Source organism: Terrabacter sp. Soil811 (genome assembly GCF_001429655.1).
In the GTDB taxonomy this organism is placed as follows: Bacteria; Actinomycetota; Actinomycetes; order Actinomycetales; family Dermatophilaceae; genus Terrabacter.
On the sequence record NZ_LMSX01000007.1, the window covers coordinates 457,830 to 570,803 of the forward strand.

The following is a 112,974-nucleotide window of genomic DNA, read 5'->3' on the forward strand; positions in this document are numbered from 1 at the left end:
GGAGCCGCAGCCTCAAGCGCCCCTGACCCTGAACCGTCGAAAGGCCAAAGTTCGCGGGTCCTCCTCGTCGAGAGGCCAAGGTTCGCGGGTGCCAGACCGTCGAGAGGCCAAGGTTCGTGACGAACCTTGGCCTCTCGACGATTGACGTGCGCTGGGTCAGCGGGAGCGGCGGCCACCGGCGCGGGTGCCGGCGGAGAACGCCGCGGCGCTGCCGCCGCTGCTCGTCGAGTAGACGGTCGAGGAGCCGCCGCGACGGCCGGAGCCGCCACCGTTGCCGGCGCCGCCCGAGCGGCGACCGCCGCCCTGGCCCTCGCCACTCTGGCCGGAGCGACCACGACCCGAGCCGCGACCACCGGCGCCGGGCCCACGAGCACCCTCGCCGGCCCCGCGACCTGCACCGCGGCCACCACCGGTGGCAGCGCCGCTGCCGCCCTGGCCACGCGCACGACCACGGGCGCGGCCGGAGCCGCCGGACGCCGAGTTCGAGCCCGAGCCGGAGCCCGAGCGGGCCGGGGCGTCCTCGCGGACGAGGCCGCCGGCATACGACCGGTCGCCGGGGGCGAGCTCGGTCAGGAGCGGGTGGCCGAGCTGGACGCGCGTCGTCGTCGGCTTGATGCCGGCCTTGCGGGTCAGGTCGCGCACGTCGCGCACCTGCTCGTCGAGCATCATCGTGACGACGATGCCGTCGTTGCCGGCGCGGGCCGTGCGACCCGAGCGGTGCAGGTACGCCTTGTGCTCGACCGGCGGGTCGGCGTGGATGACGAGCGCGACGTCGTCGACGTGGATGCCACGGGCGGCGATGTCGGTCGCGACGAGCGTCTGCGCGCGGCCCGAGTGGAAGTCGTCCATGTTGCGCGTGCGGGCACCCTGGCTGAGGTTGCCGTGCAGCTCGACGGCCGGAACTCCCGAGGCGTTGAGCTGCTTGGCGAGCTTCTTGGCCCGGTGCTTGGTGCGGGTGAAGACGACCTTGCGGCCCGGAGCCGCGGTGAGGTCGAGGATGACCGGCAGGTGCGAGCCGTTGTCGACGTGGAGCACGTGGTGGCTCATCGTCGAGACGGGCGACTGCGCCGAGTCGGCCTCGTGCGTCACGGGCTGGTGCAGGAACTTGTTGACGAGCACGTTGATCGCGCCGTCGAGCGTCGCCGAGAAGAGGAGGCGCTGGCCGTTGCGGGGCGTCTTCTCCATGATCCGGCGCACGCCCGGCAGGAAGCCGAGGTCGGCCATGTGGTCAGCCTCGTCGAGGATCGTGACCTCGACGCTGTCGAGGTTGACGTGACCCTGCTGCATGAGGTCCTCGAGACGGCCGGGGCAGGCGACGATGACGTCGACGCCGTTCCGGAGGCCCTGGACCTGCGGGTTCTGGCCGACGCCGCCGAAGATCGTCTGCGAGTTGAGGCCGAGCGCCTTGGCGAGCGGGGCCATCGCGGTGTCGATCTGCGTCACGAGCTCGCGGGTCGGGGCGAGGATGAGCGCGCGCGGACGGCGGGCCAGGCGGCTCCGACGCGACTGCGAGAGGCGGGTCAGCAGCGGCAGCAGGAAGGCGTACGTCTTGCCGGAGCCGGTGCGGCCACGGCCGAGGACGTCGCGCCCGGCGAGGGAGTCGGGCAGCGTCGCGGCCTGGATGGGCGTCGGGGTGGTGATGCCGAGACCGTCGAGGATCGTGACGAGGTCGGCGGGCACGCCGAGAACGGCGAAGTTCGTGTCAGTGGACACAGGTGGATACTCCAAAAAGTGGAAGCGGTCGTTCTGCCCGGCGCGAAGGGCCTCAGCTGTGAGGTGTCGCGGCGCAAGAGCGAATCGACGGGGCCGGCGACACTCCGCCAGGCCAAGAAGAAGCGGCCCGAGGCAGAACTGGGCGGACCACTGGGACAAAGACTACCCGAGCGGGCGCCGAGGACGTTAACCGAGCCCTCGACGGGTGCCCGGCGAGGCCGCACCCGGGGCTTTCCTGTGGGCCCGCTAACGGTTCGGCTGCATCCGTGGGCACCCGCACCGAAAGGTGGCAGGATCGGCCAATCAGCCGGCGCACCGTAGCGCCCGCACCTGAATGACCGCGTTCGCCCCGGAAGGACCATCTTGATGCGTCGCATGTCCCTCATCGCCGTCACCGGCTTCGTCGCCGCCGGCCTCACGCTCTCCGCCTGTGGGTCGGACTCGCTGTCCAGCTCGCCGGGCGCGGGCAGCACCCCCGCCGGGACGGCCGCCGGCGGTGGCGTCGACCAGGCCCTCGCGGCCAAGGTTCCCGCCAAGCTGAAGTCGGCGGGCAAGATCGTCATCGGCACCGACCCGACGTACGCCCCGAGCGAGATGCTCGCGGGCGACGGCAAGACGGTCGAGGGCTTCGACGTCGACGTCTTCAACGCCGTGGCGGCCAAGCTCGGCCTCAAGACCGAGTGGGTCCCGGCCAGCTTCGACTCGATCATCCTCGGCGTGACGGGTGGCAAGTACGACGTCGGCGTCTCGAGCTTCACCATCAATCCGGACCGCAAGAAGCAGGTCAACATGGTGAGCTACTACAAGGCCGGCACCCAGTGGGTCGTCGCCAAGGGCAACCCCAAGGGTGTCAACATCGACGACGCCTGCGGCCGCAACATCGGCGTCCAGAAGGGCACCGTGCAGATCGACGACCTCACCGCCCGCAGCAAGAAGTGCACCGACGCCGGCAAGTCGGCCATCAACCAGATCGTCCAGGAGGGCCAGGACCAGGTCACGGCCGACGTCGTCAGCGGCAAGACCGACGCCATGCTCGCCGACTCCCCCGTCGGCCTCTACGCCGTCAAGCAGACCGGCCAGCTCGAGGCCCTCGGCGCCATCTACGACTCGGCTCCCTACGGCTATGTCGTGCCGAAGGACCAGACGGACTTCGCCAACCTCCTCGTCGAGGCGCTCAAGGCCACGCAGAAGGACGGCAGCTACGAGGCGGCCCTCAAGAAGTTCTCCGTCGAGGCCGGCGCGATCAGCGACTTCGCCCTCAACCCGTGAGTGATCCGGTGACCACACCGACCACCGACGACCGGCCGGGCCTCATCGAGGCCCGGCCGGTCCGGCACCCCGGACGATGGGTCGCGCTCGCCGTCATCATCGTCCTCGTCGCGATGCTGATCAGCTCGTTCATCACCAACGAGCGGTGGGGCTTCTCCAAGGCCCTGGAGATCATGAACCAGAAGCCGGTGCTCGAAGGGCTCTGGAAGGGCACCATCGTCGGCACCATCGGGTCGATGGCCATCGGCATCGTCGGCGGCGTGATCATCGCGATCCTGCGCCTGTCGCACAACCCCGTCCTGCGCGGCGTCTCCTTCGTCTACACGTGGTTCTTCCGCGGCATCCCGCGCCTCGTGCTCCTCGCGATGATCGGCAGCGGCGTCGGCTTCCTCTACGCCAACCTCGACTTCGGCATCCCGTTCGGCAAGCAGCTGGCCTCCCTCATGGGGCTCTCGAGCGACTTCACGTTCTTCACGCTCGACGTCAACCAGTTCTCGAGCAGCCTGCTGGCGGGCATCATCGGCCTCGGCCTGTCGGAGGCGGCCTACATGGCCGAGATCGCACGGGCCGGCATCCTGTCGGTCGACAAGGGTCAGAACGAGGCGGCGGCCGCGCTCGGCATGAACCGTGGCCAGTCCATGCGCCGCATCGTGCTCCCCCAGGCGATGCGCGTCATCGTGCCGCCGACGGGCAACGAGACCATCGCCATGGTCAAGGACACCTCGCTGCTCTCGGCCATCCCGATCATCACCGAGCTCTTCTACCAGACCCGCGCCATCGGCACCCGGACGCTGCAGATCATGCCGTCGTTCGTCGCCGTCACCGCCTGGTACCTCCTCGTCGGGTCGGTCCTCATGGTCGGGCAGTACTTCCTCGAGCGGCGCTTCGGCCGAGGCTTCGGCACCGGGGCACCCAACAAGCGCTTCGCGCGTCCGGCCGGGGCAGGAGGCGCCTGATGTCAGACACCACCACCAGCGAGCCCACGAGCGAGCCCACGAGCGGGCCCGCCACCGGGACCGACGCTCGCTCGCGCACCGGCGAGGACCAGCCCCTCGTCCGCGCGCTCAACGTGCTCAAGAGCTTCCACGGCAACGAGGTGCTCAAGGGCATCGACCTCGATGTGCACCGCGGCGAGGTCGTCTGCCTGCTCGGCCCCTCGGGATCGGGCAAGACGACGTTCCTGCGCTGCATCAACCAGCTCGAGGAGATCGACGGCGGTCGCATCTGGGTCGACGGCGACCTCGTCGGCTTCCGCGACGACGGCGGGCAGCTGCACCACCTCACGGACAAGCAGGTCGCGACGCAGCGCCGTGAGATCGGCATGGTCTTCCAGCGCTTCAACCTGTTCCCGCACATGACGGCTCTCCAGAACGTCATGGAGGCTCCCGTCCAGGTGCGGCGGGTCGGCAAGAAGCAGGCGCGGGCACGCGCGCTCGAGCTGCTCGAGCAGGTCGGCCTCGGCGACAAGCCGAACGCCTACCCGGCACAGCTCTCCGGTGGCCAGCAGCAGCGGGTCGCCATCGCCCGGGCGCTCGCGATGGACCCCAAGCTCATGCTCTTCGACGAGCCGACGTCCGCGCTCGACCCCGAGCTCGTCGGCGAGGTGCTCCGCGTCATGCGCGAGCTCGCCGACCAGGGCATGACGATGATCGTCGTGACGCACGAGATGGGCTTCGCCCGCGACGTCGCCGACCACGTCGTCTTCATGGACGGTGGCGTCGTCGTCGAGCAGGGCAAGCCGAAGGACGTCATCAGCAACCCGCAGCACGAGCGGACGCAGTCGTTCCTCAAGCGCATGCGCGCCGAGGACGACGAGGCCGCCGCCGACGCGGAGTCCCTGGAGACGCCGGACGCCTGACCGTCCCCGTGCACGTCGAGTGGGCGCTCTCTCCCCGGAGACAGCGCCCACTCGACGTCGTGGGCGAGGAGCCTCGGCCGGACGGTGTGGGCACAATGGGCCCATGACGACGGAGTCACCCGAGAGCCGACCGCGCCTGCCGGACCACGAGATCCCCACGATCGGGGTCGACGAGCTGCGGGGCACCCAGCTCGAGCGGCTCCAGCAGACGGTGCGGACGGCATACGACAACGTCCCGCACTACCGAGCAGCCTTCGACGCCAGGGGATTCCACCCCGACGACCTGCGCTCGCTCGACGACCTGAGCCGGATGCCGTTCACGACGAAGGCGGACCTGCGCGCCAACTACCCCTTCGGGATGTTCGCCGTGCCGCGCGAGCAGGTCGTCCGCGTGCACGCGAGCTCGGGCACCACGGGCCGTCCGACGGTCGTGGGCTACACGAAGGCCGACATCGACACGTGGGCCGACCTCATGGCCCGCTCGATCCGGCTCGCCGGCGGTCACCCGGGCGACGTCATCCACGTCGCCTACGGCTACGGCCTCTTCACCGGGGGCCTCGGCGCGCACTACGGCGTCGAGCGTCTCGGCGCAACGGTCGTGCCGGTGAGCGGCGGCATGACCGAGCGGCAGGTGCAGCTGATCCGCGACTTCCAGCCCCGCGTCATCATGGTGACGCCGAGCTACTTCCTCAGCCTGCTCGACGAGATGGAGCGCGAAGGCGTCGACCCCGCGACGACGAGCCTGCAGGTCGGGATCTTCGGTGCCGAGCCGTGGACCGAGTCGATGCGCCGGGAGATCGAGCGACGCACCGGCATGGACGCCGTCGACATCTACGGCCTCTCGGAGGTCATGGGGCCCGGCGTCGCCCAGGAGGCCGCGACGACGAAGGACGGCCTCCACATCTGGGAGGACCACTTCTACCCCGAGGTCATCGACCCGATCACCGAGGAGGTTCTGCCCGACGGTGAGCTCGGCGAGCTCGTCTTCACGTCGCTGACGAAGCAGGCGATGCCCGTCATCCGCTACCGCACCCGCGACCTGACGCGGCTGCTGCCGGGCACCGCGGTCCCGTCGATGCGGAGGATGGAGAAGGTCACCGGTCGCACCGACGACATGATGATCGTCCGCGGCGTCAACGTCTTCCCGACGCAGATCGAGGAGCACGTGCTCGCCGAACCGCGGCTGTCGCCGTACTTCCAGTGCGTCCTGACGCAGCCCGGCCGGATGGTCGAGCTGACCGTGCTCGTCGAGCCGCTCTCGCGGCTCGAGCCGGGTGCCGCCGAGCAGATCGCCCGGACGCTCGAGGCGACGATCAAGGCCCGCATCGGCACGACGTGCCGCGTCGAGATGCGCGAACCCGGCTCGATCGAGCGCTCGATCGGCAAGGCCCGCCGGATCGTCGACGAGCGGCCCAAGGCATGAACGCGCACCGCACCGGACCCGTGCTCGAGCCGTATGCCGTGTCGGCGCCCGAGGGGGCCCGCCCGCTCGGCGTCGCCCCCTTCCTCGACCCCGGTGAGGTCGTCATGTGGCGCTACCGCGACCACGCGTGGGAGCCGGGCCGCCCCGAGACGGCGTCCCCGATGCGGGTCGTCCGCGACGACGAGCGGGGTCTCGTGGCCTGGCTCGCGCCCGGCACCGTGCACCTGACGAAGCGGTGTGCCGACGGCTCGGACCTGCGCGACGTGCCGATGGGCGAGCGGTTCCTCCGGGACGCTCGGCGCGTGCAGGCGCGCACGCGGTGGCACGGCGCCGGCATCCTGCGGATCGCCCCGGTCGGGGTGCCGTGGTCGGTGTGGCTCTTCTGGGACGTGCCCGACGGCATCGACCCGGCTGACCCCTCAGGACACGACGCCTGGGAGTTCGGCGGCTGGTACGTCAACCTCGAGACGACCCACCAGCGTTGCGGCGCAGAGACCTTCACCGGAGACCACGTGCTCGACCTCTGGATCGAGGCGGACGGCACGGTCAACGTCAAGGACGCCGACGAGCTCGTGGCCGCCGTCGAGCAGGGACGCGGGACGCCCCACCAGGCGGACGCCATCCGGCACAACGCGGAGCACGCCCGTGCCTCGTTCGCCGCCCGCGACTGGCCGTTCGCCGACGAGTGGACGCGGTGGCGGCCGGACCCGACGTGGACGACACCGGGCCTGCGCGACGACGAACGCTGGGACGTCGACCTCGTCGACTGACGGGCGGTCGCCCACTCCGACGGTCGCTCAGGTGGCCTGGACCCCGACCTCCCACAACGAGTAGCCGTACGACGTCGCGCGCCTCGTGCCGACGACGCGGACGTAGCGGGCCGTCGTCGGGGTGAACGCGAGCACGTCGAGGCCACCGTCCGCACTGGTGCGGCTCGCGACGGTCGTCCAGGTGGACCCGTCGGTCGAGACCTCGACGCGGTAGTCGCGGGCGGAGGCCGACTCCCAGTCGAGGACGACGCGACCGACCTGTCGGGCCGAGCCGAGGTCGACGCGCCACCACTGGTTGTCGCTCCAGGCGCTCGCCCATCGAGTGTCACGCCGGCCGTCGACGGCGCGGGGCGCCCGGAAGTCGGCGAAGAGGTCCCACTGGTAGCTGCTGGCCGTGGCCGGCCGCCCCGCCGCGAGGTCGGGCGGCGGCGTCCAGGTCTGGGCGGCCTTGGCGGTCCGGAGGTAGGACTCGGCGCCCATCGCCAGCTCGTCGACGACCTGCTGTCCACCGATCCGCCGCATGTCCTCGACCCAGTCGGGGATGAGTCCGTAGTGGGGGACGCCGTCGACGTTGTAGTCCCAGGTGCGCTGGCCGGTGACCTGGCGGTCGGCGGATGCGCCTCCCAGAGTCGTGAAGGGGTAGGCCACGCTCGATCCCGGTCGCGGCGCCGGTGTGCCCCCGAAGCCGTTCATGTCCATGCCGAAGCCGTAGCCGACGTGGTACTTCGCGCGCAGCGCCTCGTCGGTGTGCATCGTGTCGACGAACTCGTCGGCGTCGTGGCCGTACTGCGTGACGAACCCGCCCAAGCGGTAGAGGCGCTCGGTGAAGTGGATGTCCATCCACGAGTGCGACGACACGACGCCGGGGTAGTGCGCAGCCTCGAGCAGGTCGAGCGTGCGCGAGGCCGCCTTGACGCTCATGTGGTCGACCTCGACGACCATGCCGCGCTGCGTCATCCCGGCGAGGGCGTACTCCCCCAGCGAGGAGAGTCCGCGCGGGTTGCAGTGCGGACCCTCGGGGTAGATCGGCAGGACGAGTCCGAGCGGCAGGTACGGCGCGAGCTCCTTGGGGATGACGCCGTTGGCGACGGTGTGGTCGTGCAGCTCACTCGTGCACGTCTGCACCTGCCACCACTGGCCGGTGTTGAGGAAGTTGCCGAGGTTGACGATGACGCCCTGCGTGCCCTCGTCGAAGCGCACGCCGCACAGGGCGTTGTCGAACTTGTGGCAGAGGAACATCGAGCGCACCCCGAGCCCGTGCAGCTCGGTCAGTCCGGCGTCGATCTGCGCCTTGGTGCAGCCGGGGACACCGAGGGTGAGCTTGCAGCCGAAGGGGTTGCTCACCTCGACGCCGAGGATGACGGCGAGCTTGCCCTGGGCGACGTAGGTGCGGGCCTCGTCGGCGGAGTAGGCGATCCGGAACCAGCCCTTGCCGGTGCCGCCGTACTGCTGGTCGACGAACGCCTCGAGCTTCTTCGTCTCGGCGATCTGTCGGCGCACCGTGTCCATGTCGTCGCACGAGTAGCGGTTGACCTGTGTGGGCAGGCTGCACAGGACGTTGTTGTTGACGGCGTCGGCCACCATGACCCGCTGGCCACCGCGCCAGGCTCGCTCGACCCACGTGTAGTACATCTGCTGGTGGGTGAGGCTGCTCCATTTCGGCCAGTCGGCGAAGGTCGGCCACCCCACCGGGTCGTGGGTGGCGAGCGGGTTGCCGCCGGCCTTGTTCGTGAGGTTCTCGATGAGCGCGGCCTGGCCGTTGGGGTAGTGGTTGTCACAGTCCTTGAGGGCGTCGGCGATCCCGTTGGGGCTGAAGGTCGCTCCGCAGACGATGTTGCCGCCGAAGCCGACGTTGGACATGAGGTGGGTGTGCGCGTCGACGTAGCCGCGCACCGTGCCGTCGGGCTGAGTACCGCTGAACGGCGGCCCCGTGACGTCGACCTGCGAGTCGGGACTCTGCGGGTTGACCGGCGTGTACGGGTCTCCCGCGGCAGCAGCCGTGCCCAGCCCTGCCGCCCCGACCACGGCAGCCGCCGCAGCGGCGACCAGGGGTCGTCGGATGGTCCGGAACCAGCGCTTCGTCATCGAAGCCTCCCCGAGGAGTGTGGGTCTCCTGATTCCGGCGAAGTTACCAGCGGTAAGGCCGCCGCGCGCGCCGAGAACGTATGCCGTGCCGCCGCCTCGCGCGGCCGGGTCGAGTCGCCGCGTGGCCGGTCTGGGAGGAGGGTCAGGAGCTGCGGGTCAGCACGACCCAGCCCGTCGCGACCTGGCTCGTGGCCTCGGTGACCATGAGCTCGCCCGACCCGGCGGGCAGGCTTCGGAGGTCGAGCCGCACCTCGGTCCCGTCGCACGGGACGGTGAGCGTCGCGACGCGCGGACCCGACATCGGCCGCGAGGGAGCACCCGCAGAGCCCCCCTCACCCGGACCGAGCACGTCGACGACGAGCGTGCCCCCGGTGGTGGCCGGCAGGCACCGACCTGTGAGCCGGTAACGCTGACCTGCCCGCGCGGGTGAGGCCCGGCCCGGCTCCGACGTACCACTCCAGAAGAGGCCGTCCGCATTGCTGACGAGCAGGCGTGTCACATCGGCAGGCGACTGTGCGGGAGGCTCGAGCCGATCCACCGTCACCGTGCCACCGCCATCGGGAATCGTCGTGAACGACGGACCCTCGACCGTGGGCCGCGGGGTCGGCGCATCCGCACCCGTGCACGCCGAGGTCGCCCCGGCCACGAGGGCTGCCGCGGCGGCCACGCCCAGGTGACGGACGGAGCTCCGGGTCACCCTGCGTCGCGATTCACGCATCGACATCCCCGCCCATCTCCCTGCAGATGACGCCTGAACGCTACCTCTTGACCGCCGTCCGCGCGCCGCCTGACGTATCACCGACGCGCGGCGCCTCTCTGACCGTCGAGGCCTCGATGGCCTCGCGCCGCCAGAGGTCACGAGGAGCACGTCATGGGAATCCCTCCGCACGCAGCACGCATGGCCGGAGCCTGGGCCGTGCAGACCAGCCGACCGGCTCCCGTGCCAGCACCGGCATCGGCCCGTCCAGTCCCGCGCGACCGCTCGCACCGGATCACGGCGGCCCGCCTGCTGCACCCACTGCGTCGGCCGATCCAGCTCTCGCCCAAGGACGCCCAGAGCCCGCTCGGCACCCAGCCCGCCCGGCACGCCTGACCGGGCGATCCGGCATACGACCGCTCAGCCGGTCTGCGCCTTGAGCGCGGCCCTGACGAGGTCGACCGCTGCCGCGGTGTCGAGCCCCGCGTCGCGGGCTGCTGCCGCGAACTTCGCCGCGAGCGCCATGACGGCGACGTCGGCCGTGTGCTCTCCGGACGCCACGACGGTGCCGGCCCGACGACGCGTCTCGACGAGCCCCGCCGCCTCGAGCTCCTTGAAGGCGCGCGCCACGGTGTTGGCGGCCAGGCCGAGGTCTGCGGCGAGGGCTCGCACGGTCGGAAGTCGGTCGCCCGGCAGCAGGTGGCCCGTCGCGATGAGGCCGGCCAGCTGGGCGCGGACCTGCTCGAAGGGGGGCTCGGCGACCTCGAGGTCGACGACGATGCGCAGGTCGTCGCTCATCGGGAGCCCCCACCCGACGTCGAGACCGCTGACGCTGCAGGATGGTTCGCCGCACGCGAGCTCGGCACGGCAGGCGCGTCCCAGAGCAGGCAGAAGAGCGCGGCGACCAGGGCGACGAAGCCGAGAAGCGTCAGCGAGAAGGCGAGGTTCTGGGTCCAGTCGACGGGCGCGACGGGCGCGGGCGGAAGTCCCGTGCCGCTCACGGCGCCGCGCAGCCGCTGGGTCACGTCGTTGAGCTGCGGGCCGATGGTGAGGCAGAGCCCGGCTGCCGTGACGAGGGACCCGGCGGCCGACCACCTCAGCACGCGCACGCGCGCCCCGAGCCGAAGGGCACGATCGAGGTCGGGGTCGTCGACGTGGGCCGGACGGGCGTCGGCGACGCGCAGGGCGAGCCACGTGGCGACGGCCAGCAGCGCGAGGGCGCCGACCGTCCCCAGCGTGTAGTCGCGGCCGGGGTAGGCGCTCGTGGTCGTGACGACGACGCCCTTCCACTCACGCATGCCGAGGCGACCCCCGGGCGCCGACGTCAGCCACCCGACGAGCAGCCCCACGGCGCAGAGCACGAGCCCCGCGACGTAGTAGCCGGTCAGGCGCACCGACTCGGTGCCACGGCGGATGTCCAGGGCGGCCTCGCGGCGAGGTCCGGATGTCGGCCGGCGGGGCGCCCAGCGCTCGGCCACCGCCGCGACGATGATGCCGGCGACGGCCGCGAGCGCCGGTACGCCCGGGTGGGCGGTCGCGCCCTCCCCCGACGACGACGCGACGGACCGGTCGACGCCTGCCTGGGCGACGGCATACGCAAGGAGTGCGCCGACGACGGAGCCCAGCGCGGCCCGGCGTCGGGCCCGCGCGGCGAAGGCGTCGAGCCGGCGTGCGCCGAGCCACCGCGCGAGGTTGACGACCAGCGCCAGCAGCACCACCGGCCCGAGGTACCACGTGATCACGCGAGCATCCATGCCAATCCCCTCAACCCCGACTTTGTCGCAATCATTTAACTCATTGATACAAAACGAGTCAAGCGGCCGCGGTCAGGGTGAGCGGGGTCACGCCCATCCCTCGACAGGCTGGCCGACGTCGGCAATCGCACCCGCTAGCATCTACTACGTCATGTAGTTCTGGTGCGACCCTCGCGGAGCCCCCATGAATGCAACGGACCTGGCACGGTGGCAGTTCGCCATCACCACCGTGTACCACTTCCTCTTCGTGCCGATCACGATCGGCATGTCCCTCATCGTCGCCGTCTTCCACACCGCCTGGGTGCGCACGCACAACCCGCAGTGGATGAGGCTGGCGAAGTTCTTCGGCAAGCTCTTCCTCATCAACTTCGCGCTCGGTCTCGTCACCGGCATCGTGCAGGAGTTCCAGTTCGGGATGAACTGGAGCGACTACTCGCGTTTCGTCGGTGACATCTTCGGCGCGCCGCTCGCCATCGAGGCCCTGCTCGCCTTCTTCCTCGAGTCGACCTTCCTCGGCCTGTGGATCTTCGGCTGGGGGCGCCTGCCCGAGAAGCTGCACGCCACGACGATGTGGCTCGTCCACATCGGCACGGTGCTGTCGGCGTACTTCATCCTCGCCGCCAACTCCTTCATGCAGCACCCGGTCGGCTACACCTACAACGCCGCCAGCGGCCGCGCCGAGCTGACCGACTTCTTCGCGGTGCTGACCAACAAGGTCCAGCTCGTCACCTTCCCGCACGTCATCTTCGCCGCCTACATGGCCGGCGCCGGCGTCGTCATGGGCGTCTCGCTCTGGCTCATGCGCCGTGAGGCCAAGGCGGCCGCCGACGACGCGCAGGACGTCGCCCGCACCGACGCGCCGATGTACCGCACGGCCACGCGCATCGGCGCGGTCCTGACGCTCGTCGCCGCCGTCGGCGTCACCATCACCGGCGACGTGCAGGGCAAGATCATGACCGAGGTGCAGCCGATGAAGATGGCGGCCGCCGAGGCGCTCTACGAGTCCGTTCCCGCGGGCGAGGGGGCGCCCTTCTCGGTGCTGACGGTCGGCTCGCTCGACGGGTCGCACGCCAACGCGATCATCGAGATCCCCGGCCTGCTCAGCTTCCTCGCGACCGGCAACTTCCAGGGCGCGGTCCGCGGGATCAACGACCTCAAGGCCGAGTACGCCAAGACCTACGGCGCGAGCGGGAACCCCCGGGTCGCCGACGTCGCGACCGCCTTCGTCCCCAACATCCCGACCACCTACTGGACGTTCCGTCTCATGATCGGTCTCGGCATCGCCACGGCACTCATCGCGATCGCCGTGCTCTGGCTGACGCGCAAGGGGCGCACGCCGACCGCCAGGTGGCTCGCGTATGCCGCCGTGGCCGCTCCGCTCCTTCCCGTCTTCGCCAACAGCTTCGGCTGGATCTTCACCGAGGTCGGCCGCCAGCCCTGGCTCGTCTTCGGCCTCATGACGACCGCCAACGGCGTCTCCCCGAGCGTCTCGATGGGCGAGGTCATCACGTCGATGGTCGTCTTCACGCTCCTCTACGGCGCCCTCGCCGTCGTCGAGATCAAGCTCTTCCTGCACTACGTCCGCAAGGGGGCCGAGCCCTTCGAGGAGCCGCAGGACCCCGCCGACCGGGACGAGGACGCACCCCTCGTCTTCGCCTACTGAGAAGGGCTGAGCTGCAATGGATCTCGCCACCTTCTGGTTCATCGTCCTCGGCGTGCTCTGGACGGGCTACCTCGTCCTCGAGGGCTTCGACTTCGGCGTCGGCATGCTGCTGCCCGTCCTCGGCGGCAAGCGCTACGCGTCCGACGCCGCCGATGCCGAGAAGCGCCGCCGCGTCCTGCTCAACACCATCGGCCCGGTCTGGGACGGCAACGAGGTGTGGGTGCTCACCGCCGGTGGCGCCACCTTCGCGGCCTTCCCGCACTGGTACGCCACGCTGTTCAGCGGCTTCTACCTGCCGCTGCTCCTCATCCTCGTCGCCCTCATCGTGCGCAACCTCGGCTTCGAGTACCGCCACAAGCGGCCCGAGGCCCGGTGGAAGGCCCGCTGGGACCTGGCGATCTTCTGGGGCTCGCTCGTGCCCGCGCTCCTGTGGGGTGTGGCGCTGACGAACATCGTGCGTGGCGTGCCGATCGACGCGAACAAGGAGTTCACCGGCAACCTCTTCACGCTGCTCAACCCGGCCGGCATCCTCGGCGGGCTCGTCTTCGTGACGCTCTTCCTCACGCACGGCGCGATCTTCGTCGCCCTCAAGACCGACGGGAAGATCCGTCACGAGGCACGCCAGGTCGCCGAGCGCGTCGGGGTCGTCGCCGCCGTGCTCGCGGTCGCCCTGCTCCTCTGGCTCGGCCTGACCGACGGCAAGCTCGCCTCGTGGGTCACCACGGTGGTCGCTGCGGTGGCGCTCCTCGGCGCCCTCGCGGCCAACCGCGCGGGTCGTGAGGGGTGGGCCTTCATCGGCACGGCCGTCACCATCGCCATGGCGGTCGCGACGTACTTCCTCGTGCTCTTCCCGAACGTCATGCCGAGCTCGACCAACCCGGACTGGAACCTCACCATCGCCAACGCCTCGAGCACCGACTACACGCTCAAGGTCATGACGATCGTCGCGCTGATCTTCACCCCGATCGTGCTGATGTACCAGGGCTGGACGTACTGGGTCTTCCGGAAGCGCTTGACGGTCAAGCACATTCCCGAGGACGTACCGCGCGAGACCGTCTCCCGCTGACCCTCTGAGCCACACGACCCCACCCGTCCGACCCGACGAGAGAGCACGCACTCCGTGAAGCCCTTCGACCCACGACTCCTCCGGGCGGTCCCTGCCGCCCGGAGGCCCGTCGGCGTCCTCGCCGCGACCGGCATCGCGAGCGGTGTCACGACGATCGCCACGGCCTTCGCGCTGTCGGCGGTCGTCGTCGCGGTCGTCGAGGGGACCGACCTCGCGTCGCCCCTCACCCGGCTGCTCGGGCTCTTCGTCGTGCGGGCCTTCCTCGCCGCGACGACGGAGCGGGTCGCCGCCTGGGCGGGCGTCTCCGTCTCGTCGGCGCTGCGGGCGGCCCTGCTGCGCCGGTGGGGCACCGTCGACGCCGACGCGCGGCTCGAGCCGGGCGCCGCCGTCTCGCTCGCGACCGCGGGCACGGCGGCCGTGGAGCCGTATGCCGCTCGCTTCCTCCCGACGCTCGTGACCGCGGCCGTCGTGCCGGTCCTCGCCATCGCGACGCTCGTCGTCGTCGACTGGCCGAGTGCGCTGGTCGTCGCGCTGACGCTGCCGCTCCTGCCCGTCTTCGCGGCACTCATCGGCAAGGCCACCGCCGAGTCGACGGAACGCCGCTGGGCCGCCCTCGCCTCGCTCTCCGGCCACTTCCTCGACGTCGTCCGCGGCCTGCCGACGCTCGTCACCTACGGCCGGGCCCACCGCCAGGCCATGACCGTGCGCGAGGTCAGCGACCGGCACCGGCGCGCCACCATGGAGACCCTGCGCATCGCGTTCCTGTCGTCCGCGGCCCTCGAGCTGCTCGCGACGATCTCCGTCGCCATCGTCGCCGTCACCGTGGGCCTGCGCCTCTCGCACGGCTCGATGGCGCTCGGGGCGGGACTCGTCGCGATCCTCCTGGCGCCCGAGGCGTACTGGCCGGTGCGCCGGGTCGGGGCGGAGTACCACGCCGCCGCCGACGGAGCCGTCGCCCTCGACGCGGTCCTCGGCCAGCTCGACCCCACCCCGGCCAGGGCCGAGTCCCCCTCGACCCCCGCACCGAACGCCGCGTTCGGTGCCGAACTCACTGATAGAACAGCGCGTTCGCGACCGAACGCCGCGTTCGGTGGGGCGGCGCCTGGGAGCGGGCGGGTCGGGGAGGTGCGCGTCGCCGGCCTCACGTACGCGTATGCCGGGTCGCCGGCTCCCGTCGTCCGTGACCTCGACCTCGTGGCGGGTCCCGGCCTCACCGTCGTGACCGGTCCGTCCGGCGTCGGCAAGTCGACGCTGCTCGACCTGCTCGCCGGTCTGCGCCGCCCCGGGGCCGGAACCGTCGAGGCTCCCCCGTCGCACTACGTGACGCAGCGGCCCTTCCTCTCGACCGGGTCGGTGCGCCAGGCGCTGACGATCGGCCACCCGGCCACCGACGACCAGCTCTGGGAGGCCCTGCGCGCCGTCGGTGTCGACGGTGTCGTCGCGGCACTCCCCGGTGGGCTGTCCGCCGACCTCGGCGACGACGGCTTCGGCCTGTCCGCCGGCCAGCGCCAGCGGCTGGCCCTGGCCCGCGCCTGGCTCGCCCCCGAGACGCTGCTGCTCCTCGACGAGCCGACCGCGCACCTCGACCCCGAGGGCGCCGAGCACGTCGCCGCCCTCGTCGCCGAGCTCGCCGAGCGCCGTGTCGTCGTCGCTGTCACGCACCGCGACGAGCTGCTCGCGCACGCCGACCACCACCTCGTCCTCGCCGCCGCAGACGCAACCTCCCTCGAGGTGATCCCGGAGGCGACGTCGCCATCGACATCACCTCGAACCGCGGGAGAAGAGGGCGACCGATGAGCACCGCGTCCGCTCCTGACCCCCGCGTCGAGGTGGTCGCGCACCCCACGTCGGTGCCGGCATCACCTCGAACCGCCGGTTCGCGGCGGCGGCGGGTCTGGTGGCCCTCGGCCGGCACCGTGCGCGGCGGGCTGCTCGGCGGCATCGCCACGGCGTCGGGCATGGCCCTGACCGCGACCTCGGGCTGGCTCATCGTCCGGGCGTCACAGCAGCCGGTCATCCTCACTCTCCTCACCGCCATCGTCATGGTGCGCGCCTTCGGCATGGCCCGACCGGTCTTCCGCTACTGGGAGCGCCTGACGAGCCACGACGCCGCGCTCGAGATGCTCGCCGAGCGACGGACCTCCGCCTATGAGGCACTCGTGCCGCTGACACCCGCCCGGCTCGGGCGACGCCGCCGCTCCGACGTGCTGACCGGGGTCGTCGACGACCTCACCGACGTCGTCGACGCGCAGGTACGAGTCACCGTGCCGGTCATCTCGACGGCCGTCGCGGGGGGCATCGCCATCGCGCTCACCCTCGTGCTGTCCCGGCCCGTCGGCCTGGTCATGCTGGGGCTCGGCGTCGCCGTCTGCCTCATCAGCCTGCTCGCGACCCGCCTCGAGTCCCGCTCCCTGCCGGAGCTGCTCGCCGCCCGCGCCGAGGTGACCCGCGTCAGCGAGCTGATGGCGAGCCAGTCGGGCGAGCTGCGTGCCGTCGGCGGCTGGGCGACGGCGCTCGGCTGGCTCGACGAGGCCCACAGCGCCCTCGACCGCGTCACCCGACGCATCAGTGCCGGTCGGGCGGCCGCCGCCTCACTCTTCCTCGTCGCCGTCGGCGCGGCGGTCGCTGCCACGGCGGTCATCGCCCAGGACCTCGCCGTGTCGACCCCGGTCAAGGCCCTCCTCGTGCTCACACCCGTCGCCGTCTCCGAGGCGATCACCCCCCTCGTCGACGCCATGCGCGCCCTGGCCCGGGCCCGCGGCAGCGAGCGCCGCATCGACGCCCTGCTCGACCTCGCCCCGGCCGTCGCCGACGAGCCCCGCCACGCAGCCGCCGAGCCCGGCCATGCGCCCGACGACACGTCGGGCACCCGGCCCGAGCACACGGCATACGCACGCAGTGGCGTCACGACGCGGGCACTCACCGCCTCGTGGATGGGCGAGCGCACCGACCTGGGCCCGACCGACCTCGACGTGCCCGCCGGGAGTCGCATCGCGGTCACGGGACCCAACGGCAGCGGCAAGTCGACCCTGCTGGCCGTGCTCGCTCGCCACCTCGACCCGTCGGGCGGGACCTACCGGCTCGGCGGGACCGACGTGCTCCGCCAGCCCCTCGAGGAGACCCGCGCGCGCATCGCCGTCGTCGACGACGAGACCCACGTCTTCGCCACGAGCCTGCGCAACAACCTCACGCTGGCCCGCCCCGACGCGGACAACGCCGACGTCGAGCGCGCCCTCCGCGCCGCCGGCCTCACGACCCTCCTCGAGGGTCTGCCCGACGGCCTCGACACGACGCTCGGGTCCACCGGCCGCGGGCTCTCCGGCGGCGAGCGGGCCCGCCTCGGCATCGCCCGGGCGCACGTCAGCGGCCGCCCCGTCGTGCTCCTCGACGAGCCGGTCGCCCACCTCGACCCGCCCACGGCCCGCGCCGTCGTCGAGGACCTGACGCGCCTCGGCCGCGCACCGGGTACGACAGGGGTGGCGGGCACGGATGCGCCCGCGCAGACGATCATCATGGTGACCCACCGCGACGACGGGGCCGACCTGTTCGACCGTGTCCTCGAGGTGCGCCGCCCGCCGTCGGGGACGATGTCCCCGACCACCGCAGACCCGGTCCCCCACTCGGGCGACCGCACGCACGAAGCCGACCCACCCCGTCGGTAGATTGGAACGCCATGCCCAGCACACCCCGCAACCGTCTCGGCGACCTCGAGCGTGTCGTCATGGAAGAGCTCTGGACCACCGCGGACGCCCACCCCGAGGGGCGCACCGTCCGTGAGGTCCACGACGCGATCGGTGTCGAGCGCGGGCTCGCCTACACGACGCTCATGACGGTCCTCGACCGGATGGCGAAGAAGGACCTCGTCCACCGCGAGCGCGACGGCCGCGCCTGGCGCTACACCGCCGCGTCGACCCGCGCCGAGCTGACGTCCGAGTCGCTGCACCACACGCTCGGCGAGCTCGCCGGCAACACGCGACGCACCGCGCTGCTCCACTTCCTCGACGAGTCCACCCCGGAGGAGATCGACGAGCTCAAGGCCGCGCTCGCCGAGCTCGAGGCGCGGCGCCCCGACGACGCGAAGCGCTGACCGACCGATGACTCCCTCTGCGGCCCGCCGCGCCACCTGACCGTGCTCGTCGTCGCGGCCCTCGTCGTCCTCGCGGTCCTGCTCGCGTGGCCGGTGCCGCGCGTCCTGGCCCGCGCGACGTCGCTGCGCCGCGCGCCCCGGGCCGCGCTCGTGCTGTGGCAGTCCACCGCCGTCGCCGCCGTGCTCGCCGCGCTGCTCGCGGCGCCCGCGGCGATCCCGCTGCTCGTCGGCCGGCAGGTGCGGCTCTCGGAGCACTGGGTGACGCTCGCCGTCGCCGCCGCGCTCAGCGGGGTCGTCGCCGTGCGACTGCTCCTCTCGGGCGACCGGGTCGGACGCAACCTGCGCGCGGCGCGCCGTCGCCACCGCGACCTCGTCGACCTGCTCGGGGTCCCCGGCGAGGGCGCCGACCGGCACATGCGCGTCCTCGAGCACACGACCCCGACCGCCTACTGCGTCCCGGGCGTCCGTCGTCGCGTCGTCCTGACGCAGGGCACCCTCGACCGGCTCGGTCCCGACGAGCTGTCGGCGGTCCTCGCCCATGAGCGCGCCCACCTCGGCGCCCGTCACGACCTCGTCATGGAGTTCTTCACCGTCGTCCACGAGGCGATGCCCGGCTTCCTGCGCTGCGACGACGCCCTGCGCGAGGTGCACCTGCTCATCGAGGTCCTCGCCGACCGCGCCGCCGTCCGTCACGCCGGGGCCGTCAGCACCGGGCGCGCCATCGTCGCCATGGCCGGCGGACCCAAACCGGCCGGCGCCATGGCGATGGCCGACAGCACGCGCGTGGCCACCGCGCGCATCGGGCTGCTCGACGCCGAGCGGATCGCCGGTCTGCCGATCCCCGCCGTCGCGGTGATGATGTATGCCGTGTCGGCCGTTCTCATCGCGACGCCGCTCGCGCTCTACCTCGGCGCGATCGCCGAGCTCACGCTCGTCTGAGGGCCTGCCGACGCGTGGGGCCGCCTCGATAGGGTGGCGCCATGCGCGTACTCGTCAGCGGCGGAGCCGGCTACATCGGCTCGCACACGGTGGTCCAGCTCGTCGCGGCGGGGCACGAGGTGCTCATCGTCGACAACTTCGGCAACAGCAAGCCGACGGTCGTCAACCGTCTCGAGGCCCTGACCGGCACCCACCTCGACGTGCGGTCGTTCGACCTGCGCGACCACGACAAGACCGAGCACCTCTTCGCCAACGAGAAGATCGACGCCGTCATCCACTTCGCCGGGCTCAAGGCCGTCGGCGAGAGCGTCGAGCTGCCGCTCGAGTACTACGAGAACAACCTCGTCTCGACCTTCTCGCTCGTGCGCGCGATGCGTCGGCACGGCGTGACGAAGCTCGTCTTCAGCAGCTCGGCCACGGTCTACGGCCACAACAGCCCGCCGCTCACCGAGGAGATGTCGACCGCGGCGACCAACCCCTACGGCTGGACCAAGGTGATGATCGAGCAGATCCTGCGCGACGTCGCCGCGGCCGACCCGTCGCTGCGGATCGCGCTGCTGCGCTACTTCAACCCGGTCGGCGCGCACGCGAGCGGCACCATCGGCGAGGACCCGCAGGGCATCCCCAACAACCTCATGCCGTTCATCGCCCAGGTCGCGGTCGGCCGACGCGAGAAGCTGCTCGTCTTCGGTGACGACTACCCGACCCCCGACGGCACGCCGCTGCGCGACTACATCCACGTCGAGGACCTCGCCGCCGGCCACCTCGCGGCGCTGACCAAGCTGGGCCAGGTCGACGACCCGGTCTCGACGTGGAACCTCGGCACGGGTCACGGCACGAGCGTCCTCGAGGTGCTGCACGCCTTCGAGCAGGCGGTCGGGCACGAGCTGCCCTACGAGGTCGTCGGCCGGCGCGCGGGTGACCTGCCCGAGTCGTTCGCCGACCCGTCGCGAGCCCACGCCGAGCTCGGCTGGCGCGCGGAGCGCACCATCGAGGACATGTGCGTCGACCAGTGGCGCTGGCAGAGCGCCAACCCCACCGGCTACCCCGACGCCTGAACCCGCGACCTCACCCGGGTAGACGGTCGGGGGCGGTCGCCGGCGGTGACTCGGGCGGCTGGGCAGACTCGGGCGCCCGGTGGAACCTGAGGTAGAGCGACGGCACGACGAACAGGCTGAGGAGCGTCGAGGTCACGAGGCCACCGAGGATCACGACCGCGAGCGGGTGCTCGATCTCGTGACCGGGCCGCTGGCCCAGCACGACGAGCGGTACGAGGGCCAGACCGGTGGCGAGGGTGGTCATGAGGATCGGCGCGAGCCGCTCGCGGGCGGCCCGGACGACGAGGGCGACCGCGAACTCCTCACCCTCCACCTCCTCGAGGTGCTGGCAGTGGTTGATGAGCAGGATGCTGTTGCGCGCCGCGATCCCGAAGACGGTGAAGAAGCCGACGAGCGATCCCAGTGAGAGCACCCCACCCGCGAGGCGCGCCGCGAGGATGCCCCCGACGAGGGCCATCGGCAGCGTGAAGAAGACCAGCGCGGCCAGCCTCCAGCTGCGGAACGACGCCTGCAGCAGCAGGAGGATCAGCACCCCGGCCACGACGGCGGACGTCACGAGCCGACTCTGCGCAGACTGCAGCTCCTTGTACTCACCGAGCACCTCGGCGTGGTAGCCGACGGGGAACTGGACCCCCTTCAGCTTGGCGTTGATGTCGTTGACCACCGACGCCAGGTCGCGGCCCTCGACGGACGCACCGACGTCCAGCCGGCGCGAGTCGCCCTGGCGCTCGATGGCGTTGGGGTTGGGCGCGACGACGACCGTGGCCACGTCGCTCAACGGGACCTTGGTCCCCGACGGCGTGTCGATCGGGAGCCGCTTGAGCGCGGTCACGTCTCCACGGCTCTCGGGGGTGCCCCAGACGACGACGTCGTAGGCCCGGCCGGACCGGAAGATGTCCCCGACCTCCTCACCCGCCACCATCGTCGCGGCGGCGCGGCGCACGTCACCGGGCTTCAGGCCGAGCTTCTCGGCGGCGTCCAGCTTGACCTCGACGTCGATCTGCGGGATGTCGGTCGAGATGTCCGTGTGGGCGTTGGAGACGCCCGGGACCGAGGCGATGAGGTCGAGGATCTCGCCCGACTTCTCGCGCAGGACCCCGAGGTCCTCACCGTAGACGCGCACGATGATCGGTTCCTTGCCACCGGTGAGGACCTCCTCGACCCGTTCGTCGAGATAGGTCTGGACCTCGGCAAAGAGCCCCGGGTACTTCGCGGCGACCTCGTCGATCTGCTCGCGGGCCGCTTCGTAGTCGGCGTCGGGAGCGAGGCTGATCCAGTTCTCGCCGAAGTTGACCCCGAAGACCTCCTCGCCGAGCAGGGCCTGGCCGATGTGCGCGCCGAAGCTGCGCACCCCCGGGACCGCGAGAAGCTCCCGGCTGACTGCGGTCGTCGTGCGTTCCGTCTCCTGGACCGACGTCCCGGGCACCCCGACCCAGTGCATCAGGAAGTCCCGCTCCTGGAAGGCGGGAAAGAGACTCTGTCCGAGACCGGAGCCCACGCCGAGCCCGAGAAGGGTCACCACGACCGCTGCAGCGTAGACGCGCCGGGGACGCGCCACGATGCGGTACAGGGCTGCGGCGTAGTGCCGTTGCAGCCAGCGGACGAGCGGGGACGTGCGCCGCTCGACCGGCGCGTTGCGCAGGAGGATGAGGCAGAGGGCCGGCGTGAGCGTCAGCGCGACGAGCATGGATGCGACGATGGCGAGCGTGTAGGCCACGGCCAGCGGTCTGAAGAAGGCCCCCGTCAGCCCGGACAGCAGGAAGACCGGGATCGAGGCCGCGACGATGATGAAGGTCGCGTAGACGATGGGACTGCGCACCTCGAGCGAGGCACGGAGGATGACCGAGGCCACCCGCTCGTCGCTGCCGGCGAGCCGGGACTCCCTCAGTCTCCTCACGATGTTCTCGGCGTCGATGATGGCGTCGTCGACGACGGCGCCGAGCGCGATGACCAGACCGGCCAGCGTCATGGTGTTGATCGTGGCCTCGCGCCAGTAGAGGACGAGCATCGTCACGACGAGCGACAGGGGGATGGTCAGAAGACTGATCAGCGCGACGCGCCACTCGAAGAGGAAGAGCATCAGGATCACGACGACGAGGAGGAAGCCGAGGAGCAGGGCCTGGGAGAGGTTGGAGATCGCGAGCTTGACGAAGTCGGCCTGCTGGAAGACGTGCGTGTCGAAGACGACGTCGGGCAGGCCCGGCCGGAGCTCGTCGATGGCCCGCTCGACCCCGTCGGTGAGGTCGATCGTGTTGGCCCAGGGAAGCTTCTCGACGACGAGGAGCACGCCCGGTTCACCGTTGACCACGGCGCTCCCGATGAGGGGCTGGTGGTCCTCGGCGACCCTGGCGACGTCCCCGAGCGTGGTCGGCGCGGCGGCCCCGTCGATCGGGACCTCGGCCAGGTCGGCGGGCGTGACGATGGGCAGCACGTTCCGGATCGGCATCCGCTGGTTCTGCGACTCGATCATCCCGCCCGTGCCGATGACGCTTCCCGTCGAGAACCGGAGCAGGCCCGAGTCGACGGCCGCCGCCGTCGTCTCCATCACCTGGTCGAGGGTGACGTCGCGCCTCGCCATCAGGGCGGGTTCGGCCTGGACCGTCATGAGCTGGAGGCGTTCGTTCCAGATGGCGACGTTGGCGACCCCGGGCACCTGGAGCAGACGGGCACGGATGTTCCAGTAGGCGGCCATCGACATCTGGATGATCGACTGCTTCGAGGAGGTCATCCCGATCTGCATGGCGCGGCCCGTCGCCGAGACCGGTGCCAGGATGACGGGCGGTGCGGCCCACGTGGGCAGGCTGGGTGAGACGATGGCGAGCCGCTCCTGCACGAGCTGACGGGCGTGGAGCAGGTCGGTGTCGGCCGAGAAGAGCAGCTCGATCGACGACAGCTGCGGCACCGACCGGGACCGCATGTCCTCCAGGCCCTGGAGCCCGTTGAGGCCCTGCTCGAGCGGGACGGTGACGAGCTCCTCGACGTCCGAGGTGGACAGTCCGACGCTCGCCGTCTGGATCACGACCCGCGGGGGCGCGAACTCCGGGAAGACGTCAACGCGCATCCGGGGGAGGGAGGTGATGCCGATGACCATGAGCGCGACGGAGGCAGCCACGACGAGGAAGCGCAGGTTGAGGCTGGTCTGCACGATCCAGGCGATGGCCGAACGTCGAGGTCTCACTGCTCACCGTCGATCTCCAGCTCGGCACCGAACACCTCGGGGGCACCGACGACCACGACCGGCGTGCCGACCGGGGGGCCGGCCGTGAGCGTGGCGACGTCGCCGGTGATCGAGGCAACCGTGATCGGCGCGCGCTGGAAGGTGTGGGAGCCCGTCTCCGTGTAGGCCCAGGTGGAGCCGTCCAGGTAGTAGACGACAGCGGCATACGGGATCGTGAGTCGGCCGGTCGCGTCGCCCCTGGCGACCGCGGCCGTGCGGATGCCGACGGCCTCAGCGGCATCCGCACGCAGCGTCACTGACTTGGCCTCGCTGCCGGGGACGTCCTCGACCACGGCGGGCGGAGTCGTCGGCGGTTCCTCCTCGGACGTGCAGCCGGTGACGGCAACGGCGAGGACGATGCTGCCGGCCATGAACGACAGGGACCGGAGGATGCTCATCGGTCCACCTCCTTGGCGAGACACAGGGTGGGGACGAGGAGGAGCACGACGAGGACGCTCGTGACGAGGCCGCCCACGACGGTGACGGCGAACGGCCTGAAGACCTCCGAACCAGCCCGGTCGCCGAAGGCGATCGCGGGGACGAGCGCGAGCGCCGTGATGGCTGCGGTTCGGAGGACCGGCACGATCCGCTCCCGTGTGAGGTCGATGCGGGCGCGTCCCGAGGTCCCGGTCGGAGATCCGTCGACGGCGGAGGTCCGGGCCAGCGCGAGACGGAGACCATCGGCCCGCACCGACGCGAGACCACCGAAGAGCGTCACGAGCACTGTCGTCAGGAAGCCGAGGAGCGGTCCGAGCGTTCCCATCCCACCCACGAGGGGGGCGACGGCGATGCTCCCCGCGCCGCCGAGCAGGGCCAGCAGGACGAGCGCTGCCGCAGGTCGCCAGCCTCCGGTCGCCGCCTGCAGGATCAGGATGATGACGACGATCACGCCGAGCCCCACGAGCCCGACGCGGCGCGCGTCGGACTGACGGTCGACCGCACTGCTCAGGACCTGCAGGTGGGCCTCGGCGGGCATCGGCACCCCGGCGACGGTAGAGCGCACGTCTGCCACGGCCGCCGACGCGTCGGAGCCGGTCACGTCGGCGACGACGTCCACGGACCGCATGACCTGGTCATGGACGATGGAGGCCGGCTCGGGACCGACGCTGACCTTGGCCACGTCGCCCAGCCGTACCTGCGTGCCCGAGGGTGTGTCGATCTTGACGTCGGCCAGGCTGGAGAGGTTCGCCCGGGCGGACGGGGTGCCGAGGACGACGACGTCGAAGACCTTGGCCTCCTCGTAGAGGTTGCCCACGGTGAGGCCGGAGACCAACGTCGTGGCCTCGCGTCGCACGTCGCCCGGGCGCAGCCCGAAGCGTCGTGCGGCAGCCAGGTCGACCTCGACCCGGACCGTCGGCTGCGTCGCGATCGGTACGACGCGAGCTGCCGAGACCCCGGAGAGCTCCGACATCCGGTCCGCCACCTGCTCGGCGGTCTGCTGGAGGGCCGGCAGGTCCTGCCCGAGCACGCGCACGACGAGGTCGTGCTGCGCCGTCGCGGTCGCGGCCTGGATCCGGTCCTGGGTGTAGTCGAGCACGTCGACGCCGACCCCCGGGTAGCCGTGCGCCACAGCGTCGATCGCCTTGCGGGTCGCCGCGTAGTCCGCGGACTCGTCGAGAGTCAGCCACAGCTCGCCCGCGTTGACGTCGCCGAGCTGGTCCGAGGTGACGGCACGGCCGTTGTGACCGCCCACGCTGACCACCCCGTCGACGGCCCGGAGGCGGGCGGACATGAGGGCGGAGAGCCGGTTCATCTCGGTGAGTGAGGTGCCCGGGGCCGCCTCGACGGCCAGGAGCACGTTGAGGTCTCGCGGCGTCGGCACCAGCGACGTGCTGGACAGCTGGGGCAGCGCGGTCAGCACGACGACGAACAGCGCTGCGGCGGCGGACCAGGTCAGGACCCGTGAGCCAGTGAAACGCGTGACCAGCCGTGTCAGGGCAGCGGCGACGGGTCCCATCGGCCCGGAGGCCACCTCCGCGCGCGGCACCTCGCGCATCAGCACGTGGGTGAGAGCCGGGGTCAGCCCGATCGACACGACCAGGCCGACACCGAGCGCGAGCGCGAAGGCGGTGATGAGCGGCCGGCTGAAGGCCATGGCCGAGGGCCCCAGGGCGAGAGTCGGCGTCAGCACCACGATCCCGACGAGCAGACCCACCGCGGCATCGCGCGAGGTGTGGCGCAACGTGCGTCCGATGAGCTCGTTCGGCGGCAGCCGGTGGGGCGACAGCCGCTGGGCGCGAGCCTGGGCCCACACGGCATCGACGTTCGACGTGGCGACGGCAATGGTGAGCACAGCCGCGACGAGGAGGGCGGACAGCGTCAGGGTCGTGAGCGTCACGCGGGCCAGGTAGAGCACGGTGAAGGTGCCTGCAAGGGTGACCGTGACGGCCGCCCCCACCACCAGGGCAGCCCGCCACGACCGGAACAGCGCCCAGCTCGCGAGCACGATCACGAACAGGGCGAGCCCTCCCGTCAGGCCCAGGGTGCGCTTGGCGCTCTCGACATACGTGGCTGGTCGGTACACCGACGTGTCGACGCGGATGCCGCCCAGTCCCGGGGCGAGGCTGGCCATCGCCTCCTCGACCGACCGTGTCACCTCTGCGGTGTCCGCTCCGGGGAACTTCTGGACCACGAGGAAGAGCGTCGGGTCGGTGTTCACGGCATCGCCGATGAGCGGCTGGTGGTCCTCGACGACCCGCGTGACGTCACTGAGCCGCAGGGGCGGCGACGTCCCCTCGATGGTGACCTGCCCGAGCGTGTCGGCCGTCGTGATGGGCAGGACGTGCTGCACGGCAAGTCGCTGGTTCCGTCCCTCGACGAACCCGCCGGTCCCCGGCGTCGATGCCTCCACGAAGGTCAAGGGTGAGACCCACAGCGCGTTACCCGCCGTCTCGATGACCTGCGTCAGGGTCACGCCCTTCCCGCTGAGGGTGGCCGGGTCCGCCTGGATCTGCAGCTGCCGGTCCCTCATGCCGTAGACGGCGACGTTGGCCACACCGGCGATGCCCATCAGCCGCGGGCGCACCTTCCACCGGGCGAGGACCGACATGTCGATGAGCGAGGTGGTGCGCGACGAGAGCGCGATCATCGACACTCGGCTCGTCGACGCCAACGGTTCGACCATGACGGGGGCGCTGCCCACGTTGGGGAGCGCGTGGGCCTGGGTGAGCCGTTCCTGGACCATCTGTCGGGCGGCATACAGGTCGGTGCCCGGCTCGAAGACGACATCGATGGCGGACAGTCCCGGCTGCGAGCGCGAGTGGATTCGGTCGAGCCACGGGACGCCGTTGAGCAGGTCCTGCTCGAGCGGCACCGTCACGAGCTGCTCCACCTCCGCGGCGGACAGACCCAGTGCCTCGGTCTGCACCTGCACCGACGGGGGCATGAACTCGGGGAGGAAGTCGACCTTGGCCGAGCCCAGCTGCGCACCGGCGAAGACGAGGACACCGAGCGCGGCCGCTATGGCGAGGCGGCCGAAGCGAGGGCCGCCCCCGCCGACGCCGTCGGGCGACTCGGTCGCCGACGGGGACTCGCCGGTGGCCCGCCATGGCAGCAAGGTCCTGCGTCGAACGCCCGACAGCCCTTCGCCCATTTCGAACCCTCCACGGTCACGAACGTCTTACCTTCTGAAGGACGCTAGTGAGGGAGGGCCGTGTGGTCGTCCGGTCGAGGGATCCAGTTCAGCTCACGCCCACGCGTGTCCGATGGGCCCTGTGGAGAGGGCACGACGGTCGACGGGTGGACGCAGGCGTCCACCCCAGGGGGGACCCGACTGACCATGCCGACATGGTCACCTCGCCCCGCGACGGCACGCCGGAGCCGCCCTCCGGACGCTCGAGATGGCAGCCCCCGATGGCCGACGTCGCCCTGGCGGCCGTGGTCACCGCCCTGTCGCTCGTCAGCTTCCTCGAACGCGCGTCTTTCGTCGTCATCACCGACGACGGCGACCTCCACTACACCGATCCCGACCCCTCCGGCGCCGCAGAGGTCCTGGTGGGCACCTCAGCGCTCGCGTGGCGTCGGCTCGCGCCCGGCTTGGTCCTGGCGGTGTGCGTCACGTCCACGTTCATCAGGTACTGGCAGCGCTACCCCGTGGCCGCCCTCCCGTTCGCGGTCGTCGTGGCGATCTACACGGTGGCCCAGCTGTGGACCCTCGCGCGCTCGGCCTGGTGCCTGCTGGCCGTCTGCACGGTGATGGCCTTCGGGGCCCTCGTCTTCCTCAACCCGGGAGAGTACGACGAGGCGCTGACGGAGGTGATCGCGCTGGTGTGTGCGTGGTCGCTGGGTCGCGGCGTCCGGCTGGAGAGGGGACGCACCGAGCTCCTCGAACAGCACGCACGCCTCCTCGAGGACCGCACGGAACGCTTCGCCCACGAGCAGGCGGCCCTGGCGGCGCTCTCGGCCGCACGGGAGCGGGCGTCCATCGCCCGGGAGCTGCACGACATCGTGTCCAGCGACGTCGGTGTCATCGTGCTCCGCGCGTCCACGCTGCGCCGGAGCCTGGGGGACGAGCCGACACCGGTTCGCGACGCCCTGACCTCGATCGAGGCTCTCGGCAAGGGGGCCCTGTCCGACATGCGCCGGCTCGTGGGGGTGCTGCACTCCGACGACGGGGATGCCCTGCCGATGCGACCACCGGACCTGGGGCAGCTCGAGATCCTCGTCACCACCATCGTCGAGGCCGGCGCCACTGTCGGGCTGCACGTGACCGGCCACCGCCGACTCCTGCCGCCCGCCATCGAACTCAACGCCTTCCGGATCGTGCAGGAGGGCCTGAGCAACGCCCTCAAGCACGCGACGGGGTCGGCCGTCGACGTGCGCGTCGACTTCGGCGCCGACGCGCTCCGGGTCTCGGTCCGCGACTTCGGTGGAGGTCGCAGCCAGACGGGTTCCTCGGGCCGGGGCCTGCACAGCATGCGTCAGCGCGTCGCGTCGGTCGGTGGCTCGATCTACGTCGGTCCCGGACGAGAGGGCGGTTTCCTCGTCGACGCCCGCCTCCCCGTGGAACGCGAAGCCCTGACGTGACCATCCGCGTGATGATCGCCGAGGACCAGCCGCTCATGCGCACGGCGCTGCGCGACTGCCTCGGCAGCGAACCCGAGATCGAGGTCGTCGCCGAGGCCGCCAACGGCGAGCAGGCCGTCGAGCAGGCTCGCATCCACGCGCCCGACGTGGCCATCATCGACATCCGCATGCCCGTCATGGACGGCATCGAGGCGACCCGTCGCATCGTGGACGGTGGCGCCGCGCCGCCGAGGGTGATCGTCATGACGACGTTCGAGCTCGACGACTACATCGTCAACGCGCTGCGCGTCGGCGCGAGCGGCTTCCTGCTCAAGGACGCGACCGCCGAGGAGCTCGTGCACGCCGTCCGCACGGTCGCCGGCGGCGAGGCCCTGCTCGCGCCGGGAGTGACTCGGAGGCTGTTGGACCGCTACGCCCGCTTCCTCCCGGCCCCGACCGCCCTGATGCCGGAAGCCGACCTGACACCTCGCGAGCTGGAGGTGCTCAGGTTGGTGGCCCAGGGCGAGTCCAACGCCCAGATCGCCGCCAGGCTCTTCGTCGCCGAGAGCAGCGTCAAGACCCACATCGGACACCTCCTCGTGAAGCTGGGCGTCCACGACCGGGTCCACCTGGTCATCCACGCCTACGAGTCGGGCCTCGTGCAACCCCAGGGTGGCCCGCCCCGAGAGCCCTGAGCCCCGAGCCCTGAGCCCTGAGCCCTCGCGGCTTCTCGAGCCGTCTTCCCCCGGACGGCCTGCCCCTAGGGGCGCGGGTCGAGGGCGTCGTAGTGGCGGAAGGACGACACCCTCGCGACGGAGGCGATGACGAGCACGACGACGAGGGCACCGCCGACGACGGACGGCACCCACGTCGCCGTCAGGGTCGCGAGCGTCCCGGCGAACATCTGCCCGAGCCGCGGTCCGCCCGTGACGACGACCGTGAAGACGCCCTGGGTGCGACCGCGCAGGTGGTCGGGCACGGCAGCCTGGAGGATCGACTGGCGGAAGATCGCGCTGATGTTGTCGGACCCGCCGGCCACGGCGAGGCAGAGGGCCGCGAGCGCGAGCGCCCACCGGTTGGCGTCGCCGAAGTCCATCGACTGCACCGCGTGCCCGCCGAGCTCGGTGACGGCGAGGACGACGCCGAACCCGAGGATGGCGAGGCCGTAGGAGACGATCGCGTTGCGGATCGCGAGGCCCTGCCAGCGCAGGCCCGTCACGCGTCCGGACCCGAGGCTCGAGAGGATCCCGCCGACGGCGAACGACGCGAGCAGGATGCCGGCCGTGACCGACCCGCCCCCGATGACGATCGCGCCGACGGCGGGGAAGAGCACCATCGGCTGGCCGAACGTCATCGCGATGATGTCGACGATGAAGCTCATCCGGACGTTGGGCGCGCGCCGCAGGTGCGCGAGCCCGTCGACGACCGAACGGAAGCCACCGGTGGTCGGCCGCTCCCCCTCGGGCCGGATGCGCGGCAGGGTCCACAGCCCGAAGAAGCCGGCGAAGAAGAGGATGACGTCGACGGTGTAGGTCCACGCGTAGCCGGCCCGCGCGACGAGGACGCCGGCGATGCCCGGCCCGACCGTCACCATGATCCCCGCGGAGATGCCGAGCAGCGCTGCGGCCTTGGGCAGCTGCTCCTTGGGCAGCAGGCGCGGCGTGATCGCCTGGCGCGTGGCCGAGGCGATCGTCGCGGCGACCGCGTTGACCGTGGTGATGACGTAGAACATCCAGACCTGCTCGGCCCCGAGCCAGACGATCGTCGCGAGGACCACGGTCGAGGCCCACGCCACCGTCGAGGCGGACAGGGCCACCGCGCGCCGGTCGAAGCGGTCGGCGATGGCACCGCCGTAGAGCCCGGCGAGGATCATCGGCAGCAGGGAGAACCACGCGACGAGCGAGACCATGAAGGTCGAGCGCGTCAGGTCGTAGATGTGCAGGCCGACCGCGGTGTTGGTGACGAACGTGCCGATGCCGGCGAGCGTGTTGCCGAACCAGAGCCGGGCGAAGGGCGGGCTGACCCGCAGCGGCGTCAGGTCGACGAAGTGCGACCGACGAGCGGCCGGGGCGGGCGCCTCAGGGCCTGGGGGTGCATCGGTCACAGAGTGAAACTACGCCACCGCCAGGTCGCCCGACGGCGCGGGGAGGCAGGCCTCGACGTCGCGCAGTCGCGAGCCGTCGCGCACCCACACCCAGCGTCCGTCGACGGTGCGGCGGGCCACCTGGGTGCGCACCGTGCCATCGGGAGTGGTCGACGTCGTCATCGCCAGCCCGCCGGTCACGACGGCGCGCGCCGACACCGCCGACGCCGGCTCACCGACCGGACCGAGGACGCCCGCAGCCAATGCGGCAGCGAACGCCGAGCGGATGGCGGTGGAGCCCGCCGCCTCGCGACCGCGCGGGAGGCTCACGACGGCGTCGGCGGCATACAACCCCACGATGCCGTCGAGGTCGCCGGCGGCGACGCAGGCGGCGAAGCAGGACTCGAGGGCCTCGGGGGCACTGGCCCCCACGGCGGACGGGTGCGCGGTCGTCGTCATGGTCACACCGTCCCACCAGCCACCGACAGCCCCACCGGCCACACGGCCAACCCCAGAACTGGCCACGCGAAGGCCTCCGACACCCGCTCGGCGACACCGTGACGAGGTGAGACCGCGCTTCGGGCCTCGCGGCCCGATCCGCGGTGTTCAATGGGCACCATGTCGTCTCGCCCACTCCACGTCACCTTCGTGTGCAGCGGCAACATCTGCAGGTCTCCCATGGGTCACGTGATCCTCCAGCGCCTCGTCGACGACGCCGGCATCGCCGAGGACGTCCGGGTCAGCTCGAGCGGCACCGGCGACTGGCACGTCGGCGAGCACGCCGACCCGCGCACCGTCGAGGTCCTCGCCGAGCACGGTTACGACGGCTCACGGCACCGGGCCCGAGAGTTCGACCCCGACGAGTTCGACGACCTCGACCTCGTCCTCGCCTCGGACGAGGGACACGTGCGCACGTTGCAGCGGCTCGCCCGCACCCCGCACAACCGCAGCAAGATCCGGCTCGTGCGCGAGTTCGACCCCGAGGCCGTCGCCGCCGGCACCCTCGAGACCGGAGACCCGTGGTACGGCGGGGCCGAGCACTTCGCCCGGTGTTTCGCAGAGGTGGAGGCGGCCTGTCATGGCATCCTTCACCACGTCAGGGACCAGCTGGACGGCCGGCTGGCCGGACGCGCACACTCCCAGCACGACACGGAGCAGCCCTGACCCGATGCGAGACCTGAATCTGACTGTGCCCGACTATCCCTATGGTTCCCCGTGCTGGGTCGACCTGCTCGTCAGCGACGTCCCCCGCGCCCAGACGTTCTACAGCGAGCTCTTCGGCTGGCGCTGGCTGGCCGGCGACCCCGCGACCGGCGGCTACACGATGGCGCTCCTCGACGGCCACCCCGTCGCCGGCATCAGCCGCAAGCCCGAGACGGCGGCGATCCCCAGCCAGTGGACGACCTACCTCCGCGTCGGCGACATCGACGTCGCGGCGCGAGCCATCCACGCCTACGGCGGACGCACCCTCGGACGGCCCGTCTCCATCGGCGCCCTGTCCCGCACCCTCATCGCCGTCGACCCCGGCGGCTCGTACTTCGGCGTCTGGGAGCCCGGTGACCTGCCGGGCAGCGGCATCCTCGACGAGCCCGGGTCGCTCACGTGGAACGAGCTGCTCACCCGCGACTACGAGATGGTGCAGAACTTCCAGTTCGGCGTCTTCGGCCACGAGTTCACCGACGAGACCGAAGCCGGCGGCCCACGCTGGGCGACGGCGCACACCGGCGACGGCAACCCGGCCTACGGCCTCGCGGAGATCGACGGCGAGTGGCCGGCCGAGATCCCGCCGCACTGGGTGGCGTCCTTCGCGACGCGCAACGTCGTGCCGGGCCTGGCGCGTGCGCTCGACCTCGGCGCGACGCTGCTCCAGGGCCCGTTCGACGGGCCGTACGGGATGGGTGCGGTGCTGAGCGGCCCTGAGGGAGAAGTGTTCTCGCTCCTCGTCCCCGACCTCGACTGACCACGACACCAACACACCAGGAGCCACCCGTGCCCGTCCACGAGGAGTCCTTCGCACCCGGAACGCCGTGCTGGGCCGACGTCATGGTCGACGACCTCGACCGTGCCCGCGACTTCTACGGCAGCCTCTTCGGCTGGACCTTCGAGGACCTCCCGCCCGAGGCCGGCGGCTACGTCATGGCCCGCAAGGACGGCCACGTCGTCGCCGGCGCCATGGCCAAGAACCCGGACGACCCGGGCCAGGTCAGCGCGTGGACCGTCTACCTCTCGACCGACGACGTCGACGCCACGGCGGAGCGCGCCCGGGCGGCGGGCGGCGTCTTCTTCCTCGGGCCGATGGACGTCCTGCAGGTGGGTCGCCTCGCCGTCGGCGCCGACCCGGCAGGGGCCGCCTACGGCCTGTGGCAGGCCAAGGAGCACACGGGCACCGACCTCGTCGACGAGCCCGGGTCCCTCTGCTGGGCCGAGTCGATGAGCCGCAGCTACGAGGCGAGCAAGGCCTTCTACTCCGACGTCTTCGGCTACCGCCTGCAGGAGATCGGCGAGGGCGGCTTCCAGTACTCCGTCGCGACGCTCGACGGCGACAAGCCCGTCGGTGGCATCGGCGCCATCCCCGACGCGGCACCGGCCGACGTGCCGTCGCACTGGATGGCCTACTTCGCGGTCGCCGACGCCGACGCGGCGGCCGACCGGGTCACGGCCCTCGGCGGCACCGTCATGCAGCCGCCCTTCGACACCCCCTACGGCCGGATGGCCCTCGTCGCGGGCCCCCAGGGCGAGACGTTCTCCGTCATGCAGCTCCCCGAGCAGCGCGCCACCGACTGAGGTCCCCGCGGACCGAGGGCGTATGCCGCCGGGCCCGGACCGCGCGGCACCCACCGACCGCGCCGGACGGCATACGAACCACTCCGCGCGCTCTGGGAGGATGTCGGCATGGCTTCGCTCGCTGACGCAACCCCGCCCATCGCGCTCGGGGCGCTCGACGGTCGCTACCGCGGCGCCGTCGCGCCGCTCGTCGACCACCTGTCGGAGGCGGCGCTCAACCGGCAGCGCGTGCACGTCGAGATCGAGTGGCTCATCCACCAGACGAGCCACGGCGTCGTGCCGGGCGTGCGGCAGCTCACCGACGACGAGATCGCTGCGCTGCGAGCCGTCGTCGACGACTTCGGCACCGACGAGGTCGCCGAGCTCGGCGAGATCGAGCGGGTCACCGTCCACGACGTCAAGGCCGTCGAGTACTTCCTGAAGAAGCGCCTCACGGCGATCGCCCCGGCCGACGAGGACAAGGGTCTCGCCGAGCTGATCCACTTCGGCTGCACGAGCGAGGACATCAACAACCTCTCCTACGCCCTCATGGTCAAGGGCGCCGTCGAGCAGGTGTGGCTGCCCCGGGCGCAGGCCCTCGTCGCGCAGGTCTCCGACCTGGCGCGCGAGCTCAAGGACGTGCCGCTGCTCGCGCACACCCACGGCCAGCCCGCGACACCCACGACGATGGGCAAGGAGCTCGCCGTGCTCGCGCACCGCCTCGGCCGGCAGCTGCGCCGCATCGAGGGGCAGGAGTACCTCGGCAAGTTCAACGGCGCGACCGGCACGTTCGGTGCGCACGCGCTCGCGCTGCCCGACGTCGACTGGCCCGCGGTGTCGCGCGCCTTCGTCGAAGGACTGGGCCTCACGTGGAACCCGCTGACGACGCAGATCGAGAGCCACGACTGGCAGGCCGAGCTCTATGCCGACGTCGCGCGCTTCAACCGCATCCTGCACAACCTCTGCACCGACGTGTGGACCTACATCTCGATGGGCTACTTCGCGCAGGTGCGCGGCCAGGGCACGGTCGGCTCGTCAACGATGCCGCACAAGGTCAACCCGATCCGCTTCGAGAACGCCGAGGCCAACCTCGAGGTGAGCAACGCCCTGCTCGACGTGCTCGGCGGCACGCTCGTGCAGAGCCGCCTCCAGCGCGACCTCACCGACTCGAGCATGCAGCGCAACATCGGCACGGCCTTCGGTCACTCGATGCTCGCGCTCGACAACGTCGGCCGCGGCCTCGCCGGTCTCGACGCCGTGCCGGAGCGCATGGCAGCCGACCTCGAGGCCAACTGGGAGGTGCTTGGCGAGCCCATCCAGTCGGCGATGAGGGCCCTTGGCGCACAGGGGGTTCCGGGCATGGAGGAGCCCTACGAGCGGCTCAAGGAACTGACCCGCGGCCGCCGCATCGACGGTGACGACCTCCGCGAGTTCGTCCGCGGGCTGGGGCTGCCCGCCGACGTCGAGGCCCGCTTCGTGGCCCTGACGCCGCAGACCTACACGGCCCTCGCGAGCCGGCTCGTCGACGACTACCTCGCCTGACGGCATACGCCCGCGGGCCTGCACGACGCAGCAGACTCCGCCTCGGCCGGCTGCCCACGCGTGCGACCGGCGCCGGGGCGCAGCTTGCTGTGTCCTCGTGGCCGGGCTCAGCTGCGTGGCCGGTCGAGCCGCTCGCCGGCGTCGCGGAGCACCTGGGCGACACGCGTGCCGAACCGCTCCCCCGGGGTCGGCTCGGTCTCGACCTGCCGGCGCAGGGCGTCGGCCTCCGCCTGCGCCGCGGCCCTGACCTCGGGGTCCTCGGACTCGAGCCGGGCGGCGAGCGCCGCCACCTCGCGCACGGCGTCGCCGACCGCGGCCACCGCCGCAGCGGGTGACGCCGTCAGCTCCTCGGGTGTGCGCCCGGTGCGCTGGGCGACCCACCGCGTCCCGGGGCCGTATGCCGTGTCGTCGGGTTCGTCGCTCACCGGATCCCTGCCTTCGCTGCGAGGAAAGCCGCTCGGATCTCTTCCCACCGGGCCTGCTGTTCCGCCTGCACCTGCGCCACCGTCAGATCGGGCGCGAACACCCCGGACGGCATCGCATAGAAGACACCGATCGGTCTGGAGCGCAGCTCGCCCGGGATGGCGATGTTCGACCCGGTCCACATGATCGACGGAAGGTGGGCCAGCAGCGCGTCGACCCAGGCAGCCGGTTCCAGCCCGCGGTTCTGGCGGAAGAACGTGCGCAGGGCGCCGTGGAAGTCGCCGGTCCCAGTGGTGAGTCCGTCCTGCACGAGTCTGAACCGCTCGAGTGAGAGTGAGGCAACGTGCCCCTGCGCCCCGATCTGGGTGCCTTCCTCCACCGGACCGCCCTGGACGAGGATCGGGTCCCTCGTGATGCGCCACAGGATCCCGTTGGTTGGGCTGCGCAGGGACTCGAGGAGGGAGATCCATCCGAGCGCCTGCCTCAGATCCTGCCGGCTCGTCTCGACCGCGTGGTGGAGCACCTCGTAGCCGATCGAGACCGGGAGCCACTCGTGCTGGCCGGCCCGGACGTCGCGGATCTGGCCCGCCACCCAGGTCCGAGCCGTCTGGTCGCGCTCGAGCTCGGCGCGGAACTCGTCGTAGGACACGGCTCCCACGGTCAAACCCTGGACGAACGCGCGGAAGGCCTCGAGGGGACCCGCACTCGTCACCACTCCGTGGACGAGGACCGAGACAGGGTTGCTCGGCCACGGCTCGAACGATCCGTACCCCGTTCCACCGCTGGAGCTGTAGCGGATGCTCCGGACCTTGGTGAGCAGGTCGCTGTCACCCGTGCCGGTCAGGCGGCCAGTGCCGAGGGATCGCAGCTGCGAGGCGGTGCGTGACCCGAGCGAGGTGAGGAACCTACGACGGACCGGGTGGGGTGCCGACATGTTCTCGAAGGCGTAGGACCGGAACGCATCCGAGTCTGCGCCTCCGCGCCGGTCGACGCCGGCCTCGAAGAAGCTCAGCAGGGCGGCGTGGTTGGTGCCGGAGCCGAGCACTTCCGAGGGCTGGAGCGCATCCGCCGTGAAGTCGGCCGCACTCCAGACCGGCCCTTCGGCGCCCTCGATCGGCTTGGCCCTGGTCGGCTCGATGAACCGAGCCATCCAGCTCTGGACGACGAGCCCGGTCTGCTCGAGCCCCTTCACCGGGAGCGACGCCCGGATCTGGCCGATCTGCTGGGCTCGGTCGCCCTCGCCGAAGATCGTGAAGAGGCGATCCAGCGTCGACGCGATGGAGCGCTCACTCGACTCGAGGGCGTTGTCGTCCGGTGCGGCGGTCTGGTGCGTCGTGTCCCGGCTGGCGGCGTCGAACTGGCCGACGAGCCGGCTCGCCTCGGCGTCGGCCGTGGCCGCATCGCCGCGCAGGTTGATGATGAGGTTGCGGGCCTCGGAGCGAAGATCCGGGTCGGAGGGCTCGTCGGCGGCCAGCCTGCGGTTCCACTCGACGATGAGGTCCGGGATCGTCGTCGGGGTGGACGCCACCATCAGGTGCGCGCCCGAGCCGTTGCGTTCGAACCAGAGCCGGTGCGCCTCGTGGGCGGCGCTGAAGCGCACCGTCGTGCCGAGCTCGGTGTCGTCGTTGTGGCCGCCCTCGTCCGGGTTGCCGCCGATCCCCATGCGCGCCAACAGCGCCCGCCCGCGCTCGGCGAGGAAGCCGATGACCCGGTCCATCGCGGCATACACGACCGCCTGCATGCGGGTGATGACGTCGGCGATCTCGCCGGGCAGCCCACCGAGGTGGCAGAGGCCGGCGAGGAAGTCGATGACGGGCGGGATGAGCGAGGCGAGGGAGCGCTCGACGGCGGCGGCCAGGCCGCCGATGTTGCCGGCGATGACGTCGGCCATCCCGTTGACGATCGCCTCGACGAACCGGAAGATCCGCGCCGCGTTGCGGAAGATCCACGAGCACACCTGGTAGATGAGGTCGATGGCCTGGGCGATGGCGCCGACCGGGTTGAGCATCCCGATGACACGGACGACGACCTGCTGGATGAGCGTCTCGACGAGGTACTGCACCGCCGCGTCGAGGATCATGGTGACGATGTTCTCGGGGGTCAGCTGCTCCTTGACGAGCTCGACGAGCCCCTCGGGGCCGCGCTCGATGAGGACCGAGACGAGCTGCCAGGCGGCCTCGATGACGTCGACCGCCGTGGGCCCGATGTGCCGCACGAGGATCTCGCGGACGCGCGGCCACGTGACGCCCATGAGCTGGAGCGCGAAGGAGAAGAGCGAGCGCGCCGAGAAGTCGCGCGGCATCGGGATCGGGGTCTCGAGCCCGGAGAAGAGCCAGTCCCAGAAGCCGTGCAGCACGTGGGTGCCGAAGTGGTCGAAGAACTGCTCGAAGCCCTGCTTGACGCCGGCGACGAGGTTGTTGATGAAGATCTCGGGGTCGTCGGCGATGTCGGAGATGACCTGCTCGATGCGGGCGATCAATGCCCAGAAGGCTGCCGGCGGGATCCCGACGAGACGCAGCAGACCGTTGATGATGGCGCGGACCGGGTCGTCGATGAACTCCTCGATGGCCGCGACGACCCGACCGATGAGGCCGCCGGCCTCGTCCCGGCGGGCCTGTGCCTCGGCGTGCACCTCGTTGACCGCCTGGACGGCTCGCTGCGACACGTCACGCACGAAGCTCGTCTGGGCGTCGGTGACTCTTTGGCTGAGGCCGTCGAGCATGCCGGAGAACCGCGCCCGCTCCTGCGCCGCCCACTCGGGGAACTCCGCCTCCATGGCCCGGAAGGCCGTGTCGATGTCGTCGCGCGCGTGGTTGATGACGGCCTGCGCTGCGGCGACGACGCCGTTGACGTCGCTCGAGATGTCGGTGAGCAGGGTGCAGACGCCGTCGCCGAACTCGCGCTCGGCGCGGTTGTACTCGTCCGTCACCCAGTCGGGCAGGCCGCCGATGTAGTCGCCGACGGCGAGGATCGCGCCACCGACGCCGGAGTGCCGGTCGTCGATCCAGCGCTTGACCCGGTCGAGCGTGTCGTGGAAGTCCTGCGAGAGCCGGGCGAGGCCGGCGTCCCAGCGGGCGATCGCGGTGCGGCTCAGCGGCTCGAGCAGGGCGTTGACCTGCGTCTGCGCCTGGTCGTAGATGCCTTGGGCGCGGGCCGAGACCGACTCGCGGGTCTGCTCCTCGGAGGTGACCATGCCACCCTGCGCGCCACCGACGGCGCCGACGGTGCCGGACCGCGACGCCCGCATCGCAGCGACCGCCTGCTGCTGCAGCGCCGCCATGTCGCCCTGCGCGGTGTCGATGGCCTGCTGCTGCTCGGCCTGGATCTGCTGCGGCGTCCGCGCCGCAGCCTCCCCGAGCTCGCCCCGCGCCGCGCGCGCCTCGGCAAACGGTCCGTCCGGGATCTCCTGCGTGACCCGGGTGTCGATGCCCGCGTCGGCGATGCGCTGGTCGGTGGCGGCGACATCGGCGTCGAGTGAGGTGTTCTCCGGCGGGATCGGGTCAGGGGCGGCACCCGCGGCGTCGACGCCCATCCCCGGGGACGTCGGCGAGGGGGCGGCGATCGGGGTCGGGGTGAGCGCGGGCGTCCCCGCGGGAGGTGAGCCCATCGCGTCGTAGCTGCTGCCCACCTCCGCGGTCTGCGTCTCCACGGAACCCGTGATCGTGGCACCGGCCGCCTGGGCCTCGTGGGTGGGGTCGGTCTCGAGGAGCTGGTCCTCGTCCTCGGGCCGGTTCTCGCGGATCGCCGTCCGGATGCGCTCGCAGAGGGCAACGATCTCGGGGCTCGGAGCGGGCCGCTCGCCGAGCTCGGCGGCGAGCTCCTCCCGGGCGCGGGCCGCGGTCTCCGCAGCCGGCTCGGTGACGGCCCCGCGGGAGTCGGCGACGTTGGCGTCGGCCGTGGGCAGGTCGCGCGCCGCGCCGGCCGCGCTCCGCGCTCCCCCGGCCACAGACCCTCCGCGAGCCGTGGCCGCGGGGGTCAGGGTCGTGGGCGGCTCGGGCATGATCAGCTCGACCACCGCCGGGGCAGCCTCCCCCTCCGCCGTCGGCTCCCCCGCGCCACCGCCGGGTATGCCGTCCGCCGCGGTCCCTGCGTCGGCGCCCGCCGCACCCGCCCCGGCCACCGCCGCGGTGGCCTGCTCCGCGGTCTCACCGGTCGCGGGCGCCTCACCCGTGCGCGCGGCCGCCCCTTCGGCGACCGTGCTCGGCGAGGCGGGCTCCGGGACGGTGGCCGGCACCACGGTCGTGTCGGCCGGGGGTGCCGCCGGGGTGGGCGGGGCGGGTGGCACGAGGGGTGCGGACTCTCCGGTGACGGCGCCGAAGAGGCCGCCCAGCGCGGCCCTGATCGCGGCGTCGAGCACGGCGAGCATCTCGGGGCTGTCGACGCCGTAGACGCCGGGCGCGAGGAAGAGGTCGGCGTCGGTGACGAACGCGGGCGCGCCTGCGACGGGGGAGTCCAGGTGGACACGGATGCCGCTGACGTCGACGCCGAGCAGTCCCCGGTAGACCTCGGCCACGCGAGGCGTGAGTGGAAGTCCCGGCGGTGTGGCGTCGCCCGGCAGGTGGATCGTCGCCTGCGCACCGCTCCGGGGCGCGTCGACGCCCTCGGGCGCCGACCAGCCGGCCTCCGCCGGGAGGGGTCGCAGGTCGACGCCGAGCGTCGTCCCGCGGAGCGTCACGGCCGGGCCCGCCAGGGGCTGCTCGGGCGCCCAGCCCTCGACGCGCCAGGTCGCCTCACCGAGGTTCAGGCCCAGCAGCCCCACCCGCGCGCGCATCTCGACGCTGCCGTCGAGCGACCCGTCGGACCGGAAGCCTGCGTGCCCCGTCAGCTCGGTGAAGGGCCCCCGTCCGCTGAGCACCACCGCGCCACCGTCGACGCCCCACTCGGCCTGCACGGCCGACAGGCCGCCGGCGGTCGTGGCCGGGTCGAGCACGACGACGGCTGCCTCGGCGCCACCACCGGCAGGTCGCGGCACGGTCCCGAGCACGGGAGCGCCGTCCCCGGTCGGTGACCGCGGCGCCACGGCATCCCGCGGCGACCGCGTCGAACCGGCCCCGGCCCGCTCGGCGTCCGGGCCGGGACCCGGTCCCGCCCGGGTCGTGACCGGCGTGCTCACCGCGGCACCGTCCGCCCCGCCTTCTCGAACTGGCGACGGATGCCGTCGAGCAGGTGCGCGGTCGTGACGACCCGACCGTTCGACGCGGCGAGGTAGGCCGCATCGAGCGTCGCGTCTCGGATCTGCGCGCCGGTCAGGGGGAAGCGGCGCGCGAGGTCGCGCAGGTCGATCGCCGGATCCATCGGCAGCGACGCGGGGGCCACTGCGGCCCAGAGCCGCTCGCGCTCACCCGGCCCGGGCTCGGGGAACTCGACCATGACGTGGATGCGCCGCTGGAAGGCCGTGTCGATGTTGGCGAGCAGGTTGGAGGTGAGGACGACGATGCCGGGGTGCTGCTCGACCCGGGACAGCAGGTAGGACACCTCCTGGTTGGCGTAGCGGTCGTGTGCGTCGCCGACCTCGGTGCGCGCCCCGAAGACGGCGTCCGCCTCGTCGAAGACGAGGACGCACCGCTCGCGCGCCGCCCGCTCGAAGACCTTGGCGAGGGCCTTCTCCGTCTCCCCGATGTACTTCGACACGAGCGCCGAGAGGTCGACGAGGTATGCCGGGAGGCCGGCCGACGCTGCCAGCGCCGCGGCCGTCATCGTCTTCCCGGTGCCCGGCGGCCCGTGGAAGAGGGCGATGAGACCGCTGGCATTGTCGTGGTGGGCGCCGAAGCCCCAGTCGTCGACGACGGTGTCACGCTGGGTGATCCGGGCCGCGAGGTCGTCGACGCGAGTGCGAGCGGCGGCGGGCAGGACGACGTCGGCCAGCGTGTGGACGGTCGTGAGCGGGCGCGCCGGGAAGTCCGACGACGCGACGGGCACCTCGGCGGGGAGGCCGAGCAGCCAGGCCACGAGCGACGGGTCGGGACGCAGCGCCCCGGACAGGTCGCCGGGCGGGTCGAGGGACAGCAGCCCCTGCGCGCGCAGCCGGCCCTGCGACGAGAGCAGGACGGTGGCGTCGAGCCGCCCGCGGAACGACCGGGCGACGAGGGTGCGGGCCACCTCGCCGGTCAGGCCGACGACGGACGGGCGATCCGTGAGGGCGCCGTAGCGCACGGCGAAGCGCTCGTCGGCGTGAGGTGCGACCGCGGCCACGAGGATGACCGCCTCGGCGGCGGACAGTCCGGTGAGCGTGACGAGCTCGGCGAGCGGACCCACTCCGGCGAAGCGGTCGAGCGACGGCAGGCCCTCACCGTCGCCCTCGAGGCCGAGCGGTCGCCCGGCGGGGCCACCCCGCCGCTCCTCGATGCGCACGGCCACGAGCGCGTCGAGGATCTCGAAGGCCGCCCGCAGCTCGGCGACCTCCGGCGACGCGCCCGCGGACCGGGAGGTCCCGGACAGCGGCTCGGGCCCGGCTCTCACCGGAACCTCACGGTGACCGGCGGGGACCACGGCAGCTTGAGCAGGCCGACCGGGAAGGGCAGGCGCGGCAGGAGCACGTCGAGCGGGTGGGTCGCGGCGGTGAGCAGCACCGGGTCGCGGTCGGTGTCGAGCAGTCCGGCGCGCACGATCCAGGACGCCCGCACGAAGGGCTCGCTCGACCGCTCGAAGCCCGGCAGCAGCCCCGCGAAGCCGGCGAGCACGCCGTCCGCGGACTCGGCGATCTCGCGGGCTCCGCTGAGCGGCATACGTGCTCGGGGCTCGACGCCGACGCCGGGTGCCCGCCCGGCGAGGAGGCGGACGAGCGGGTCGTCGGCGAGCGTCGGGTCGTCGGGATCGACGACGGCGGCGAGCGCCAGCTCGCGCACGTCGACCGGGTCGAGCCGGGGATGCAGCGCCTCGGCACGACGGCAGTGGTCGGCGAGCCACGGGTAGAGCAGCACGAGGCCGGCCGCCCGGGTCAGGTCGGCGAGCACGACAGGCGCACCGCCCTCGGGCGCGACCTGGGCGACGGCCGCGAGCCAGGCGAGCACCTCGGCCTCACGGACGGGGCGCGGCGTCGTCGCGGGCGCCACGGCCACCGGCGTCGGTGCGTCGCCGGTCGACGCGTCGTCCGGCGCAGGTGCGTCAGGCGGCTGGGCCGGGTCCGACAGGGACCGTGACGGCGTCGTGTCCGCCGCGGCTGCAGGGCCTGAACGTGCCTGCGGCGCAAGGGCCCTCTCGATCGTGGCGACCAGGGCTCTCCACTCAGCGTCGCCGAGCCGCGGGCGGGCCGACGCCGCCACCTGGGGGTCGGCGAGGGCGAGCACGGCGGAGGGAAGCGCTGCGGGACGCGGACCGGCCGTTGCCGTCCAGAGCCGCGCCGCGGTGGCGACGTCGACCGGCGACGGCCAGGAGCCCGGCCCCCGGGACGCGTCCGCATCGCCACCCGGCGCGACGACGTCGCGACGCCCGCCTCCGTCGGCGAGCAGCTGCGTGCGGATCGCCTCGGCCCACAACACCGCGAGCGTCTCGTCGTCGTAGTCGTCGACGGACAGGTCGAGCGTCACGGCCACGTGCTCGAGACGGACGTCGCCGACGTCGGCCAGGGCCCGGTCCAGGGCCGCAGGCAGCGTCGTGGCCGCGACGCGCGCGAGTCGTGGCGCGCCCGGCCCGCGCAGGCGCAGCACGTCGACGGCCACGTCGGTCACGGCACCAGGCCCCCGAGGTCACGCAGCTGCGCGTCGAGCTGCCGACCGACGTCCTTCGGGACGCCCGCGGCCTTGACGAGGGTCCGGAGCGTGCCGAGGACCTCGAGCGTCGCCGCCGTCAGGGCGGCGGGTTCGAGCGTCTCGACCGCCTCCTCTGGCGTGTCCGGTGGCGCCACCGCCTGCGCGAGCGCGGCGTGGGCGCGGTCGGCCGCGGCGGCATACCTGCTGAAGCTGCGGTTGCGCGGGTTGGGCAGCGACCGCAGCGCGTCCACGGTCGTGCGCGCGAAGTCGGCGACCCCTTGGGCCAGCTCGCGGTCGACCTGCCCGGACGGCTTGACGACGACGCCGCCGATCCCGCCGATCCCGCCGATCCCACCGATCCCACCGACGCCCGGACCGCTGATCACTCCCCCGCCGCCGGGGCCGCCGATGACGCCGCCGCCGACGTGCGTGCCGATGTTCGGGTCGATGGCGATGACGCCGCCGCCACCGACCTTCGGGTCGAGCTTGATGCCGTCGCCGAACTTCGAGATGACCTCGACCTTGCCGGCGAGGACGTCGATCTGGTTCTGCACCGTGTCGATCCGCTTGATGCCGGACTCGAGGTCGCCGAGGCGGTTCGTGATGGTCACCGCGTCGAAGCTGCCGCGGAACGACGTGAAGTCGGTCTGGAGCGTCGAGATCGAGCCGCCGAGCCCGGCGACCGACTGGTCGAGCTGGCCGAGGCGGGTCTCGAAACCGGTCGACAGGCCGCGCAGCTCGGTCGCCGCCGCCATCGCCTCGGTCGCGGCGCCCACGGCCGCCGGCAGCGCCGACCCCACGGTCCGGACGTTCTGCACCGTCGGGACGCGGCCCGTCGAGACGACGACGCCGTTCGCGTCGGTGCCGAGCACGACGGAGTCCGAGGCCGCGAAGCCACCGGCGGGCGCGTAGCCGTCGAGGGTCATGACGTCCCCGGCCGACATGACGCGGACATCGGCGATGGCTCCCTGCCCCGTGATGAAGCCGCCGAGCACCGTCCTGACGTCGTTCGCGTCGTGGCCGAGGAAGTCGGTGAGCGGGAACTCCTGCTCGCCGAGCACGTCGATGGGCTGCCGCTCGTAGACGACGTCGGGCCGCTCCCACGTCTTGATCGGCGGGTTCCAGACCGGCTCGCGCGGGTCGAAGACCCACGTGTGCCGCCACTTGTCGGGAATCTCCTTGGGCGGGAAGACGATCTTGACGCACCGGTCGCCGACGCGGATGGAGCCGACGGGGCAGGCGATGGGCGGCTTGGGATCGCCGACCGGTGCCGGGTCGGGCGGCGCGTAGCCGGCGAGGAGCGCCTCGACCTCGTCGCGGAAGGCACCCGCCGGGTCGGTGCACGACCCGCCGAGGAAGGCCTCGGTGAACCCCCGCGGCGGCTCCCACGCGTGCCGGTAGGCGCAGTCGAAGACCCACACGCCCGCCACCTGGTGCACCGAGCCGAGGACGACACCCGGTCGCGTCGTGTCGCGGTCCCACGTGAGGGCCAGCAGGGCGCGGACCCGCAGCAGGTCGAGGGTCGCGAAGAGCACCATGTTGAGCCAGCCGCACTTGTAGCCCCGGATGCCTGCCGTGTCCGTGCTCGCGATCGACGTGGCCTGGAGCCTGGCGATGAGGGTGGGGTCGACGAGGGGCGAGGTGCCGTTCGTCAGCCGGGCGGCGATGGCGTTGCGCAGGGTCGGGTAGGAGTTGATCGGCGACGAGTCGAGCGCGAGCCGGATCGGCTCGACGCTGAGCAGCGGCTCGGCCGCGAAGTCCATCCGCGTGCCGGTCACCCGACCGGCGACGACACGCAGCGCGACCCCACGCGTGTGCAGCTCGGCGTGCCCGGCGCAGCCCGACTCGCCGCAGTCCGGGGTGGGCTCGATCGCGTCGGTGGACTCGAGGACGACGCTGAACCCTTCGGCCGTGGCATCGACGAAGTCATAGGTCACCGACTCGGCGACGGGCGGCAGGGGCAGCGTCTGCTCCACCCCGAGGAGCAGCGGCTCACCGCGCTGGTCGATCGCGAGCCCGGGCCCGACCGCCAAGGTCGTCGGCGTCGAGACCGTGCCCCCGAGCCCGGCGTTGACGCCGAAGCCGACCAGGCGCCCGACGAGGCGGTCGCGCTGGTGGAGGAAGTCCCTGAGGTCGTTGAGCTCGGCCTCGGTGAGGGTCTGGCCGTCCACGAAGACGGGGTACTGGTTGTCTGCCATCGCTGGTTTCCCTTCGGGACTCACGTCGTCGAATCGGTCGGCAGGAGGCCGACGCCGAGGCGGTCGATGCCTCGCCCGGCGTCGATGCACGCGTAGAGGTGGATGCCGCTCGCGTGGCTCACGACCGACACGACGGAGCACAGGAGCGCGTTGAGGTCGGCCTGCTGCTGCTGGACGGCGATGGCGTATGCCGTCACCTCGTCCGCCGTGGGCGTGGCCGGGAGCGTCGGCGGGGACGCGAGCACCGCGAGGTCGGTGAAGACCGCAGGGTCGGTGAAGCAGACACGCAGGTCGACGTGCGCGGGGGCGTAGCGCCGCACGAAGTCGACCGCCTCCTCGCGCCGCTCCCAGTCGACGAAGCCCTTCGCCGTCGACGGGTCACCGGTGCTCGGCACGGGCACGCTCGTCGGGACGAAGAGGGTCGCGGTCCAGGGCTCGGCGGTGAGGCCGGCGCCCGGTGCCTTGAAGTGCTCGAGCAGGTAGGGCCGGCCGGCCGCGGGAAGGTCGAACCACAGGCAGAACCAGCTGAGGAAGCCACGCGGCGTGCCGCGGCGGCGCCACAGCCTCGTGCAGCGGGCGAGGAGCTCGCGGCGCTGCTGGAGGCCACGCTCCGTGCCCGGCCAGCTCGTCGGGAAGGTGACGCTCGCCCACCGCGCGACCTCGTCGTAGGTCTCGAGGTGGTGCGCGACGAGGGCCTCGGCCCCTGCGTCGAGGGGCAGGTCGGCGGGCCAGCGCAGCGTCGCGTCGGGCCCGAGGGCCGTGAGCAGGTCCTCGAGGTGCTCGACGACCGCATGGCTCAGCTCGTCGGCGAGGCCGAGGTAGGCGTCGACCTGGGCGAACGAGGCCTCGTCCTCCTGGTAGACGGCGGGCAGTTGAGACGCGAGACGGGTGTGGTCGGGCCCGCGCGCGGGTGCGGTGCTGGGGCCCGCCGGCCACGGGCTACGCATCGCCGCACCGGCTCGTCAGCGAGAAGCGCACCCGGATGCAGCGGGCGTCGGCGAGCCGGGGCACCGCGTTGCGCGGGATCGGCAGGTAGCCGTAACTCGCCGCGAGGAAGTCGGGCTCTCCGTCGACCTTCATGGCGAGGTCCTCGACGCCGCGGACGAGCGGGTTGCCGACGATCGCCTCGACGACCTCGGTGAAGCGCACCGGCTCCCCCGGCACCCAGCCGAGGGTGGGCTGGTCGTGGCGGGGCCAGGGGCCGTCGACGACCGGCGCCGGGGTGGGGGCGAACGTCTCCGGTCGACCGCGCTCGAGGAAGGCGGCGATCCGGGCCCGGGCGTCGTCGACGACGGCCTCGCGGTTGGCGCCGACCTCGGTGACGAGAGTCGCCTGGACGAGGACGGGTGCCCGGTCGAGGAGGCTCGCGCCCACCTCGTCGCAGACGACGCGTCGCGGCTCGAGGTCGTCGACGTCGTCGCGCCAGTCGGGGAAGGGTGCGCCCGCCTCGGGTCCGATGGCCGTCGTGAGGACGTCGCGCAGCAAGGCGTCACGGCGCGCGGGCGTGGTGGGCTCGGTGCGGCTCTCGACGACGAGCGTCAGCGCGGCGGCGTGCTCGTCGACGGCGACGGACGCGATGGCGCCGGTGGGCAGCCCGTTCCACGCGATGCCGGGCAAACGGCCCTTGACCGTCCAGGCACGCACGACGTCCGGGTGGGCCCGCGCCCGCCGGGCGTAGTCGTCGGCGGTCACCGGCTCGCACGTCAGGGCCTGCACCGGGTGCGGTGGCCAGACGAGCGAGCGGCCCTGCTCGTCCTCGAGGTCCTCGGGGAGCAGGCCCGCCGCCTGCGGGGCGGCCGCGACGGCATACGTCACCTCGTCGGCGTCGAGTCCCGCGAGGGTGAGGGCGGAGCGCGTCGCCGCGAGGGTGTCGGCCGTCGTCGCGCGGACGAGGTCGAGGCCGTCGGTGAGGACCTCGCGCGACCGTCTCCGCCGCTCACGGCGCACGAGGGCGACGACCTCCTCGTCCCACAGCGGCAGGGACCAGGCGAGCTCAGCGGACGCCGCGGCATCGATGGCCGGGACGTCGACTGGCGCGTCGGGGTCGGCGCGCCGCGGGGCGGCAGCGACCGCGGCGGCCTGCGCGGCCGTCACGGCGGACGCGACGACGCCGGCCTGCTCCTGCGCGACCTGGCGCACGAGCCGGGCGCGCATCAGCGCCACCATCGCCGGACGGTCGGCGGCCCGGACGGCGCTCGCCCACGGCTCGGCCGACAGCAGGGCGACCGCGTCGGCTCGCGACCGGCACGCACGGACGAGAGGTTCGAGCACCGTCGCGGAGGTCGCCGGTGCGGCGAGGACGTCGGCCAGGGCCGACAGCGGCGCGAGGTCGGTGGCGGCGAGCGCCGGGTCGGAGGGGTCGGCCTCGGGGTCCCATCGTCCGGCGGGGAGCGTTGCGTCCCAGTGCCGCCCGGCGTCGGCGTCCCAGGCGCGCACCTCGAGCGGCCAGTCGTCGAGGCGGTGCGCGGCGGTCCGGTAGTGCAGGTCGGCGAGCCCGTAGGCGAGGACCTCGAGCAGGGTGATGCCGGGGTCGGCCGCGTTGTGGTCGGTCCACTCGGGCGTCGCCGTCGCGGTGAGGTGGTCGACCATCCGGGCCCGCACGGTCTCCCAGTCCGCGTCGGGAGCGACGGGCACGAAGCGCGTGATCGGCGTGGTCTGCCGGGTGGACGGCCCGGTGCCCGCTCTGGGACTCACAGTTGCTCCTCGCACGAGAGGTGGTGGTCGCCGGACGAGCAGTAGAGCCCGCGGCACGGGTCGACGGTGACGACCTCGACAGGTCCGCCCGAGCCGTCGTGCAGGGCGAAGTCGAGGACGACGTCGACGTCGGGCTGCCGTTCGAGGACGGCGATGAGGGTAGAGGCGTAGAGGTCGCGGCCCCAGCGGACGGGCACGGTTCCCGTCGGGTGCAGCACCCGCTCGAGGGCCGCGGTGATCGCCTGGGTGCCCGTGAGCGCCGCCACGCCCGCGCGCAGCCGGATCGACGCGACGACGGTGACGGGACGGTAGTCAGGGCAGAGCACGTGGAGCATGGCGCCGATCGGCGCGCGGGGCTGCACGAGGCCCACGACCCGGCCCGCGAGGCTCACGGACGGCCGGGGCGCGACGTCGAGCGGACGGTCCGGCACGACGACGAGGCCGACGTGGCCGGGCGCGCGCAGCCCGTCGCTGCCGGTGTGCGGCAGGCACAGCACGGCGGCCACCTCGGGGAGCGCGAGCGCGACGTGCTGCTCGAGGTCCCACGGGGTCAGGGCCCGGTCGCGGTGGCGCACCCGCGCCGAGGCACGCGCGAGGTAGTCGGCGTCCGTCTCGGGCGCACGGCCGCGCACGGACGCGAGGTTGGTGACCTTCTTGACGCCGGGGACCGGCGCGAGCGTGCCCTTGATCGCGCCCACCGGGAGGGCTTCCGCCGAGCTGGGGTCGAGGCCGGGATCGGCCGCCCGGGAGACGAACTCGGCCACGACGGCGTCGACGACCACGGCGAGCAGCACGCCCAGACGTTCCGGCTGGTCGGTCTCGATCCGCACCCAGCGACCGGTGTCGGCCGACAGGTCGTCGCAGCCGACGGCCCACGTGCGCGGGGCGACGAAGCGGAGCAGACCCGCCTCGCGGAGCTCGTGCGAGCCGTCGGCGACCGCGAGCGGCGCCCACGTCGTGCCGTCCCAGAACTGCCAGGAGGCCACGACCGTGTCGGAGCTGCCGCACGGCGAGGCGGAGTCGACGTCGAGGTAGAGCGAGACGCTCGACCCGAGGGCGGCGTCGGGCAGCTCGAGCCCGATGGCGACCATGGCCGTCGCGCCGAGGTCGGACACGACGAGCCGGAACGGCGTGAAGCGACCGGCTGCCCCGCCGACGCGGCCCTGACGCCGCCAGCCACTGCTCGACTCGACGAGCGTGGCCTCGACGGGAGTCGTCGTGTAGCGCACCGTCACGGCCGACGCGATCGGCGGCACCGGCACGGGCGGCATCGTGGGCTTCGGACCCGTGCCCGCCACGGCCCGGGTCGCGAAGTCGGCGACCTTGGCCTGGTAGTCGGTCCAGCCGAAGTCGCCCTGCGCGAGGAAGGCCCGGAGGTAGTTCCCGGGCTGGCCGGCGACCGCGAAGGTCTCGGACGCCACGGCCGACCCGCTCACCGTCGCCGACAGCGTGCCGAAGCTCGACGACGCGGAGCCGACCGGCTTCCACGCGCCGTCCTCGCGGCGCTGCCACACGACCGACGGGGTCGTCGCCGTCGAGACGGAGCCGTAGATCGACGTCCACTGCGTCTCGACCGAGGCGTACTGCGACCCGAGCGCGTTCTTGATGCTGATCAGCTGGGTCTTGAGGTTCTCCGCGAGCCACACGGGGATGCCCGTGCCACCCGCCGACGACGAGAGCGGCGCCCCGCCCTCCTGCATGACCTGCACCGCGACCTCGACGGTCGCGAGCGCCTTGCCGAACGCCTCGTCCGAGCGCACGTAGAACGCGTCGCCGCGCTTCGCGACGGCCCCGAACGGCTGGAACTCCTTGGTGACGTCGACCGCGCCGTCGTTGTAGAAGGCCGCCTCGGGGACGTATGCCGTCCGGTCCGTCACGCGGACCGTGACGCCGGTGAACGAGAAGCCCACGGGCACTGCCGCCCCCGACGTGACGACGCCTTCGATCCACGGGGTCTCGCCGTCGGGCGCACCGCAGTCACCGGTCAGCGTGACCGTGACGGTTGACCCGGACACGGTGCCGCCCGTCGTCCCGCTCGTCGTGCCGTCGGCCCGCGACCAGCGCCACACGAGCGCAGACAGGCCCTCGGCGCCGGCCGCTCCCGTGAAGGCCACCTCGGCGGTCAGGTCACCGCCCTCGAAGGACAGCGCCGGCGAGTGGATCCGCAGGGAGTGCGTGGCCTCCGGTCCGGCCGAGGGTCGCAGCGGGAAGTCCGGGGCCGCCGCCGCGACCCCGTGCGCGCGCACGGGGTCGCCGGGCGCGAAGGACCGCACCCCGGTGAGGGCCGCGCCGTGCGCCGTCAGGGCGTCGAGGGTGACGTAGCGGCGCTCGTTGCCGAAGGCATCCTTGCCGCCGCGCAGCGGCGTGCCCGGGGGCAGCACCGCAGGCGCCGCCTTGGGGTCGACGGTCGCGTGCGCGATGACGCGGTCGGGCAGCGCGGGGAGCCGGCCGATGCCGAGCAGGTCCTCGAGCCACGTCCGGCGGGTGCGTTCCGGCAACGTCGCGAGGTGCTCGTCGAGGGCGGCGTACTCGGCGGCGACGGCAGCGAGCAGCTCGCGGTCGGGGGCACCTGCCGGCGCGGGCGCCGTCACGCCGTCGGCGTCGGTCGCGAAGAGCACGTCGGCCCAGGTCCCGGCGGTGTCGTAGGGCGTCAGGCGCGCCGCGGCGGCCATCGCAGCGGCGACCTGCTCGGGGGTGCGCCCTCCAGCGGTCATGACGCACCGGCCAGGTAGAAGGGCACGACGAGACTCGTCGGCCGCCGGTGCCGGTCGATCCGGAACTCGATGGTGACGTCGACCCGGTCATCGGCCTCGCCGGCCGGCACCGCCTCGACGGCGTCCACGATGACCCGCGGCTCGCCGAGGACGAGGGCCCGGCGGACGTCGTCGGCGAGCCGGTGGCAGGCCTCCGACGTGCGCGGCTCGAAGACGTAGCGGTCGACGCCGGCGCCGAGGTCAGGTCGCATGACGCGGCTGCCGATCATCGTCCGAAGCAGCAGGACGAGCGCCTCGGCGACGTGCGCGGCGCCGTCGTTCGTCACGAGCTCGACGGGCCCGGCTGCACCGGTGGCGTCGACGCCGGAGCGCTCCCAGCGCGGTGGGAACGCCCAGCCGCTGCCGACCTGCGGGTAGTCCGTGGTGCTCATCCGATCACCACCGTCGGGCTGCCCACGACGACGGACGCGCCGCAGCCGCAGGCGTCACCGGCGCGCAGCGCGGGTCGGCCCTGCACGAGGACCGTCGCGGAGCCGGCGACGAACGGACTGACCGGGATGTGCGACGGCGGCGGGATGACGCAGGCGTGCATGTCGCCGACGACGGCGGCAGGCATCCCGGCGATGAGCACGGTGGCGACGCCCGGTCCGACGACCGTGCCCCCGTGCGCGGTGGTGTCACCGACGCGTGCTGCCCCCGGCATGTCTCCTCCTCCTTGGCTGGTCGCTGGTGTGACGGTGATGTGACGGTGATGAGTGCTCGTCTAGTTGATGGTCACGAGGGACCCCTTGAGCCCCAGGGATCCCGAGGCCTTGACGTCGAGGGTCGCCGAGCTCTCGATGCTCGACGGGCCCGACGCCTTGGCCGCGAGCTTGAGCGAGTCGAGCGAGATGGTCCCGGACGACGACGAGAGGGTGATGTCGCCCTGCGCCGCGGTCAGCTCGATGCCGTCGGCCGACAGCCGGATCGCGTTGCCGCTGTCCTTGTGGGTGATGACGACCTCGGAGTCCTTGTCGGACAGCACGATCGAGTGCCCCTTGCCGGTCTTGACGGTGACCGCGCTCGCGTCCCCGTCCTCGAGGCGGACGGTGTGCTGGTCCGGCGAGACGAGGGCCCGCACGGCGTTCGTGTCCGGGTCGACGCTGAAGGGTGGCTGCTGGCTGCCGTTGTAGAGCGAGCCGAGGACGACGGGGTGTGCGGGGTCGCCGCCGACGAAGCCGACGAGCACCTCCTGTCCCACCGCCGGCACGATGACCGCTCCGTAGCCGTCGCCCGCGTCTACGTTCGAGAGACGGGCCCAGACGCCGTCGCCGCCGTCGCTGCGCCACGGCAGGCGCACCTTGACGCGGTTGAGGGAGGCCGGGTCGTCGAGCGCCTCGACGACGCCGAGCCCGAGGGCCGGTCCGAGGTCGCCCGACCGGGCCGACCCGACGTCGCCCCCCGCGCGGGGAACGAGCCGTGGCGGCGAGCCCACCTGGAACTCGGTGACGTAGCCCTGGGCCGAGAGCCGGTGGCGTGCAGCCGTGACGTAGTGCGGTCCGGACATCCGTCGTCCGACGCCGGCGATGGAGAGCCAGCCGTCGCAGCGCAGCCCTGGCTCGCCCTGCACGACGCCGGTTCCGTGGATGTGCCCGAGCGCGGAGCGTCGTTGGGCGGCAACGGCTCTCGCATCGGCCTCGTCGGCGGCCCCGATCGCGTCGGACTCCACGCGCTCGGCGCGCAGCGGCCAGCCGGCGTCGCCGACGGCGGCCGAGTGCGTCTGCCGGTCACCGACGTCGAGGTCGGCCGCGCTCGCGCTCTGCTCGCTCTCGGTCGCCTCGGCGGCGTCGACGTCCCAGCCGACCCCGACCGCGGTGTCGATGGCCAGGGTCAGGTCCTCGGTGAGGTGCAGCTCGACGAGCGACCGGGTCCAGTCGAGCTCGAGCGGGTCCTGCGCGGCCGACGGCGGCCGCAGCACGAGCTTCGTGCCCCGGACGAAGACGACCCAGCCGAGCTCGCCGGCCCGGCGGGTCAGGGCGTCCCAGTCGCTGACCCGGTCACTGGCCCAGAAGGGGTGCGTGACGCCGTCCGCCGCATCGGTCTCGAGCGAGTAGTCGGCGGCGACGGCGGAGGCGATGTCGGCATCGGTGACGTCGGCGAGCTGGCGCGACCGCGGCGGGTGGTCCATGAGGACGGACCGCGACCGGCCCTCGACCCGTAGGACCGGCGGGCTGCCGCTCGGGAAGTGCGTCGTCAGCGAGGCGATGACGCCGTCGAAGACCTCGGTGAGGTCCGAGTGGTAGCCGAGGGAGACCGCGATGCCCGCTCCGGGGGTGAACGGCCCGTCGTCGCTGTGCCGCACAGCGCGCTGGTCGGCGTCCCAGTTCTGGACGAGGAGCGTGAGCCGTCCGTGCCGGCCGACCTCCTCGTGCACCTCGAGCTCGACGACGTCGGCCGCGACGATCGGCTCGAGCGCCGTCCCGCCGACCCGGACCTCGAAGGCCGGTCGATCGCGCTGGGTCGTCGGCGCGGTCATCGGGTCGTCCCCAGAGGCGGGAGCAGGAGCAGCTGTCCGGTGGTGAGGCCGCGCGGGTTCGCCAACCGGTTGGCCGCCGCGAGCGGGCGCCAGAAGGCCGGGTCGCCGTAGACCCGGGCCGCGATGGCGTCGAGGGCGTCGCCGTCCTTGACGAGCCACGTCTGGTAGAGGTCGGGCGAGGCCGGCCGGTCCTCGGCAGCGACCTCCTGCGGTGACAGTGCCTCCTTGAGCGAGAGCTTGACCGTCGCGCGCAGCGGTTCACCCGCCCGGTCGAAGAGCTTGTACGTCACGTCGGCCTGGGTGAGGATCCCCCGGAAGCTGAACCGCCCCCAGTAGCAGTGCACGTAGTAGGGCTGGTGCGTGTCGCCCTGGAACTTCGTCAGCGCGAGGAGCGCGTCGAGCAGCTCACCGATGCCCCCGGCCTCGCCGACCACCCCGGTGCCGTCGAGCAGCAGGTCGATCTGCACCTGGTCGGGCTCGCCGCCGCTGAAGGACTGCTGCGGCGCGGACGTGCCCGCCGACTGCGACGCCTGGTAGAGGTTCTTGCGCGAGAAGGACAGCTCGGTCGGGTTGAGCAGCGCCTGCCAGCGCAGCCCGGTGGGCTGCTCGAACGTGAGGTCGGCGTACGCGTCGATGGTCAGCTTCGTCAGCTGGGTGGCGGTGAGGTTCATCGGTCCCACTCCCGCCGCAGCACCTCGAGGACGCGCTCGACGGCGCGGCGCACGAGGGCCTCCATGGCCGCGTCGTCGAGCGACGCATCGGGGGCGGGCCCGGCGGCATCCGTCCTCGGCGCGACGACGACCTCGGTGACGATCTCCCCGATGACGACGGGCACTCAGACCACCTTCTTGAGGACGAGCCCGTGGTGGGCGATCTCGACGGCCTCGACGGCGACGGCCGAGCTCTGGGCATCGAGGTCGGGGCCGGTGAGCTTGACCGGCCACCCGCGCGTGAAGGCCCACACGCGGACCGGGGCGAGGGCGCCCTCGACGGTGCTCATGAGCACGACGGTCCCGTCCCGCGGGGTGACGACGCCCGTGACGTGGAACTCGTAGAACCAGTCCCACAGCTCCTGGAGCGGGCCGGCGCCCTGGTTGAGGACGAGGTTGGGGAAGGACGCCCGCGTCGGGAAGCGATGGGCGAAGCGGTTCTCGCCGCCCTCCTGGTACTCCTCGACGGCGACCTCACCCGCGAGCCCGGTGCACTTGCTGAAGCTGACGGACGCGAGCCCGTCGATGGCCAGCACGAAGTGCGCCGTCGTGAACGGCACGAGCGCGGGTGAGGCGAGCGGGAGCATCGGCTACTTCGCCTCGATCTCGATGCCCTCGCAGGCGAACTCGACCGACTCGATGGCGACGTCGGTGCCGGTCGACTTGAGGCCGGGGCCCTCGATCTTGACCGGCCAGGCCTCCTTGATCTTCCACGTCATGACCGGTTCGCGCTCCTCGTTGAGGAGGCTCACCGTGACGTCGCGCCGCTCGACGGCGCCGATGGTGATGGAGTTGTACCACTCGAAGAGACCGTTGCCGGCCTCCGTCGGGGCGATGCCGCGCTTGAGCGTCACGTTGGAGAACTTGCGCAGCCCGGGCTGCTTGCGCGTCGAGAACTGCGGGTCGGCGCCGCCGCGGTACTCGACGACCTCGGCCTCCATCGTCAGCCCGCTCACCTCCGAGAAGCTCGAGGTCTGCTGTCGGTCGCCCCAGCTGACGGTGAAGTGCAGGGTGGTCATGGGATACATGTCAGGCTCCTTGGCTCACAAGAGGATTCAGGCGGCGTACGCGTGTCGGCTGATCGCGGCTGGTCACGGCGGGTCACTCGGACAGCCGCTTGTGGCTGAAGCGGAAGATGACGAACTCAGCGGGCTTGGCCGGCGCGATCGCGACCTCGGTGATGATGAGCCCGAGGTCGATGTCCGTCTCGGTCATCGTCTCGCCGAGGCCGACGCGCACTCGGTAGGCCTGCTCGGGCTTCGTGCCCGCCAGCGCGCCCGCCCGCCACTGCTGGTCGAGGAAGTTCTCGACCGAGACCTTGACGCGGATCCACGTCTGGGCGGTGTTGGGCTCGAAGACGACCCACTGGGTGGCGCGGTCGACGGACGTCTCGACCATGTTGAAGAGTCGTCGGACGTTGACGTAGCGCCACGTCGTGTCGTCGGTCGCGTTGCGGGCACCCCAGAGTCGGGTGCCCCGGCCCGGGAAGGCCCGGATGAGGTTGACCCCGCCGGGGTTGAGCAGGTCCTGGCGACGCTGCGTGTAGGCCTGCGAGAGCCCGACGATGCCGGTGACCGTCTCGTTGCCGGGCGCCTTGTGCACGCCACGCAGCCGGTCGGTGCGGGCGAAGACGCCGGCGACGAAGCCCGACGGCGGCACGGTCGTGAAGCGGTCGATCGAGTCGGGATCGATCGTGACGATCTGCAGGTGCGGCGCGTAGAGGGCGGCATACGTGCTCGACAGCGTCGTGTTGCGCCACGACAGCAGGTCGGTGTCGTCGAGGTCGGGTGCGTCGACGATGGCGAAGCGCCGGAAGTTCTCGCAGTGCGTCACGACCTGGCCGACGAGGTCGGCCTGCAGGAGCGGGTCGTCGAGCGTCAGCGCGTCCGGGCAGATGACCATGGCCGGCTCAGCGACCTCCTCGAGCCGGGTCAGCCCGGCGCGGAAGTCGTCGTTGGTCGGCGCCTTGTCGGCGCCGATCCGATCGACGGCCGTGTAGAACGGTGCCGCCGCGAGCGACACCGCCGGGGCGCCACCGGCGCGTGCGGTCACGGTGACGAGGGACGAGGTGCCGTTGACGACGTCGTCCTTGGCGAAGTACGCCGGGTGGTCGGGACTGAGGGACAGGCCGCCGAACGTCTCGGCGAGGGCACCGCCGACGGAGACCGCCAGGGTGAACCGCGCGGCCACGACGGACGCCGACTCGACGGCATACAGCGGGAAACGCGCCTGGGCGGCGTTGGAGACGGCCGTGCTCGCCGCGAACCGGAGCACGTACGTGTCACCCCCGGCCGCGTCGACCCCCGTGATCGGGGCGTAGGCCGTCCCGAGACCGAGCACGTCGCCGACCCTGGGCGCCACGGCGCAGCGGACGGCGATGCCGTCGTCGGCGTCGGCCTGGAGGGTGAACGTCGCGTCGGTGTAGGTGTCGGTCGCGACGGGAGCGGGTGCGAGCGTGAACCCTCCGGCCGTGCGCGTCGCGACGACGGCGGGCGTGGGACCCGCACCCGTGTAGGTCACCTTGGCGCCCGCCGGGAGGAAGCCGTACGCGTTGCCGACGTCGGCCGCGGACAGCCCGGTGATCCCGAGGCCCGAGTCCGCGAGCAGCACCGCGGTGACCGCCGCGTTGACGGTGACCGGGCCGCTCGGGGCGGCGGTGGCGCCGACGACGACGAAGCGGTTCGTCTGCCAGGAGGCGGTGCGGCCGTCACCGGTCGTGAGGCGTGCGGCCGCGTGCTCGACGCCGCTCGCCGTCAGCTCGGACGCGATCGGTGCCGTCAGCGGGCGGTCGAACGCGAGGGCCGACGCCGAGACGTTGAGCGACGGCGGCGACCCGGCCGGGGTGCCGGCGATCGTCGCGGTGGCCCGGTAGTCGGTGCGCCGCTGGACGAACGCCGCGCCGGGGACCGCCCCGAGGGACGCGTCGAGGGTCAGCGTGACCCCGCTGCCGGCGGTCGTGACGTCGGTGACCACCGCGCTCGTGCGCGTGCCGTTCGGGGCGACGGCGACGACGACGTCCCCCTTCTTGAAGCCCTTGCCGGAGGGGAGGAAGACCGAGGTGGCCGCCGCGGCGGCCGCGCTCGCGACGACCGAGCCGGCCGGGAGGGTGACGGCGGCGCTCGCGCTGCCGACGGTGATCGACGTCGTCGTCAGGGCCGTGACGATCGCGGTGGGCGGTGCCGCGACCGACCCGCTCGTCGGCGCAGCCACGAGGGCGACGGTGTCGCCGGGCTTGAGCCCCGCGGTCGAGGCGACGGCGATCGTGCCGGCCCCACCGCTCGCGATGGCGCCCGTCGCCGACGTCGTCGTCGCGCGGTAGAAGGACCCCGACGCGGCGGACTCGTCGGCGGAGACGGCGACCGACAGGTCGTTGCCCCACGTGCCCGGCGAGCTCGCCTCGATGTCGAAGCTCTCCGTGCCCGCGACGTCGAAGACGGTCCACGAGGCGCCGGTCGACGGGTCGACCCGGACGATCCAGGCGGCCGGACCGCCGTTCTCGAAGTAGCCGAAGACCGACTCCCCCGTGAAGCCCCGCGACGTCGCTGCCCCGAAGGTCCGCACGAAGTCGGCCCAGCCGGTGACGCGCGTCGGCTCCTTGACGGGACCCCGACGCGTCGTGCCGAGCACGGCGACGACGCTCGTGGGGGCGGCTGCGATCGGTTGCGGCCCCGAGGGGACCTCCTCGACGTAGACGCCGGGTGAAAGGTAGGTCGTCACGGTGCCCTCCTCGGCTCGTGCTCTGTCGTGCGGTTCAGGTGGGGGTGCGGTGCGGATGGATTCGGTCGTGGTGCGGTTCGGGTGGTGCGGTTCTCCTGGTGGGTGGGGCCCGGTCCGTCAGGTCGTGTCGACGAGGTGGGCCGTGGTGGTCGACGTCGCGACGTCGACGGCGAGGGTGCGCAGCGGCTGGCCGCCGACGAGCAGGTCGAGCGGGGTGAAGGCGGCCGTCCACTCGACGGGCGCGGAGCGGTAGGTGCCCGGGTCGACCTCGGGGAGAGCGACGCTCGGCTTCGGGTCGGGACCCGAGGTCGCGCGCGCCGTGACGGTGACACCGGTGCGTGGCGCTCCGGTCGACGGGGTCGTGAGGATGACGGTGAGGGTCGAGGGGACGGGGTGGACGACGACCTCGACCTCGGGTCCGGTGAGGTCGACGACGAACGTCCGCGGGGGTCGACCCGCGAGCTGCGGCACGACGAGGACGTCGGCGAGCGCCCCGTCCGTCAGGGTGACGACGACCCTCGGCGGCACGGCGGGCACCGGAGCGTCGGCGCGGACGGCGACGACGAGGACGTCCGGGAGCACGCGGAGGGTCCAGCCTGCCGGGGCCGGCTCGAGGTGGGCGTCGAGGCCGCGCAGCCGCGCCCCGGTCGAGGCGTGGACGAGGCGCACGGTGTGGCGCAGCGTCGTCGTGACCGTTGCGAGGTGCGGGGCCGCCGGCTGGACGCTCACGTCGCCCCCACCCAGTCGATGCGGTGCTCGCGCACCCGGCCGCGGCCCTCGCGCTCGAGGACCGGCACCGGAGCGACGTCGACCTCGTAGAAGAGGGCGAGCCGCCCGGCCCGACCCAGCGACCCCCACACCTGGTTGCGCTCGTCGGCGTTCGGCGCGAGCAGCCGGACGGCGATGCTCTCGACCTCGTCCGACAGCGGCGGCGTCAGGTCCGGCGGACGCACGATCGGCGTCGTGTGGAAGGCCTGGACGATGCGACCGAGCCGGGTCTGCGCCTCGTCGTGGTCGCCGACGTAGGTGACGAGGTAGGTCAGCTGGAGCGACAGGGGCGCGCGGACGAGCCCGGTGAGGCCGTCGACGAGGGGTCGGTTGCGCAGGTGGGGGTGCTCGGCGACCGCGATGAGCGCGAGGATGCCCTTCGTGTCCGGCAGGGCCGTCTTGTCGCCCTGCGAGAGCGAGTGGAGCACGACCCACGCACCGAGGTCGGGGGTGGCCCGGTGGATGACGTCGCGCAGCGCCTCGCTGACCTCGCGGATCACGGTCGCTCCCAACGCCTCGGGGCCACGCCGTCGTCGTCGAGGCGTGCCTCGACGATCTGCTCGATCTCGGCGAACGATCCCACGTAGGTCTCCTCGTCCGTGGCCATGTCGCGCACCCGGGCCCTGATGACGGCCGGGAGCGAGTCGACGTCGCGGGGCTCGGCCCACACGTCGATGAGGAATCGCCGCCTCCACGCTCGCATCACCAGGCCGTGACCCTTCTGCTCAGGCACGAGCGTCCCGGCCCCCGATCACCGACCGCTCACGAGACCCCCGCCCCCCGATCACCACCCGCTCACCGCCTGCTCACCACCGACCGCCGCCGACCCCCACCGTCGAGAGGCCGAGTCCTGCCCACCCGGCCACGTCGAGAGGTCACCCGTGCTGCTCCCCGGCGACACGGCATACGCCCTCGGTGCCCGTCAGGGCATGCGGTGCAGGCGGTCGAGCGCGCGGTCGACGATCTCGGCGAGGCGCACGACCTCGCGCCGGGCCCGTTCGAGCTCGGCGACGAGCGCGGCCACCGAGGCGGCCTGGCCGGCGTCGCCCCGGGTGATCCGGGCGTAGAGCGCGACCGTCTCGGGCATCGGGTCGGCGCCGAGCTCGGCGAGCAGGGTCAGGCGGCACTGCTCGAACTGGCGCTCGACGAGGTCGTGCCGGCCGGACGCCGCGTAGGCGCCCATGAGGTGGCGGTGGATGTCCTCGCGCAACGGCTCGATGGCGAGCGCGAGCGTCCCGTAGCGGTCGACGGCGGCGACGTCACCGCGGGACCCGTGGTGCTGGACGAGGTAGTCGAGGCCGGTGAGGTAGAGGGTCTCGATGCGGTGGCGCGCGCCGAGCACCCACTCGTCGTCGCAGACCTCGACGAGCCGGCCCCGGTGCAGCGCGACGGCGTCCTCGAGCCGACGGACGTCGTCGTCGGTGAGGTCGACGACGCTGCGGCGCAGGACGGGAGCCAGCAGGTCCTCGAAGCGCACGGCGTCGACGGTCATCGGCACGGCCGGGCTCAGCGCCACGGACCGACCGCCGGAGCGGCCGACGAGCTCGACGCCCGTGCTCGCGCGCACCTCGGACTGCAGCCGCCAGACGGCGGTGTTGAGCCGGCGGCGGGCCGAGTCCTCGGGGCAGTCGGAGAAGAGCTGGGCAGCGGCGACCGCGCGCTGGCGCCCCTCCCGCGGTGCGAGCGCGAGATAGGCGACGAGCACCGCGGTACCCGGCGACAGCGCCACGGGATCGTCTCCCGAGACGAGCGTCGGAGCACCGAGAAGATTGAGTCTGAGCCCCGAGACGGCCACGCTAACCCCCACACATCGAGGTGGGCTGCTCACCCCAGAAAATACGCCCGAACCGCGACTTTCGTGACCGGTTTGGCCGGATCCGCCGCACCGTCCGCCGCACCGTCCGCCAGCGTGCCCGCCGGGGTGCCCGACGTCCGCTTCGCCCGTGGCCGCGTGGCCCCTTCAGGTATGCCGTCCGGCGGGCTAACGTGCGAGGGCATGGCCCGCTCGCGCCCCGCCCGGCTCAGCGACATCGACGAGGCAGCCGCCGCGCTGCCCGAGGTGACGCGCGACCCGCCTTCCGGCGGACGGCCGAGCTTCCAGGTCAGGGGCAAGACGTTCGCCTTCGCTCGCGGCCCGCGCAAGGACGCGTTCGACCCGGAGACGGGCGAGCCCTACGACGACGTGCTCGCCTTCTCGTGCACGGCCGAGGACAAGGAGTCCATGGTCTCGGACCCCGACTCGCCGTGGTTCACGACGCCGCACTGGAACGGCTACAACGCCGTGCTCCTGCTCGAGCGGGACCTCGGCAGGCTCACCGCGGAGGAGATCCGCGAGGTCGTCACCGACGCCTGGCTGGCCAAGGCGCCGAAGCGGCTGGCGAAGGAGGTGCTCGGCGGTTCGTGACGGGAGGGGAATACCCCAGAGGGGTATCCTGTTGACCACGACGAGGAGGTGCCATGGCTGGATACACCGGCAGCAAGGACGACTACCTGAAGCGGCTGCGCCGCATCGAGGGCCAGGTGCGTGGCGTGCAGAAGATGGTCGACACCGACACCTACTGCATCGACATCCTGACCCAGGTCAGCGCCATCACCAAGGCGCTGCAGGCGGTGAGCCTCGGCCTGCTCGAGGACCACGTCGCCCACTGCGTCGTCGACGCCGCCCGCGAGTCCGACGAGGCCGCCGCCGAGAAGGTGCGCGAGGCCTCGGAGGCCATCGCCCGACTCGTGCGCAGCTGAGCACCCCACCGACCACCGCCCGAGGAGGCACCCGATGAGCACCACCACCCAGACCGAGATCACCGTGACCGGCATGACGTGCGGTCACTGCACCGCCGCCGTGAGCGGCGAGCTGTCGGCCCTGCCCGGCGTCGTCGCGGTCGCGGTCGACCTGCACCCCGGCGAGGACTCCCCCGTCACCATCACGAGCGAGGCCCCCCTCGACCCGTCCGCCGTCGCGGACGCCGTCGCGGAGGCCGGTTACAGCCTCCGATGACCGAGGGCCAGGCGCCGGTGACCACGGCCGAGCGGACCCCCGACGAGGTCCGCCTCGCCATCACCGGCATGACCTGCGCCTCCTGCTCGGCCCGCATCGAGCGCAAGCTGTCCAAGGTCGCCGGCGTCGAGTCCGCGACCGTCAACCTCGCCACCGAGAAGGCGCTCGTCTCGTTCACCGCTCCCGTCACGGTCGAGCAGATCGTCGCCGAGGTGAAGAAGACCGGCTACGGCGCCACCGTCATCGACGGCTCGCGCCCTGCGCCGCCGGCCCCCACTGCCCCGAGCACGTATGCCGTGTCGCCCGAGAGTGCCCCGGCCGGCTCAGCGGGTGGTGAGGTCGCGAGGCCCGCCGCCGGTGCGCTGCTCGACAAGCTGCGGGCCCAGGAGCTGGCCCGCCAGAAGGTCCGCGTCGCCGCTGCGGCCACGCAGGTCGACGCCCGTCCCGCGACGACTCCGCCCCCCGCGGCACGCGAGGGCCACGCAGGTCACGACGGTGAGGCGGGTCACGACGGTCAGGCCGGTCACGGCGGCTCCGGCGAGAACCACCTCGACCACACGCCCGCGCAGGCCGTCCTCAAGCCCCGGCTCGTCGTCGCCATCGCGCTGACGATCCCCGTCCTGCTGCTCGCCATGGTGCTCCCGACCTTCGGGGCGAGCCCCTGGCTCGAGCTGCTCCTCGCGACGCCCGTCGTCTTCTGGTGCGCCTGGCCGTTCCACCGCGCCGCCGCGGTCAACGCCCGCCACCTCGCCTCGACGATGGACACCCTCGTGTCGCTCGGCGTGCTCGCGGCGTGGGGCTACTCCGTCGTCGAGCTGCTCCAGGGCGGCATGCACCTCTACTTCGAGGTCGCCTCGGTCGTCACGACGTTCCTGCTCGTCGGCCGCTTCCTCGAGGCGCGCGCCAAGGACTCCGGCAAGGACGCCCTCCGCTCGCTGCTCGACCTCGGCGCCAAGGACGTCTCCGTCCTGCGCATCGACCCGCAGTCGCGGATCACGAGCGAGCTGCGCATCCCCGTCGACCAGCTCGTCGTCGGCGACCAGTTCGTCGTCCGGCCCGGTGAGAAGGTCGCGACCGACGGCACCGTGCGCGACGGCTCGAGCGCCGTCGACGCGAGCCTCGTCACCGGCGAGTCGACCCCCGTCGACGTCTCCCCCGGCGACGACGTCACCGGCGGCTCGATCAACACGACCGGACGCATCGTCGTCGAGGCGCGCAAGGTCGGCGCCGACACGATGCTCGCCGGCATCCAGCGTCTCGTCGAGACCGCCCAGACCGGCAAGGCCGACGTCCAGCGCCTCGCCGACCGCGTCTCCGCGATCTTCGTGCCCGTCGTCCTCGTCATCGCGGTCGTGACGTTCGCCGCCTGGCTCCTGACAGGCCACGACCTCGGCACGTCGCTCGCCGTCGCCGTGACCGTGCTCATCATCGCCTGCCCCTGCGCCCTCGGTCTGGCCACGCCGACCGCCCTGCTCGTCGGCACCGGTCGCGGTGCCCAGCTCGGCACCCTCATCAAGGGCCCGCAGGTGCTCGAGGACACGCGCCGGGTCGACACCGTCGTGCTCGACAAGACGGGCACCGTGACGACCGGCGAGCTGCGGCTGCGGAGCATCGCCGTGCGCGGCAAGCTGTCCAAGAAGGCGGCGCTCACCGCGGCCGCCGCCGTCGAGCAGGGCAGCGAGCACCCCATCGCGCAGGCCGTCGTCGACGGCGCCCGACTGGCCAAGCTCGACCTGCCGCGCATCCGCGACTTCCAGTCGAACCCCGGCGAGGGAGCCACCGCGCGGATCAAGGACACCGAGGTCACCGTCGGCAAGGCCGTCCTCTTCGAGAGCGTCGACCCCGAGCTCGTCGCGCACGCCCGCAGCCACGCCGGCACGACGGTCTACGTCGGCTGGGACGGCGTCGCCCAGGCGGCTCTCACCGTCGAGGACACGGTGCGCGACTCGTCCAAGGCCGCCATCGCGCGGCTCCGGGCGCTCGGCCTGACGCCCTACCTGCTGACCGGTGACAGCGCCTCCAACGCGCGCAGCGTCGCCGAGCAGGTCGGCATCGACGCCTCCAACGTGCGCGCCGACGTGCTGCCGGCGCAGAAGCACGCCGTCGTCACCGAGCTGCAGCAGTCCGGCCGGGTCGTCGCCATGGTCGGCGACGGCGTCAACGACGCCGCAGCCCTCGCCCAGGCCGACCTCGGTCTCGCGATGGGCTCGGGCACCGACGTCGCGATGGACTCGGCCGACATCGTCCTCGTGCGCACCGACCTCGACGCCGTCGGCGACGCGATCGGGCTGTCCCGCGAGACCCTGCGCATCATCAAGCAGAACCTCGCCTGGGCCTTCGGCTACAACACCGCCGCGATCCCGCTCGCCGCGTTCGGGCTGCTCAACCCGATGATCGCCGGCGCGACGATGGCCCTCTCGTCCGTGCTCGTCGTCAGCAACTCCCTGCGCCTCAAGCGCTGGCACCGCTGACCGCTGCTGGTCCCGCGCCCCGGTTTGACGTATCCCGACCGCGAGTCCTGCGGCGCGGATACCTCAAAGGGGTGGTGGCGACCGGGGGCGGCTAGGTTCGGTGCATGGTGGCCTTCGTGAAGTCGGTGACGTTCGACTGCGCCGAGCCGTTGCGGCTCGCGACCTTCTGGGCCGCGGCCCTCGGCTCGAACGTCGACGAGGACAGCACGGACGAGCGGGCCTGGGTCGAGCCCGCGGGCTGGGGCGGCCCGACCCTGTGGTTCCAGCCCGTCCCGGAGGCCAAGACGGCGAAGAACCGGCAGCACTTCGACCTGCGCACCATGGACACGGTCGAGGCCGAGGTCGAGCGCCTCGTCGCCCTGGGCGCAACGGTGACCGGCGGCGACGGCGACCTGGTGGTCATGGCCGACCCTGAAGGCAACGAGTTCTGTGTCGAGTCCTGAGCGACACCGCGAGCACGCACCTGTCGGTTGAGGTGAGCCCGCGCTGGATGCTGCGGCGCGGACACCTCAACCGGGTGGCGGGGCACCCTCGGGTGAGGAACCCAGCGCCGCGCGCGGCGGCGTCCCCGAGTCACCGGCCGTGAGCTGCGGCGCACCGGAGCCGGTCAGGTACGCGTGGACGTTCGCGGCCACCTCGCGCAGCGGGCGCGGCGGCAGGTAGGCCGACGCCCCGGCGTCGAGCAGCCGGCTCACGGGCCCCGGTGCGCTGACGCCGAGCTCGTCGTCCTCGATCTCGGTGACGATGATCCGGGCCTGCGGGAACATCCCGCGCAGCGACCCGAGCAGCTGTGGGCTCACCGGATGCGTCAGCACGACATCGGCGCTGGTCGGGGCCCTGAGCAGGTCGAGCACGACGTAGCCGTCGCCGAGCTCGTCGGAGAGACGCTGGCGAGCGGCCTTCGACAGCTTCGTCGCCGTCGCCACGACCATGACGCCCTCGGGCACGCGCTCCGGACCACGACCCTCGTCGTCCTCGCGGCCGGCCCGCTCCGGCTCCGGTCCGCCCACGAGGGTGCCCACCAGCACGCTCGGGCGGTGCACGAGCACGCCGATCTCGCGTCCGTCGCGGCGGAGCGACACCTCGTGCCCGGCGACCATCGCCTCCACCGCCGCGCGCACCTCGCGGGGCAACGTCTCCAGGTCGAGGGAAGGCACGGCCCCTCGACGGTCGCGTCCCGGCACCGGCAGCTCCAGCGGCATTCAGGCACCGTAACCGAACCGCGCGCGACCGGCCGCCCCGCGACACGGCATACGCCCTCGGGACGACGAACGGCGGCCACCCCTCGGGGTGACCGCCGTTCGCGTGCGAGTTGGTGACTCGGTCAGATGGTGACCTTGCCGGCCGGGGTGTCGAAGGTGACCGACAGCAGACCCGGCGTGCCGTGCGGGGCGACGAAGGTGAAGTCGATGCCGCCCTTGTCGAAGGTGTCCTCCGGGCCGAGCCACTCGCGCACGCGCTTGGGGTCACCGGCGATCTGGAGGTTGTCGATGGAGACCGACGTGTCGGCGCCCGCGGAGGGGTGCACCGTCATGTCGTCCCACTCGATGAAGTAGGGGACCTGGGGGTCCGCCATGAGGCCCTTGATGCCGAGCTGGCGCCACTTGAGCTCGGTGCCGTCGGGGCGGTGCCGGTTGCCCGGGACCGACTCGCGGCCGAGGCGCTGCTCGACCACGGCGATGTCGTCGACGGCGACGACCCAGCCGAGCCAGCCACCACCGGCCTCGGAGGCGGCACGGACGGCCTGCCCGAAGGGCGCCTTGTCGGAGGCCGGGTGGTCCAGCACCTCGACGACCTCGAGGTAGTGGTCCTTGGCCAGGGGGAAGATCACGTTGCGCGTGCCGAACCGGGGATGCACCCCTCCGTCGACCGGCGCGACGCCGATGAGCTCGGACAGTCGGGCGGCTGTGGCCTTGAGGCCACCGGCCTCCGCTGCATAGGAGACGTGGTCAACTCGCATACAGAACATCGTGACACACGCCAAGGGGTGCTCTTGACCACCCCTCCCTGTCTCTTGCGGGGCTCGTCACACGCGTCACATGAATGAAACCTGGGCGTCATCTCGTATGCCGTCCCGCGGGCTCCCACGGCCCGCACGGTCAGCGGGCGTCGCGCTGACGAACCGCCTCGTAGAGCACGATCGCGGCAGACGCGGCGACGTTGAGGCTGTTCGCCTTGCCGTGCATGGGAATCCGGACGCGATGGGTCGCGGCCTCGAGCAGGGTGCGGTCGGCGCCGTGCTTCTCGCTGCCGACGGCGATTGCGACGCGGCCGGTGTAGTCGACGTCGGTGTGCAGCAGGTCGGTCTCGGGCGTCGTGACGACGAGACGGATCTCGTGCGCCGCGATCCAGTCGAGCGCCTCGGCCGTCGTCGCGCTCGCGGCCGGCACGGCGAAGACCGTGCCCTTGCTGGCGCGCACGACGTTGGGGTTGCCCCAGTCGGTGACGGGGTCGGCGGCCACGACGGCGTCGACCCCCGCGGCGTCGGCGGTGCGGAGCATGGCGCCGAGGTTGCCGGGCTTCTCCACGCCCTGGCTGAGCAGGGTCAGGTGGTCGGGCCCGTCGACGCGCAGGTCGCCGAGGGAGACGCCGATGCGGTCGACGACGGCGAGGAGCCCGTCCGGTCCCTCGCGGTAGCTGACCTTCTCGAAGGCGCTGCGGCTGAGGTGCACGACCTCGACCCGGTCGTCGCGCAGTCGCCCGAGCAGGTCGGTCTGGTGGCCGATGTCCTGGCTGCCGGCTCGGCCGGCGGGGCTGAAGAGCTCCTCGCAGACGTAGACGGTGCCGGGCCGCACCCCGGCCGACAGGGCGAGGCCGATCTCCTCGTAGCCCTCGACGAGTGTCTGGCCGGTCTCCTCGCGCGTGCGACGGCGGCGGAGCGCGAGCAGGCCCTTCAGGCGCGGGTTGGACGCGGACGTGATGGTGAGCTCGCGGGCGGCGTTGGTCGGGTTCGTCATCTCGGGCCCAGCATCCCACTCGAGTGAGCGCCCCGTCCCACTCGAGTGAGCGCCCCGTCCCGTCCCACGGCGACTGGAGTGACGACGTGCTCACTCGACTGTGGTCGGGCGCTCACTCGACGAGGGGTGGGTCATGGGTGGAGGCGGGCGCCCTTGAGGATGCGGTCAACGGTGTTCTTCGATGCGTGGAGGGCGAGGCCGACGAGGGTCGCGAACACCTCGAGCATGCAGACGCAACACACCGTGCAGGTCACAACACCCCGCGATCGGACCCCGGTGTGTTGTGACCTTCTCGGTGTGTTGCGGGGTGGGGCGGTCCCGGTCGCCACGACACGGTCCGGTCGATCGGCACACCCACACGGGCGACGCTAACCCGGCGGCCGCTCCTAGGGTGGGTGGCGACCGCGACCGAGGAGGACCCGTGACTGAGCAGCCGGCATACCCGCGTCTCATGCACACCGCCCTCGACACCGAGGACGCCCGCGCCCTCGCCGAGTTCTACCGCGCGCTGCTCGGCCTGCACTACCGGCCCGGCGACGAGCCCCCGGCTGACGGGGCCGAGGACGACGCCGACTGGCTCGTCCTGCTCGACGCCGACGGCGTGCGGCGGCTCGCGGTCCAGCAGGTCGACGGTCCGCTGTCGCGCTCGACGTGGCCGAGCCACGAGGTGCCGATGCAGCTGCACGTCGACTACGCCGTGCCGAGCGTCGCCGAGCTCGAGCGGCATCGGGACCGGGCGCTCTCCCTGGGCGCACAGGTGCTGCTCGACCGCACCGACGACGAGGAGGAGCCGCTCGTCGTGCTCGCCGACCCGGCCGGCCACCCGTTCTGTCTCCTCGTCGCGCCCTGAGAGCCCACGCCGTCGGCGGGCAGGCGTAGCGTCGGCGGAGCGAGGACGCAGACCGAGACCTGGAGGTGCGAGCCACCATGACCACCCTGCACGGACGCCCCAACACCGCACTGCTCGTCATCGACGTCCAGAATGACGTCGTCTCGGGCGCGCACGACCGCGACGGCGTCATCGCCCGGATCAACGCCCTCGTCGACAAGGCGCGCAACGAGCAGGTCCCCGTCATCTGGGTGCAGCACTCCGACGACAACATGCCGATCGACACGGAGGGCTGGCAGTTCGTCCCCGAGCTGGCCCGTGCCGAGTCCGAGCCGCTCGTCCACAAGCGCTACGGCGACTCCTTCGAGGACACCGACCTCGAGTCGGTCCTCGCCGAGCGCCAGGTCGGTCGGGTCGTCGTCACCGGCGCTCAGACCGACGCCTGCATCCGCTCGACACTGCACGGCGCTCTCGTCCGTGGCTACGACACCACCCTCGTCGGGGACGCCCACACGACCGAGGACCTCCGCCAGTGGGGTGTCCCCGTCGCGCCCGAGCAGGTCATCGCCCACACCAACACCTACTGGTCCTGGTCGGACGCACCCGGCCGCACGGGCGATGTCGTGGCCGCCGCCGAGGTCGACTTCGGCCCGCTCTGACGAGGGCGTGGCCCTCGGCGGGCCGGGCTCGAGCGCCCGCCTAGGCTGACGCCATGCTCGACACGTTGGCCGCGCTGCCCTTCTGGCAGGCGTTCCTCGCGCTCTTCGCGAGCGCCATGGTGCGGTCCAACGGCACCTACTGGGTCGGGCGCGGCGCCGTGGCCGGCTGGCGTCGCGCCCGCGGCACGCACGGCGACCTGACGACCCGCGCCGAGGGTCTGCTGCGACGCTTCGGGCCCTTCGCCGTGACGCTGTCCTACCTCACGGTCGGCATCCAGACGGCGATCCACCTCACCGCCGGGGTGATGCGGATGCCGCTGCGCTGGTACCTGCCGGCCGCCGTCGTCGGGTCCACCCTCTGGGCGGTGCTCTACGCGACGGTCGGGCTCGCCGTGGTCCAGGCCTGGCTCGCCGCCGAGGCCGGGTCGTGGTGGGGCGTGGTGGTCGTCGTGCTCGTCGTGGCCGGGGCCGCCGCGTGGGTCGGGGCCCGCCGCCGTCGCCTGCCCAGTCGAGTGAGCGCCCCGTCCCACTCGCGTGAGCGCCTCGTCCCCTGACACGACCCGAACACGAGCGTGACGTGCGCGCCGCCGGCGCTCACTACGCTGCGATCGTGTCCACCGAGCCCGGCCCCGGCCCCGACCGCCGCGCCGACCCCGGCCGCGGTCTCGTGCTCGTCGTCGAGGACGAGCCGGCCATCGCCGACGTGCTGCGGCTCAACCTCCGGGCCGCCGGCTACGGCGTCGAGGTCGTGGCCGACGGGGCGAGCGCCCTCGACGCGGCGCGCGACCTGCGCCCGAGCGCCATCGTGCTCGACATCGGCCTGCCGGTGCTCGACGGCATCGAGGTGTGTCGCCGCCTCCGGGGGCGCGGCGACTGGACCCCCGTCCTCTTCGTGACGGCCCGCGACGACGAGGTCGACCGCATCGTCGGTCTCGAGCTCGGAGCCGACGACTACATCACGAAACCCTTCTCGCCGCGGGAGCTCGTGGCACGGCTCGGGGGCGTGCTGCGACGCACCCGCGGGGACTCCCAGGCACCCGAGGTGCTCCGCGCCGGCGACCTCAGCATCGACCTGACGAGCCACGAGGTTCGGGTCGCCGAGCGCGAGATCGCCCTGACCGCAACGGAGTTCGACCTCCTGACGCACCTCATGCGTCGTCCGGGGGTCGTCTTCACGCGCGAGCAGCTGCTCAGCGACGTCTGGGGGTATGCCGCGACCGCCGGCGGGCGCACCGTCGACGTCCACGTCGCCCAGGTGCGCGCCAAGCTCGGTGACGCCAGCCCGATCCGCACCGTCCGCTCCGTCGGGTATGCCGCCGCGCGGGCTCCGCACGAGGGTGCCGCCCCTGCCGCGGACGACCCACGAGCGCCCGGGCCGCGACCGTGACGGGCTCGCGGGGGACGCTGTCGCGACGGATCGTCCTGCTCGCCGTCGGCATCGCGGTGCTGACCGCTCTCCTGGCCGGCCTGCTCGCCGTCGGCCTGACCCGCACGTCCGCCGACGACTCGGCCCGGCGCACGCTGTCGCGCATCGCCGACGCCGCCGCCGAACGCGCCGACTCGGGCGTCGTCGCGCGGGCGGCCCAGAACAAGGCGGTCCGCACGCTCGGCGCGCTCGGGATCCAGTCTGCGAGCGTCGGACGCGGGGGTGCCGTGACCTCGACGAGCGCCCTCGCCCGGGACGCCCTGACCCCGGCCCGGCAGAAGGCCCTGCTCGCCGGTCGCACCGTCTCGACCCGCGACGACCTCGGTGGCACGCTCGTCCTCGTCGAGGGCCGCCCGACCGACGCCGGGGGCATCGTCCTCGTTCAGCGCCGGTCCGACGCGACGGCCGACTCCGACCGGCTCGTGCGCCGCGTCCTGCTCGCGCTCGCCATCGCCGCGGTCGTCGCCGTCGTCGTCAGCATCGCCGTCGCGAGGCGCCTGTCCCGGCCGCTGCGGAGGACGGCCGACGCGGCACATGCCCTCGCGGCCGGTCAGCGCGACGTCCGGGTGCCGGTCGAGGGTCCCGACGAGGTCGCCGAGGTGGCGAGCGCCCTCAACTCCCTGTCGAGCTCGCTGTCCCGGTCCGAGGGCCGCCAGCGCGACTTCCTCCTCTCGGTGTCCCACGACCTGCGCACGCCGCTCACCGGCATCAGCGGCTACGCCGAGTCGCTCGCGAGCGGCGTCGTCCCTCCCGAGGACACCGCCCGGGTCGGCGGCGTCGTCCTCACCGAGGCGAAGCGTCTCGAGCGGCTCGTCGGCGACCTGCTCGACCTCGCGCGGCTCGGCGCCGACAGCCCGAGCGTCCACCCCGAGCGCACCGACCTCGTCGCCCTCGGCCGCGAGGTCGAGTCGGTCTGGTCCCGGCGCTGCGCCGCCGTGGGCGTGCCCTTCACCTTCGTCCCGGCCGTGGCCGACGCCTGGACGGTCACCGACCCGGCTCGGGTGCGCCAGCTCGTCGACGGCCTGCTCGAGAACGCTCTGCGGGTCACGCCGTCCGGCCGCCCGATCGTCGTCGAGGTGCGCCGCGAGCCCGGCTCCCCCACGGACGTGGCCGTCGTCGAGGTGCGCGACGGCGGTCCCGGCCTGACCGACGACGACCTCACCGTCGCCTTCGATCCGTCGGTGCTGCACGAGCGCTACCGCGGCATCCGCCCCGTCGGCACGGGCCTCGGTCTGGCCATCGTCGGGCGGCTCGCCCAGCTGCTCGGTGGGACCGTCGAGGCCGGGCACGCCGCCGAGGGAGGCGCCCGCTTCACCCTGCGCCTCTCCCACGCCACCACGCACTGAGGGCGCCGGCCCACCGTCAGGAGCGGACGGCATACGCCCTCGGCGCCGCGGCACGGGAGGCCCGTCGCATCGACCGACGGATCGTCCTGCGTCCGGTGGGGTGATGACCCCACCGGACGCCGCACCACCGGCAGGACCACCTGGCCCTCGGAATGGGCCGGGTACTCCGGCGGTTGACGAGGCATGACCACCTGGGGCTTCATCGGCAGCGGCAACATCGGCAGCACCGTCGCCCGGCTCGCGATCGCGGCCGGACACGACGTCGTGCTGAGCAACAGCAGGGGTCCCGAGACCCTCGCGGACCTCGTGACCGAGCTCGGCCCCCACGCCCGAGCCGCCACGACGCAGGAGGCGGCAGCGGCCGGCGACCTCGTCGTCGTGACGATCCCGCTCAAGGCCTACCGCGACGTGCCGGTCGACGAGCTCGCCGGCACGGTCGTCATCGACACGATGAACTACTACCCCCAGCGCGACGGCCAGATCGAGGCCCTCGACGACGGCTCCACGACGAGCTCCGAGCTGCTCCAGGCGCACCTGCCGCAGTCACACGTCGTCAAGGGCTTCAACAACATCTACGTCCAGCACCTGCGCGACCTCGCCCGGCCCCTGCTGCATGCCGGCGCAGACGGCCGCAGCGCCCTCGCCATCGCCGGCGACGACGCCGCCGCGAAAGACGCCGTGCGCCGCGCCTTCGACGCCATCGGCTACGACACCCTCGACCTCGGCCCGCTCGCCGAGGGCTGGCGCACCCAGCCCGGCCAGCCGGCCTACGGGCTCCAGTACGCCAAGGACGAGGCCGACTGGACCGCCGGGGCCCGCCCGGTCAGCTCCGACGAGCTCGCCGGCCGCGCGGTGCGAGCCACCCGCGAGGCCTGAGGCCGCAACCCTCGACAGGCCGTTTGGGCGGCGACCGCGCCGCCCGTAGAATCATCCGCGAGGGGAGTACTTCCTCGCGCGCTCCGGTCAGTACGGTGGTCCGACGACCACCCCGGTTCGTGGCCGACGGCAGTCGGTGAAGGAGACCTCAGACATCACGTTCTGAGGAGACCTATGCTCACTGCCCTGTCCGCCGCCACCCCGGCGCCGCCCGCTGGATCGGCCGAGTCGATCGGCTCGCCGACGCTGTGGATCGCGACGATCGCAGGCATCGTCGCCCTCTTCGTCATCGACTTCCTCATCACCCGCCGCCCCCATGACCCGAGCATGCGCGAGGCGATCGGCTGGTCGGCCTTCTACATCGCGATCCCGGTCGTCTTCGGCGGCTGGCTGTGGTGGCAGTACGGCTCCCAGCAGGGCGTCGAGTACTACACCGGCTACATCGTCGAGAAGTCGCTGTCCGTCGACAACCTCTTCGTCTTCATCATCCTGCTCTCGGCGTTCGCCGTGCCGCGCGAGCTGCGCCAGCGGGTGCTGCTCATCGGCGTCGGCGGCGCCCTCGTGCTCCGTGGCATCTTCATCGCGCTCGGCGCGCAGATGATCGCGAGCTTCGCCTGGACCTTCCTGCTCTTCGGCGCGATCCTGCTCGCAACAGCGGTCAAGGTCGGCCGCGACGCCCTGTCGCACACCGACCACAGCATCGACGTCGACCAGCTGCGCAGCGTCAGGTTGATCCGCCGCTTCTACCCCGTCACCGACACCTACGCGGGCACCAGCCTCACGGTCCGCCAGGGTCGCACGCGGGCCCTCACGCCGCTGGCTCTCGTCGCCGTCGCGATCCTCGGCACCGACATCGTCTTCGCCATCGACTCCGTGCCGGCCGTCTACGGCATCACCGGCGACCCCTACCTCGTCTTCGCGACGAACGCCTTCGCCCTCCTCGGCCTCCGGGCGCTCTACTTCGTCCTCGAGGGCGCCCTGGCCAAGCTCGTGCACCTCGGCCACGGCCTGTCGCTCATCCTCGCCTTCATCGGCGTCAAGCTCGTCCTGCACTGGGCCCACGGCGTGTGGCCGGGCGTCCCGGAGATCCCGACGCTGCTCTCGCTCGGCGTCATCATCGGCATCCTCGCGGTCGTCACCGTGACGAGCGTGGCGGCCAACAAGCGGGCCGACGCCGCCCCGGACCCGGCTGCCGAGCCCGAGGACGAGGCGTCCTCGCTGCCGCACGCCTGACAGGCCGTGGGCCGTCCGGCCGGCCGGCCACACGGCATACCCGGGTCGTATGCCGTGCCGACCGTCAATGAGGGAGGCGTCCCGCTGGGTGCGGGGCGCCTCCCTCGTCTGTGCACCCCGTCCGGCCCGTCCCCGGACGGGGTGCCGCGTCTCAGCTCGTCGCGCTCGGGGAGGGAGAGCCGCCGGGCTGGGACGTCGTGACCTTGAAGACGACGAGACGGGCCGTCGGGTTCGTCGCGCCGACGCCGGTGACGAGCGCCTTGGCACCGACCGTGACGGCCCCGATGGTCGAGTCGGCGCCCTTGCCGTTGGAACGGACCCGGACTTTCGTGTCCGTTGCGATGGCGAAGGTCTGCGAGAAGCCGTCCTTGGCCTTGACCGTGATCGAGCCCTTCGAGACCGCGGTGACGTCGCCGCGGATCGCCTGGTGGGTGACCGGACCGGACGTGCCCTCGGTGACCCACGTGCCGTGCAGCGCCCGGAGCATCCGGGCGCGCAGACCCTTGCGGTCACCCTTCACGGCGGCGGCTGCCCCCTGGGTCGAGTCGTCGACGGCCGGGGTGTCGACGGCCGCGGACACGAGGTCGATGGTGTCGCCGTCGCCGGCTGCTGAGTCCTGCCCTGACGCGGCACCGATGGCACTGGCGGCGGTGCCGGTCGAGTCGGTCTTCGAGCAGGCGCCCAGCGCGAGGCTGCCGAGGACGAGGACCGCCGCACCGAGGGCGGTGGAGGAGCGCTTGAGGCCGGTCGTCCGGCGGGTGTCGGTGTTCATGGCCCCTACGTTCGCGCACCCAGGTGAAGCCTCGGTCCGGGTCGTGTTCGGATCGTGTTCGGGCGGCGGCCGCTGGGCCCGAGCACAGCCGCACCCGTCGGGGTCAGCGACAGACAGGAGGTGCTGGGCGGCTGGCTCCACGCTGTGCCGCCGCGAGCGGAGGGCGCGCCGAGGCGGGCGTGTGCCGTCAGGCGAAGATCGGGCCCACGGCGGGGTACGCGGCGGTGAGGGCGGTGCGCACGGCGGTCAGTGACGGGACGTCCGTGCCGCCCTGGTAGCCGGTGTCGAGCCGCATCGGCTTGCCCCACGCGGTGAGGTCCTCGATCGTCGTGCCGGTCGCGGCACCGGACAGCTGCCCGAACCAGTCGGCGCGGCCGTACGTGACGTCGCCCCCGATGCAGACGAGGTCGACCCATGAGGGGTCGGCGAGGCACACGTTCTCGTAGGGGTCCGGGTGGTGCCGCTCGAGCACGACGAGGTCGGCGGGGCGGCCCTCCGCGACGGCGCCGAGATGGTCATCCAGCCCGGCGAGCCGCGCAGCGACGGAGGTCACCATGGCGACGAGGTCGGCTGCGGCGATCGGGTGACCCTGGCGGGCGAGCTCACGGCGGGCGACCTTCATCTCGGCGAGCAGGCTCGTCGAGCCGGAGGGCAGCCAGTCGGCGCCGAGGGCGACAGGCATCCCGGCCGCGACGGCCTCGCCCGCGAGGGTCGTCTCGCCGTAGAGGCGCAGGTTGGACTGCGGCGACCACACGAGCCGGCAGCCGAGCTCTGCGACGGTGTGGAGGTCGTCGGCGGTCAGGGCGCTGCCGTGGATGATGTTCGTCGCCGACGTCGCCCCGCCGAGCGTCATGAAACGCTGGAACTCCTTGGCGCTCACGGCATCCCCGCGCTTCCCCTCGCACAGGTGCAGGTAGAAGGCGTTGACGTCGCCGGCCGTGATCCGCGCCATGACGGCCTCGAAGCTCGGCAGCCCGAACGACCCCGAGGGCAGGTCGATCATCGAGCGCGCGCGGTGCGCGCCGAAGGCCCACTGGTCGAGGTTGCGCACGAGCGGCTCGGACGACGCGCTGCTCGCACCCGACGCGCCCTGGATGCCGGTGACGCCGCCCACGAGCGCGCGCACCTCGGCGTAGCGGGTCTGCGTCTTGGGCGGCACCTGCGTGAGCAGGAGGTTCTGCGGGTCGCGGACGAGAGCCTGGTAGGGCTTGGACCGCCGCCACGCGTAGCGGTTGTCGTAGAGCTTCGGCGGCTCCCACGCGGCGAAGACGTTGAACTCCGGGTGGCCGTGGAGGTCGAGCAGCCCGGGCAGGATGACCCCGTCGGTCTCGAGCACGGTGACGTCGGTCGGCTTGCTCTTCGAGACTCGGTCGATGACCCCGCCCGAGACCGTGACGTAGCCGCTCGACCACGCCCCGTCGGGGGTGATGACGGCGCCGTGCAGCGCGAAGGGCGCCGGGGGCAGCGCCCGGGAGCGGCGCGTCGGCTCGGGCAGCTCCTCGGTGATGCCGCGGGCGTACGCCTTGGCGAACGGGCCCGAGCCACCGCCGGACCCGCCCGGATCCCAGTGCTCGCGGGCGGACGTCGTGCCGGCGCTGGGTCGTGCCGGCCGGGTCACAGAGCTGGCCATGTGCGGGCTCCCTTCGGGACGACGACGCTGATCGTCGCGCGCTTCGTCTGCTTGTCGTCGCCGGTGCGGGTCGCCCACGCGTCGACGTCGCGCCACCAGGCGGGCGCGCCGGGTGGGAGGTCGACCTCCGGGATGGGTGCGAGGTCCGTGGGACCCCACGTGGCGGCATACGGCGTCAGGTCGGTGGGTCCCTCGGGGGTCACGTGCGCGGCGAGGTCGCCGAGGTGGTCGTTCCAGTTCGCAAGCTGCGAGGCGGTCGTCTCGGCGAGCGGCTTGCCCGACGCACGAGCGAATCCCTCTGCGTACGTGGGGTGCCGGATCGCTGCCAGGTGCAGCGACCCAGCGGTGGCGGGCTGGGTCCGTGCCCACGCGGCATACGCCGTCGCCGCGAGGTCGCCGAGCGCGACGACGGCGGTGACCTCAGTGCCGACAAGAAGGGCGTCGAGCCAGCGGTGCCGGTAGGCCGCGATGGCGGCGTCCTTGGCGTGGCGGCTCCCGGCCGCCTGCCCGAAGACGCTGTAGAGGTAGACGTTGACCATGGCGTATGCCGTGTGGACGCCGATCTTGGCCAGCAGCCCCTGGACGCGCTGGCCGGCCTCACCGACGAGGATGCGGCGCGAGATCGCCTCGTGCGTCGCCGGATCCTGGCCGAGGACGAGCACGCGCGCGCTGCCGTCGAGCCGGCCACGGTGGAAGACAGGCCCCCACTCGGTGCGGAAGTCGGCCGACGGGTAGACCTCGTCACCGGGGTAGTCGGCGACGAGCGACGCGAAGGGCTCGGCGCCGTAGCCGACACAGCTCTGGTGCACCACGGCCATGGCAGACCTCCACCCGATCGACAGCCGTTGTCAGTGCAGGGTCTCTCGACGGTAGTCCTGATACATCGACCCCGTCGGCGCTTTCGTGCCGGTGGAGGTCAGTCCTCGCCGGCCGCGCGGCGCAGCAGGAGCGCCCTCTCGGCGTCGTTCTGCGTCATCCCGGCCGCGCGGGCGAACTCGGCGCGGGCCTCCTCGTCGCGGCCGAGGCGGGCGAGCAGGTCGCCACGGACGCTCGGCAGCAGGTGGTAGTCGGCGAGCGCGCCTGAAGCAACGAGCCCGTCGACGACCTCGAGCGCCGCGGCCGGCCCGTCGGCGTAGGACAGGGCCACCGCACGGTTGAGGTCGATGACGGGCGACGGGCGGTTGGCTCCGAGCTGGGAGTAGAGCGCGACGATGCGCGCCCAGTCGGTGGCGTCGGCCGTGCGGGCGCGGGCGTGGCAGGCGGCGATGGCGGCCTGCAGCACGTACGGGCCGGTCGCCCCGCGGCCGGGGTCGACGAGAGACACGGCGCGCTCGAGGGCGGCGAGCGCGTGGCGGATGAGGGCCCAGTCCCACTTCGTGCGGTCCTGGTCGAGGAGCAGGACGGGCTCGCCGTCGCGACCGATGCGGGCCCGCGTGCGCGAGGCCTGGATCTCCATGAGGGCGAGCAGGCCGTGCACCTCGGGCTCCCCGGGCGCGAGGGCCGAGAGCACCCGACCGAGCCGGATGGCCTCCTCCATGAGGTCGCCACGCACCCAGTCGCGACCTGACGTGGCGGCATACCCCTCGTTGAAGATGAGGTAGACGACCTCGAGGACCGACGCGAGACGTGGTGCCAGCTCGGCGCCCGACGGCACCTCGATGGTGACGCCGTCCTGGCTCAGGGTCTTCTTCGCCCGCGAGATGCGCTGGGCGATGGTCGGCTCAGTGGTGAGGAAGGCACGGGCGATCTCGCGCGTCGTCAGGCCACCGATCATCCTCAGCGTCAAGGAGATTCGCGCCTGGGCGGTCAGGGCGGGATGGCACGCGGCGAAGACGAGGCCGAGGACGTCGTCGTCGATGTCCTCGAGCGCGGCGTCGAAGTCGCCCTCGGCCAGCTCGGCCACGCGCAGCTCCTCCATGTGTCCCACCTGCTGCAGCTTGCTCGCGAGGTTGACGTCGCGCCGGATGCGGTCGATGGCCCGCCGCCTCGCGGTCGCCGTCAGCCAGGCACCCGGCTTCGTCGGGATGCCGTCGCGGGGCCACTGCTCGAGCGCCTGCACGAACGCGTCCTGCGCGAGGTCCTCGGCGAGCCCGACGTCGCCGACGACGCGGGCGACGACCGCCGTAACCTTGGCGGCCTCCATGCGCCACACGGCCTCGAGCGTGCACTGGACGTCGTCGTGGGATGCCCGGGTGGCCTGTGACGTGGTCTCGTCGGTCTGGTCGGCGGTGGATGACACCCCGACACTGTGGCACGAACCGGTGTCGGTTCAGCCCTGGGCGGCGTTGCGAGCGGCCTCGGCGCGCATCTGCTCGTCGCGCTCGCGCAGCTCGGGTGAGAAGGCGTCGCCGAAGTCCTCGGCGGCGAACACCTGGCGCAGCTCGAGTGCCTGACCGGGGTCGGGGGCGCACGACACCGGCCACTTCCGGAGCCACTCGAGCGCCTCCTCGCGGGAGCTGACATCGATGATCGAGAAGCCGGCGACGAGCTCCTTCGCCTCGGCGAACGGCCCGTCGGTGACGACCCAGTCGCCGTCCTCGTACGTGACGCGCGCACCCTTGGCGGTCGGGTGGAGCCCCTGCCCGTCGACGAAGACGCCGGCCTTGAGCATCTCCTCGTTGTAGGCCTGCATGTCGGCGAACTGCTGCTCGGTGCCGGTCGTGCCCTGCTCGGTCTCGGGGGTGCTGTGGACGATGATCATGAAGCGCATGGCGGTCTCCTCCTGCGGTCGGTGCACGGTCGTCGGACCCTGCTCACCTCTACGTCGAACGCGTCGGACGCTTCTCGACACGAGACCCGAGAATCCTTCGGCGACGGCTCAGTGGCGGTCCGGTCGTCCGATGCTGGCACGGACGCGGCCGGCGAGGGCGCGGTAGAAGTCGGCGTTCGCGAGATAGCGGTAGTGGTCGGTCGCGAGGCTGCCCGCCGCGAAGAACGCCGAGTCGTCGACGCCCTCGACGATGCCCTCCGCGCGGAAGCTCAGCAGGTCGGCGTGGTCCCACACGTTCCACCAGCCACCGAGGTGCTCGCGAGGGGGGTGTGCCGCCGGGCCGGGTCCGCGGTCGGGCGCGCTCTCGAGGAAGAGCCCGAGCTCCTCGAAGAGGCCGACCTGCGACGCAGCCGCGCACCAGTAGTCGATGCGGATCCCCCGGTGCTCCGGCATCCGGGGCAAGAAGTGGGTGACGAGGTCGTAGACGATCTGCCCGCCCATGCTGTGGGTGAGCACGACGAGCGGCTCGTCCCGGCTCTCGGCAGCGAAGGCCGCCGCGTCGAGGCCGGCGAGGACACGTTCGACGATCGGTCCCGGAGCCTCGGCACTGCCTCGCGTCGAGACGTAGGTCAGGACGTCGCCGAGGAAGACCGGTACGAAGTCCTCGAGCGGCCGGCGCAGCGACGTGGCCGCCCCGCGCAGCCGACGGATGCGTCGCGGCTCGGGGATGACGTCGTCGACGAGCTCGTCGGCTGCCTCCGCCACGGCGCCTGCAGCGTCCTCGGCCGCCTCCGGCAGGTCGAGCGGGCGCGAGACCAGGGACCGGCCGCCGAACGCGAAGTGGGCGCCGAGGTCGCCCCAGTAGATCCGCATGATCGGCACCCCGGTGGGGTCGTCCGAGACGGCAGGCGCGACGTGCTCACGCAGGTGCGCCTCGATCGTGGGCCACGGGACCTCGCCGAAGGCCCGCGTCGCCCGCGCGAGGGTGGGGTCCTCGTCGCGGACCGCGACGCCGTGGACGAAGACGATCGGCACGCGGGGGCCCGTCGTCCGGGTCTAGAGCTCGAGCCGCGCGGTCGCGGCCGACTCGACGCCCTCGCGGAAGGCGACGCCTGCCCGCGCCGCCTGCGCGACGGCGTCGAGCACCGGGACGAGGCCGTCGTCGTCGACGTGGCCGGTGACCTCGTCGGCGACGGCCTTGACCTGGTCGGGGGCGTTGCCCATGGCGACGCCCCACGCGGCCCAGTGCAACATCTCGAGGTCGTTGCGCTGGTCGCCGCACGCGACGGTGTGGATCGGCTCGACGCGCAGCTGGCGACGGACGAGCTCGAGCGCACTCGCCTTGGACACGCCCTCCGGGTTGATGTCGAGCCACGCGGACCAGCCGACGGCATACGACACCCCGTGCAGACCGGCACGCTCGACCATCTCCATGAACTCCTCGGCCGTGGCCTCGGGCTGGCGCAGGGTGACGCGCGTGACGGGGTGCGCGATGAGCTCGTCCCAGTCGACCTCGCGCGACTCACCCATCAGCTCGCCGTCGGGGAAGTGCTTGCTCACCTTGAAGCCGACGCCGGGCTCCTCGACAGCGATGAGCGCGTCGGGGAGGGCGACGCGCATCTTCTCGAGCACCGCCTGGGGGTCGAAGGTCACCATGTCGATGATCGAGTAGCCCTCTGCCGCAGAGGGGTCGAGGCGGAGCGTCAGCGCACCGTTGGAGCAGATGGCGTAGCCCTGGCGCAGACCGAGAGCCTCGAGGATCGGCGTCGTCGCGATGATCGACCGACCCGTCGCGATGACGACGGCGACGTCGTCGGGCAGGGCCTGGACGGCGTCGCGGACGCGGTCGGAGAGCTCGCCCATGTGGTTGAGAGTCGTGCCGTCGAGGTCGAGGGCGAGCAGTCGCTGTGCCATGCGCTCACCGTATCGCCCGGCTCGAGTCGCCCATGCAGGCCCGGACACTCGTCGCCCGCGCGCCGCACAGCCGTCACCGCCCCGTCGCCCGAATGTCGCCAGGTCACTGCTCCACCACACGACGCACCGCCGCAGGCGCGGCCCGCTGCGGTCGGCTCGCCGCGACCTCAGGCGAGGCGACCGAGCGCGTCCTCGATGCCGCGGTGGAGCGTCGGGTAGGCGTAGATCATCGAGCGGAGCCGCTCGATCGGGACCTCGCCGTGCACGGCGACGGCGAGCGCGCCGAGCACCTCTCCCCCGGCCGGACCCATCGTCGTGGCGCCGACGAGGACGCCGCGGTCGGCGTCGGCGACGACCTTGATGAGACCGTCCGCCTTGGCGATCCAGCCGCGGGTCGTCTCGCCGAGCGGGGTCACGCCCACCTGGACGTTCGCGAGCTTCTCGCGAGCCTGGGCCTCCGTCATCCCGACGGCACCGACCTCGGGATCGGTGAACGTCACGCGCGGGAGGGCGGCATACTCCGCCGGTGGGCCGTCGTCGCCGAGGACGTCACGGATGACGACACCCGCCTGGTACATCGAGACGTGCGTGAAGGCGCCCTTGCCGGTGATGTCGCCGACGGCCCAGACGCCGTCGGCGACGCGGCAGCGGTCGTCGACGGGCGCGGTGCGCGAGTCCTTGGCGACGCCGACCGTGTCGAGCCCGACGGCGGCGGGGTCGGCGCGGCGGCCGGTGGCGACGAGGAGCTTCTCAGCCGCCAGCGTCGAGCCGTCGGCGAGCGTGACCGTGAACGTCGAGCCGTCGTGGGTGACCTTCTCGGCGCCGACACCCACGCGGACGGTGATGCCGTCCGCCTCGAGCGCACTCTCGAGGTGGTCGGAGGCCTCCGGCTCCTCGAGCGCGACGATGCGGTCGGCAGCCTCGACGACCGTCACGTCGACGCCGAATCGGGCCATGACCTGGCTCAGCTCGCAGCCGATGGCGCCGCCGCCGAGCACGACGATCGACCCGGGCAGCTCGGTGGCCTCGACGATGTCGTGGTTGGTCCAGTAGGGCGTGTCCGCGAGGCCGTCGACGGGTGGGATCGCAGCCGTCGTGCCGGTGTTGACGACGATGCCCGTCGTCGCCGTGTAGGCGGTGCCGTCGACGTCGACGCGTCCCGGCCCCGCGATGCGGGCCGTGCCGCGGACGAAGGTCGCGCCCTTGCCGGTGAGTCGCTCGACGGCGACCCTGTCGTCCCAGTCGTCGGTGGCCTCCTCGCGGATGCGCGTGGCGACGACCGACCAGTCGGGCATGACGTCGCCGACCGACCCGGCCAGCCCGTCGACACGACGGGCCTCGGCGAGCGCGTCAGCGGCACGGATCATCATCTTCGACGGGATGCAGCCCCAGTAGGGGCACTCGCCCCCCACGAGTCTGCGGTCGACACCGAGCACGCGCAGGCCGCGCTCGGCAAGGCTCCCGGCGACGTGCTCACCGCCCGGTCCGAGCCCGATGACGATGACGTCGAAGGTGTGGTCGGTGTCGGTGGCCATGCCACAGCCTTACCCGCTCGGGCCCCGCTGGGAAGAGGCGGCCGCCTGCCGTCCGCCCGGCCGTGGCGAACGCGGCGCGCTGCCGGCCGGTCAGCGGTCGTGACCGACCGCCCCGTCGACGACCCGCAAGCCGCTGCGCGGCGTGGACGGGTAGCCGGTGTCGAAGTGCATGTAGTCGTGCCACGAGTCGTTGCCCGACCAGTACCAGCCGAACGAGGTGACGACCGTCCAGGCCACGCCGCCGTAGCGGATCGTCCCCGGGGTCGAGGCCGAGGGCGGCGGGTTGGGGTCCCAGCTGCCGGTGTGTGGGTTGACGTAGGGGTTCTGGACGGGGTTGAAGTCGAGGGCGCGCCCCCAGGCGTGGGGCGAGTACGCGTTGCTGGAGTTGGCCTCGGACGGCTTGCGGCAGTTCATGGCGGTCGAGGCGTTGGCCTTCGAGGCGAGCCACTCCCAGCCGCCCCAGTTCTCGATGCCCTCGACCCGGTGAAGGGGGAAGCGCTTGGCGTAGAGGGCGTCGAAGATCTTGGCCGTGCTGCGGGCGACGTCGGCGTTGACGACCACGTAGCCACGGTGGACCTTGCCGTCGAGACCCCAGTAGGGCACGTCGACGCGGCGGAAGGTCGAGCGTCCGCCGGGGCAGTCTCCCGCACGCCACACACCGGCCGCGGTGATGGCCGACCACTGCGCATCGATCAGGGTGCGGATGACCGACGGCGCGTAGGCCGCGGTGGGTGGGGCGGCCGGCGTGCCGGAGCTGGTGAAGCCGTAGGGGGCAGCGAGCACGGTCGCGGTGGCCGCGCTCGTGCGGGTCGTCGTCGTGTAGCCGGACCGGCGCCCCGTCACCGTCACGGTGATGCGCTTGCCGAGGTCGGCGGTGGTCAGCCGGTAGCTCCACCCGGTCGCGCCGGTGATGGCGGCGCCGTTGCGCCGCCACTGGACACTGAGCGTCGCCGCGGGCGACCAGGCGCCGGCCGTGGCTCGCTGCACCCACCCCACGCGGGTGAGCTGGGCCGAGATCTTCGGGGTCGGCGCCGTCGTGAAGGCTTGGGTCACCGTCCGCGCCGTGCTGGTGCGAGAGACGGTGAGGTAGCCCGTCCGGCGCCCCGTGACCGTGACAGAGAGGGAGCTGCCGAGGTAGCCCGAGGGGATCACGTAGGACGCGCCGGTCGCTCCCGTGATCGCCACGCCGCCGACCCGCCACTGGTAGCTCAGCACGGCCGACGGTGACCACGTGCCCGGGGCCGCCCGGACGGTCGAGCCGATCTGCACGACGCCGCCGATCGTCGGCGTCGGCGAGTCGGTGAAGAGGCCGTAGTCGACGGCGGCCGTGGCCGCGGAGGTCCGCGTCACCGGCACGTAGCCGGGGCGGCCGCCCCGCACCTGGACCGACATCTGTCTGGTCCGGTCGGCGGCCTGCAGCACGTACGTGCGGGCGGTCGCTCCGGCGATCGCGACCCCGCCGGCCCGCCACTGGTAGGTCAGCGTGGCACTCGGCGACCAGGCCCCCGGGTCGGCCGTGAGCACCCGACCCACACGGAGCGTGCCGCTGATCGTCGGAGTGGGTGACGTGGTGAAGGTGGCGGACCCGACAGGGAGCGTGACGGCGCTGGTCGCAGAGCGGGTCGCGTAGCCGTCGCGGACGGCTGTGACCCGCAGGGACAGGACGGCGGCGACCTGCTCGGCGCGCGGCGTGAACGTCAGGGAGGTGGCTCCCGTGACCGGGCTTCCGTCGGCGAGCCAGGCGTAGGTCAGCGTGGCGGCCGGGTCCCACGTCCCGGCGCTCCCCGACAGCACGGCATCGACCCGCGGCGTCCCCGTGATGAGCGGCGTGCCGACCGGTGCGATGACGCCGGGCGTGACGGGACCGACGGTGGCCGTGGCCATCTCGTCCGGCCGGCCGTCCTGCCGGCCGGTCGCCGTCACGGTGAGCATGGCGCCGACGAGGTCGGGCGTCAGCGGGAGTCGGGCAGCGTCGGCGCCCGTGAGCGGCACGCCGTCGGCGGACCACGCGTACGTCATGACGTCGCCGACGGCGAAGTCGGCCGGCTCGGCCGTCAGGTCTCCCCCGACCTGCGCCGCGCCGACCACCGTGACCGTGGGCGACTGCTCGAGGCCGAGCGACTCCGGACGCTCGAGGGCTGTGGCGCCGCCGGACACGGTCAGGACCGCCACGAGGGCACAGAGGGCCACGAGGGCAGCCCGGACGACGGGGGCCCGCTGCCCGACACGCCCTCGCATCGACCGACCGGTCCCACGCGGTCGTGTGCGGCGGGCCCGGACCCGGGCGATCTCGTCGTCGCGCTCCGGCTGGGATCCACGCATCGCGCACTCCTCATCCCCTGTCACGCGGCACGGGGGCCGCGGCGCGCTCTCGACGAGACCGACTGAGGCGCACCCTAGGGGCGCACGCTGCCTGCCCGAGCTCGCGTTGCGCTCCTCGTGTCTGCTCGCAACCGTGCGCCTCCGAGGCGGTATGCCGTGCGCCGCGGTCGCCCTCGGCGGCCAGGGTCGGCACGTGGCACAGGGAAACACCGATCCCGTGCTGCTCTTCTGGGCGACCAGGGCCTCGCCTGGCGAGGGGCGAGGCGGGCCCGGACCGGCTCCTGCGCTGCGAGGACGCTGCCGATGACGAGGACCATGGCGACGAGGTGCACCGGACCGAAGCGCTCACCGAGGAGCGCGACGCCGAGCAGGACGCCGACCACCGGGTTGACGAGGCCGATGATCGAGGCGGAGGTCGGGCCGAGGATCGCCAGACCGCGGAACCACAGGACGTAGGCGACGCCGCTGCCGAGAAGACCGAGGAAGACGAGCGCCCCCACGGCCGGCAGGTCGAGGGCCGGCGGCGCGCCCTCGACGACGAGCCCGATCGGCAGGAGCACGAGGCCACCCGCGACGAGCTGCCACGACGTCATGGTGACGACGTCGTCGGTGGGCGCCCACTTCCTCGTGAGGACGAAGCCGCACGACGACAGCACGACGGCGAGGAGCCCGGCCCCGAGGCCGACCGGGTCGAGAGGTTGGTCGAGGCCGTTCTGGAGCACGAGCATCGCGACCCCGACGAGGCCGACCAGCCCGGCCGCCACCGAGACCCGGGCAGGTCGCTGGTCCAGGAGCAACCACGAGACACCCATCGTCACCATGGGAGCGGTCGCGACGAGCGTGGTGCCGAGGCCGCTCGGGAGGCGGTAGGCCGCGAAGAAGAGGAGCGCGTAGAAGAGCCCGATGTTGAGCGAGCCGAGGACGAGCGAGCGCCACCACCAGTCGCCCCGAGGCAGGCGCCGGAGCCACAGGAGCATGAGCAGGCCGACGGGTAGGGCCCGCACGGTGGCCGCGAAAAGCGGACGGCCGGGTGGGAGCCACTGCTGCGTGACGGCATACGTGGATCCCCAGATGGCGGCGGGGAGCGCCGTCAGCGCGACGTTCGTCCAGCTCGCTCGATTGCCTTCCATGGAAGATAAAATACCTTCCGAAGAAGATATATTCCACCCATGGAGCACCACGAGGACCACGCCCAGCACGTCGTCGACCAGTGGGCCGCCGTCCGCCCCGAGCTCGACGTCACCCCGGTGCTCGTCATCGGCCGGCTGCACCGCGTCGCCCTGGCCCTGACGACCGAGCTCGTCAAGGTCTACAACGCGCACGGTCTCGGCGAGGGCGACTTCGACGTGCTCGCCACCCTGCGCCGCACCGGTGAGCCGCACGAGCTGACCCCGACCGAGCTGATGGACCAGACGATGGTGACCTCGGGCGCGGTGACCAAGCGGCTCGACCGGCTCGAGGGCGCCGGGCTCGTCGAGCGCCGTGTCGCAGGCGGCGACCGCCGCAGCCGCATCGTCGTGCTCACCGAGAAGGGGCGCGAGCTCATCGATCGCGCGGCGCCCGAGCACTTCGCCAACGAGGCGCGCCTGCTCGAGCCACTCAGCACGTCGGAGCGCGCCACCCTCGCTCGCCTGCTCGGCAAGCTCGGCGCCTCGCTCGGGGTCTGACGCGGCGTCTGACCCGAGGCCGGATGCCGTGGACGGACGGACGCGCCCGGCCGCCGCGGCCTACGCTCCGATTCCATGACCGTCACGTCGCTGGTGCTGCTCGGCGTCGCCGCGCTGCTCATCGGCTTCGCCAAGACGGCCATCGGTGGGGTCGCGAGCATCTCCATCGCGATCTTCGCCTTCGTGCTTCCGACGAAGGAGTCGACGGCGGCGATCCTGCTGCTGCTCCTCATCGGTGACGTCGTCGCCGTCTGGCACTACCGCCGCGACGCCGACACCGGCCTGCTCAAGCGGCTCATCCCGGCCGTGCTGCCCGGACTCGCCCTCGGCGCCCTCTTCCTCTCGTGGGTCGACGACACGACGCTGCGTCGCGCCATCGGCGGCCTCCTCCTCGTCCTCGCGGCGCTCCAGCTCGTCCTCACGTGGCGCTCCCCCGACACGGCCCGGGTCGGCTCCTCGCGCGCTGCCGCGCTCGGCACGGGGGCGGCCGCGGGCTTCGCGACGATGACGGCGAACGCTGCCGGCCCGGTCATGACGCTCTACCTCGTCGCGCAGGGCGTCGAGAAGCGCCGCTTCCTCGGCACCGGAGCGCTCTTCTTCTTCGGCGTCAACCTCTGCAAGCTGCCCTTCAGCATCGGACTCGGCCTCTTCAGCGTGGAGACCCTTTGGCGCACAGTCCTGCTCGCTCCGCTCGTGCTCGTCGGCACCTGGCTGGGGCTGCACACGGCACGGCGCCTCAGCCAGACCCGCTTCGACCAGCTCGTGCTCGCCGCGACCATCGTCTCGGCACTCGCGCTCGTCGTCCGCTGAGGCTCATCGACGTTCGCCGCGGTTCGCCGCCTAGGTTGCTCGTCATGAGCCGCGCCGCCGACGACCTCGATCTCATCCGCGCCTCCCGACAGGCCTGGGGGAGGTCTCGAGACGCTCCACGTGCTCGGCTACTTCGCCGACGACGTGCGCAACGCCTATGTCGCCCTCGGCCTGCACCCGCGCCTCAGCTACTTCGCCGCACGGTCGGCCGCCTTCGGTGCGGTCGGGCCCGAGGTCCCGACCGCGACGTTCTACGTCTTCGCACCGTGGCTGCACGCCAAGGCCCTGCCCGCGTCGTGGGCGGCGGCGAGCCCCGAGCGGGTGCAGCAGGCCCGTCGCGACGGCATGACCGTCGTGCTCGACCGCGTCGTCGGCGACACCGACGTCACCGAGCTGCTCGACCTCGCCCGCACCGTCTGCGCGGGCCTCACGGCCCCCGGCCGCCCGTTGTATGCCGCCCACGCCGGGCTCGAATGGCCGGACGAGCCGCGCCTCGCGCTCTGGCACGCCGCGACCCTCATCCGTGAGCACCGCGGGGACGGCCACGTGGCAGCGCTGCTCCACGCCGGGCTCGACCCGGTCGAGTCGATCGTCATCGGCGGCCTCTTCTCCGGCAACACCGGATTCATGCGGTCGAGCCGCGGCTGGTCGGACGACGAGTGGGCGGCCGGCGTCGCGCGGCTCACCGAGCTGGGGCTCGTCGACGGCGACGCGCTCACGGAGGAGGGGCTCGTGTTCCGCAAGGACCTCGAGCGCGAGACGGACAGGATGGCCCTCGAGGGCTGGGCGCACCTGGGGCTCGAGGGCACGCGCCGGGTCGCCGAGCTGGCCGCGCCGCTGCGGGCGGCCGCGCTCGGCAGCGGCATCCTCCCCGACTGGATCAGCTCTCGCGGCTGACTTCCCCCACCGCGGTTCGAGGTGATCCTGCGACGCACGTAGGTGTAGGGATCACCTCGAACGAGCCTGTGCCCCCGCGGGTTCGAGCCGACCGTCAGGCGGTGAAGGCGTCGCGGAAGCCTTGCAGCGCTTGCTCGTCGTCGCCCGACGCGAAGCCCTCGAGACCGACCGGACCGGAGTAGCCCATCTCGACGAGGGCCCGCGCGATGGCCGGATAGGCGATCTCGCCGGTGCCGGGCTCCCGACGGCCGGGCACGTCGGCCACCTGGATCTCGCCGATGTGCGGCAGGGCCCGGCGGCAGAGCTCGATGAGGTTCCCCTCGCCGATCTGGGCGTGGTAGAGGTCGAGCATCAGCTTGAGGTGCGGGCTGTCGACGGCCGCGACGAGGGCGAGGCAGTCGGCGGCGGTCGCGAAGGGCACGCCGGGGTGGTCGACGGCGGTGTTGAGGTTCTCGAGCACGAACATCACGCCCTCGCGCTGCCCCAGCTCGGCGATCCGCCCGAGGGTGCGCTGGGCCGTCAGCCACATCGGGCCGGTCACGACCGGCTCGGGCCGCACGGGCAGGCCGCGGTCGTCGAGGCCGGTGCCGTGGAGGTTGAGCCGCGGGATGCCGAGCCGCTGCGCCACCGGCACCGACTCGGCGGCGGTCGCGAGCAGCTCGTCCGCCCCCTCCGCGTCGCCGAGCCGGCCGCGGACGTAGCCCGTCATCGACGAGTAGACGACCCCCTCGTCACGCAGGGCGACGAGCTCGTCGACGTCGTGACGCGTCCAGTCCCAGATCTCGACCTGGAAGCCGAGCGCGTGGATGCGGCGCACGCGCTCGGCGAAGGGCAGGTCGAGGTAGACCATCTCGGCGCTCACCGCGAGCGGGAACGGGCTCGCCATCAGGCACCCGCTCCGGTCGCCACGCGGTCGGCGTCGCGGATCGTGACGGTGCCACCGGTCTCGACGGCCTCGATGCAGGCGAGCGCGATCCGCAGCGCGGCACGGGCGTCCTCACCACCGACCTGCGTGGGCCCACCGGTGCGAACCGCGGCGCAGAAGGCGGCGAGCTCGGCGGCATACGCGTCGGTGAAGAGGTCGGTGTCGGCGCCGGCCGTCGGGCTCGCCACCCCGGCCGCGCTCCAGTGCGCCGTGCTGAGGTGGGCCGGGCTGCCGGCGGTGACCATGCCGGCCGAGCCGAAGACCTCGGCGCGCACGTCGTAGCCGTAGGCGGCCGAGAAGCTCGCCTCGGCGACGGCGATCGCGCCGTTGTCGTAGCGGATGGTCACGACGGCGGTGTCGAGCAGGCCCGCGTCCTTGAAGTCGGGTGCGACGAGGGCGTCGGCCATGACGGAGACCTCGACGGCCGTCGCGCCGGCGTTGAACCAGTTGAGCGCGTCGAAGTCGTGGATCAGCGTCTGGGTGAAGATCGTCCACGGCGGCACGCCGGCCGGGTCGGCGAGGCCGGGGTCGCGGGTGAGCGAGCGGAGCAGCTGGGGCGTCCCGATGCCCCCGGCGGCGACCGTCTCGTGGGCGGCGGCGAAGTCGCGGGCGAAGCGACGGTTGAAGCCCACCTGCAGGGGTGTGCCGGCAGCTCGGGCCGCGGCGACGGCGCGGTCGGCATCGGCGAGGCTCATCGCCATCGGCTTCTCGACGAAGACGGCCTTGCCGGCCTCCGCAGCCGCGACGACGAGGTCGGCGTGCGCGGTGCTGGCGCACGTGATGGCGACGGCCTCGACCCGTGGGTCGTCGATGAGGGCCTGCGGGTCGGTGAGCCAGTCGACGCCGAGCTCCTCGCCGAGCCGCTCGGCCGCGGCCGCCCGGGGGTCGGCGACGGCGACGAGCTCGGCCTCCCCGAGCCTCCGAGCCAGTGTCGTGGCGTGGTGGGTGCCGATGCGGCCGGCTCCGATGAGACCGATCCGGACCGGGTCGATGCGCGTCATGGGCTGCTCCTTCGCAGATGGTGACTAGAGCGCTCTAGTTCGTGACTCATTGAAGCGCCCCACCGCCACGCCGGTCAAGGGCTGGCCGACATTCATGGAGCGCTCTAGAGTCGCGACGTGGGCAGCGAGAGAGTCACGATGGAGCACGTCGCCGCACGTGCGGGCGTCTCGCGCGCCCTCGTCTCGATCGTCTTCCGCGGTGTCCCGGGCGCGTCCGAGGCGACACGCGAGCGCGTCCTCGCCGCCGCACGCGAGCTCGACTACCGCCCGGACACCCGCGCCAGCCGTCTCGGCAGCAGCCGCACCCGCACGCTCGGCGTGACGTTCGCCGTCGGTCACGCCTTCCACGGCGACCTGCTGGAGAGCCTCTACACGCACGCCGACGCGGCGGCCTACGAGCTCGTCCTGAGCGGCGTCACGCCGTCGCGCTCGGAGGCGGCCGCGGTCGAGACCCTGCTCGCCGAGCGGTGCGAGGGCATCATCCTGCTCGGTAGCAGCCAGGAGACGGCCCAGCTCGAGCGACTCGCCGCACGCCTTCCGGTCGTCAGCGTCCTGCGGCCCGTCCCCGGTGGCGGGGTCGGCGTCGTGCGCACCGACGACGCCGCCGGGCTGCGCCTGTCGGTCGAGCACCTCCGTGGCCTCGGCCACCGCCGGGTCGCCTTGCTCGACGGCGGTCGCACCGCGGGCGCGGCCGAGCGGCGACGCGGCTACCGCACGGCGATGCGCCGCTCGCCGGCCCTGACCGAGATGGTCCTGCCCGGCGGCGTCAGCGAGCTCGAGGGTGCCGAGGCGGCCCGCGCCTTCCTCGGGCTCGGCGCGCGCGAACGACCCACGGCCGTCGCGGCCTTCAACGACCGCTGCGCGATCGGCTTCGTCGACGTGGTGCGGCAGGCCGGGCTCCACGTGCCCGGCGACGTGTCCGTCGTCGGCTTCGACGACATCACCGAGGCCGGCTACCCGCACGTGGCCCTGACGACGGTGCGCCAGGACGCCGAGCGGCTCGGTGCCGAGACCGTGCGCACCCTCGCCGAACGGCTCGACGGCGGGGCCCCGGACGGAGGTTCCGGCACGACACCGCCCGCCCCGGTGGTCATCGAGCCCGAAATGGTCGTGCGTGCCAGCACGGCTCCGGCCACGCGCCGCGGCGTGCGCTCGTGAAGCCGCACCACGTGCTCGGCCGTGACGTCGGGACGGACGTGCGCGTGCAGTTCACGAGCCTCCGGGGCCGGGTCGTGCGGTCGTTGGCCCTCGGGGGCGACGCGCCCCGCACGACGCCGCTCGTCGTCGTCCTCCCCGGGCTCGGTCTGCCGTTCTACACGATCCCGACCGCGCGAGCCCTCGTCGCCCGCGGCCTGGCCTGCACGGTGCTCGACCTGCCCGGCTTCGGCTCCGACCTGCCACGTCCGACGAGCCCCTCGATCCACGCCACGGGCCTCACCGCGGCGCGCTGGATCGAGGCCCAGGCCGCCGGGCATCCCGTCGTCGTGCTCGGCCACTCGACGGGCGGGCAAGCAGCGCTGACCGCCGCCCTCGCCCTCAGTGCCCGCCGCCGGGACTTCTCGCTCGTGCTCGCCGGGACGACCTTCGCCCCCGAGCAACGCCGCCTGCACCGTCTGGCCCGGGCCACCCCCTTCGCCTACCGCGACGACCGCCTCGACCAGGTCGACGCGATGGAGCTCTACCGGGGTCGCACCGGCATCATCACGATGCTCCAGTCGGGGATCCACGACGCCCCCGAGGAGCGGATCGCGCACCTGCCCGCGCCCCTGACGGTGACGGCGGGGGTGCACGACGCCTTCGTGCCGGTCACGTGGCTCGACCAGCTCGCCTCGTCCGCCCACAGCGCTCCGAGCGTGCGCACGTCGCTGCTCGGCGGCTCGCACAACAACCTCTTCACGCACCCGGAGGAGATCGCCGGGCTCGTCGTGCGGGCGGCCGCCGACGCGACGGCCGCGGCCGCCGTCTGAGCCGTCCGGACTGGCAGGGTGGTCCCATGCCGACCTACCTGTCCGATGACGGCACCGAGCTCGCCTACCGCACCGAGGGCACCGGCGACCCGCTCGTCGTCTGGCCCGGCGGCCCCGCCCGTGACGCGGCATACCTCGGGGACCTCGGCGGACTCGCGCGAGTGGCCGGGCGCACGCTCGTCATCCCGGACCCGCGCGGCACCGGCGACTCCCCGGAGCCGGCCGACCCGACGGCATACGGCCCGTCGCGGCTCGCCGACGACCTCGACGCGCTCCGCGCCCACCTCGGGCTCGAGCGCTTCGACCTCCTCGGCCATTCCGCCGGGGCATCCGTGTGCCTGCTGTATGCCGCACGCCACCCTGCACGCGTCGGTCGCCTCGTGCTCGTCACCCCCGGCACCTCGGCGGTGGGCCTCGACATCAGCGACGACGACTGGGAGGAGCGCATCGCGCTGCGCTCCGGCGAGCCGTGGTTCGCGGCGGCCAGGGTCGCTCTCGACTCCGACGACGACTCCGCGGCGACGCGGCAGGCGATGTCACCCTTCCTCTACGGGCCGTGGACCGAGGCCGCACGGCGGCACGCCGCGACGGACGAGGCCCAGCGCAACCGCGGGGGCACCCTGGCCTTCCGCGCCGAGGCCGTCGACACGGCCACGACGCGGGCGGCACTCGGGTCACTGACCGCCCCGGTGCGCGTCATCGTCGGCGAGCTCGACCTCATGCCGGGCCCGGAGCTCGGCGCGGAGCTCGCCGCGCTCTTCGTCGACGGCCGCTCTGTCGTGCAGCCCGGCGCCGGCCACTTCCCCTGGGTCGACGACCCGGGCCGCTTCGCGCGCCTGGTGTCGGCCGCACTGGAGGACTGAGGAGCGTCAGCCCGGGACGGGGTCGCGGCCCTGCCACGTGCAGACGCACGCCTCGTTGCCCTCGGGGTCGGCGAGGATCCAGAAGGCCGGGGCCCTCGCGTCGGACACGAGGTGCCCGCCGGCGGCCAGTGCCCGCTCGATGCGTCCGGGCGCCTCGTCGTGGGCGACGGTGACGTCGAGGTGGATCCGGTTGCGTTGCGGCCGAGGCTCGTCCATCTGCTGGAACCACACGGCCGGGCCGAGGCGGAGCGGATCCTGCACGTCGTCGCGGGCGATGACGTCCCACCCGAGGACGGCGTCCCAGAAGGGCCGGACGGCGTCGATGTCCATGGCGTCGATGGCGATCTCGACGACCGTGAGGGTCCCCGGTTGCGAGGTCAGCCCCATCTCGGCGACCACGGAGTCGACGGCTCGGCCGACCGCGATGTCGGCGTCGCTGACGCCACCCGCCGGCTCGGTCGACACAGCCAGGTGCACGAGGGCGCCGCGGACGTCGAGGTCGGGCTGCCGGCCCAGGGGCGCCGCCACGGCGCCGACCCGCGCGACGAAGTCGAAGGCCGTCGCGACGTCGGGCGCCTGCACCGTGAGGTGCATCCGCTGGAGCAGGAACCGCCACGTGGGGAGGGCGTCGGACGCCGCCTGTCGGGTCAGCTTGTCGGCCATGACCCGACCGTAGTCCGCTGCGCCGACGCCCGGGCCCTCACGGCTCGCGTATGCCGCCGCACCGGGTCGTCGTGTCACCGCGCGGCGCCGTCGTGCCGCGGACCACGAGCTGCGGCTCGAGGACGAGCTCGACGGGCTCGGTGCGCCCCTCGTCGAGGCGCTGCGTCGCCGCCTCGACCGCGGCCGTCGCCATCGCCTCGGGGATCTGGCTGACGCTCGTGAGGTCGACGGTCGCGAGCCGGGCGATGAGGCTGTCGTCGTAGCCGACGACCGAGACGTCCGCGGGCACGTCGACACCGTCGCGCCGGAGTCGGTCGAGGAGACCCAGCGCGGCCCGGTCGTTGAACGCGACGACGGCGGACGGCATACGCACGCGGCCACGTCGGGCCGCCCGATCGTCGGCGGGCTCCGGTTCGCGGCCTTTCGACGGTTCAGGTTGGAGGTGGAGGGCTGCGGCGGCGCGGGCGCCGGACTCCTCGTCTCCCCCGCCGTCGACGACGACGGCCGCGTCCGCGAGACCGAGGCGTTTCATGGCGCTGCGGTAGCCCTGTCGGCGCAGCGTGGCGATCGGCCCGCGCGGCCCGTCGACGAAGGCGATGTCGCGGTGACCCAGCCCGACGAGGTGCTCGACGGCGAGGCCGACGCCGACGTCGTCGGCCGCGCGCACGACGTCGACGCCGGCCGCCTGCGCCCGGCGGCCGATGGCCACGACGTGGTGCTCCTCGGCCAGCGCCGCGAGCTCGGCGTCGGGCAGCCGGGGACCGAGCAGCAGCAAGGCCTCGCAGCGGAAGTCGAGGAGCGACTCGACGGCGCGGCGCTCGTCGCGGGTGCGTGTCAGCGGGCTGACGACGATGTCGTAGCCGCGCTCGTCGGCGGCGGCCTGGAGGTCCTCGAGCAGCTCGGCGTGGAAGGTGCTGCTGACGCCCATCGTCACGCCGAGGAGCTGGGTGCGCCGCCGGGCGAGGAGGCTCGCGGTGCGGTCGGCGCGGTAGCCGAGCTCGCGGGCGGCGTCGAGGACGGCCTCGCGCGTCGCGGCACCCGGCCCCGGGCGTCCACGCAGGACGAGGGACGCCGAGGCGGTGCTGACGCCGGCCCGGGAGGCGACGTCCTCGAGGCGGGGGCGCGCGGGGCGGGACGGCATACGGCTCCTTCGGGTGGCGGCTCGGGTGGCGGCGTCGGTGGCGGCGTCGGGAGGGACTCAGGACAGATTGTCAGAACAAAGTGTTGACAGGCGTGGGCGGCGCTCCGCACACTGGAGCCATCGTAACTTAAAGCGCTTTAAAAGCGCTCGTTGCGCAACCCTGACCGAGATGTCCAGAGAGGTACATCCCATGACGCAGTCACCCATCGGCGTCGCCGTCATCGGCGCCGGCATGGCGGGACGGGCGCACTGCGCCGGCTACCGCACCGCCCCCACGCTCTTCGACCCACCGCTGCCGCCCATCCGGTATGCCGCCGTCGTCGACGCGAATGAGGCCGTCGCCAAGGACGCTGCCGCCCGCTACGGCTACGAACGCCACGGCACCGACTGGCGCGAGCTGCTGACGGCCGACGACGTCCAGGTCGTCAGCGTCGTCGTCGCCAACCACCTGCACCGCGAGATCGTCGAGGCCCTCCTCGACGCCGGCAAGCACGTGCTCTGCGAGAAGCCGATCGCCGCGAGCATCGACGACGCCCGGGCCATGATCGCCGCCGCCGAGAAGCACCCGGACCTCACGACCGGCACGGCGTTCGTCTACCGTCGCCAGCCCGCCGTCGCCGCGATCCGCGAGCTGCTGCACGACGAGCTCGGCGAGGTGAGCCACTTCAACGGCCGCTACTGGTGCGACTACGCCCGCAGCACCGAGACGCCGATGGCGTGGCGCTACAAGGGCGGCCCCGGCACCGGAGCCCTCGCCGACATCGGCAGCCACCTCATCGACCTCGCCGAGTTCCTCTGCGGGCCCATGGACTCCGTGAGCGGCGCGACGTTCACGACGAAGGTCACGGAGCGCGCCGTGCCGCTCGGCACGACCTACGGGCACGCCCGGGCCGAGCTGTCCGACGTGCGCGAGCCGGTCGAGAACGACGACGTCGCGACCTTCACCGCGCACTTCGAGTCCGGCGCCGTCGGCACCTTCTCGATCTCGCGCATCGCGCCGGGCCACGCGAACTCGCTCGCCTTCGACCTCATGGCCGAGCACGGCGCCGCGAAGTGGGACATGGACCGACCCGCCGAGTTCTCCGTCATCCGCAAGCTGCGCGACGACGGCCTCGACGGCTACAACCAGGTGCTCGCCGGCCCGGCCCACCCCTACGTCAAGGGCGGCCTGCCGATGGACTTCCCCGGCGTCTCCTTCGGTGTCGGCGACCTCTTCGGCTACCAGTGCCGCGCCTTCCTCGAGCAGGTCGCCGGCATCGAGGGTCTGCCGCCCGTCGCGACCTTCGAGGACGGCCTGCGCGACCTCACCATCATCGATGCGGTCACCCGCTCAGCCGCGGCCGACGGATCGTCCGTCTCGCTCGCCTGACGCGCGCTCGAATCCATCACCACCCCAGACACTTTCGAAAGGTACGACCATGCAGCTCGGCGCCTACAACGCCTGCCTCGGCGACAAGCCCCTCGGCGAGGCCCTCGACATGATCGCGAGCCTCGGACTCACGAGCGTCGAGATCAACTCCGGCGGCTTCCTGCCGCCCATCCACCTGCCCGTCGACGACCTCCGGGCGAGCGAGCAGGCCCGGCAGGACTACCTCGGCGAGTTCACCTCGCGCGGCCTGACCCTGACCGCCCTCAACTGCAACGGCAACCCGCTGCACCCGGCCGCCGGCTTCCCGCACTCTCAGGACCTCGTCGACTCGATCGAGCTCGCCGCGCTCCTCGGCGTCCCGCGCGTCATCACGATGTCCGGCGCTCCGGGCGGCGAGCCGGGCACCTCTGTCCCCGTGTGGAACCCGCTCCCGTGGTGGAGCCCCTTCCTCGACGTGCAGGACCATCAGTGGAGCGTCGCCGTGCCCTACTGGAAGGACATCCAGGCCCGGGCCGCCGCGGCGGACGTCCGCGTCGCCATCGAGATGCACCCGGGCAACATCGTCTTCAACCCGCGCACCCTGCACCGCCTCGTCGAGGAGACCGGAGCGACCCACGTCGGTGCCGAGATGGACCCGAGCCACCTCTTCTGGCAGGGCATCGACCCCGTCCTCGCCGTGGCCGACCTCGGCGAGCTCGTCTTCGTCGCCGCGGCCAAGGACACGCGCATCAATGACGCCGCGAAGGTCAACGGCGTCATCGACGACTCCTTCTACCGCGTCGCCCAGGGCGAGCCCGGCTACCTGCCGCTGGGTGGCGGCACGACCCTGAGCGGCTGGCCCAAGAGCCCCTCCTGGGACTTCGTCGCCGTCGGCCGCGGGCACGACACGGCCTACTGGACCGAGTTCCTCCGCGCCCTGCACAAGGTCGACCCCGACATGCCCGTCAACATCGAGCACGAGGACCAGGAGCTCGACCAGCTCGAGGGGCTGCGCTTCGCCGCCAACACCCTCATCGAGGCCGCGAAGGGCATCTGACGCCGCGCCGCCACCCGGTTGAGGTAGGCGCGCCGCAGGTTCTGCGGCGGCGATACCTCAACCGGGCGGTCGGTCAGCGGCCCGTCAGTTCTGGCGGTCGCCGTTCCAGCTGATCTCCCAGGTCGTGTTGTCGCCGTGCTGCTGGGTCCAGAACGTCCGCCAGGAGGCCGACGTCGTGGGCTGGGGCAGCTTGGCGCCGAGCAGACCGCCGACCGTCGGGTCGCCGTCGGAGACGTGGATGCCGGTGATCTCGTTGTCGCCGTCGTTGTACGACGGGCCGCTCATCGAGTCGAACGTCGCGGACGCGTCGCGGCCTTCCGCCAGGAAGCGGACCGGCTTCGGAGCGCGACCCCGCCCGGCGGCATACGACCCCTCCTGCTCGCGGCCGTCGGCGAGGTTGAAGACGTAGCCGGAGTCGAGCGCGTTGCGCTGGGTGTGCAGGCCGTCGCCGGCGTCCTCGACGACGAGCAGGTCGTCCTTCGTCGCGAAGGTGATGTTGTCGAAGCCGGTGTGCTCGACGTCGCCGACCGCGGCGATCGAGATGCGACCGGTGTCGGAGGTCGGGCTCGCCTGCGAGATGCGGAAGACGCCGCCGTACGCGCCGGGGAGGGTGCTCGAGGTGCTCGTGTCACCCGTCTCGGTGAAGTAGAACTCCTTGAATCCCGTGCCGGGCCGGAAGACGCCGTTCTCGGGACGCTTGAGCGGCGTTGCGTTCGCTGCCTTGGCGGCGGCGGTGGCGTCGAACGCCTCGGTCGTGCCGGTGTGGATCGTGACCCACGCCGTCGCGAAGGACGAGCCGTACGTGTGCAGCGCACCGATGAACGGGTCCGACGGGTTGGACTGGAGCTGTGACGTCGTGGCCGGCGTGCCGTCGGCGCGCCTGATCTGCAACGCCTGGAGCGTGCCGCCCCGGGTGAGGTCGCTCTTGTCGTTCGGCACGAAGCGGTAGACGAAGCTGTTGGGCACCTTGCCGCCGCTCGCCCCGGCACCGCCGATGTCCTCGAGCATCCAGACGTTGCCGGCAGCGTCGTTCTGGATGCCCTCGAAGCCACCGGAGCCGAGCGCCGCGAGCCGCGTCGCCCTGCCGCCGTCGACCGGGTCACCCTTCGCGTCGAGGCCGACCCCGAACACGCCACCCTTGGGGGCGCTCGACTCCGCCGTGAGGAGGAGCTGGCGGGTGAACGGGTCCCACGTGATGCCGTCGATCGTCGGGTAGGCGTTGCCCGCGACGTCGGTGTCGGAGATCAGCGTGACCCGCTTGAGGGGATCGGTCTCGTCGAGGTTGATGCGCGTGACATAGCCGCGCGGACCGATCTCGTGGCCCTGGTAGAGGTAGTGCCTGCCGCCGAGGACGAGGTAGACGTTCTTGTCGGGCTCGGTCTTGTGGGCCTCGTTCTTCGTCTGCGTCAGAGGCGCACCGTCGAGGGTGTTGAAGCCGTAGTGGGTCACGCCGTTGGCGGTGTCGGGGTTCGTCAGCGGCAGGTTGCCCCAGGCGACGGACGTCTGGCTGGCCGACGGGGTGAGGACGTTGTTCTGCACGCCGAACTTCGCGTTGGCGTGCGGCACGCCCACGACGGGGAGGCCGCCGTGGGCGTCGGCGGAGGAGCCGCCGAGGGCGAAGGCGGCGGCTGCGGCGAGGGTGCCGACGAGCCCCGCCTTGACGATGGTGGGAGTGTGCACGGAGAAGCCTCTCGTGGGCCCCGGTGTGAGTGCCCGGGGTGGGTGAGCTGAGACCGCTCCACACTTTCGGCGGAGTCTGGGAGAACCCTTCGGATCCCGTGAACGGCGTGGAAGATCGCGCCGACGAGCCGGTGAAGTCTCGACGACCGGCCGGACGCGGCCACTGGCGGACGGGGTACGTGTCTGGGGATGGCCTGCTCGGGGAGCGCGACACAGGCCGACGCCATGTCCCCGCACGCATCGCCGCGTGCCGCCGAAAGCCGAGACCCCGATGGCCCTCGAGACCCAGCTGCGCCAGCGACGCCCCTACCACGGCGCGCACCTCGTCACCCGCCTCGTCGGGCCGGCGACGATCGGCGCCCTCGTCGTCGCCTTCGCGCTGCTCTGGCTGCTGGCCCGACCAGTCGGCGACGCGGGCCAGTTCATCGGTCAGCTCATCGGCGCGGAGGGGGTCCTGCTCCTGTCGGTCGGCCTCGTCCTCATCAGCACACTGCGCTGGGTCGAGCAGTTCTTCGACGGCGTCGACAAGGCCGCGGTGTGGCACCGCCGGGTCGCGATGGCGGGCACGGCCCTCATCGGCGTGCACATCGCGTCGACGGGCAACCCCAACCCCACCCAGCTCGGTCCGACCCTGGGCACGATCGGCATCGTCGGGCTCGCGACCCTCACCGTGTGGGCCATCGCCCCGCGTTGGCGCTCCATCACACCGCGACCGGCGCGCCCGCTCGTGGAGCGTTTCATGGCGGCGCCACCGATCCGGTTCGTCGGCAGGTGGATCGGCCGCTACGGGCTCTGGCGCGGCTTCCATCGCCTGACCGGGATCTTTCTGGGACTCGGGTTCGTCCACGGCCTCATGGACGCGACCGTCTTCGGCTCGCAGCTGCTGCGGTGGTCCTACGTCGCGGTCGGTGGCGTCGGTCTCGCCTTCTACCTCTACCGCGAGCTGCTGGCCCGGCGCGTCGCCCGGACCCATGACTACGAGGTGTCGTCGGTGGAGCCCATCGACGACGCGTCGTACGAGATCTGGCTGCGCCCGCTCGGTGACCGCTTCGACTTCCGCCCCGGCCAGTTCGCCCTCGTCAACCTCGAGGCCCGCGACCGCTGGCACCGGCACCCCTTCACGATCGCCAGCGGCCCGCAGGAGAAGGAGGTCCGGATCACGGTCCGCGCCCTCGGCGACTTCACGTCGAGCATCGGCGATCTCGTCGCGCCGGGCATGCCGGCCGTCATCAGCAGCCCACAGGGGCATTTCGACTTCACGCGGGGCACCGAGCACCAGGTGTGGGTCGCGGGCGGGATCGGGGTCTCGCCGATGCTCAGCTGGCTCCGCTCCGTCAGGCCCGGTGAGCTGCCGCACCGCGTCGACTTCTTCTACACAGCGCGAGGTCCGGCGCCCCTCGCCGACGAGGTCGCGCACCTGGTGGGGCACCACGAGGAGCTGCACCTCCACCTCGTCGACACCGAGACCGACCCGCGGCTCACGGTCGAGCAGGTGCTCGCGACGGTGGGCGCCGAGCCTCGCCTCCTCTCGGCCTTCCTCTGTGGACCGGAGCAGATGGTGAGCACGCTCCAGCGCGGGCTCGTGCGCGCGGGTGTCGGCCCGGCCAACGTCCACCGCGAGTTCTACAACCTGCGCTGAGCGCGCCCGAGCCTCCCTCGGTCGAGGCGCTCGGCCCGCAGATCCTGCGCGCCGAGCGCCTCGCCCGGGGTCTACGGCTACTTGGTGGCGCCCTCCGAGGTCACCGGCTGGCCTCCGGCCGACGTCGCCGGCTTGGTCACCGCCTGGTCGAGCCCGACGCGGAAGCCGTGTCGGCAACCGAGGTCGTCGGGTCCGTCGTCGTGGCGGCCGACGTCGATTTGCCGCTGTCTCCACGGTCGGCGATGTTGAAGCCGACGTAGATCTTGCCGTCTCCGGCGTCGGTCATCGAGGAGCCGAGACCGCTGAGCTCTTGGTTGGTGTAGGCGGCCGTGCCACCGCTGCTCGGGTTGGCGCCGGTGTCCCACTTGGCGGCGGTGTCGAAGCCGCTACCGGCCGTGGCGACGTCGTCGACGTAGGCGAACGTGTGCTTGGGTCCGGTTGCAGGGCAGGCGAACAGGCCGTTGCAGCAGATCTGGGGGACGGACCGCAGCCGGGTCTTGCCGAAGAGCGGGTTGGAGAGCGCGATTTCGCAGGTTGTGGTGGCAATGGCGACCGGGATCCGGAGCCGCGTGTCGAGGGTTGGGGCGTCGGTCGGGGCCGGCGGTCTTGCGTTGGAGCGCACTCCAACACCTAGCGTCGATGGGATGACCGACACCTTCCCCCTGGCAGACCGCTCCGTTCGACGCGTGGGCTTCGGCGCCATGCAGCTCCCCGGCCCCGGGGTCATGGGGCCGCCGCGCGACCGCGACGAGGCGCTGCGCGTGCTGCGCCGAGCCGTCGAGCTCGGCGTCGACCACATCGACACCGCCCAGTTCTACGGGCCCGACGTCAGCAACGAGCTGATCCGCGAGGCCCTCCACCCGTATGCCGCCGACCTGGCTCTCGTCTCCAAGGTGGGGGCGCGTCGTGACTCGGCCGGCGCGTGGCTGCCGGCCCAGAAGCCTGCAGAGCTGCGCGCCGACGTGGAGGCGAATCTGTGCGCCCTCGGGGTCGACCGTCTGACGGCGGTGAACCTGCGTCGGATGGACGCCGACGCGCCCGGTGCCGGTGAGGTGCCGCTCGAGGACCAGGTCGCCGAGCTCGCCGCCCTGCGCGACGAGGGCAAGATCGCCGGGGTCGGCCTCTCGACGGTGTCGGCTGCGGATCTCGCTGCGGCGCAGTCAATCACGGAGATCGTGTGCGTGCAGAACCCCTTCAGCCTGGTCGACCAGACGGACGCAGACGTCCTCGACGCGTGCACGTCGGCCGGGGTCGCGTACGTGCCGTACTTCCCGCTCGGCTCGGCCTTCCCGCATCTGCCGAAGGTCGTCGACCAGGCTGCGGTGCAGGCAGTCGCCGCTCGTCGCGGCGTACCCGCGGCGCGGGTCGGCCTGGCCTGGCTGCTCGCCCGCGCCGACAACGTGCTGCTCATCCCGGGCACGTCGTCGGTCGCGCACCTCGAGGAGAACATGGCGGTCGCCGACCTCGAGCTGACCGACGACGACCTGGCCGAGCTGGCGGCGGCCGCCGCCTGACCGGGGCTGGGCGTCGGCCGCGCGTCAGGGGCGCGTCAGGGGCGCGTCAGCGGCGCGTCAGCGGCGCGTCAGGAGGACGACCGGGATGACGCGGTCGGTCTTCTGCTCGTACTCGGCGAAGCCCGGGTAGCGGCGCTTCTGCTCCTCCCAGACCGGCTCGCGCTCGTCGGGGGTCAGGACCTTCGCGTGCACGTCGATCGTCTCGACCTCACCCTCGGTGCCCGCCTCGATCGCCACGTCGGGGTGGGCCTTGAGGTTGTGGAACCACGCCGGGTTCACGTCGAGGCCGGCGTAGGACGCGAAGACGGCCCAGCCGCCGTCGACGGCCTGGTACATCATCGGGTTGACGCGCGCCTCCCCCGACTTGGCGCCGGTGGTGTGGAGCAGGAGCAGCGGCGCACCCGCGAAGTTGCCGCCGACCTTCCCGCCGTTGTCCCGGAACTCGGCAATGACCTTGTCATTCCAGGCGCTCATGCCCGTCAGGCTACGCGGGGTGGCCCGACCACGCCCGTAGCGCAGCCCGGCCTTTCGTCGCCGATCGACGAGGCGGTCCTCCGCGAGAGGACCAGCGGCCGGTCGCTCATGACGCCCCTCCGTCGCCCGTCTCGTGGCTGGTCCCGCTCCCGGTCTCGGCCTCGTCCGCAGCGGCGATCTGGGCCAGCCGCCGTGCCAGGCTCGCCAGGTCGAGCCCTGCCTTCTCCGCGACGAAGGCGATCCGACCCTCCAATCGCCGCAGGTCCTCTGACGTCAGCGACTTCGCCGTGAGGACGACGATGGGTGGGCCGCTGTCTGTGCCGTCGGCCCGCAGCTCGTCGATGACGGCGAACCCGTCCACCTCCGGCATGAGCAGGTCCATGATGACGACCGACGGGTTCACCGTGCGGACCAGATCCGCAGCGTTGAGGCCTCCCGAGCACGTGTGGACCGTCCAGCTGAGCGGCTCCAGCGTGCTTTGCACGAGCTTGAGTGCGAGCGGGTCGTCGTCGACGACGACGACGCTACGACCTTCGGGAAGGGTCCCCAGCGGGACGGGATTCCGCGTCTGTTGCAGTGCCCGGCTCACGGCTGCGAGCAGGTGCTCCCCGGCGACCGGCTTGACGAGGTACTCCGTTGCGCCCAGGGCGAATCCGCGGCCGCGCTCGGGCTCGACACTGACGACCACGACGGGCACGGACGCCGTGGAGGGGTCCGCCTTCAGGGTCTCCAGCACGTCCCATCCCGTCATTCCCGGCAGGTGGATGTCGAGGACGACCGCAGCCGGCGACAGGTGGCGGACGGCCTCGAGTCCCGCCTCACCGGTGCCGACGGTCACAGGGTTCAGTCCGGCGGCGCGAAGGTGCAGCGCCACGAGCTCGGCCGATCTCGTGTCGTCCTCGATGACCACCACGGTCGGTTCGCCGCTCGAGAGGTCGTCGGCCGGCCACTGCTCGTCTCGCACCTTCGCGGGCACCGCCACCTGCGGGATCCTGAGGCCGAACGTGCTGCCTTCACCGAGAGCGCTCCGCACCCACATCTCACCCCCGTGCAGCTCGACGATCTGTTTGCTCAGCGTGAGCCCGAGGCCCGTGCCCTCCGTCGTCGACGCAGACCTGCTGCCCTGCTGGAACGAGTCGAAGATGCGGGCCTGGTCCTCTCGCGAGATGCCGATGCCCGTGTCGGTGACCGTCACGACGAGGTCGCCTGCGTCGCGACGCGCGTGAACCCCGACCGAGCCCCCGTCCGGCGTGAACTTGACGGCGTTGCTGAGCAGGTTGAGCAGCACCTGCTTGAGGCGCAGCTCGTCGGCGGTGACGAGCCCGAGGCCCTGCTGGGCTTCGAGCGTGAGCTCGATGCCGTGCAGTGCCGCCCGCTCGCGCACCAGCGAGAGGGCCTGGCCGATGACGTCGTCGACCAGGAACGTGGTGAGGTCGAGCTCCATCCGCCCCGCCTCGATCTTCGACAGGTCGAGGATGTCGCCGAGCAGCGCGAGCAGGTGGCGGCCGGCATCATGGATGTCCTTGAGGTAGTCCTCCTGCCGCTCGTTGAGGTCACCGAACATCCGCTCGAGGAGCACCTCGGAGAACCCGATCACCGCGTTGAGCGGGGTGCGCAGCTCGTGCGACATGCTCGCGAGGAACTCCGACTTGTGCCTGCTCGCCTCGGCCAGGTCGGCGCTCTGCAGCTCGAGCTGCTGGTAGAGGCGGGCGTTCGTCAGTGCCACCGCGGACTGGCTGGCGAACGTGTCGAGCAGGTCGCACGTCTCACCACTGAAGGAACCAGTCCTCTTTCGCCGGACGACCAGGACGCCGACGACCCGGTCAGGGCTGGCGAGCGGGACGGCGACGAGCGACTTCCAGCCGTCCGCGTGCAGGACGGCCAGGTGCTCGTCGAGCTGCGCCTCGTCCAGGTCGGGGATCTGCAGGACGCGGCGGGTCCGAGCCGCCTTGCCGACCCACGTCCGGTCGATGTGGATCTCGGCGGCCCGAAGGGCAGAGACCGTGTCGTCGCTCGTGCCGTACACGGTTCGCACCCGGAAGAGCCCGGTCGCCTCGTCGTACTCCATCAGCGAACCACCGTCGGTGCCGGACAGCTCGACTGCGTGCGACACGATCGTGGCGAGCATCTCGTCCGGGACGAGCGTCGAGCTGATCGCGGCGCCGACGTCGGCGAGGCCCTCCAGCTGCTCGACCTTTCGTGCCAGCTCGGCGGACCTGTTCTCGAGGGCGGCTGACCTGCTCTCGAGCGCGGCGAACAGGTCGACGTGGCGTAGCGCGAGCGCCGCCTGCTCGGCGAACGTCGCGAGCACGCGCTCGTCGACGTCGTCGAAGGGGGCGACGCGGTTCCGCATCACGTTGAGCGCCCCGACCACCTCGTCTCCCACGATGAGCGGCGCGCCGATCATCGACCGGAAGCCGGCCATCCGTTGGAGGTCGGACCGGCTGTAGTCCGGGTCGGCGACGGCGTCGGTGATGTGGTGGATCCGGCGGTCGATGGTCACGCGGCCGACGAGGGTGCCGCGGTCGCGCTTGATCGGGTGTTGCTCGAGGAGTCGGCGGTGTTCCTCCGTCATGCCGCTCTGGCGCGCGATGACGTACGTCGCGCCCTTGACGAGGTAGATCTGCGCGACGGCCGCGTTGAGCAGCGTCCGGGCGTTCTCGACGACGGCGTCGAAGACCTTGTCGGGGTCTCCCGACGAGCTCGTCAACACCTTGAGGATGTCGCTCGTGGCCCGGAACTGCTCCTTGACCTGCGCAAGACGCCCCACGAGCGCCTGCCGCGACATCACGGCAATGCTGTCCTCCGGCGCCTCTCCGGACCTGACCATGCGCGGCTCCCCATCCTTGGTGCCTCGATGCGCTCCACCCTGCAGTTTCCTCCCCTCGGACGGCGCGCGGTCGAGAAAGGCGCAACCTCGGCCTTCCGAGCACAGGCGTCACCGGATCTGCCGACAGGACCTCCGAGATGGGTCCGACAGCCAAGAACCCTGCCCAGGCGTCCAGGTGTGTACGGTGTGCACACGCCTCGGGCCTTCCCGCTTCGAGGTTGACCACGCTCGTCCTCTGGGACGGCACGACTGACGGAGCCAAGGCAATGCGTCTTCTCCTCACCTCTGGCGGAGTCACGAACTCGAGCATCCGCGACGCGTTGGTCGATCTGCTGGGCAAGCCGATCGCAGACTCGAGCGCTCTGTGCATCCCGACCGCCCAGTACGGACATCCCCATGTCGGTCCTGGCGTCAAGGCGTGGCAGTTCATCAGTGGAAACTCCCAGAATCCCATGGTCGACCTGGGCTGGAAGTCCGTCGGCGTGCTGGAGCTGACCGCGCTGCCCAGCATCGGTGAGGAGCGCTGGGTGCCGCTGGTCCGGGAAACCGACGTGCTCTTGGTGGCCGGGGGCGACGTTCTCTATCTCTGCTACTGGATGCGGGAGTCTGGGCTGGCGGACCTGCTTCCATCCCTGACCGAGACGGTCTGGGTGGGGCTGAGCGCCGGGAGCATGGTGATGACCCCCGAGGTCGGGGAAGACTTCATCCAGTGGAGACCGCCGACCGGTGACGACAGCACGCTGGGCATCGTTGACTTCTCGATCTGTCCCCATCTGGCTCCGGACGGCATGCCGGGCAACTCCATGGCCGAGGCGGAGCAGTGGGTGGCCGGCATCTCCCATCCTGCGTATGCCATGGACGACCAGACGGCGATCAAGGTGGCCGATGGCACCGTCGAGGTTGTGACAGAAGGGAACTGGAAGCACTTCCCTCGTGACCGCTGACGCCACCTCGAGCCAGAGATGGCCCTGACGGAGCCGACCGTCAGGACGATGCGCCGAGCCGGTGTCGCACGACCCTCCGACGCAGAGTGGGCGACGCCTCGACCTCGTAGCCGGCGTCGAGGAAGACCTGGAGCAGCCCGACCGACGCCTCGTCCCAGATCACCGTCTTCCCGGGCGGCGGCTCGGTGGGGTAGCCCTCGAGGACGCGAGCGCCGACCTTCCTGCCGTACTCGACGGTGGCGGCGGCGAGCTCGTACATCAGGCCCTGTCGCCGGAAGCCCTTGCGCACGACGAAGCAGGTGACCGACCAGACGCCCTCGAGCTCGGGGTCCATCCGCATCCACGCCTTCTGCCGGGCCCAGATCCTCGGATAGTTCTCCCGAGGCTCGACCGCGACCCAGCCGGCCGGCTCGCCGTCGACGTAGCCGACGAGGCCAGATGTCGGGCCGCTCGTGCCGCAGCCAGCCTGCTCCAGGAGCGCAGCGTCACGCTCGTCCTGAGTCGTGTCGCGCCAGATCCAGCCCGGGACCTTGAGCGCCTGGCAGCGGCACTTGGCGGCGCCACCGGCATCGAACACGGCCTCGACGTCCGCGATCATCGCGTCGTTGGCCGGTCGCCAGCTGAACTCGGGCACACCTCGAGACTAGTGGTGGCGGTGGGGACGCGCCCGGACGAGCGACCACCTGTCGGCGTGCGCTGGCAGACTCGGCGCGTGTCCAGGCCGCCGCGCATCGAGCCCTCCGGCGATGTCGTCGCGCGCCTCGGGTCCACGGCGCTGGCCCTGCCCGACGCCTACGAGGAGGACGCCTGGACCGGCATACGGTGGCGGGTGCGGAGCAAGACCTTCGCCCACGTCCTCGTGGCCCAGGAGGGGTACACCTCGGCATACCGCGACGTGACGGGCGTGACCGAGCCGACCACGGTGCTGACCTTCCGCTCATCCGGAGACGAGCTGTCGGCGCTGGTCAACGCAGGACCGCCGTTCTACCGGCCGCCGTGGTCGCCGACCGTCGTCGGCATGGTGCTCGACGACGACACCGACTGGGACGAGGTCGCCGAGCTGGTGACCGAGAGCTACCGGTTCTGCGCGCCCCACACGCTGAGGCGCCGACTGGACCCGTGACGGCGCGAGGCGGGTCTAGAGGAAGTCGGCCGGGTCGAAGTCCTCGATCGCGATGACACGGATCCGCGGCAGCGACTCCCGGAAGGCTTGCACGTCGTACTCGAGGTCGAAGGTGGCCAGACCCTGGGCCGTCAGCTCGAGAAACGCGTTGCTGCGGAACTCCTGGAACCCGACGACCCCCACCCGCCGGCCGTCCAGCAGGTCGCCCACCTGGTCGACGAAGTCCCCGTCGTTGCTGACGAGGAGCACGTCGGCCCGGCGTTGACGGATCTCGACGAGCGTCCGCTGGATGGCGATGTCGACGACCTTCTCGCCCGGCGCGCCGGAGAGCGGGACGGGCCGGTAGCCGATGGCCATCAGCGCCTGGACGAACGGCATCGGCAGCTCGTTGTTGGCCGCGAGGAAGAAGAGCCCGGCGGCCGGCTGGTTCCACAGCTCCTGCGCGAACTGGAGCAGCCGTTCCCACCTCGGGCGCTCCTCGGGGCGCGGACGCCGTCCCAGGATCGAGGTCCCGAGGGTGGCGTCGATGTTCTCCCCGTCGATGAGGACGTACGTGACGCGGGGAGTCTCAGCCATGGGATGGAGCCTACGTCCCCCACCGCTCTCGCAACTCCGCCCAGCGAAGCGGGCAGCGGCCTAGGGCCAGGCGGCCGTGAGATAGGCGACCACGAGGACGCCGAGCGAGACCGCCACCAGGAGGGCACCGATCTGCGTCTGCCTGCTCCGCCGGGCCGAGACGTCACGCCCGGACGGGTCCGGCCCCGACTGGGAGGCCCACACGATCATGCCGAGGCCGACCACGAGCAGCACGCCGATGCCGACCCAGAAGTACGTCATCGCTCACCGGACGCCCTCGGCAGGGCCGGACAGCCCACGGCAGACCAACTCAACACTCGTCCCCGTTCGTCAGCCGCTGCGTGCCTTCCAGTCGGACCGCGTCGAGCGTGTCTTCCCTGAGCCCGAGGGCGCGGAGGACGGTCGGCGCGATCTGTCGCAGCGAGACAGGACAGACGAGGGTGCGACCGCCCTTGCGACCGGGTTCGATGATGACCAAGGGGACGTGGGTGTCTTCGGCGCTACCGCTTCCGTGGTCGACCAGCTTCGCATTCGGCGCGGCATAGACGACCCCGGTCGCCGGCTGCACGACGACGTCGGGGATCCGGCTCGCGTTGCCGCCGAGCTGTCCGGCGAAGAGCTCCGCGACTGCGGCACCGCTGGTGACGGTGCTGGCCCCGACCGTCGCGGCGTTCGCCTCGAGCACGGCCGCCACGTCGGCTGCACGGGTGCGATCCGTGAGCCAGACGAGCGCCATCGTGTCCGCCGTCACCTGCGCGGTCAGCCCGGGCTGGACGCTGTTGATGAGCGGAGCGAAGCCGGCTGGGTCTATCCACCGCAGGGTGGAGCGGTCGACCGGGCTGTTGGCGTGCTTGGCGGTCAGGATGATCATCGTGTCGCCGTTCAGACCGTTGGCCCCGACCCGGCTCAGCATCCGGCCCACCGCGCCGTCCACGTAGTCGAGCGCCTGCGCGAGCCCGGGGGCGCTCCCGGCGAGGGGGCCGATGGTGGTGACGCTCTGGGGGATCGTGCCGGCACCGTCGACGTAGCCGGAGAACTTCTGCCCGATGTTCGGTGCCTGGAAGTTCATGCCGAAGATGGCGGGGACGCCGACGACCGCGGTGCCGTCGTGGTCGAGCCCGTCGATCTCGTTCAGCACTGCCCTGACCTTGAGCTCGTCGTTGGCCATGATCTTCTTGATGTCGGCCTTGGCCGCGTTGAACTCGGGGCCGTAGAAGTCGTCGATGCCTGTCCCGGAGGGACCGGACAGGATCTCGTAGCTCGGGTGCTTGTCGGCGACGGCCGTGCGCAGCCCTGCCGCGTGCGCCACCTCGTAGATCGTGTTCACCTTGAGGAACTGATGCGGGTAGACGACGCTGCACCCGTGGTCCGGGTCACGCGGCAGCTTGGCCGGGTTGATGTCGGCCACGCTGTCACCCGTGTTGGCGTTGACGTTGATCGTCTGGTTGAACGGAACGAGCGCGCCCCGCGTACTGCAGTCCGAGCCGGCCGGCGAGAGGCTGTTGTCCCAGGACACGTCGTAGTAGACCCCGGTCGACCGCGGTGACCCGCCTGTCGCCATGGCGAGCGTGCCGGGAAACGAGTCCGACGGTGTCTGGGCTGACGCGTTCGAGTAGCGACGTCCTCGTGCCACGACCTCCGCCAGCGCGGATGTGGGATGCGCCGCGACATAGTTCGTCAGATCGACGTCGTGAAACCCGTCGAGGCTGAGCAGCAGCACGTGCTCCACCTTCGGATTCAGCTGCGTCGACGCCGAACCGATTGGGGCAAAGGACAACGCTCCGACGATCGGCGCCGTCACCCATGCAACAGCTCGCCACCCGGTAGCACGCACGGCTCCCCCTCAGGGCAGAAGACTTTCCGACCTCAAGACGTTAGCGCCGGAATGGCCCGGTCTGACACCGTTTCGCACATCCGTCAGCGATCAACAGGTCGCCCACGACGGTCATCCCGACCCAGGGAGCCGTCTTCGCAGCGGCAGCAGCAGCGGCGACGACTGGCGCTGCAGCTCAGGAGCCGCCACTTCCGGCAACGACGACGGCGGACGCGATCGCTGCAGCGACGGCCGCCATCATGCTCCCGATGGCCGATCGAACAGCGGCGGCTGCCCAGTCGCCTTCGGCGACCCTGCGAGCGTTCGCGTTCAGCTCCCGCTTCGAGAGGCCGACTGCCCTCGGATCCACGACGTCCGCGACGGCGTTGAGCGCGGACAGCAGGGAGACGAGTGCGCCGGTCCGGGAGTCGGTGGCCGCGCCGTGCCGCAGGGCGGACTCGAGCGCGGCCCGGACCGCCGCCTCGTGACTGGCGTCCTGGGCGGGCCAGCGGTGAGTAGGGAAGACGCCAAGGACCCGGCCCTCCTGCTCCCGGAGCACACCGCCCTCAGCGAGGCGCTCGTAGAGTCGGAGGCGGGTGCCCCTGCCCAGGGCAGTCACCACGGTCTGGGGCTTCTTGCCTTCCTTGCTCGTGACCGTTGCGAGTGCCTCATCGAGGATCTCGTCACCGGTGGGCCCTGGGTCATGGACGACGAGGCGTCCCGGCGCCACCTCCTGCGCGGGACCCGCGACGTCGACACGTTCGATGAGTGCGAGCTCGACCAGCAGGGCACCCCCCAGTGCGATGTCCACCGTGGTGCTGGAAGCAGCCAGCTTTCCGGTGTCGTCATCGGTGAGCAACAGCAACAGATCCTCGGCGATCAGCATGCTTCGATCGTGGCTGACGTGGTCGTGAACGGGTAGGGCCGTTGGACCCTGCCCGAACGATGAGCGGCCCAGGGCGATGGTCGCGCGTTCCGGGCGGACACATCACTCGTCACGGGCTGTCAGCCTGACCATGGGCGAGCCGCTCACCCATTCGTCCATCGAGTACGGCTGGGCTGCGTACCACGGTTGGAGACGCCAGGCCTCTTCGGTGACATGTCGCCGCACGGCCGGATCCGTCACCTCGTCTGCCACGACTGCACGATCGTCGGGCGGCTCACGCAGGTGCAGCACGGCCTCGCGGTGTGCGCGCAGGTTGGCCAGCCAGTGCCTCGAGCCGGGAGTGCCGGTCAGGACAATCTGTCCGTCGACCACGACGTACCAGATCTCGATCCTGGTGACGCGGCCACTCCTGCGCCCGACAGTGCTGATCTCGCAGGTGCCGGTCGGCGGCATCTCCACCACGTCCATCCATGAAGGCTATGGAACATCGCGGTGACGTGCCGCCTGCCCGTGGTCGCCTGACGATGCGCACTGGGCTGTCGGGCTGCTAGCGTCCGACTGATCGTGATCCGTCCGCAGGAGGTGAGACCCGTGAACGCAGCAACCGCACTGGGTGCTCCCCCGCAGTCCACGATCGCCCGACCGACGTAGTCGCCACGGGGAGGCCCTCCACGCAACCCGCGAAAGGCACTCCCATGAACACCACTCCCGCCTCGACGCCTCGAGACCCACAACCAGGTAACTGGCCGATCGCCCAGCAAGCCCACTCCACAAGCCAATCGGCCTCCACCGACCAACGCGCCCTCGTGCTGGCCGGCGCGGGAGCCGCCGGCAACGCGTGGGAGCTCGGCCTCATCGCCGGGCTCTCGGATGCCGGCGTCGACCTCACGGAGGCCGACCTCGTCGTCGGGACCTCGGCCGGGTCGACCGTGGCAGCCCAGATCACCGGCAGGACACGCCCGACGGAGCTGTATGCCGCCATCCTCGCTGAGGTGCCCCCGGCTCCGTCCCGGGGTGGCGGGGCCCACCGACGAGGCGGATCGAACGTCTCGGGCGCGAACTACCTGGAGTGGTCGGACACGATCATCGCGACGTCGGAGAACGCATACGACATGCGCCGCCGGATGGGCGCGGCCGCGCTGGAGCGGGAGGCGGCCAACCCGTCCGACCCGACACGGTGGCGCGGCATCGTCGCGTCCCGTCTCCCCCACCACGACTGGCCGCGTCAGCGCATCCTCATCACCGCCGTCGATGCGGACACCGGGGAGCCCGTCGTCTTCGACCGGGACAGCGGGGTCGACCTCGTGGACGCCGTTGCCGCCAGCACCTCGGCGATGACGCCCTATCGGATCGGCGAGCACCGCTACCTCAACGGCGGCTACCGGCGCAGCGAGAACGCCGATCTGGCAGCCGGCTACGGGCGGGTCCTCGTGCTGTCCCCCTTCAGCGGCCGGACGCGCATGCCGCTCGAGTGGGGCATGGACCTCTCCAGCCAGGTCGCGGAGCTGCGGGCGGGTGGCAGCAGGGTCGAGACCGTCTTCCCGGACGGCCGAGCGGGTGACGTGTTCGGCGCCAACGCGCTCGACCCGTCGACGCGTCTGCCGGCCGCGCGAGGAGGCTACGACCAGGGCCTCGGCCTCGCGGAGCATCTGGTCGAGCTCTGGACCTGACCGGGCTCCCACCCGGGGCACCGCGAGAACGTTCGGTGACCGCTGTCCGACCGAGGCGGTGCTGTTCGTTGCCAGAGTGAGAGCAGTTCACATGCACCCACTGTGGAGAGGAACCACCAGCATGTCTGACGTCGTCGCCATCATGTCCATGTCGCTCGACGGCTTCGTCGCCGGTCCCGACGACGACGTGATGCAGGTCTTCGACTGGTACTTCGCCTCCGGTGACGTCGAGTTCGCCACCGGAGGCTCGGACCCCATGACGTTCAGGGTGTCCGAGCCGAGCGCCCGGTACCTCCGCGAGCTCACGCCCCAGCTCGGGGCCGTCCTCACCGGACGCCGCACCTTCGAGGTCGCCCAGGGCTGGGGCGGCAACCACGCGTGGGGCCCCGCCTTCGTCGTCACTCACGACGTCCCGGACGGGTGGCCCCGGCCCGGGTCGACCGTCCACTTCGTGACGGACGGCATCGAGAGCGCGGTGCGCCAGGCCAAGGACGCCGCCGGCGAGAAGTCCGTGGGCGTCCACGGCGCCGACACGATCCAGCAGCTGCTCAACGCCGGACTGGTCGACCACCTCCAGATCGACGTCGCCGCAGTGCTGCTCGGCTCCGGGGTGCGACTCTTCGACCACCTCGCGACGACGCCGGCCGTCCTCGGCGACCCGACCGTCATCGCCGGCGTCGGGGTGACGCACCTGCGCTACCCGGTGCGCCCGGCCCAGTCCTCCTGACGCGAGCTCGCCCCTGCTCGGCCGCGCCGCCGACCCGACCGTCGTTCGCGAATCCTCGCCACGGGCAGCAGGGCGGGCCGCATAATGTCCGGTCAGGACGACCCGCTCCCCCTCGAGCCAGGCTGTCCCGCCTGACCATCCCGAGCCGAGGAGCCGAAGAGATGCCCGCAGACAACCGCGTCGGAGACCGGCGTGGACGCCGCCGAGCGCGCGGCAGCCTGCTGGCGGTCGCCGTCGCGATCCTCTTCTTCGGCCTCTTGGGGGTCCTCCTGGTGCGGGACATCCTCCCGGTCTGGCTACCGGTCGCCTACCTCTTGCTCAGCGGCGTCGCCTTCGCGATGTACCGCGCGGACAAGTCGGCGGCATCGGTCAGTGGCAAACGGCGTACGCCGGAGTCCATGCTCCACACGATCGACCTCCTGGGTGGCTGGCCGGGGGCGCTCGTCGCGCGACACGTCTTCCGGCACAAGACGATCAAGCAGCCCTTCCGCACGGTCTTCTGGTTCACCGTCCTCGCCAACGGCGCGGCCCTCGCCTGGCTCGTGCACGAGCTGTCGTCCGTCTAGATCCAGACCGGGCCACGTCCCCACCGATATCTCCGAAACCGGGACACGACCGCCAATGGGCCCGGACACTTCCCTAGCAGTTCCAGGGAATCCACAGGGA

At 72.3% G+C, this 112,974-nt stretch carries 104 protein-coding genes (1 of these 104 cut by a window edge); 47 read left to right on the top strand and 57 right to left on the bottom strand.

Annotated elements, in window-relative coordinates:
- On the top strand, positions 1–26 hold the end of the coding sequence (gene paaI / locus ASH01_RS09010; RefSeq protein ID WP_200959111.1) for a hydroxyphenylacetyl-CoA thioesterase PaaI. The gene continues 427 nt to the left of window position 1, outside the view; only the last 26 of its 453 coding nucleotides appear in the window; its start codon lies off the left edge, out of view; the stop codon is at positions 24–26.
- A gap of 130 nt (positions 27–156) precedes the next feature.
- Here the strand turns inward: paaI and ASH01_RS09015 are convergent, their stop codons facing one another.
- The gene (locus ASH01_RS09015) at positions 157–1,713 is read right to left on the bottom strand and encodes a DEAD/DEAH box helicase (RefSeq protein ID WP_056774440.1); all 1,557 of its coding nucleotides are present in this window, start codon (positions 1,711–1,713) and stop codon (positions 157–159) included.
- 366 nt (positions 1,714–2,079) lie between these two features.
- Here ASH01_RS09015 and ASH01_RS09020 point away from each other — a divergent pair, with 366 nt between their 5' ends.
- From ASH01_RS09020 to ASH01_RS09040, 5 genes are all read left to right on the top strand, one after another.
- A complete protein-coding gene (locus ASH01_RS09020) occupies positions 2,080–2,982 on the top strand; it encodes an ABC transporter substrate-binding protein (RefSeq protein WP_056774443.1) in 903 nt (300 codons plus the stop codon).
- An 8-nt stretch (positions 2,983–2,990) separates the two neighbouring features.
- Complete coding sequence (locus ASH01_RS09025) at positions 2,991–3,938, top strand: amino acid ABC transporter permease (RefSeq protein ID WP_056774447.1); 948 nt, start codon at positions 2,991–2,993, stop codon at positions 3,936–3,938.
- Entirely contained in the window at positions 3,938–4,840 is a 903-nt protein-coding gene (locus ASH01_RS09030) for an amino acid ABC transporter ATP-binding protein (protein WP_056774450.1), read from the top strand. Before ASH01_RS09025 ends, ASH01_RS09030 begins: the two co-directional genes overlap by 1 nt.
- 103 nt (positions 4,841–4,943) lie before the next feature.
- On the top strand, positions 4,944–6,263 hold the full coding sequence (gene paaK / locus ASH01_RS09035; RefSeq protein ID WP_056774452.1) for a phenylacetate--CoA ligase PaaK: 1,320 nt from the start codon (positions 4,944–4,946) through the stop codon (positions 6,261–6,263).
- Positions 6,260–7,033 carry a DUF402 domain-containing protein gene (locus ASH01_RS09040; RefSeq protein WP_056774455.1) on the top strand — a complete coding sequence of 258 codons (774 nt, stop codon included), beginning with the start codon at positions 6,260–6,262 and terminating at the stop codon, positions 7,031–7,033. Before paaK ends, ASH01_RS09040 begins: the two co-directional genes overlap by 4 nt.
- A gap of 27 nt (positions 7,034–7,060) precedes the next feature.
- On the opposite strand, the gene ASH01_RS09045 is transcribed toward ASH01_RS09040, so the two are convergent.
- Complete coding sequence (locus ASH01_RS09045) at positions 7,061–9,118, bottom strand: galactose-binding domain-containing protein (protein ID WP_056774457.1); 2,058 nt, start codon at positions 9,116–9,118, stop codon at positions 7,061–7,063.
- 142 nt (positions 9,119–9,260) lie between these two features.
- Positions 9,261–9,419 (bottom strand): hypothetical protein, encoded by a 159-nt coding sequence (locus ASH01_RS22930; RefSeq protein ID WP_156415505.1) that lies wholly within the window; start codon positions 9,417–9,419, stop codon positions 9,261–9,263.
- Between the two features lie 570 nt (positions 9,420–9,989).
- Here ASH01_RS22930 and ASH01_RS09055 point away from each other — a divergent pair.
- The gene (locus ASH01_RS09055; RefSeq protein ID WP_056826088.1) at positions 9,990–10,211 is read left to right on the top strand and encodes a hypothetical protein; all 222 of its coding nucleotides are present in this window, start codon (positions 9,990–9,992) and stop codon (positions 10,209–10,211) included.
- A 24-nt stretch (positions 10,212–10,235) separates the two neighbouring features.
- On the opposite strand, the gene ASH01_RS09060 is transcribed toward ASH01_RS09055, so the two are convergent.
- Both ASH01_RS09060 and ASH01_RS09065 read right to left on the bottom strand, forming a co-directional pair.
- Entirely contained in the window at positions 10,236–10,613 is a 378-nt protein-coding gene (locus ASH01_RS09060; protein ID WP_056774467.1) for a GntR family transcriptional regulator, read from the bottom strand.
- Entirely contained in the window at positions 10,610–11,569 is a 960-nt protein-coding gene (locus tag ASH01_RS09065; protein WP_156415506.1) for a hypothetical protein, read from the bottom strand. The genes ASH01_RS09060 and ASH01_RS09065 overlap by 4 nt, the downstream gene beginning before the upstream one ends.
- Before the next feature lie 184 nt (positions 11,570–11,753).
- Between ASH01_RS09065 and ASH01_RS09070 the strand changes: the two genes are divergently transcribed.
- The 7 genes from ASH01_RS09070 to galE are packed head-to-tail and all read left to right on the top strand — an operon-like array spanning position 11,754 to position 20,382.
- Positions 11,754–13,232, top strand: coding sequence for a cytochrome ubiquinol oxidase subunit I (locus ASH01_RS09070; RefSeq protein WP_056774474.1), 1,479 nt, complete (start codon positions 11,754–11,756; stop codon positions 13,230–13,232).
- Positions 13,233–13,248: 16 nt separating this feature from the next.
- Positions 13,249–14,298 (top strand): cytochrome d ubiquinol oxidase subunit II, encoded by a 1,050-nt coding sequence (cydB, locus tag ASH01_RS09075; RefSeq protein ID WP_056774476.1) that lies wholly within the window; start codon positions 13,249–13,251, stop codon positions 14,296–14,298.
- Between the two features lie 54 nt (positions 14,299–14,352).
- Complete coding sequence (cydD, locus tag ASH01_RS09080) at positions 14,353–16,095, top strand: thiol reductant ABC exporter subunit CydD (RefSeq protein ID WP_056774479.1); 1,743 nt, start codon at positions 14,353–14,355, stop codon at positions 16,093–16,095.
- Positions 16,092–17,960 carry a thiol reductant ABC exporter subunit CydC gene (cydC, locus tag ASH01_RS09085; protein WP_235508683.1) on the top strand — a complete coding sequence of 623 codons (1,869 nt, stop codon included), beginning with the start codon at positions 16,092–16,094 and terminating at the stop codon, positions 17,958–17,960. Before cydD ends, cydC begins: the two co-directional genes overlap by 4 nt.
- Positions 17,961–17,971: 11 nt before the next feature.
- Positions 17,972–18,385 carry a BlaI/MecI/CopY family transcriptional regulator gene (locus tag ASH01_RS09090; RefSeq protein ID WP_056774481.1) on the top strand — a complete coding sequence of 138 codons (414 nt, stop codon included), beginning with the start codon at positions 17,972–17,974 and terminating at the stop codon, positions 18,383–18,385.
- Positions 18,386–18,427: 42 nt separating this feature from the next.
- Positions 18,428–19,324 (top strand): M56 family metallopeptidase, encoded by an 897-nt coding sequence (locus ASH01_RS09095; RefSeq protein WP_056774482.1) that lies wholly within the window; start codon positions 18,428–18,430, stop codon positions 19,322–19,324.
- Positions 19,325–19,365: 41 nt separating this feature from the next.
- The gene (galE, locus tag ASH01_RS09100; RefSeq protein WP_056774484.1) at positions 19,366–20,382 is read left to right on the top strand and encodes a UDP-glucose 4-epimerase GalE; all 1,017 of its coding nucleotides are present in this window, start codon (positions 19,366–19,368) and stop codon (positions 20,380–20,382) included.
- A 10-nt stretch (positions 20,383–20,392) separates the two neighbouring features.
- On the opposite strand, the gene ASH01_RS09105 is transcribed toward galE, so the two are convergent.
- Genes ASH01_RS09105 through ASH01_RS09115 form a run of 3 tightly spaced genes read right to left on the bottom strand, consistent with a single transcriptional unit; the run spans position 20,393 to position 27,191 of the window.
- Positions 20,393–23,560 carry an efflux RND transporter permease subunit gene (locus tag ASH01_RS09105; protein ID WP_235508682.1) on the bottom strand — a complete coding sequence of 1,056 codons (3,168 nt, stop codon included), beginning with the start codon at positions 23,558–23,560 and terminating at the stop codon, positions 20,393–20,395.
- Complete coding sequence (locus ASH01_RS09110; RefSeq protein ID WP_056774487.1) at positions 23,557–23,997, bottom strand: hypothetical protein; 441 nt, start codon at positions 23,995–23,997, stop codon at positions 23,557–23,559. The genes ASH01_RS09105 and ASH01_RS09110 overlap by 4 nt, the downstream gene beginning before the upstream one ends.
- Positions 23,994–27,191, bottom strand: a complete 3,198-nt coding sequence (locus tag ASH01_RS09115; RefSeq protein WP_082619624.1) for an efflux RND transporter permease subunit — start codon at positions 27,189–27,191, stop codon at positions 23,994–23,996. The genes ASH01_RS09110 and ASH01_RS09115 overlap by 4 nt, the downstream gene beginning before the upstream one ends.
- 194 nt (positions 27,192–27,385) lie before the next feature.
- Between ASH01_RS09115 and ASH01_RS09120 the strand changes: the two genes are divergently transcribed.
- Together ASH01_RS09120 and ASH01_RS09125 are read left to right on the top strand one after the other, a co-directional pair.
- Positions 27,386–28,624, top strand: a complete 1,239-nt coding sequence (locus tag ASH01_RS09120) for a sensor histidine kinase (protein WP_156415507.1) — start codon at positions 27,386–27,388, stop codon at positions 28,622–28,624.
- Positions 28,621–29,298, top strand: coding sequence for a response regulator (locus ASH01_RS09125; protein WP_056774492.1), 678 nt, complete (start codon positions 28,621–28,623; stop codon positions 29,296–29,298). The genes ASH01_RS09120 and ASH01_RS09125 overlap by 4 nt, the downstream gene beginning before the upstream one ends.
- 65 nt (positions 29,299–29,363) lie before the next feature.
- Here ASH01_RS09125 and ASH01_RS09130 read toward each other — a convergent pair whose 3' ends face one another.
- Both ASH01_RS09130 and ASH01_RS09135 read right to left on the bottom strand, forming a co-directional pair.
- A complete protein-coding gene (locus tag ASH01_RS09130; RefSeq protein WP_200959109.1) occupies positions 29,364–30,707 on the bottom strand; it encodes an MFS transporter in 1,344 nt (447 codons plus the stop codon).
- Between the two features lie 9 nt (positions 30,708–30,716).
- The gene (locus tag ASH01_RS09135) at positions 30,717–31,145 is read right to left on the bottom strand and encodes a YybH family protein (protein WP_156415508.1); all 429 of its coding nucleotides are present in this window, start codon (positions 31,143–31,145) and stop codon (positions 30,717–30,719) included.
- A gap of 159 nt (positions 31,146–31,304) precedes the next feature.
- Here ASH01_RS09135 and ASH01_RS09140 point away from each other — a divergent pair, with 159 nt between their 5' ends.
- From ASH01_RS09140 to purB, 4 genes are all read left to right on the top strand, one after another.
- Positions 31,305–31,850 carry a low molecular weight protein-tyrosine-phosphatase gene (locus ASH01_RS09140; protein WP_056775295.1) on the top strand — a complete coding sequence of 182 codons (546 nt, stop codon included), beginning with the start codon at positions 31,305–31,307 and terminating at the stop codon, positions 31,848–31,850.
- Positions 31,851–31,875: 25 nt separating this feature from the next.
- A complete protein-coding gene (locus tag ASH01_RS09145; protein WP_082619625.1) occupies positions 31,876–32,646 on the top strand; it encodes a VOC family protein in 771 nt (256 codons plus the stop codon).
- 29 nt (positions 32,647–32,675) lie between these two features.
- Positions 32,676–33,470: a VOC family protein gene (locus tag ASH01_RS09150; RefSeq protein ID WP_056774502.1), complete on the top strand. Its 795-nt coding sequence runs from the start codon at positions 32,676–32,678 to the stop codon at positions 33,468–33,470.
- A gap of 108 nt (positions 33,471–33,578) precedes the next feature.
- A complete protein-coding gene (gene purB / locus ASH01_RS09155; protein WP_056774505.1) occupies positions 33,579–34,991 on the top strand; it encodes an adenylosuccinate lyase in 1,413 nt (470 codons plus the stop codon).
- Between the two features lie 107 nt (positions 34,992–35,098).
- On the opposite strand, the gene ASH01_RS09160 is transcribed toward purB, so the two are convergent.
- From ASH01_RS09160 to ASH01_RS09250, 20 genes are all read right to left on the bottom strand, one after another.
- Positions 35,099–35,416, bottom strand: coding sequence for a hypothetical protein (locus tag ASH01_RS09160; protein WP_056774509.1), 318 nt, complete (start codon positions 35,414–35,416; stop codon positions 35,099–35,101).
- Positions 35,413–40,527, bottom strand: coding sequence for a hypothetical protein (locus ASH01_RS09165; RefSeq protein WP_056774512.1), 5,115 nt, complete (start codon positions 40,525–40,527; stop codon positions 35,413–35,415). Before ASH01_RS09165 ends, ASH01_RS09160 begins: the two co-directional genes overlap by 4 nt.
- A complete protein-coding gene (locus tag ASH01_RS09170) occupies positions 40,524–41,873 on the bottom strand; it encodes an ATP-binding protein (RefSeq protein ID WP_156415509.1) in 1,350 nt (449 codons plus the stop codon). Before ASH01_RS09170 ends, ASH01_RS09165 begins: the two co-directional genes overlap by 4 nt.
- Entirely contained in the window at positions 41,870–43,081 is a 1,212-nt protein-coding gene (locus tag ASH01_RS09175) for a contractile injection system tape measure protein (RefSeq protein ID WP_056774519.1), read from the bottom strand. Before ASH01_RS09175 ends, ASH01_RS09170 begins: the two co-directional genes overlap by 4 nt.
- Positions 43,078–45,300, bottom strand: a complete 2,223-nt coding sequence (locus tag ASH01_RS23385; RefSeq protein ID WP_056774522.1) for a hypothetical protein — start codon at positions 45,298–45,300, stop codon at positions 43,078–43,080. Before ASH01_RS23385 ends, ASH01_RS09175 begins: the two co-directional genes overlap by 4 nt.
- A 20-nt stretch (positions 45,301–45,320) precedes the next feature.
- On the bottom strand, positions 45,321–46,247 hold the full coding sequence (locus tag ASH01_RS09185) for a hypothetical protein (RefSeq protein WP_056774525.1): 927 nt from the start codon (positions 46,245–46,247) through the stop codon (positions 45,321–45,323).
- Entirely contained in the window at positions 46,240–47,994 is a 1,755-nt protein-coding gene (locus ASH01_RS09190) for a hypothetical protein (protein ID WP_056774528.1), read from the bottom strand. The genes ASH01_RS09185 and ASH01_RS09190 overlap by 8 nt, the downstream gene beginning before the upstream one ends.
- Positions 47,991–50,708 (bottom strand): baseplate J/gp47 family protein, encoded by a 2,718-nt coding sequence (locus ASH01_RS09195; protein ID WP_056774531.1) that lies wholly within the window; start codon positions 50,706–50,708, stop codon positions 47,991–47,993. Before ASH01_RS09195 ends, ASH01_RS09190 begins: the two co-directional genes overlap by 4 nt.
- Complete coding sequence (locus tag ASH01_RS09200; protein WP_056774535.1) at positions 50,705–51,139, bottom strand: GPW/gp25 family protein; 435 nt, start codon at positions 51,137–51,139, stop codon at positions 50,705–50,707. Before ASH01_RS09200 ends, ASH01_RS09195 begins: the two co-directional genes overlap by 4 nt.
- Positions 51,136–51,411 (bottom strand): PAAR domain-containing protein, encoded by a 276-nt coding sequence (locus tag ASH01_RS09205; RefSeq protein ID WP_056774539.1) that lies wholly within the window; start codon positions 51,409–51,411, stop codon positions 51,136–51,138. Before ASH01_RS09205 ends, ASH01_RS09200 begins: the two co-directional genes overlap by 4 nt.
- Positions 51,412–51,471: 60 nt before the next feature.
- Positions 51,472–53,223: a phage baseplate assembly protein V gene (locus ASH01_RS09210; RefSeq protein WP_056774543.1), complete on the bottom strand. Its 1,752-nt coding sequence runs from the start codon at positions 53,221–53,223 to the stop codon at positions 51,472–51,474.
- Positions 53,220–53,894, bottom strand: coding sequence for a CIS tube protein (locus ASH01_RS09215; RefSeq protein WP_056774546.1), 675 nt, complete (start codon positions 53,892–53,894; stop codon positions 53,220–53,222). Before ASH01_RS09215 ends, ASH01_RS09210 begins: the two co-directional genes overlap by 4 nt.
- Positions 53,891–54,058 (bottom strand): DUF5908 family protein, encoded by a 168-nt coding sequence (locus ASH01_RS22935; RefSeq protein ID WP_156415510.1) that lies wholly within the window; start codon positions 54,056–54,058, stop codon positions 53,891–53,893. The genes ASH01_RS09215 and ASH01_RS22935 overlap by 4 nt, the downstream gene beginning before the upstream one ends.
- On the bottom strand, positions 54,059–54,520 hold the full coding sequence (locus ASH01_RS09220; protein WP_056755764.1) for a phage tail protein: 462 nt from the start codon (positions 54,518–54,520) through the stop codon (positions 54,059–54,061). It abuts the gene before it with no gap.
- Between the two features lie 3 nt (positions 54,521–54,523).
- Positions 54,524–54,961 carry a phage tail protein gene (locus ASH01_RS09225; RefSeq protein WP_056774549.1) on the bottom strand — a complete coding sequence of 146 codons (438 nt, stop codon included), beginning with the start codon at positions 54,959–54,961 and terminating at the stop codon, positions 54,524–54,526.
- 73 nt (positions 54,962–55,034) lie between these two features.
- A complete protein-coding gene (locus ASH01_RS09230; RefSeq protein WP_056774552.1) occupies positions 55,035–57,650 on the bottom strand; it encodes a phage tail sheath subtilisin-like domain-containing protein in 2,616 nt (871 codons plus the stop codon).
- Between the two features lie 117 nt (positions 57,651–57,767).
- Positions 57,768–58,379 (bottom strand): hypothetical protein, encoded by a 612-nt coding sequence (locus ASH01_RS09235; protein ID WP_056774556.1) that lies wholly within the window; start codon positions 58,377–58,379, stop codon positions 57,768–57,770.
- Positions 58,376–58,918, bottom strand: coding sequence for a Pvc16 family protein (locus tag ASH01_RS09240; protein WP_056774559.1), 543 nt, complete (start codon positions 58,916–58,918; stop codon positions 58,376–58,378). The genes ASH01_RS09235 and ASH01_RS09240 overlap by 4 nt, the downstream gene beginning before the upstream one ends.
- Positions 58,915–59,121 (bottom strand): hypothetical protein, encoded by a 207-nt coding sequence (locus ASH01_RS23215; protein WP_235509583.1) that lies wholly within the window; start codon positions 59,119–59,121, stop codon positions 58,915–58,917. Before ASH01_RS23215 ends, ASH01_RS09240 begins: the two co-directional genes overlap by 4 nt.
- A gap of 219 nt (positions 59,122–59,340) precedes the next feature.
- The gene (locus ASH01_RS09250) at positions 59,341–60,147 is read right to left on the bottom strand and encodes an AfsR/SARP family transcriptional regulator (RefSeq protein WP_056774564.1); all 807 of its coding nucleotides are present in this window, start codon (positions 60,145–60,147) and stop codon (positions 59,341–59,343) included.
- Between the two features lie 267 nt (positions 60,148–60,414).
- Here ASH01_RS09250 and ASH01_RS09255 point away from each other — a divergent pair, with 267 nt between their 5' ends.
- From ASH01_RS09255 to ASH01_RS09275, 5 genes are all read left to right on the top strand, one after another.
- A complete protein-coding gene (locus ASH01_RS09255; protein ID WP_056774567.1) occupies positions 60,415–60,822 on the top strand; it encodes an MmcQ/YjbR family DNA-binding protein in 408 nt (135 codons plus the stop codon).
- Positions 60,823–60,875: 53 nt separating this feature from the next.
- Positions 60,876–61,157, top strand: a complete 282-nt coding sequence (locus ASH01_RS09260; protein ID WP_020143728.1) for a metal-sensitive transcriptional regulator — start codon at positions 60,876–60,878, stop codon at positions 61,155–61,157.
- A 34-nt stretch (positions 61,158–61,191) separates the two neighbouring features.
- Positions 61,192–61,413 carry a heavy-metal-associated domain-containing protein gene (locus ASH01_RS09265; RefSeq protein WP_020143727.1) on the top strand — a complete coding sequence of 74 codons (222 nt, stop codon included), beginning with the start codon at positions 61,192–61,194 and terminating at the stop codon, positions 61,411–61,413.
- Positions 61,410–63,884 (top strand): heavy metal translocating P-type ATPase, encoded by a 2,475-nt coding sequence (locus tag ASH01_RS09270; protein WP_056774569.1) that lies wholly within the window; start codon positions 61,410–61,412, stop codon positions 63,882–63,884. Before ASH01_RS09265 ends, ASH01_RS09270 begins: the two co-directional genes overlap by 4 nt.
- A 104-nt stretch (positions 63,885–63,988) precedes the next feature.
- Positions 63,989–64,327: a VOC family protein gene (locus tag ASH01_RS09275; RefSeq protein WP_056774572.1), complete on the top strand. Its 339-nt coding sequence runs from the start codon at positions 63,989–63,991 to the stop codon at positions 64,325–64,327.
- Between the two features lie 66 nt (positions 64,328–64,393).
- Here ASH01_RS09275 and ASH01_RS09280 read toward each other — a convergent pair whose 3' ends face one another.
- The 3 genes from ASH01_RS09280 to ASH01_RS09290 all read right to left on the bottom strand — a co-directional run bounded on the left by ASH01_RS09280 (position 64,394) and on the right by ASH01_RS09290 (position 66,841).
- A complete protein-coding gene (locus ASH01_RS09280) occupies positions 64,394–65,086 on the bottom strand; it encodes a hypothetical protein (RefSeq protein WP_056774574.1) in 693 nt (230 codons plus the stop codon).
- Positions 65,087–65,208: 122 nt separating this feature from the next.
- On the bottom strand, positions 65,209–65,844 hold the full coding sequence (locus ASH01_RS09285) for a VOC family protein (protein ID WP_020143723.1): 636 nt from the start codon (positions 65,842–65,844) through the stop codon (positions 65,209–65,211).
- 139 nt (positions 65,845–65,983) lie between these two features.
- Positions 65,984–66,841 (bottom strand): RNA methyltransferase, encoded by an 858-nt coding sequence (locus ASH01_RS09290; protein ID WP_056774577.1) that lies wholly within the window; start codon positions 66,839–66,841, stop codon positions 65,984–65,986.
- A 421-nt stretch (positions 66,842–67,262) separates the two neighbouring features.
- Between ASH01_RS09290 and ASH01_RS09295 the strand changes: the two genes are divergently transcribed.
- The 7 genes from ASH01_RS09295 to ASH01_RS09325 all read left to right on the top strand — a co-directional run bounded on the left by ASH01_RS09295 (position 67,263) and on the right by ASH01_RS09325 (position 73,210).
- The gene (locus ASH01_RS09295; RefSeq protein ID WP_082619627.1) at positions 67,263–67,691 is read left to right on the top strand and encodes a VOC family protein; all 429 of its coding nucleotides are present in this window, start codon (positions 67,263–67,265) and stop codon (positions 67,689–67,691) included.
- A gap of 77 nt (positions 67,692–67,768) precedes the next feature.
- Complete coding sequence (locus tag ASH01_RS09300; RefSeq protein ID WP_056774581.1) at positions 67,769–68,329, top strand: cysteine hydrolase family protein; 561 nt, start codon at positions 67,769–67,771, stop codon at positions 68,327–68,329.
- 53 nt (positions 68,330–68,382) lie between these two features.
- Entirely contained in the window at positions 68,383–68,883 is a 501-nt protein-coding gene (locus ASH01_RS09305; protein ID WP_056774583.1) for a DedA family protein, read from the top strand.
- A 56-nt stretch (positions 68,884–68,939) separates the two neighbouring features.
- Positions 68,940–69,716 (top strand): response regulator transcription factor, encoded by a 777-nt coding sequence (locus tag ASH01_RS09310; protein ID WP_056775298.1) that lies wholly within the window; start codon positions 68,940–68,942, stop codon positions 69,714–69,716.
- Positions 69,713–71,101 (top strand): sensor histidine kinase, encoded by a 1,389-nt coding sequence (locus ASH01_RS09315; RefSeq protein WP_056774586.1) that lies wholly within the window; start codon positions 69,713–69,715, stop codon positions 71,099–71,101. The genes ASH01_RS09310 and ASH01_RS09315 overlap by 4 nt, the downstream gene beginning before the upstream one ends.
- A gap of 183 nt (positions 71,102–71,284) precedes the next feature.
- Positions 71,285–71,977: an NADPH-dependent F420 reductase gene (locus ASH01_RS09320; protein ID WP_056774589.1), complete on the top strand. Its 693-nt coding sequence runs from the start codon at positions 71,285–71,287 to the stop codon at positions 71,975–71,977.
- Between the two features lie 174 nt (positions 71,978–72,151).
- On the top strand, positions 72,152–73,210 hold the full coding sequence (locus tag ASH01_RS09325; RefSeq protein WP_056774593.1) for a TerC/Alx family metal homeostasis membrane protein: 1,059 nt from the start codon (positions 72,152–72,154) through the stop codon (positions 73,208–73,210).
- A gap of 151 nt (positions 73,211–73,361) precedes the next feature.
- Here ASH01_RS09325 and ASH01_RS09330 read toward each other — a convergent pair whose 3' ends face one another.
- The 10 genes from ASH01_RS09330 to ASH01_RS09375 form a co-directional block, all read right to left on the bottom strand.
- On the bottom strand, positions 73,362–73,982 hold the full coding sequence (locus tag ASH01_RS09330) for a hypothetical protein (RefSeq protein WP_056774595.1): 621 nt from the start codon (positions 73,980–73,982) through the stop codon (positions 73,362–73,364).
- Between the two features lie 187 nt (positions 73,983–74,169).
- Positions 74,170–75,612 (bottom strand): amidohydrolase family protein, encoded by a 1,443-nt coding sequence (locus ASH01_RS09335; protein ID WP_235508680.1) that lies wholly within the window; start codon positions 75,610–75,612, stop codon positions 74,170–74,172.
- Entirely contained in the window at positions 75,597–76,430 is an 834-nt protein-coding gene (locus ASH01_RS09340) for a uracil-DNA glycosylase family protein (protein ID WP_056774598.1), read from the bottom strand. Before ASH01_RS09340 ends, ASH01_RS09335 begins: the two co-directional genes overlap by 16 nt.
- Before the next feature lie 98 nt (positions 76,431–76,528).
- Positions 76,529–77,851, bottom strand: coding sequence for an RNA polymerase sigma factor (locus ASH01_RS09345; protein ID WP_082619628.1), 1,323 nt, complete (start codon positions 77,849–77,851; stop codon positions 76,529–76,531).
- A 30-nt stretch (positions 77,852–77,881) separates the two neighbouring features.
- Positions 77,882–78,322 (bottom strand): YciI family protein, encoded by a 441-nt coding sequence (locus ASH01_RS09350; RefSeq protein ID WP_056775307.1) that lies wholly within the window; start codon positions 78,320–78,322, stop codon positions 77,882–77,884.
- A 108-nt stretch (positions 78,323–78,430) separates the two neighbouring features.
- Complete coding sequence (locus ASH01_RS23220) at positions 78,431–79,357, bottom strand: hypothetical protein (RefSeq protein ID WP_056774601.1); 927 nt, start codon at positions 79,355–79,357, stop codon at positions 78,431–78,433.
- 21 nt (positions 79,358–79,378) lie between these two features.
- Positions 79,379–80,236: an HAD family hydrolase gene (locus ASH01_RS09360; RefSeq protein WP_056774604.1), complete on the bottom strand. Its 858-nt coding sequence runs from the start codon at positions 80,234–80,236 to the stop codon at positions 79,379–79,381.
- Positions 80,237–80,403: 167 nt separating this feature from the next.
- A complete protein-coding gene (locus tag ASH01_RS09365) occupies positions 80,404–81,771 on the bottom strand; it encodes a dihydrolipoyl dehydrogenase family protein (protein ID WP_056774607.1) in 1,368 nt (455 codons plus the stop codon).
- Between the two features lie 90 nt (positions 81,772–81,861).
- On the bottom strand, positions 81,862–84,093 hold the full coding sequence (locus ASH01_RS09370) for a M15 family metallopeptidase (RefSeq protein WP_056774611.1): 2,232 nt from the start codon (positions 84,091–84,093) through the stop codon (positions 81,862–81,864).
- A gap of 74 nt (positions 84,094–84,167) precedes the next feature.
- Complete coding sequence (locus ASH01_RS09375) at positions 84,168–85,223, bottom strand: DMT family transporter (protein ID WP_235508679.1); 1,056 nt, start codon at positions 85,221–85,223, stop codon at positions 84,168–84,170.
- Between the two features lie 39 nt (positions 85,224–85,262).
- Between ASH01_RS09375 and ASH01_RS09380 the strand changes: the two genes are divergently transcribed.
- From ASH01_RS09380 to ASH01_RS09390, 3 genes are all read left to right on the top strand, one after another.
- On the top strand, positions 85,263–85,760 hold the full coding sequence (locus ASH01_RS09380; RefSeq protein WP_056774616.1) for a MarR family winged helix-turn-helix transcriptional regulator: 498 nt from the start codon (positions 85,263–85,265) through the stop codon (positions 85,758–85,760).
- 75 nt (positions 85,761–85,835) lie between these two features.
- On the top strand, positions 85,836–86,570 hold the full coding sequence (locus ASH01_RS09385; protein ID WP_056774618.1) for a sulfite exporter TauE/SafE family protein: 735 nt from the start codon (positions 85,836–85,838) through the stop codon (positions 86,568–86,570).
- A 69-nt stretch (positions 86,571–86,639) separates the two neighbouring features.
- The gene (locus ASH01_RS09390; RefSeq protein ID WP_443081117.1) at positions 86,640–87,467 is read left to right on the top strand and encodes an SCO6745 family protein; all 828 of its coding nucleotides are present in this window, start codon (positions 86,640–86,642) and stop codon (positions 87,465–87,467) included.
- A gap of 94 nt (positions 87,468–87,561) precedes the next feature.
- Here ASH01_RS09390 and ASH01_RS09395 read toward each other — a convergent pair whose 3' ends face one another.
- A complete protein-coding gene (locus ASH01_RS09395; protein ID WP_056774625.1) occupies positions 87,562–88,353 on the bottom strand; it encodes a TIM barrel protein in 792 nt (263 codons plus the stop codon).
- Positions 88,353–89,393: a Gfo/Idh/MocA family oxidoreductase gene (locus tag ASH01_RS09400; RefSeq protein ID WP_056774629.1), complete on the bottom strand. Its 1,041-nt coding sequence runs from the start codon at positions 89,391–89,393 to the stop codon at positions 88,353–88,355. The genes ASH01_RS09395 and ASH01_RS09400 overlap by 1 nt, the downstream gene beginning before the upstream one ends.
- 117 nt (positions 89,394–89,510) lie before the next feature.
- On the opposite strand from ASH01_RS09400, the gene ASH01_RS09405 reads away from it, so the two are divergent.
- From ASH01_RS09405 to ASH01_RS09415, 3 genes are read left to right on the top strand one after another with little or no spacing between them, the layout of a single operon-like run.
- A complete protein-coding gene (locus ASH01_RS09405) occupies positions 89,511–90,551 on the top strand; it encodes a LacI family DNA-binding transcriptional regulator (protein ID WP_082619630.1) in 1,041 nt (346 codons plus the stop codon).
- On the top strand, positions 90,548–91,360 hold the full coding sequence (locus ASH01_RS09410; RefSeq protein WP_056774634.1) for an alpha/beta fold hydrolase: 813 nt from the start codon (positions 90,548–90,550) through the stop codon (positions 91,358–91,360). The genes ASH01_RS09405 and ASH01_RS09410 overlap by 4 nt, the downstream gene beginning before the upstream one ends.
- 26 nt (positions 91,361–91,386) lie before the next feature.
- Positions 91,387–92,223, top strand: coding sequence for an alpha/beta fold hydrolase (locus ASH01_RS09415; protein ID WP_056774636.1), 837 nt, complete (start codon positions 91,387–91,389; stop codon positions 92,221–92,223).
- Positions 92,224–92,229: 6 nt separating this feature from the next.
- On the opposite strand, the gene ASH01_RS09420 is transcribed toward ASH01_RS09415, so the two are convergent.
- Both ASH01_RS09420 and ASH01_RS09425 read right to left on the bottom strand, forming a co-directional pair.
- Positions 92,230–92,886 carry a VOC family protein gene (locus ASH01_RS09420; RefSeq protein ID WP_082619662.1) on the bottom strand — a complete coding sequence of 219 codons (657 nt, stop codon included), beginning with the start codon at positions 92,884–92,886 and terminating at the stop codon, positions 92,230–92,232.
- A gap of 37 nt (positions 92,887–92,923) precedes the next feature.
- Positions 92,924–94,027: a LacI family DNA-binding transcriptional regulator gene (locus tag ASH01_RS09425; protein ID WP_056774643.1), complete on the bottom strand. Its 1,104-nt coding sequence runs from the start codon at positions 94,025–94,027 to the stop codon at positions 92,924–92,926.
- Between the two features lie 190 nt (positions 94,028–94,217).
- Here ASH01_RS09425 and ASH01_RS09430 point away from each other — a divergent pair, with 190 nt between their 5' ends.
- Both ASH01_RS09430 and ASH01_RS09435 read left to right on the top strand, forming a co-directional pair.
- Positions 94,218–95,396, top strand: a complete 1,179-nt coding sequence (locus ASH01_RS09430; RefSeq protein WP_056774644.1) for a Gfo/Idh/MocA family protein — start codon at positions 94,218–94,220, stop codon at positions 95,394–95,396.
- Between the two features lie 49 nt (positions 95,397–95,445).
- Entirely contained in the window at positions 95,446–96,432 is a 987-nt protein-coding gene (locus tag ASH01_RS09435) for a sugar phosphate isomerase/epimerase family protein (protein WP_056774647.1), read from the top strand.
- 84 nt (positions 96,433–96,516) lie between these two features.
- Here ASH01_RS09435 and ASH01_RS09440 read toward each other — a convergent pair whose 3' ends face one another.
- Positions 96,517–98,112 carry an alkaline phosphatase PhoX gene (locus ASH01_RS09440; protein ID WP_056774649.1) on the bottom strand — a complete coding sequence of 532 codons (1,596 nt, stop codon included), beginning with the start codon at positions 98,110–98,112 and terminating at the stop codon, positions 96,517–96,519.
- A gap of 271 nt (positions 98,113–98,383) precedes the next feature.
- Between ASH01_RS09440 and ASH01_RS09445 the strand changes: the two genes are divergently transcribed.
- Positions 98,384–99,751 carry a ferredoxin reductase family protein gene (locus ASH01_RS09445; protein WP_056774651.1) on the top strand — a complete coding sequence of 456 codons (1,368 nt, stop codon included), beginning with the start codon at positions 98,384–98,386 and terminating at the stop codon, positions 99,749–99,751.
- Positions 99,752–99,887: 136 nt separating this feature from the next.
- Here the strand turns inward: ASH01_RS09445 and ASH01_RS09450 are convergent, their stop codons facing one another.
- Entirely contained in the window at positions 99,888–100,373 is a 486-nt protein-coding gene (locus ASH01_RS09450; protein WP_056774654.1) for a hypothetical protein, read from the bottom strand.
- A 22-nt stretch (positions 100,374–100,395) separates the two neighbouring features.
- Here ASH01_RS09450 and ASH01_RS09455 point away from each other — a divergent pair, with 22 nt between their 5' ends.
- Positions 100,396–101,265, top strand: a complete 870-nt coding sequence (locus ASH01_RS09455) for an oxidoreductase (protein ID WP_056774656.1) — start codon at positions 100,396–100,398, stop codon at positions 101,263–101,265.
- Between the two features lie 57 nt (positions 101,266–101,322).
- Here the strand turns inward: ASH01_RS09455 and ASH01_RS09460 are convergent, their stop codons facing one another.
- Both ASH01_RS09460 and ASH01_RS09465 read right to left on the bottom strand, forming a co-directional pair.
- Positions 101,323–101,739: a nitroreductase family deazaflavin-dependent oxidoreductase gene (locus tag ASH01_RS09460; protein WP_056774659.1), complete on the bottom strand. Its 417-nt coding sequence runs from the start codon at positions 101,737–101,739 to the stop codon at positions 101,323–101,325.
- Positions 101,740–101,845: 106 nt separating this feature from the next.
- Complete coding sequence (locus ASH01_RS09465) at positions 101,846–104,569, bottom strand: GAF domain-containing protein (RefSeq protein WP_082619631.1); 2,724 nt, start codon at positions 104,567–104,569, stop codon at positions 101,846–101,848.
- Positions 104,570–104,835: 266 nt separating this feature from the next.
- On the opposite strand from ASH01_RS09465, the gene ASH01_RS09470 reads away from it, so the two are divergent.
- Complete coding sequence (locus ASH01_RS09470) at positions 104,836–105,513, top strand: Type 1 glutamine amidotransferase-like domain-containing protein (RefSeq protein ID WP_056774664.1); 678 nt, start codon at positions 104,836–104,838, stop codon at positions 105,511–105,513.
- Positions 105,514–105,553: 40 nt separating this feature from the next.
- Here ASH01_RS09470 and ASH01_RS09475 read toward each other — a convergent pair whose 3' ends face one another.
- On the bottom strand, positions 105,554–106,147 hold the full coding sequence (locus ASH01_RS09475; protein WP_056774667.1) for a GNAT family N-acetyltransferase: 594 nt from the start codon (positions 106,145–106,147) through the stop codon (positions 105,554–105,556).
- Positions 106,148–106,225: 78 nt separating this feature from the next.
- On the opposite strand from ASH01_RS09475, the gene ASH01_RS09480 reads away from it, so the two are divergent.
- Complete coding sequence (locus ASH01_RS09480) at positions 106,226–106,636, top strand: MmcQ/YjbR family DNA-binding protein (protein WP_056775310.1); 411 nt, start codon at positions 106,226–106,228, stop codon at positions 106,634–106,636.
- 15 nt (positions 106,637–106,651) lie between these two features.
- Here ASH01_RS09480 and ASH01_RS09485 read toward each other — a convergent pair whose 3' ends face one another.
- From ASH01_RS09485 to ASH01_RS09505, 5 genes are all read right to left on the bottom strand, one after another.
- Positions 106,652–107,212, bottom strand: a complete 561-nt coding sequence (locus ASH01_RS09485) for an NYN domain-containing protein (protein ID WP_056774669.1) — start codon at positions 107,210–107,212, stop codon at positions 106,652–106,654.
- Positions 107,213–107,272: 60 nt separating this feature from the next.
- Complete coding sequence (locus ASH01_RS09490) at positions 107,273–107,473, bottom strand: hypothetical protein (protein WP_056774673.1); 201 nt, start codon at positions 107,471–107,473, stop codon at positions 107,273–107,275.
- A gap of 49 nt (positions 107,474–107,522) precedes the next feature.
- Positions 107,523–108,932, bottom strand: a complete 1,410-nt coding sequence (locus ASH01_RS09495) for an alkaline phosphatase family protein (protein ID WP_162263872.1) — start codon at positions 108,930–108,932, stop codon at positions 107,523–107,525.
- A 289-nt stretch (positions 108,933–109,221) separates the two neighbouring features.
- Positions 109,222–109,911, bottom strand: a complete 690-nt coding sequence (locus tag ASH01_RS09500) for a GOLPH3/VPS74 family protein (RefSeq protein ID WP_056774677.1) — start codon at positions 109,909–109,911, stop codon at positions 109,222–109,224.
- Positions 109,912–110,013: 102 nt separating this feature from the next.
- Positions 110,014–110,379 carry a nitroreductase/quinone reductase family protein gene (locus ASH01_RS09505; RefSeq protein WP_056774680.1) on the bottom strand — a complete coding sequence of 122 codons (366 nt, stop codon included), beginning with the start codon at positions 110,377–110,379 and terminating at the stop codon, positions 110,014–110,016.
- Between the two features lie 227 nt (positions 110,380–110,606).
- On the opposite strand from ASH01_RS09505, the gene ASH01_RS09510 reads away from it, so the two are divergent.
- From ASH01_RS09510 to ASH01_RS09520, 3 genes are all read left to right on the top strand, one after another.
- Positions 110,607–111,581 (top strand): patatin-like phospholipase family protein, encoded by a 975-nt coding sequence (locus tag ASH01_RS09510; protein WP_082619633.1) that lies wholly within the window; start codon positions 110,607–110,609, stop codon positions 111,579–111,581.
- A 121-nt stretch (positions 111,582–111,702) separates the two neighbouring features.
- Positions 111,703–112,308 (top strand): dihydrofolate reductase family protein, encoded by a 606-nt coding sequence (locus tag ASH01_RS09515; protein ID WP_056774687.1) that lies wholly within the window; start codon positions 111,703–111,705, stop codon positions 112,306–112,308.
- Between the two features lie 161 nt (positions 112,309–112,469).
- The gene (locus ASH01_RS09520; protein ID WP_056774690.1) at positions 112,470–112,874 is read left to right on the top strand and encodes a DUF1294 domain-containing protein; all 405 of its coding nucleotides are present in this window, start codon (positions 112,470–112,472) and stop codon (positions 112,872–112,874) included.
- Positions 112,875–112,974: the final 100 nt, after the last annotated feature.

Bases quoted from the DNA above. Each gene is read 5' to 3' on its own strand.
- ASH01_RS09185 (WP_056774525.1), bottom strand. From the start codon at position 46,247: ATGCGTAGCCCGTGGCCGGCGGGCCCCAGCACCGCACCCGCGCGCGGG.
- ASH01_RS09200 (WP_056774535.1), bottom strand. From the start codon at position 51,139: ATGAGCACCACGGACTACCCGCAGGTCGGCAGCGGCTGGGCGTTCCCA.
- ASH01_RS09460 (WP_056774659.1), bottom strand. From the start codon at position 101,739: ATGAGCGCCTGGAATGACAAGGTCATTGCCGAGTTCCGGGACAACGGC.
- ASH01_RS22930 (WP_156415505.1), bottom strand. From the start codon at position 9,419: ATGTCGGGTCCGCGCGTCGCGACGCTCACCGTCCCGTGCGACGGGACC.
- ASH01_RS09465 (WP_082619631.1), bottom strand. From the start codon at position 104,569: ATGGTCAGGTCCGGAGAGGCGCCGGAGGACAGCATTGCCGTGATGTCG.
- galE (WP_056774484.1), top strand. From the start codon at position 19,366: ATGCGCGTACTCGTCAGCGGCGGAGCCGGCTACATCGGCTCGCACACG.
- purB (WP_056774505.1), top strand. From the start codon at position 33,579: ATGGCTTCGCTCGCTGACGCAACCCCGCCCATCGCGCTCGGGGCGCTC.
- ASH01_RS09425 (WP_056774643.1), bottom strand. From the start codon at position 94,027: ATGCCGTCCCGCCCCGCGCGCCCCCGCCTCGAGGACGTCGCCTCCCGG.
- ASH01_RS09375 (WP_235508679.1), bottom strand. From the start codon at position 85,223: ATGGAAGGCAATCGAGCGAGCTGGACGAACGTCGCGCTGACGGCGCTC.
- ASH01_RS09020 (WP_056774443.1), top strand. From the start codon at position 2,080: ATGCGTCGCATGTCCCTCATCGCCGTCACCGGCTTCGTCGCCGCCGGC.
- ASH01_RS09435 (WP_056774647.1), top strand. From the start codon at position 95,446: ATGCAGCTCGGCGCCTACAACGCCTGCCTCGGCGACAAGCCCCTCGGC.
- ASH01_RS09195 (WP_056774531.1), bottom strand. From the start codon at position 50,708: ATGACCGCTGGAGGGCGCACCCCCGAGCAGGTCGCCGCTGCGATGGCC.
- ASH01_RS09340 (WP_056774598.1), bottom strand. From the start codon at position 76,430: ATGGCCGTGGTGCACCAGAGCTGTGTCGGCTACGGCGCCGAGCCCTTC.
- ASH01_RS09070 (WP_056774474.1), top strand. From the start codon at position 11,754: ATGAATGCAACGGACCTGGCACGGTGGCAGTTCGCCATCACCACCGTG.
- ASH01_RS09090 (WP_056774481.1), top strand. From the start codon at position 17,972: ATGCCCAGCACACCCCGCAACCGTCTCGGCGACCTCGAGCGTGTCGTC.
- ASH01_RS09120 (WP_156415507.1), top strand. From the start codon at position 27,386: ATGGTCACCTCGCCCCGCGACGGCACGCCGGAGCCGCCCTCCGGACGC.
- ASH01_RS09430 (WP_056774644.1), top strand. From the start codon at position 94,218: ATGACGCAGTCACCCATCGGCGTCGCCGTCATCGGCGCCGGCATGGCG.
- ASH01_RS09490 (WP_056774673.1), bottom strand. From the start codon at position 107,473: ATGACGTACTTCTGGGTCGGCATCGGCGTGCTGCTCGTGGTCGGCCTC.
- ASH01_RS09040 (WP_056774455.1), top strand. From the start codon at position 6,260: ATGAACGCGCACCGCACCGGACCCGTGCTCGAGCCGTATGCCGTGTCG.
- paaK (WP_056774452.1), top strand. From the start codon at position 4,944: ATGACGACGGAGTCACCCGAGAGCCGACCGCGCCTGCCGGACCACGAG.
- ASH01_RS09325 (WP_056774593.1), top strand. From the start codon at position 72,152: ATGCTCACTGCCCTGTCCGCCGCCACCCCGGCGCCGCCCGCTGGATCG.
- ASH01_RS09260 (WP_020143728.1), top strand. From the start codon at position 60,876: ATGGCTGGATACACCGGCAGCAAGGACGACTACCTGAAGCGGCTGCGC.
- ASH01_RS09350 (WP_056775307.1), bottom strand. From the start codon at position 78,322: ATGCGCTTCATGATCATCGTCCACAGCACCCCCGAGACCGAGCAGGGC.
- ASH01_RS09380 (WP_056774616.1), top strand. From the start codon at position 85,263: ATGGAGCACCACGAGGACCACGCCCAGCACGTCGTCGACCAGTGGGCC.
- ASH01_RS23215 (WP_235509583.1), bottom strand. From the start codon at position 59,121: ATGCGAGCGTGGAGGCGGCGATTCCTCATCGACGTGTGGGCCGAGCCC.
- ASH01_RS09415 (WP_056774636.1), top strand. From the start codon at position 91,387: ATGCCGACCTACCTGTCCGATGACGGCACCGAGCTCGCCTACCGCACC.
- ASH01_RS09065 (WP_156415506.1), bottom strand. From the start codon at position 11,569: ATGGATGCTCGCGTGATCACGTGGTACCTCGGGCCGGTGGTGCTGCTG.
- ASH01_RS09500 (WP_056774677.1), bottom strand. From the start codon at position 109,911: ATGCTGATCGCCGAGGATCTGTTGCTGTTGCTCACCGATGACGACACC.
- ASH01_RS09520 (WP_056774690.1), top strand. From the start codon at position 112,470: ATGCCCGCAGACAACCGCGTCGGAGACCGGCGTGGACGCCGCCGAGCG.
- ASH01_RS09030 (WP_056774450.1), top strand. From the start codon at position 3,938: ATGTCAGACACCACCACCAGCGAGCCCACGAGCGAGCCCACGAGCGGG.
- ASH01_RS09330 (WP_056774595.1), bottom strand. From the start codon at position 73,982: ATGAACACCGACACCCGCCGGACGACCGGCCTCAAGCGCTCCTCCACC.
- ASH01_RS09300 (WP_056774581.1), top strand. From the start codon at position 67,769: ATGACCACCCTGCACGGACGCCCCAACACCGCACTGCTCGTCATCGAC.
- ASH01_RS09510 (WP_082619633.1), top strand. From the start codon at position 110,607: ATGAACACCACTCCCGCCTCGACGCCTCGAGACCCACAACCAGGTAAC.
- ASH01_RS09445 (WP_056774651.1), top strand. From the start codon at position 98,384: ATGGCCCTCGAGACCCAGCTGCGCCAGCGACGCCCCTACCACGGCGCG.
- ASH01_RS23385 (WP_056774522.1), bottom strand. From the start codon at position 45,300: ATGGCAGACAACCAGTACCCCGTCTTCGTGGACGGCCAGACCCTCACC.
- ASH01_RS09140 (WP_056775295.1), top strand. From the start codon at position 31,305: ATGTCGTCTCGCCCACTCCACGTCACCTTCGTGTGCAGCGGCAACATC.
- cydC (WP_235508683.1), top strand. From the start codon at position 16,092: ATGAGCACCGCGTCCGCTCCTGACCCCCGCGTCGAGGTGGTCGCGCAC.
- ASH01_RS09275 (WP_056774572.1), top strand. From the start codon at position 63,989: ATGGTGGCCTTCGTGAAGTCGGTGACGTTCGACTGCGCCGAGCCGTTG.
- ASH01_RS09335 (WP_235508680.1), bottom strand. From the start codon at position 75,612: ATGGCCAGCTCTGTGACCCGGCCGGCACGACCCAGCGCCGGCACGACG.
- ASH01_RS09485 (WP_056774669.1), bottom strand. From the start codon at position 107,212: ATGGCTGAGACTCCCCGCGTCACGTACGTCCTCATCGACGGGGAGAAC.
- ASH01_RS09370 (WP_056774611.1), bottom strand. From the start codon at position 84,093: ATGCGTGGATCCCAGCCGGAGCGCGACGACGAGATCGCCCGGGTCCGG.
- ASH01_RS09255 (WP_056774567.1), top strand. From the start codon at position 60,415: ATGGCCCGCTCGCGCCCCGCCCGGCTCAGCGACATCGACGAGGCAGCC.
- ASH01_RS09225 (WP_056774549.1), bottom strand. From the start codon at position 54,961: ATGTATCCCATGACCACCCTGCACTTCACCGTCAGCTGGGGCGACCGA.
- ASH01_RS09265 (WP_020143727.1), top strand. From the start codon at position 61,192: ATGAGCACCACCACCCAGACCGAGATCACCGTGACCGGCATGACGTGC.
- ASH01_RS09210 (WP_056774543.1), bottom strand. From the start codon at position 53,223: ATGACCGCGCCGACGACCCAGCGCGATCGACCGGCCTTCGAGGTCCGG.
- ASH01_RS09305 (WP_056774583.1), top strand. From the start codon at position 68,383: ATGCTCGACACGTTGGCCGCGCTGCCCTTCTGGCAGGCGTTCCTCGCG.
- ASH01_RS09395 (WP_056774625.1), bottom strand. From the start codon at position 88,353: ATGGCGAGCCCGTTCCCGCTCGCGGTGAGCGCCGAGATGGTCTACCTC.
- ASH01_RS09055 (WP_056826088.1), top strand. From the start codon at position 9,990: ATGGGAATCCCTCCGCACGCAGCACGCATGGCCGGAGCCTGGGCCGTG.
- ASH01_RS09215 (WP_056774546.1), bottom strand. From the start codon at position 53,894: ATGAACCTCACCGCCACCCAGCTGACGAAGCTGACCATCGACGCGTAC.
- ASH01_RS09205 (WP_056774539.1), bottom strand. From the start codon at position 51,411: ATGCCGGGGGCAGCACGCGTCGGTGACACCACCGCGCACGGGGGCACG.
- ASH01_RS09360 (WP_056774604.1), bottom strand. From the start codon at position 80,236: ATGGCACAGCGACTGCTCGCCCTCGACCTCGACGGCACGACTCTCAAC.
- ASH01_RS09505 (WP_056774680.1), bottom strand. From the start codon at position 110,379: ATGGACGTGGTGGAGATGCCGCCGACCGGCACCTGCGAGATCAGCACT.
- ASH01_RS09290 (WP_056774577.1), bottom strand. From the start codon at position 66,841: ATGACGAACCCGACCAACGCCGCCCGCGAGCTCACCATCACGTCCGCG.
- ASH01_RS09385 (WP_056774618.1), top strand. From the start codon at position 85,836: ATGACCGTCACGTCGCTGGTGCTGCTCGGCGTCGCCGCGCTGCTCATC.
- ASH01_RS09270 (WP_056774569.1), top strand. From the start codon at position 61,410: ATGACCGAGGGCCAGGCGCCGGTGACCACGGCCGAGCGGACCCCCGAC.
- ASH01_RS09320 (WP_056774589.1), top strand. From the start codon at position 71,285: ATGACCACCTGGGGCTTCATCGGCAGCGGCAACATCGGCAGCACCGTC.
- ASH01_RS09365 (WP_056774607.1), bottom strand. From the start codon at position 81,771: ATGGCCACCGACACCGACCACACCTTCGACGTCATCGTCATCGGGCTC.
- ASH01_RS09110 (WP_056774487.1), bottom strand. From the start codon at position 23,997: ATGAGCATCCTCCGGTCCCTGTCGTTCATGGCCGGCAGCATCGTCCTC.
- cydB (WP_056774476.1), top strand. From the start codon at position 13,249: ATGGATCTCGCCACCTTCTGGTTCATCGTCCTCGGCGTGCTCTGGACG.
- ASH01_RS09400 (WP_056774629.1), bottom strand. From the start codon at position 89,393: ATGACGCGCATCGACCCGGTCCGGATCGGTCTCATCGGAGCCGGCCGC.
- ASH01_RS09515 (WP_056774687.1), top strand. From the start codon at position 111,703: ATGTCTGACGTCGTCGCCATCATGTCCATGTCGCTCGACGGCTTCGTC.
- ASH01_RS09135 (WP_156415508.1), bottom strand. From the start codon at position 31,145: ATGACGACGACCGCGCACCCGTCCGCCGTGGGGGCCAGTGCCCCCGAG.
- ASH01_RS09470 (WP_056774664.1), top strand. From the start codon at position 104,836: ATGCGTCTTCTCCTCACCTCTGGCGGAGTCACGAACTCGAGCATCCGC.
- ASH01_RS09060 (WP_056774467.1), bottom strand. From the start codon at position 10,613: ATGAGCGACGACCTGCGCATCGTCGTCGACCTCGAGGTCGCCGAGCCC.
- ASH01_RS09280 (WP_056774574.1), bottom strand. From the start codon at position 65,086: ATGCCGCTGGAGCTGCCGGTGCCGGGACGCGACCGTCGAGGGGCCGTG.
- ASH01_RS09455 (WP_056774656.1), top strand. From the start codon at position 100,396: ATGACCGACACCTTCCCCCTGGCAGACCGCTCCGTTCGACGCGTGGGC.
- ASH01_RS09220 (WP_056755764.1), bottom strand. From the start codon at position 54,520: ATGCTCCCGCTCGCCTCACCCGCGCTCGTGCCGTTCACGACGGCGCAC.
- ASH01_RS09045 (WP_056774457.1), bottom strand. From the start codon at position 9,118: ATGACGAAGCGCTGGTTCCGGACCATCCGACGACCCCTGGTCGCCGCT.
- ASH01_RS09285 (WP_020143723.1), bottom strand. From the start codon at position 65,844: ATGCGAGTTGACCACGTCTCCTATGCAGCGGAGGCCGGTGGCCTCAAG.
- ASH01_RS09420 (WP_082619662.1), bottom strand. From the start codon at position 92,886: ATGGCCGACAAGCTGACCCGACAGGCGGCGTCCGACGCCCTCCCCACG.
- ASH01_RS09115 (WP_082619624.1), bottom strand. From the start codon at position 27,191: ATGGGCGAAGGGCTGTCGGGCGTTCGACGCAGGACCTTGCTGCCATGG.